A 113,185-nucleotide genomic window follows, 5' to 3' on the forward strand; every position below is an offset into this window, starting at 1 on the left:
CGGTGAAGGACTGAGCACCGCCCGGGCGGCTCAGCCCTCCGGCCGGGCCGCCCAGGCGGCGAACGCCTCGTGGAAGCCGGGGAAGGTCTTGCGCACGCACCCCGGGTCGTCGAAGGTCGTGCCCGGGGTGCGCAGCCCGGCGACGGCGAAGGACATCACGATCCGGTGGTCGCCGCGGGTCTCGATCTCGACGGGCTCGGGGGTGCCGGGGCGGATCTCGATCCAGTCCCGGCCGGTGGCGACGTCGACGCCCTGGCGGCGCAGGTTCTCCGCGCAGGCGTCGAGCCGGTCGCACTCCTTGATCCGGGTGTTGTAGACGTCCTCGATCCGGATCGGGCCGGAGGCGAACGGGGCGATGGCGGCCAGCGTCGGCATGGTGTCGGAGATGTCGCGCATGTTGACGGTGCCGCCGGTGAGCGTGCCGCCGGTGACGGTGGTGGCGTCCGCCCCGACCTCGACCTTCGCGCCGAGGCGCTCCAGCACCTCGACGAACTTCAGGTCGCCCTGGAGCGCGCCGCGGCCCAGCCCGGGGACGGTCACCTCGCGGCCGGTCAGCGCGGCGGCCGCGAAGAAGTACGAGGCGGTGGAGGCGTCCGGCTCGACCGGGTACCGGGCGGCGGTGTAGCCGCCCGCCGGAACGTCGAACACGTTCCCCTCGCGGGCCACCTCGACGCCGAAGCTGCGCATCATCGCGAGGGTGATCTCGACGTACGGGGCGGAGACCAGGTCGGTGACGCGGATCCGCAGGCCGGTGCGGGTGAGCGGGCCGAGCAGCAGCAGCGCCGTCAGGTACTGCGAGGACAGCCCGGCGTCGAGCGTCACCTCCCCGCCCTCGACGCCCGCCGCCCGGACGCTCAGCGGGTGGTGGCCCTCGGCGCCGTGGTGCTCCAGCTCGACGCCGAGCTCGCGCAGCGCGGTGGTGAGCGGGCCCAGCGGGCGGCGGCGCATCTGCTCGGACGCGTCGAAGTGGAAGGTGCCGTGCCCGGCGGCGGCCAGCGTCGGCAGGAAGCGCGCGGTGGTGGCGCCGTCCCGGCAGAACACCGACGCCCCGTCGGCCCCGGGGCCCTGCGGACGCCCGGTGATCCGCCACTCCCGCTCCGCGCGCTCCACCTCGTACCCGAGCGCGAGCAGCCCCTCCGCGAACCCCTCGGTGTCGTCCGACACCAACGGCCGCACCAGCGTGGTCACCCCGTCCGCCGCCGCGGCCAGGAACAGCGCCCGCGCCGTCACCGACTTCGAACCGGGGATCTCGACCAGCGCCACGACGCACACTCCAACGGGACAACGACAACAGGACGCCCCCGATCCTGCCCTCCCCCCGCCCGCCCCGTCCCCCTCGTCCCACGGTACGGACACCGCGACGAGAGCGGGGGCGGGCGGGGGCGACGGCCGGCCCCGCCGGGTCAGCGGGGGTCGGTCGGGTGCAGGTCGTCCTCCTTCCACTCCAGCCAGCGGGTGATGCCGATCTCGCGGAGGAAGGGGAGGTCGTGGCTGGCGACGATCAGGGTGCCGCGGTAGCCGGCCAGGGCCTGGGTGAGTTGGCGGACGCTGGAGAGGTCGAGGTTGTTGGTGGGTTCGTCGAGCAGCAGGAGCTGCGGGGGCGGGTCGGCCAGCAGGAGGGCGGCGAGGGTGGCGCGGAAGCGTTCGCCGCCGGAGAGGGTGCCGGCCGGCTGGTCGGCGCGGGCGCCGCGGAACAGGAAGCGGGCCAGCCGGGCGCGGACCTCGTTGTCGGTGGCGGCGGGGGCGTGCGCCCTGACGTTCCGGAAGACCGTCTCCTCGTCGTCCAGGACGTCCAACTGCTGGGGGAGGTACCGCAGGGGCACCGGCGTGGTGACCGTGCCCTCGGCGGGGGCGAGTTCACCGGCGACGGTGCGCAGCAGCGTGGTCTTGCCGGAGCCGTTGCGCCCGGTGAGGGCGATCCGCTCGGGGCCGCGCAGCTCCAGGTCGACGCGGCCGCGGCCGCCGTGGGCGAGGCGGACGCCCTCCAGGGCGAGGACGGTGCGCCCGGCGGGGACGGCGGTGCGGGGCAGGTCGATCCGGATCTCGGCGTCGTCGCGGACGGCCTCCTCCGCGGTGGCCAGGCGCTCCTTGGCCTCGTTGAGGCGTTCGGTGTGCATGCCGCGCAGTCGGCCCGCGGTCTCCTCGCCCTTGCCCTGGAGCTTGTCGGCCAGCGCCTTGGGGTCGTTGCGGCGCACCGAGCGTTGCTTGCCGTAGGCGGCGGACTTGGCGAGCCGCTGGGTCGCCTCGACCAGATCCCGCTTCTGGCGCTTGACGTCGGCCTCGGCGTTGCGGACGACGCGTTCGGCGGCCTCCTGGGCGGTCTCCAGGGCCGCCTGGTAGGCGCTGAAGTTGCCGCCGTACCAGGTGACTTCGCCGTCCCGCAGGTCGGCGATCTGGTCGACCCGCTCCAGCAGCTCGCGGTCGTGGCTGACCAGCAGCAGCACGCCGGGGAAGGCGGCCACCGCGTCGTACAGCCGGGCCCGGGCCCGGCTGTCGAGGTTGTTGGTGGGTTCGTCGAGCAGCAGGACGTCGGGCCGGCGCAGCAGCAGGGCGGCGAGGTGCAGCAGGACGGCCTGGCCGCCGGAGAGTTCGCCGGTGGTGCGGTCGAGGTCGAGTCCGGTGAGGCCGAGGCGGTCGAGGGTGGCGCGGGCGCGCTCCTCGACGTCCCAGTCGTCGCCGACGACGGTGAAGTGGCGTTCGTCCACGTCTCCGGACTCGATGGCGTGCAGGGCCTCGCGCCGGGCCCGGATGCCGAGCGTCTCGTCGACCCGCTGCCCGGCGGCGACCGTCAGGTCCTGCGGCAGGTAGGCGAGTTCGCCCGCGACCCGGACGCTGCCCGCGGCGGGGGTGAGTTCGCCCGCGATCAGCCGCAGCAGCGTGGACTTGCCCGCGCCGTTGAGGCCGACCAGCCCGGTGCGGCCGGGGCCGACGGCGAGGTGGAAACCGCTCAGCACGGGGCGGCCGTCGGGCCACTCGAAGCCGAGGTCGGTGCAGAGGATCGAGGTGGTGGGTTGCGCCATGGGGGCCTCCTGGAGGTTGCCGCGCGGGGAAGGGGAGCACCACGGGAGACACCGGGGACGCGGGAGCGCACAGGACCGTCGCGGAGGAGCCGTCTCAGGAGGAGACGGAGAACCCGCACGGGAGCCGTGGATCGCTGCCCTGCCGAGGTCGCACTCGCGCCCGCACGCTCAACGGACCCGGAAAGGACACGGGTGTGGCGTGGCGCGGTGTCTCATGACCTCAGACGAGCAACGGCCTTCTCCAGACGTGCGGGGATGCAACGCCTCCGAGGGTACGCAGCCCCTCGCACCCCCCGCAACGGAATTAGGTCCCGACCCGGGCCGCGGCTCCCGGCACGCTGTCAGCGGCCCCTGACACACTCGGCGTCCGTGGACGAGGACGAGTTCTGGCAGCTGCTGGAGGAGTGCCGCCCGACCGGCGCGGACCCGGACGCGGAGCGCCTGGCCGCCGCGTTGGAGGAGCGCCTGGCGGCCGGTCCGGTCGCCGCGGTGGCCGGCTTCGCCGAGCGGCTGTCCGCCGCGCTGTACCGGCTGGACCGCCGCGAGCTGGGCGAAGGGCTGGGCGGCGACGCCTTCCTCTACGCCCGCGCGGCGGTGGTCGCCGACGGCCGGGCCGCGTACCGGGCGGTGCTGGCCGATCCGCGCCGCTTCGCGCCGTACGCCGAGGGGTTCGCCTGGGCCGAGCCGCTGCTGTACGTCCCGGACGGGGCGTACCGGCGGCTGACCGGCGGGGAGTGGCCGCGCGCGACGGCGCACAGCTACGAGTCGTACTCCAACACCGAGGGCTGGGCCCGGTAGCGGCCGCCCGGCCGGGGCCCTCCGGGGCGCCGCCTAGAATCGTCCCCATCATGACTGCCACTCTCGTCGTCAAGGACCTCGCCGCCGGCCACGGCGAGCGCACGCTGTTCTCCGGGCTGGACCTGGTCGTCGCCCCCGGGGACGTGATCGGCCTGGTCGGGGTGAACGGCGCCGGGAAGTCGACCCTGCTGCGCCTGCTCGCCGGGCTGGACGTCCCGGAGGGCGGCAGCCTGAAGCTCAGCCCGCCGACCGCGAACGTCGGCCACCTGCCGCAGGAGCCGGAGCGCCGGGAGGGCGAGTCGGTGCGCGACTTCCTGGCCCGCCGCACCGGCGTCGCGGCGGCGCAGGCGGCGCTGGACGAGGCCACCGAGGGCCTGGTGGAGGGCCGCCCGGGCGCGGACGACGCGTACGCGGAGAGCCTGGACCGCTGGCTGGAGCTGGGCGGTGCGGACCTGGAGGAGCGGGCCGAGGAGGTCGCCGCCTCGCTGGGCCTGAAGGTCTCGCTGGACGTGCCGATGACGGCGCTGTCCGGCGGCCAGGCGGCCCGCGCGGGCCTGGCCTCGCTGCTGCTGTCGCGCTACGACGTGTTCCTGCTGGACGAGCCCACCAACGACCTGGACCTGGACGGCCTGGAGCGCCTGGAGGCGTTCGTGAAGGGCCTGCGCGCGGGCACCGTGCTGATCAGCCACGACCGCGAGTTCCTGGCCCGCACCGTCACCCGCGTCCTGGAACTCGACCTGCACCAGGGGCAGGTGAACCTGTACGGCGGCGGCTACGAGGCGTACCTGGAGGAGCGGGCGGTCTCCCGGCGGCACGCCCGCGAGCAGTACGAGGAGTTCGCGGACACCAAGGCGGGCCTGGAGGCCCGCGCCCAGATGCAGCGCAACTGGATGGAGCACGGCGTCCGCAACGCCCGGCGCAAGGGCGGCGACAACGACAAGAAGGCCCGGGCGCAGCGCGCCGAGTCGACCGAGAAGCAGGCCGCGAAGGCCCGGCAGACCCAGCGGATGATCGAGCGCCTGGAGGTGGTGGAGGAGCCCCGCAAGGAGTGGGAGCTGCGGATGGAGATCGCCGCCGCGCCGCGCTCCGGCTCGGTGGTGGCGACGCTGCGCCAGGCCGCCGCCCGGCGCGGGGAGTTCGCGTTCGGCCCGGTGGACCTGCAGGTGGACTGGGCGGACCGGGTGGCGATCACCGGCGCCAACGGCGCGGGCAAGTCGACGCTGCTGGCGGCGCTGCTGGGCCGCCTCCCGCTGGACTCGGGCTCCGCGGCGCTGGGTTCGGGCGTGCAGATCGGCGAGGTGGAGCAGGCCCGCGGGCACCTGTTCGGCGGCGACGCCGGGCGCCCGCTGCTGGAGGCGTTCGCGGCGGCCGTGCCGGAGCTGAACCCGGAGGACGTGCGGACCCTGCTGGCGAAGTTCGGCCTGAAGGCGGTGCACGTGCTGCGCCCCGCCGGGACGCTCTCCCCGGGCGAGCGGACCAGGGCGGCGCTGGCGCTGCTGCAGGCCCGCGGGGTGAACCTGCTGGTGCTGGACGAGCCGACCAACCACCTGGACCTGCCCGCGATCGAGCAGTTGGAGTCGGCACTGGCCTCGTACACCGGCACCCTGCTGCTGGTCACCCACGACCGGCGGATGCTGGAGGCGGTGCAGGTGAACCGGCGCCTGGTGGTCGCGGACGGGAAGGTCACCGAGGTCTGAGGCCGCGGCGCGTGCCGGTGGCCGCCGGCGGCCGCCCACCGCACTTGCCGGTAATCGCCGACCGCGCCCCGACCCCTTCCGCCGGGGCGCCCGGCGTGCTGGGGTGGCGCGCATGGCTGACCGTGACCCCTCCCGCGCGCCGTCCGACCCGACGCCGCCGCCGCTCCGCCCGACGCCGTCCCACCCGACGGCGCCGCTGCACCCGATGAGCGTCCCCGCCCACGAGGCGGCCGACCGCTGCCGGGACTTCTACCGGCTGATGGACCGGCGCCGCACCGTGCGCGACTACTCGACCCGGCCGCTGCCCGAGGGGGTGCTGGAGTGGGCGGTGCGGACGGCGGCGACCGCACCGAGCGGCGCGCACGTGCAGCCGTGGCGGTTCGTGGTGGTCACCGACCCGGATCGCAAGCGGCGGCTGCGGGAGGCCGCGGAGGCGGAGGAGCGGGAGTTCTACGCGCACCGGGCCTCCGAGGAGTGGCTGGCGGCGCTGGCCCCGATCGGCACCGACTGGCACAAGCCCTTCCTGGAGGACGCGCCCGCGGTGATCGTGGTGTTCGAGGTGCACAAGGGCCCGAACTCGCCGCGCCCCTACTACACGAAGGAGTCGGTGGGCATCGCGGTCGGCTTCCTGCTGTCCGCCCTGCACCAGGCGGGCCTGGCCACGCTGACCCACACCCCCAGCCCGATGCGCTTCCTGAACGAGGTCTGCGACCGCCCGCCGGAGGAGCGCGCCGCGTACGTCATCCCGGTCGGCTACCCGGCCGAGGACGCCCGGGTGCCGGACCTGGTCCGCAAGCCGCTGGACGAGGTGCTGGTGCGGCTGTGACCCGCGGCGGGGTCGGCGGCGGCGACCGGGCGCCGCGGGGCGGAACGCAAGGGTGGCGGAACGGATATCCGCTGGTCGGAGCGGTCGTGCATGGCGCATACTCCGTCCATGAGTCACTCCACCGACGCACCTGACGACACCGTGCGCCCGCTCACCGCGGGCCGCCCGCCCGAACTGCTGCCCCTCGGCGGCGGCGCGCACCTGCGCCGCCGCAGGCTGGCGGACGCCGCGGCGCTGAACGCCGCAGTGATCGACAACCTCGACCACCTGCGTCCGTGGATGCCCTGGGCCCGGCAGGCGCCGACGCTGGTGGAGAGCGAGCAGTCCTCGGTGGCGGGCGAGAAGGTCTGGGACGAGGGCACCGACTTCATGTACCTGCTCGGCCTGGACGCCGACCCGGCCGCGGTCATCGGCGGCTTCGGCCTGCACGGCCGGATCGGCCCCGGCGCGCTGGAGATCGGCTACTGGGTGCACCGCGGGCACACCGGCCGCGGCCTGGCCACCGCGGCCGCCCGCGCCCTCACCGGCGCGGCGCTCGCGCTGCCCGGGATCACCCGCACCGAGATCCACTGCGACGAGTCGAACGCCGCCAGCGCCGCCGTCCCCCGCAAGCTCGGCTACGTCCTGGACCGGATCGACGAGGTGGCCCCGACCGCCCCCGCCGAGACCGGCCGCAAGATGATCTGGCTGCACCGCGGCTGACCGCCCGCACCGCGCCCGCGCACCCTCCGCGAAGGGGACGGCCCACCGGCCGTCCCCTTCGGCCGTTCCGGGCCGGTCCGTCGCCGTTCCGGGCCGGTCCGTCGGCGGACGGCCCGCGGACCGCTCAGTGCCGGACGACCCGCGGACCGCTCAGCGCCGGACGGCCCGCGGACCGCTCAGCGCCGGGCGACCCGCTCGACCAGCGTCTGCCAGCCGTCCGCGAGCAGGGCGCCCAGGTCGTTCTCGCCGCACCCGGCGGACTCGCCCCCGGGGGGCAGGTCGGCGACCAGGAAGAGCAGCGGGGGGCCCTCCAGGGCGCTGGCGAGCTGCAGCGAGAGGGTGTCCGGGTCGGGGAGGCCCAGGGCGGCCTGGCCCAGCAGCATCCGGATGTGCGGGCGGGAGAAGTTCGGTCCGACCGCGGGCGGGACGGGCCCCTTGCGCTCGAACGCGGCGCGGGCGATCTCGTGGCGCTCCAGCAGGAAGCGGGTGCGGGCGCGCCCGTAGGCGATCAGCCGGTCGACCGGGTCGGCACCGGGCCCGAGCGGGGGCGGCCCGGACAGCACCTGGCACTGGAAGCGCTGCTCCTCGGCGTCGAGCAGGGCGCGGAAGATCCCGGCCCGGGTGCCGAAGCGGCGGAACACGGTGCCCTTGCCCAGCCCGGCGCGTTCGGCCAGCGCGTCCATGGTCACCTGGTCCGCCCCGAGCTCGGCGATCATCGCGCGGGCGGTGCAGAGCAGGACCTCGCGGTTGCGGGCGGCGTCCGCGCGTTCGGTGGGGGGCGGACCGAAGGGGACCAGGGGGCTGTCCATGGCCACAATTTACCCGGCCGCCGAAACGGGGTAAAGTCCGTTTACGTCGAGTGCGGCGCCTCCCCGGCCCGCACCCCCGCTTCGCCGTACCCCCCTGCGCCCGCCACTCCTCGGCGGGGCGCGAACCGAGGAGTCACTGTCATGAACCTGTTCCGCCTGGACGCCAGCATCATGCCCGGCGCCTCCACCAGCGCCGAGCTCGCCAACGCCGCCGAGGCCGAGTGGACCGCCGCCCACCCCGGGGGCACCGTCACCCGCCGCAACCTGGGCACCGACCCGCTGCCCGGCCACGTCTGGGCCACCGCCACCCTGGCCGGCTTCACCCCCGAGGACCAGCGCACCCCCGAGCAGCAGGAGGCCGCCGCCCTCGGCGCCGCCCTCGCCGACGAGCTGCGCGCCGCCGACGCCGCGATCATCGCCGTCCCGCTCTACAACTGGGGCGTCTCCCAGCACTTCAAGACCTGGGTCGACCTGGTCATCGCGGGCGCCGGCCCGACCGCCGAACTGCTCAAGGACAAGCCGGTCGTCCTGGTCACCTCCCTCGGCGGCGGCTTCGCCCCCGGCACCCCCCGCGAGGGCTGGGACCACTCCACCCCGTACGTCGAGCGCATCCTGCGCGACGTCTGGGGCGCCGACCTCACCACCGTCCGCCGCGAGCTGACCCTCGCCGCCGTCAACCCGGCGATGGAGAGCCTGCGCGACCTCGCCGCCGAGTACCACGCGCAGGCCCTGGAGGCCGCCACCGCCGCGGGCAAGGCGCTGGTCCGCGCCTGAACCCCCGCACCGCGCACGCCCGGAGGGCGCCGCCGGCCACCGGCCGACGGCGCCCTCCGCCGTCGTGTCACCGACCGCCGACGGGCACCGGCCCGCGAGCCCCGGCGGCGCTCCCGCCCGCCGCGGCGCCCTCGCGGAGGACCAGCAGCCCGGTGACCGCGATCAGCGCCGAGGTCAGCCCGTGGATGCCGAACGCGGCGGCCGCCGAGCCGTGGTGGGTCAGCACGGCGACCATGTCGCCGAACGGCGCGACGGCCTCCGCCAGCAGCACCCACCCCAGGGCCCGGCGCTGGCCCGTCAGCAGCAGGACGCCGACGGCCAGGCCCATCGCGAGCTCCCGGGTGCCCTTCATCACCAGGAAGCCGTCGCCCCCTCCCCCGGCGGGCCACTGCGGCAGGCCGACGCCCACGGTCGACGCCTCGGGGGCGAGGACGAAGGACAGCCCCAGGTAGAGGGCGAACAGGGCCACGCCGGCGGCCAGGACGGTGTTGACCTTCTTCAGCGACACGGTGCTTCTCCTCCGGGGTCCGGTACGGGGGCGGGGGCGGGCTCCACCGGCGGACGCCGGCCGGGGGCGGGGGTCTGCGCGGAGCGCCCGCCGGGTCACGCGTCGATCCGCTCGAAGACGTGCGGGTACGACACGATGTCGTCGGGCATCCCGGCCGCCGTCCGCCGGAACTCCGGACTGCCGAGCGCCGCGGCGAGCGCCCAGGTCGACTCCCAGACCGCGACGTTCACCAGCAGCCGGCTGCCCGCCACGCCGCGGTGCAACTGCAGGGAGACGAAACCCGGTTGGGCCCGCATGAACGCCGCCTGCCTCCGGAAGAGCACCGAGAACTCCTCGGCCCGCTCCTCGGGGACGACGAAGGTGTTCACCAGGACGATCTCCCCGGTCTCCTCCCGGAGCTGCGCGAACAGCGGCGCGTTCGGGTCCAGGCTCCGCAACTCGGCCATGTCGTACGTCCTCCCGTGTGTGGGTCACGTCTGTGCCAACAGGCGTTGGCCAACGCTTGTTGGCAAACGTAGGCGCACGCTCCTGGACTGTCAACACGCGTTGGCCTACATTTGTTGGCATGACCGATCGCACGGAGAACCAGCAGGCCGCCCGGCGTTCCGACGCCACCCGCGCCACGATCCTCGCCGCGGCCCGCGAACGGTTCGCCACCGACGGCTACGAGAAGGCCACCATCCGGGCCATCGCGCGCGACGCGAGGATCGACCCCTCGATGGTGATGCGCTACTACGGCAACAAGGCGGGCCTGTTCGCCGCCGCCGTCGCGATCGGCCCCGACCTCCCCGGCCTCGCCGTCGAGCCCCGCGAGGAGATCGGCCGCGCCATGGCGCGCCACTTCCTCGCCCTGTGGGAGGAGAACGAGGAACTCACCGCCCTGATGCGGGTCGGCGTCACCGAGCCGCACGCCGCCGAACGCATGCAGAGCGTGCTGCGCGAACAGCTGATCCCGCTCGCCCGCCGCATCGGCCCGGACCCCGACCAGGCCCAGGCCCGGGCCGCCCTGTGCGCCTCGGCCGTCCTCGGACTCGCCCTGACCCGCTACGTCCTGCGCTTCCCCGCGAGCGTGGCCCTCCGCCCCGAGGAGATCGTCGACTGGCTCGGCCCCACCCTGCAGCGGTACCTCACCGCCCCCACCCCCTGACCCCGCCCGGGCGGGGCCGTTCGAACGACCGCCGGCCCCGGGCGGGTGCGGCCCGTGCGGCCCCGGCCCGGGCCGCACGGGCGGTCAGTGGGTGCCGCCCGTCGGCGCCCCGGCGGGGGCGGTGCGCAGGACGCCCGCGGCGGTGGCGGTGGCGGCGCAGAGCAGGGCGAGCAGGAGGAAGGCGTGGTTGAGGGCGGTGAGGTGGGTGAGCCAGCCGATGACGGCGGGCCCGGCGAGCATGCCGAGGTAGCCGAGTCCGGCGACCCGGGAGACGTTGGCGCCCGCGGCGGCGGGGTCGGCGTGGCCCGCGGCGCTGAGGAGTTGCGGGACGCAGCCGGAGAGGCCGAGGCCGAACAGCGCCCAGCCGAGGAAGGCGGCCCACGTCCAGGGGGTGAGGGCGGCGACGGTGATGCCGAGGGCGGCGGTGGCCGCGCCGTGGCGCAGGACGGCCGTCGGGCCGTGGCGGTCGGCGATCCGGTCGGCGAGCAGGCGTCCGGTGGTCATGGCGGCGGCGAAGGCGCCGTAGGCGAACGCGGCGGTGCTCGCGGGCGTGCCGAGGACGTCCTTGAGGTGCAGGGCGCTCCAGTCGTTGGCGGCGCCCTCGGCGAGCATGACCATCAGCGCCAGGACGGCGAGCACCCGGATCCGGCCGCGCACGTCACCGCCCCCGGCGGCCGGTGCGTCGGCGGCCGGTGCGTCGGCGGCGTCGGGGGCGGGGGCCGCGGGGAGCAGGCCGCGCGCGGCAAGCAGGGCGGTGGCGAGGCCGAGCGCGCCGAGCAGGGCGAGGGTGGCGGCCGGGCCGAGGCCGGCCGCGGTGGCCGCGGCGGCGGCACCGGCGGCGAGCACGCCGCCGATCGAGAAGGTGGCGTGGAAGCCGGACATGACGGGCCGTCCGTAGGCCTGCTCGACGTGGACGGCGTGGGCGTTCATGCTGACGTCCAGGCAGCCGTTGGCGAAGCCGAGGACCAGCAGCGCGGCCGCCAGCGTCCACGGGTCCGGGGCGAGGCCGGGCAGCACCAGGGAGACGGCGCACAGGGCGCCGGAGGCGGGGACGGCGGTGCGGGCGCCGAGGCGGTCGGTGAGGGGCCCGGCGGCCCGCATGCCCGCGAAGGCGCCGAGGCCGAGCAGGACGAGCAGGACGCCGAGGGCGGCGTGGCCGACGCCGACCCGGGTCTCGATCGCGGGGATGTGCACGACCCACGCGCCCATCAGGGTGCCGCACAGGACGAAGTAGACGTAGGTCGCCGCCCGGGCGGCCCGGAGCGAGCGTTCCATGCCACCGACCATAACGAACATTCTCCGTGTTCGAAAGGCGGAGATCGAACAGCTTGTCTGTTCGTTGCGGGGTGCGGTTCAATGCCGGTATGAACACCGCGGAGCGCCACACCCTGATCGCCGAGGCCGTCCGGGACGCGGGCAGCGCCACCGTCCAGGAGCTCGCCGCGCTCACCGGCGCCTCCGAGATGACCGTCCGGCGCGACCTCGACGCACTGGCCGCCCAGGGCGCCCTGGAGCGCTTCCGCGGCGGCGCCCGCACCCTGCTGCTGCGCGGCGAGGAGCCGCCGTTCGCGCTGCGCGCCCGCGAGGCCGTCGAGGCCAAGCGGCGCATCGCCGCCGGGGTCTGCGCGCTGATCGCCGACGGGGAGACCGTGCTGCTCGACAGCGGCACCACCTGCCTGGAGGTCGCCCGGCTGCTGCGCGAGCGCCCCGTCACCGTGATGCCGCTGTCGCTGCCCGCCGTGCACGTCCTCGGCGACGCCCCCGGAGCGGCCACCCTGCTCGTCCCCGGCGGCCGCCCCCGTCCCGTCGAGGGCGCCCTGACCGGCCCGCTGGCCCTCGCCTCGATCAACGCGCTGCGCTTCGACACCGCCGTGCTCGGCTGCTGCGCGCTCAGCGCCGCCGACGGGCTGACCGCCTACGACCTCGACGACGCCACCGTGAAGAAGGCCATGATCGCCGCCGCCCGCCGCACCCTGGTGGTCGCCGACGGCGGCAAGCTCGGCCGCACCGCCTTCGCCCGGGTCGCCCCCGCGGCGGGCCTGCACACCCTGGTCACCGACGCCGGTGCCCCCGCCGACGAACTCGCCGCCTTCGCGGCCGCCGGGACCACCGTCGTCAGCGTCTGACCCTCCGCCCGCGGGCCCGGCACCAGTGCTGTCCGCGAAGGGAGCCTTAAGGGCGGCTCAAGTGGCCGGGGAACGCTTGACGCTCCTGCCCGGCCGGGGCATTTTGAGTGCACGGAACGGTCCGGCCGCTCCGCGCAGGATGCACCGAATCCGCCTCCCGGGGCGGCAGTTGAGAGAACAACCCCCACACACACGGCCCGGCCGTCGCGCTCCCCCACAGTCAGTAGGCGCGATCGGCCGGGCCGGTCGGCACCCCGGGCCCGGACGGCCGGGCCGGGGTGGTGGCGGTCCGTCAGGAACCGGCCTGGGCGCTCTTCATGATCTCCGCGAAGTCGACGGTGTCGCTCGCGCTCGGGGCGCTGGTGGTGACCGAGGAGCCGTAGTCGGTGTAGAGCGCGGTGGAGACGACCTTGCCGACCTTGCTGTCGAAGGCCTCGACCTTCTTGACCAGCAGGTTGTCGGTGCTGATCCAGACCTCGATGTGCTCGGTGGTGATGCCGGACGCGGTGAACTGCTTCTGCAGGGCGTCGGTCTGGTCCTGGGTGAGGCCCTTGCTCGCGGCCTGGGCGAGGTCGGCCGCGGCGAGGTCGCCCTCGTACTTGGTGGACTTGACGCCGCCCACGGTCTCGGTGCCGGTCTTCTCGACCTTGCCGGAGGCGATCAGGGCGCGCACCGAGGAGATCGGGTCGGCGTTCTGCAGCTGGTTCTTGAGGCTGTCGCCGGCCGCGCCCATCAGCTTGGCGAGGTCCGCGTAGCCGTACTTGATCCAGTGGGCGCCGCCGAGCTGGCCGGCCATCCCCTCGCCCATGTTGATGTACATCGCGTCGCTGAGGTAGCGGGCGGTGATGCTGCCGTCGCCGCCGGCCTGGCTGATGGACTCCGCCATCGCGCCGCCGACGTTGCCGCTGACCTCGCCCTGGAGGCCGTTCTCCCAGGAGATGGCGCCCTTCATCACGGTCTTCGAGGCGCCCATCTCGGTGGTGGCCTCGACCTTGGCGGACTTGGCGGCGCTGGTCTTCTCCCCCACCAGCTTGAGCAGCGCGGCGGGGTCGAGGGCGGCGGCCTGGGCGTCGGGCGCGGAGCTGCCGCCGCCGGTGCCACCGGTGCTGGACGACGCGTGGGAGCCGTCACCGCCCTTGCTGGCGCAGCCCGTCGCGGTGAGGGCGAGCACGACCGCGGTCGCGGCGAGGAAGGTACGTCCGGTCTTGCGCATGTGGTTCTTCTCCCCCTGGGGAACGTCCCGGTGCGGTGTCTCCGCCGCCGGGTGGCGTCGGGGCCGGTGATCTCCCGGGCCCGGACGGTCTGGTCGGGTCTGGTCGTCTCGGTCGGCGGACGAGGGGGCCGTTCCGGCGGCCGCGACCCGGGCGTGCGCCGGATCACCCCTCTCGTGACCGTTCTCATGCTTCTTTCATACTTCGTGCCGGACTCTAGCCGATGCCCGCGACAGCCGGGCAACGGAACGGCTCCCGTTCGGTGCCAACCCGTCGACAACGACCGGAAGCCGTCCGCACCGGGCCGGAAGCCGCGGAATTCCGGTTGCCCCGCCGACGAGAATGACCGGTATGCCGCACGTCGACACCACCGCCCTGCTCACCGCGATGGACGCCCTCCCGCTCCACGGACGCGAGGCGCTGTTCGCCCGCACCGTCCGCGCCGCCGCGCCCGCCGAAGTGGACGCGCTGATCGGCGAGTTGACGGACCGCGGCCGGTACGGGCGGCGGCTGGCCGCGTTCGCCGCGGTGCTCGCCGCCCGGGCCGACCTGCTCGGCGTCCTGCTGACCGACCCGGACCGGGTGGTGCGCGGCCGGGCGGTCGACGCGCTGCGCACCGTGCCGGAGCTGGCGTCGGCCGTGCCGGACGCCTACCGGCGGGCGCCGCACGCCGTCCGGCAGGAGCTGCGCGCGGCGGTGGCGCGCGGGCGGTGCGCGGAACTCGCCGCCCGACTGCTGCCGGTGGCCCGCGCGCACGGCGGCGAGGCGGAGGCGGCGACGCTGCTGCCGGCCTGCCCGCCCGAGGTGGTGGCCGCCGAACTGCCGGGCCTGGCCGTGCCGTGGGACGCCTGGTGGGCCCTGGGCTCCCGGCACCCCGACGCGGTGCTCGACCACGTCGGACGCGAACTCGCCGCCCGCCCGGCCGGTGCGGCCGCCGACCGGTGGGGCACGCTGAACCTCTCCCTGGCGCCCGTGCTGCCGCTGCGCCCGGCCCGGGTGCTCGACCTGCTGGAGCACCACCCGGGCCGGAGCGCGCCGTCGTGGGCCCTGGAGGGCTTCGGCCACCTGCTGGCCGTCGACGCCGAGCGCGCCACCGCCTGGCTGGCCGCCCCCGAGCGGCCGCTCTCGCGCCGGGAGCAGCCGCCCAGCCGCACCGCGCTCGACCGGCTCGTCCGGGCCGACCCGCCGTCGCTGACCGCCCTGGGGCGCCGCTGGCTCCCGGAGCCGCGCCTGTTCGCCCCGCTGCTGCGGGCCGTCCCGCCCGCGCGGCGCGCCGCGTTCCTGGACGCCGCCGCCGACGGGCAGCCGCTGGACGCCACCCGGCTGACCGAGCCGGTGCTGCGGCTGCTGCCGCGCGAGCGGCGCTGGCAGGAGGCCCGCAGGCTGCGCGCCGAGCAGGCCGCCAAGGGGGTGTCCGGACACCAACTGCTCTGGCTGACCGCCCTGGTGGAGCCCGAGGAGGCGCGGGCCGAACTGCTGGGGCGCACCCGGCTGCCGCAGGCCGCCGACCGCGCCGAGGCCTGGCGGCGCCTGGTGCAGGCGGCGGCCGCCGACCGGCGCCCGGCGGCCCCCGCCGTCCTGCTGGCCGACCTCGGCCGCCTGCGCAACGAGCAGGACCCGGTCCGGGAGGCCGCGCTGAGCGCGCTCGCCGCCTTCCCCGCCCACCGCTTCACCGACGCGCACGCCGAGCCGCTCACCGCGCTGGCCGCCACCGCGCTCGACGCCCGCGACTGCTCCCCCGGCAGCCGCGGCGCCCTGGCCGCCCTGGCCGTGGCCGTCCTGGCCGCCGGGGCCGGGCCCGCGCTGACCGCGTTCGCCTGCTCGACGCTCGGCCGACTCGCCGACCGGGCGGGGGAGTTCCCGCTGCCCGCCCGGGTCGGACGCCTGCGCCCCGACCGGCAGCGGCAGGTGCTGGAGGCGCTGCGCCCCCGGCTCGACGCGGAACGCCGAACCGGCGGCGCCGCGCTGCTGTTCGCCCTGGTCCGCGCCCTGGACGGGCGGGCCGGGCGGCTGCCGGAACTCGACGAACGCCTGGCCGAGGCCGCCCGCGACCCCCGGGAGCGGACCGCCGCCGAGGCCCTGGAGCTGTGGCTGCGGCCGCGCGCCGGGCGCACCGGGAAGGTGCTGGCCGCGCTCGCCCACGACCCGTCCGCCGTGTTCTGCGCCCCCGTGCTGCGGCACGCCGCCCTGGCCCGCACCGACCTGCTGGACCGGGCGCTGGCCGAACGGCCGCCCGCCGGGAGGTTCCTGCGCCCCGGCGACCCCCGCCCGCTGCCGCCCGCCCACGACCCCACCCGCTGGACGCCCCGCCAGGTGGAGCGGGCCGCCGCACTGTGCGCGCGGGCCGCCGCCGACCCCGCGCTGCCCGAGGAGCAGCGGGCCGCCGCGGTCGCACGGGCCGCCCTCCTGCTCGAACCCGGCGCCGCCGTGGTGCGCCGCCACCTCGACGCCCCGCAGCCGCTGCTCGCCGACACCGCCCTGGCCGCGCTGGTCCGGACGTCCGACCCGGCCGCCGTGCTGCCCGAACTGCTGGCGCACGCCGGGGGCGACCGGGCGAAGGTCGCGGTGTACGCCGCCGGGCGGGCCGCCCGGCGCACCGCCCCGGATCAACTCGCCGAACTCCTGGGCGAGTTGGCCGTCCGCACCGAGGGCACCAAGGTCACCGCCCGCAAGGAGGCCGTCCGGCTGGCCGCGGCGCTGCTGCCGCCCGCCCGGGCCGCCGGGGTGCTGACCGCCGCCTTCCACGCGCCCGGGCAGCACCCCGACGTCCGGGCCGCCGCGACCGCCCACTGCCGGGGCCTGCTGGACGCCGAACCGCTCTGGACGCTGCTCGCCGAGGCCGCCGCCGCGCCCGGAGCGCCGCTGCGCCGGGCCGTCGCCGGGCAGCCGCCGCACCTGCTGCCGGAGCGCCACCGGGCCCGCTACGCCCGGCTGGTGGCCGCGGTCGCCGCCGGCGCGGACGCCGACCCGGAGGCCACCCGGACGGCGCTCAAGGCGCTGCCCGAGTGGGCCCGGTACGCGCCGGAGGTCGCCGAGGTGCTGCCCGCCGCGGCCACCGACCTCGACAACCGCACCACCTGGCGGACCGCCTCGCTCGCCCTGCGCGCCCTGGCCGTCTCCGAGCTGCCCCACCCGACCGGCGGCGCCGCGCCCGGCAGCCTGCTCCACCGGGCGCTGGCCGCGCTGCTGGCCGCCGGGCCCGGGAGCGCGCCGCCCTCGGTGGCCCGCGACCAGCCGGTCCGGCAGCGGATCGAGGCACTCACCGCCGTCCCGGCCGTCCTGCGCCACCGGGAGGTCCGGCTCGCACTGGCCGAACACCTGCGCCCGCACGAGGAGTTGCTCGACCTGCGGGCGACCCTGCTGGCCCGGGCCGCGGACCCGGCCGGGCCCGGCTTCGGGGCCGACGTCGCCCGGCTGGCCGGGGCGCTCGCCGACCACCCGGTGTCGGCGGCCCGGCTGGCCACCCGGCTGGCCGGGGCCGTCGCGGGCACCTCCACGCTGCCGACCGCCGCCGACACCGCCGCCCCCGGCGCGCTGCTGGACCTGCTGCCCGGCCGCGGCCCCGCCCTCGGCCTGTTCGCCACCGCCCTCGCCGAGCAGCTCGGCACCCGCTGCGCCTGGACCGGCCGCTGGCTGCCGCTGCTGGCGGCGCTGCGCGCCCACCCCGACGCCGAGGTCCGCTCCGCGGCCCGGGCGGTGGTCGTCGCACCGGAGTGAGGACACCTGACGTCCGCTCAGATGAACGCCCGGAGCGCCGAGTTGACGGGAGGCCACGGGAGGGTGAGGTTTCGTCCGCTCCGTTGACCGTCCGGGCCCGTTCGGGACCGTCCGGGACTACGATCGATCGATGACGGACACCACACGCAGAGCGAGCGACAGCACCGAACTGGCGGCCCGGTACCCGGCCCTGCACGCGCCGCAGCGCTGGGAGTGGGGCGGCATCGACGCCCAGTTCAGCACCGAGCAGCCACCCGACGAACTGGTCACCAACATCCACCTGGTCGGCTTCGCCGAGGGCCGCGTCGTCCTGTGCCGGGACGTCCGCGGCCACTGGTTCCTCCCCGGCGGCACCCGCGAGGCCGCCGAGAGCATCGAGTCCTGCCTGCAGCGCGAACTGCGCGAGGAGGCCGGCGCCCGCCTGCTCTCCCCGCCCACCTGGATCGGCCACCACCTCGCCGTCTCCGAAGGCCCCACGCCCTACCGCCCCTGGCAGCCCCACCCGGTCAAGGCCTGGCTCTGGGGCTGGGCCGACGTCCTGGTCGACTCCGCCCCCACCAACCCCGACGACGGGGAGCAGGTCGTCGAGGTCCGCCCCGTCCCCCCGGAGGAGGCCCAGCGCCTGCTCGCCCAGTACCGCGAACCCTGGTGGCCCGAGCTCGTCGCCCTGGCCGTCGAGTCCCGCACCGGCTGAGGGGCGGCCGGCCCGACCGCCCCTCGGGGTGCGCTACTTGCCCAGGCCCGCGCGGCGGAGGGCGTCGGCCATGGCGGAGTTGGCGGGGGCGGCCGGCGGGTTGGGGTTCGGGCGGCGGTCCTGGCGCGGGGGGCGGGAGTCGCGGCGGGGGGACCGGTCGCGGCGGTTGCCGTCGCCGGGGGCGGTGTCGTCGTCGAGGCGCAGGGTGAGGCCGATCCGCTTGCGCTGGACGTCGACGGAGGTGACCTTGGCGCGGACGATGTCGCCGGGCTTGACCACCTCGCGCGGGTCCTTGACGAAGTTCTTCGACAGCGCGGAGACGTGCACCAGGCCGTCCTGGTGGACGCCGACGTCGACGAAGGCGCCGAACGCGGCGACGTTGGTGACCACGCCCTCCAGGACCATGCCGACCTCCAGGTCGGAGATCTTCTCGACGCCCTCCTTGAAGGTGGCGGTCCGGAAGGCGGGTCGCGGGTCGCGGCCGGGCTTGTCGAGCTCGCCGAGGATGTCGGTGACGGTCGGCACGCCGAAGGTGTCGTCGGCGAAGTCGCCGGGCCGCAGCGAGCGCAGCACCGCGCCGTTGCCGATCAGTTCGCGCAGCTGCCCGCCGGTGGCGGCGAGGATGCGGCGGACCACGGGGTACGCCTCGGGGTGGACGGCCGAGGCGTCCAGCGGGTCGTCGCCGTCGGGGATGCGCAGGAAGCCCGCGCACTGCTCGAAGGCCTTGGGGCCGAGCCGGGCGACGTCCTTGAGCGCCTTGCGGGTGCGGAACGGGCCGTTGGCGTCGCGGTGGGCGACGATGTTGTCGGCGAGGGTGCCGGTGATGCCGGAGACCCGGGTGAGCAGCGGCGCGGAGGCGGTGTTGACGTCGACGCCGACGGCGTTGACGCAGTCCTCGACCACGGCGTCCAGCGAGCGGGAGAGCTTGAGCTCGCTCAGGTCGTGCTGGTACTGGCCGACGCCGATCGACTTGGGGTCGATCTTGACGAGTTCGGCCAGCGGGTCCTGCAGGCGGCGGGCGATGGAGACGGCGCCGCGGATCGACACGTCGAGGCCGGGCAGCTCCTGGGCGGCGAACGCGGAGGCGGAGTAGACGGAGGCGCCGGCCTCGCTGACCATCACCTTGGTGAGGCCGAGCTCGGGGTGGCGCCCGATCAGGTCCGCGGCGAGCCGGTCGGTCTCCCGGGAGGCGGTGCCGTTGCCGATCGCGACCAGGTCGACCTCGTGCTCACGGGCCAGCCGGGCCAGGGTGGCGAGCGCGGCGTCCCACTTGTTGGCGGGCTGGTGCGGGTAGATCGTCTCGTGCGCGACGACCTTGCCGGTGGCGTCGACCACGGCGACCTTGACGCCGGTGCGGAAGCCCGGGTCGAGGCCCATGGTGGCGCGCGTCCCCGCGGGGGCGGCCAGCAGCAGGTCGCGCAGGTTGGCGGCGAAGACCCGCACCGCCTCCTCCTCGGCCTCGGCGCGCAGCCGGGTGCGCAGGTCGATGCCGAGCCGGACGAGGATGCGGGTGCGCCAGGCCCAGCGGACGGTGTCGGTGAGCCACCTGTCGGCGGGGCGGCCGCGGTCGGCGATGCCGAAGCGGGCGGCGATCCGCTGCTCGTAGTCGCTCGCGCCGGGCAGGTCGGCCTCCTGCTCGCCGTCGTACGGGGAGAGTTCGAGGTCGAGGACCTCCTCCTTCTCGCCGCGCAGCATGGCCAGGATGCGGTGCGAGGGCAGCTTGGTGTAGGGCTCGGCGAAGTCGAAGTAGTCGGCGAACTTGGCGCCGTCCTGCTCCTTGCCCTCGCGGACCTTGGCGACCAGCCGTCCGCGCGTCCACATCCGCTCGCGCAGCGAGCCGACCAGGTCGGCGTCCTCGCCGAAGCGCTCGACCAGGACGGCACGGGCGCCCTCCAGGGCGGCGGGCACGTCGGCGACCTGCTCGTTCAGGTACGTCGCGGCGAGGGCGGCCGGGTCCTGCTGCGGGTCGGCGAGCAGGGTGTCGGCGAGCGGTTCGAGCCCGGCCTCGCGGGCGATCTGCGCCTTGGTGCGCCGCTTGGGCTTGTACGGGAGGTAGATGTCCTCCAGCCGGGCCTTGGAGTCGGCGGCGAGGATCTGCGCACGCAGCGCGTCGTCCAGCTTGCCCTGGGCCTCGACGGACTCCAGGACGGCGGTGCGGCGCTCCTCCAGCTCGCGCAGGTACCGCAGCCGCTCCTCCAGGGTGCGCAGCTGGGTGTCGTCGAGGGCGCCGGTGGCCTCCTTGCGGTACCGGGCGATGAAGGGCACGGTCGCACCGCCGTCGAGCAGGCCGACGGCGGCCTGCACCTGGTTCTCGCGGACGCCGAGCTCTTCGGCGATCTTGCGTTCGACGGGCGTGGTCACGGTGCCGGTCTCCCCTTCTGACGGTTGCGCGGTTCGCCCGTGCATTCTGGCAGGTCCGGCCGACGGCGGCCGGTGCTCCGGGTGGCGGCCGGGGCGTGGCGCTTTCCGGGAACGTCCGGGGACACGCGTGGGAGCGGGCGGAGGGCGTCCGATTCGTCTGATATGAGAGACAAACGACTGTCTGCAGGACAGCATCGGGACGGTCCCCGGGACGGTCCCCCGAGCGCACAGGAGGACATGGTGGCGCAGGCCCCCGCCCCGGCCGTCCGGACTCCCGCCCGACCGGTCCGCTGGACCCGCCCCGCCACCTGGCCCCGCGAGGTCCTCGCCCTGGCCGCGTACTGGACCGCCAGCCGGGTGCTGATGATCGGCCTGATCCGCTCCGGCCGGACCGAGCCCGCCGTCGAGGTGCACTGGCTCTACCAGGGCTGGTACCGGGTCCTGCGCACCGGCACCTTCCCGGTCGACGACGTCACCTGGCAGTACCCGCCGGGCGCCGCGCTGCCGATGCTGGCCCCCGGCCTGCTGCCGTTCCTGACGTACCTGCAGGCCTTCGTGCTGCTGGTGCTGCTGGCCGACGCCGCCGTGCAGGTCGCCCTGCTGGTGGCCGGGCGCGGGGCGGGGCGCTCCGACCGGGGGGCCTGGGCCTGGGCGCTGGCCCTGCCGCTGCTGCTCGGCCTGCCGTACGGCCGCTACGACCTGCCCGCCACCGCGCTCGCGGTCGGCGCGCTGCTGCTGCTCCCGAACCGGCCGAGGACGGCCGGGGTGCTGGCCGGGATCGGCGCGATGGTCAAGGTGTGGCCCGCGCTGACCGTGCTGGGCACCCCGCGCGGCCGCACCACCCGGCAGGCCTGGACCGCCGCCGCCGTCTCGGCGCTCGCCCTGCTGCTGGTCTTCGCCGCGCTCTTCGACCACGCCTTCGACTTCCTGCACGCCCAGCGCGGCCGCGGCGTGGAGATCGAGTCGCTGGGCGGCAGCGTCCTGCAGGTGGCCCGGCAGTTCGGCTGGCCCGGCCGGGTCGAGCAGCACTACGGCTCGATCGAGTTCCTCGGCCCGTACGTCCACCGGATCTCGCAACTGTCGCTGCTGACGTCCTTCGCCGCGTTCGGCTGGCTGCTGCTGTGGCGCGTCCGGGCCCGGCGCTGGACGGCCGCCACCCCGTACGACGCGGCGCTCAGCGCGGTGCTGCTGTTCACCGTCACCAGCCGGGTGATCTCCCCGCAGTACCTGGTCTGGCTGATCGGCCTGGCCGCGGTCTGCCTGAGCGTGGAGTGCACCACCCAGCGGCCGGTGGCGTACCTGCTGCTGCCCGCGATCGGCGTCACCACCGTCGACTACCCGCTGTTCTTCGACTCGATGCAGGCCGGGGGCTGGTGGCCGACCGGCGTCATCCTGCTCCGCAACGGGCTGCTGCTGGCCGCCACGCTCTGGTCGGCGGCCCGGCTGTGGCGGGCCACCGTCACCCGCGCCCCCGCGCCGCGCCCAGCCGACGACGCCCCCGGCGCGCCCGGCGACCCGCGGAGCGACCCGGACCCGGACCACGTCCCCGCGGCCTGAGCCCGGACCGCTGACGCTCCGTCAGGGGACGTACACTCCCCCAATGGCCGACACCGCGCTGGACCGGCTCGCCGCCGGCAACTACCTGCTGATCACCAGCTACAAGAAGGACGGCAGCGCCGTCCCCACCCCCGTGTGGGTGGTCCGGGACGGCGACGCCCTCGGGGCGTGGACCGCCGCCGACTCCTGGAAGGTCAAGCGGATCCGGCGGCGCGGCGAGGTGCTGGTCGGCCCGTGCGACGTGCGCGGCAACCCGAGCGGCAAGTCGCTGCCCGCCACCGCCGAGATCGCGGACGCCGCCACCACCGAGCGCTACCGGCAGCTGATCGCCCGCAAGTACGGGCTGATCGGGCGGCTCACCCTGCTCGGCAGCCGGCTGCGCCGCGGGAAGGGCGGCACGGTCGGCATCACCGTCCGGCTCGACCCGCGGCCGGGGGCGGAGTGAGTCCGGCTCAGCCCTCGTAGGGCAGCAGTTCCGGGCGCTTCGCCGGGCGGCCGTCGCCGGAGGAGCGCCCGCGCAGGCGGCGGCCGATCCACGGGCCGACGTGGGTGCCCAGCCAGCGCAGGTCGGCGCGGGCCTTCTCGCCGCGGGTCCGGGGGTCCGGCTCGGCCAGCGGCGCCCGCCAGTCCTCGGCGCACGGGCGGCCGAGCGCCTCCAGCACCGCCAGCGCGACCCGGCGGTGGCCCTCCGGGGAGAGGTGCAGCCGGTCCTCCGCCCAGAGCCTGCGGTCGTCGAACACCGGCGCGGAGAACAGGTCGACCAGCACCGCCCGGCCCGGGTGCTCGCGCACCACGCCCTCCACGAAGCCCTTCATCCGCAGGATGGCGGGCAGCAGGCGGCGGCTGCCCGCCATCCGCCGGGTCGGGTCGGTGGAGGTGAACAGCACCACGGTGCGGCCCTCGGCGATCAGGGCACGGGCGCAGGCGCCGAGCAGCCGCTCGACCTCGGCCACGTCGCAGCCCGGCCGCAGCACGTCGTTCAGGCCGCCCGCCAGCGTCACCAGGTCGGCACCGGCGGCCGCGGCCAGGTCGACCTGCTCGGCCCGGATCTGGCCGATCAGCTTCCCGCGGACGGCCAGGTTGGCGTACCGGAAGCCCTCCGCGCCGGCCTCGGCGGCCAGCGCCGCCGCGACCCGGTCCGCCCAGCCGCGGAAGTGCCCGTCGGCCAGGACCTCGTCGCACATCCCCTCCGTGAACGAGTCGCCCACCGCCACCATCGCCCGGTACTGCCGCACACCGCCTCCTGGGTCGTTCCCGATCGACCCACCACCCTACCGAGGCGTAACCCGGGTGCTCAGGCGCCCACCGGGCGGGGCACCGGACGGGGGACCACCTCCAGCGCCGCCGGGCCGTTGACGATCATGGACGGGATGCGGGCGGGCGGCCGGTCCGGATCGGCCAGCGCCAGGTCGGGCAGGCGGTCGAACAGCGTGCTCAGCGCGATCTCGGTCTCCAGCCGGGCCAGCGGGGCCCCGACGCAGAAGTGCGGGCCGTAGCCGAACGCCAGGTGCCCCTTGTCCGGGCGGGTCGGGTCGAACTCGTCCGGGCGGTCCGGGTGCACCCGCGGGTCCCGCCCGGCGGCGGCGAAGCCGACGATGATCGGGTCGCCCCTGCGGATCAGCACGCCCTCGCCCAGGTCGATGTCCTCCACCGCGTAGCGCAGCGGCACGTGCATCACCGGGCCCTCCAGCCGCAGCGTCTCCTCGATCACGTCCGACCATCCGGTCCCGCCCGCCCGCAGCCGGGCCAACTCCTGAGGGTGGGTGAGCAGTTCGAGGACCGCACTGGTGATCAGGTTGACGGCGGTCTCGAAGCCGCCGGTGATCATCGTGAACAGCGTGCCGGTCAGCTCCTGCTCCGACAGCGGCCGTTCGCCGGGCCGGTCGGACAGCAGCAGGTCACTGGTCAGGTCGGATGCCGGACGGGCCCGCTTGTGCGCCAGCAGCCCGCGCAGCCGGGCGTCCAGGTCGGTCTGGGCGGCCAGCGCGGCGTCCTCGGCGAGCGTGGAGTCCAGCACCGTGTCGATCGCCTCGCACAGCCCGTCCCGCAGCTCCTCCGGCACCCCGAACAGGTCGCAGATCACCGTCAGCGTGAGCGGCCGGGACAGCGCCGTCCGCAGGTCCGCCGACTCCCCGGGCGCCAGCGCCCCCAGCGCGGCCACCAGCCGGTCCGCCGTCGCCTGCACCTGCGGACGCATCGACTCCACCCGGCGCGGCAGGAAGGTCGGCGCGATCCGGCCCCGCGCCCTGCGGTGCTCGGCCCCGTACCGGTTGACGAAACTGTCCTGGAACGCCACCGGCCCCAGCACCCAGCCCTCCGGCACCTCCCCCGCCCCCGGCCAGTGCAGGCGGTGGTCCCGCGACACCCGCGGATCGGTCGTCACCCGCTGGATCGCCTCGTACCCGGTCACCGACCAGGCCCGCACCCCACCCGGCAGCTCCACCAGCACCGCGGGCCCCTGCGCCCGCAGCCCCGCCGCCTCGGCGTGCAGCGCGCTCCCCGCCGGGTCGAGGAAGGGACAGCTGGGAACGGAGGAATCGGACACGGCGTGCTCCTCTCACCGGCACTCCCCGCACCGGCGCTCCCATGCTGCCGTCCACCGCCCGCCCCCCGGAAGCCTCCCCGCGGCATTGTCCTGATTCCGCCCCCGGCTCACCCAACTCCCCTTCCAGCAGCCCCAGTTGGCAGCAGGAACCCCACCCTCCCCCGGGCGGGGGCGGGTGGGGTCGCCGGAGCCGGACTCAGGGGGTGGCGAGGGCGACGGCGGCCTCCGGGGTGTGGAGCTGGAAGGTGAGGGACTCCTGGAGGTAGAGGTGGACGACGGCGTCGTCGTGGGAGAGGTAGCCGATGGAGAGGTCCTCGCCGAGGTGGAGCTCGAAGTCGCCGCCGCGGACGGAGAGGAGGACGGCGCCCTCGACGGCGGGGGCCCAGATGATCTCGCCGTCGAGGAGGCGGGCGAGGTGGTTGTGGACGGGGTAGCCGTGGTCGGAGGTCTCGTTGACGGCGGTGAAGGCGTCGGCGCCGAGCAGGAGGGAGTAGGGGCCGCCGACCCCGGCGAGGCGCAGGGCGGTGAGGGCGCGGCTGACGGCGTTGGGGTACTCGCGGACGTCGGCGGGGAGGTCGACGGGGTGGTTGGTGGAGCCGTCGCGGATGCCGGTGATGCCCGCGGCCGGGTAGCCGTCGAAGAGGGCGCGGTCCTCGGCGAGGGCGATGGTGCGGGCGGCGTCCTTGACCGGGTCCCAGTCGGAGTCCTTGGAGCCGCGCTCGACGTCGTCGACGGCGGCCCGGGTGACGGTGAAGGGCACCCGGAGCTCGACCACCCGGAGCGACTCCCGGGCGCGGGCCTGGACGCCGTTGCCGGGGGCGGCGATGTCGGCGAGGTGGCCGGTGCCGACGGCGGCGAGCTCGGGCCCGTCCGGGCCGGAGAGGTCGACCACCCGGCGCCCGGCGACGTGCAGCCGGAAGGTGCGCCGGGCCTCCTCCTCGATCTCGGCCCAGGCGGCGGCGGAGACGGGCGCCAGGTCGCGGTGCAGGTTGTTCACGGTGCGGAGCTCCTTTTCAGGCTGCCGATGCGGAGGCTGCCGTCCCGGACCGGCGGGGCGGGCACGGCTTCGGCGGCCGGGGCAGGCGCGCCGGGGGCGGGGGGCGGGTCGTTCAGGAAGTCCGCGCTGGGGACGTGGAAGAAGGTGCCGGTGATGGGGGTGGAGAAGTCCAGCAGCCGGTCGTGGGCGGCGGGGCCGCGGCCGAGGAACATGTTGCGGAGCATCTCCTCGGTGACTCCCGGGTCGCGGGCGTAGCCGATGAAGTAGGTGCCGCACTCGCCGCCCTCGGCGAAGGACCCGAACGGCATGTTGAGCCGCCAGATGTCGCGGTCCTCGCCGTCGGGGCCGGTGACGGTGTTCAGCGCGACGTGCGAGTCGGCGGGCTGGGCGGCCTCGTCGAGTTCGACGTTGTCGAGCTTGGTGCGGCCGATCACGCGCTCCTGCTGCTCGGTGCCGATCGCGCGCCAACCGGCCATGTCGTGCAGGTACTTCTGCACGATGACGTAGCTGCCGCCCGCGAAGACCGGGTCCTCGTCGCCGATCAGGACGGCGTCGGCGGCGTCCCGTCCGGTGGGGTTCTCGGTGCCGTCGACGAAGCCGATCAGGTCGCGGCAGTCGAAGTACCGGAAGCCGTGGGTCTCGTCCAGCACGGTGACCCGGTCGCCCAGTCGGCGGCTGACCAGGGAGGCCAACTCGAAGCACAGGTCCATGCGTTCGGCCCGGACGTGCAGCAGCAGGTCACCGGGGGTGGCGGGAGCCAGGTGCCGGGGCCCGGCGAGTTCGACGAAGGGGTGCAGGTGGGCCGGGCGGGGCCCGGCGAACAGGCGGTCCCAGGCGTCGGAGCCGATGCCGAGCACCAGGCTGACCTCCTCCTGCGGCGCCCGGCTGCTGACGCTGCGGGCCAGCCCGCCGAGGTCGGGCAGCAGGTCGCGGACGGTCTGCTCGCCGCCGTCCTCGATCGCGAGCACCAGGAACACGGCGGCCCCGGTCAGCGTGGCGAGGACCGGTTGGGGCTGCGGCATGGCGGATGCTCCCGGAAAGCTGCCGGACGTTCGGACGCCCGCCGACCATACCGGGCAAAAGGGGCGGGACCGCGCGATCACCCCCCGAACGGGCGTGTCCGGCGGGACCGGTGGATTCAGGGGCGGCCGGTGCGGCGCTCCCGGCGCAGCTCGGCGAGCTCCTCGGTCATCCGGGTGAGGAAGCGGACCACGGTGGCGACCTGCTCCGGGGCGAACTCGGCCCGGACCCGGTCGGTGCACTCGGCGACGGGGGCGAACCACTCGCCCGCGATCCGGGCCGCGGCCGGGTGGTAGTGCACGTGCACCTGCCGCCGGTCGGCCTCGTCCCGGGTGCGGTGGACGTGCCCGGCGCGCTCCAGGCGGTCCAGGACGGCGGTCACCGCACCGGAGGTCAGGCCGAGTTCGGCCCGCAGCCCGCCGGGCGTGATGCCGGGCGGGTCGGCCGCCCGCAGCACCGCGAGCAGCGCCTGGACGTCGGTGGCGTGCAGGCCGGAGTCGGCCGCGAAGTCGTGCCCGAGCAGGTTCATCTCGGACGCCAGCCCCTGCAGCAGCCGCCCGAACTCCCGCTGCGCCACCGGCCTCTGTTCCACCGGCCCCTCCTCCGCCACGCCCGTCCACCTGCCCGCCCGGTCACCCGCCGGGCCGGTCACGACCTTAGCTGGCCCGCCCGGTGATCCCCGCCGGGCGGGAGGACGGGAGGCGTCAGACCCGCCCCGAGGCCCGTGCCAGCAGGCCGAGGGCGCCCGGCAGGTCGCGGGGGGCGAGGGCGCCGGGCGGGCGGGCGGCGCGGTGCCAGCCGGGGCCCGCGGTGAGCAGGACGGGGCGCAGGCGGGCCCCGCGGGGGCCCCAGGCGGTGGCGGCGACGGTGCGGGCGGGGCCCGGGTCGGCGGTGGCGCGGGTCTGCGACCAGAGCAGGACGGCGGCCGGGCCGGTGCGGCGGACCGCCTCGGCCAGGGCCCCGGCGGGCAGCGCGGCGCCGAAGACCCGGAACGGCAGGCCGCGTTCGGCGAGCGCGGCGGCCACCGCCTCCAGCGGCAGGGTGTGCTGCTCGCCGGGCATCGCGGCCAGCAGCACCGGCGGCCCGGCCGCGCCCGTGGGGGGTTCGGCGATCCGGCGCAGCGCGCTGGAGACGTGCCAGGACAGCAGGTGCTCGACCTCGACGTACCGCTCCCCGCCGCCCGCGGCCCAGCGGCGTCCGGCGGCGCGCAGCGCGGGCGTCATCACGTCCGTCCAGGCGGCGACGGCGCCCAGCCGGTCGACGCTCGCGCGCAGCAGCCGGGCCACCTCGGGCCCGTCCAGCCGCCGCGCGGCCCGGGCCAGGCCGCGCACCTCGGACGGCGCCGCTCCCGGCGGGGCCGCGGCGACCGGGGGCGGGGCGGTCCGCCCGGCCAGGTCGGGCGCGAGCCGGGCCGCCTCCGCGGGCGTCACCCCGCGGGCGGTGAGGCGGCACATCGCCTCCAGCACGGCCACGTCCCGCGCCGTCCAGCGCCGGTGGCGGCCCGGCTCCCGCTCGGCCGGTCCGATGCCGTAACGGCGCTCCCAGGAACGGACGGTGGCCGGTGACACGCCGAGCAGCCGGGCCACCGACCCGGTGCCCGCTCCGGCCTCGGCGGGGATGTCTGACACGCGGCCAGACTAGGCCCGTCGGAGTGGGCGGGAGAACGGTCCCATCCGACTCGGCACCGACTCCGAACACCTGTGCGCGGGCGGGCTGCCCGTGCCGCCCGAGCCGTCCCACTCGGAGAAGTCTCTCAATGATTGAGATATTCTCCGTGGCATGCCGACCCACGTTCCGACGCCCGCGCGGCGTCTGCGCTTCCTGCTCCCGCTCGCCCTGCTCCTGGTCTGGTTGGCGCTCGGGGGTGCGCTCGGGCCGTTCGCGGGGCGGCTGGGCGAGGTGTCGACCAACGACGGGGCGGCGTTCCTGCCGCGCAGCGCCGAGTCGACCCGGGTCGCGCAGCTGGAGAAGGACTTCCGCACCGAGTCGACGCTGCCGGTGGTGCTGGTCTGGGAGGCGCGCTCCGGGCAGGTGGACGGGGCGCTGCGGGCCGGGGCGGGCGAGGCGCTGGCCGCGGCCGCGCAGGTGCCGGGTGCGGTCGGGCGGCCCTCGCCGCTGCTGCCCTCCGAGGACGGGAGGGCGCTGGAGGCGGTGGTGCAGCTGCGCGCCGACCTCGGGCCGGACACCAAGGAGGCGGTCGCGGCGATCCGCGACCTGGCCGGGCGGGTGCCGGGCGCCACCGCCGGGGTGGCCGGTCCGGCGGCGGTGCTGGCCGACCTGTCGGGGGCGTTCGCGGGCATCGACGGCCTGCTGCTCGGGGTCGCGCTCGGCGTGGTGCTGCTGATCCTGCTGCTGGTGTACCGGGCGGTGCTGCTGCCGCTGCTGGTGATCCTCGGCGCGGTGTTCGCCCTCTCGGCGGCCTGCGCGGTCGTGTACGCGCTGGCGCAGCACGGCGTGGTCCGGGTGGACGGGCAGGTGCAGGGGCTGCTGTCGATCCTGGTGATCGGCGCGGCCACCGACTACGGGCTGCTGCTGTCCGCCCGCTTCCGCGAGGAGCTCGCCGCCGGGCAGGACCGGTACGCCGCCGCCCGCACCGCGCTGCGCCGCTCGGTGGAGCCGATCGCCGCCTCGGGCCTGACGGTGGGCCTGGGCCTGCTCGTCCTGCTGCTGTCCGACCTGACGAACAACCGGGCGCTCGGCCCGGTCGGCGCGATCGGCATCGCCTGCGCGGTGCTGTCCGCGCTGACCTTCCTCCCGGCGGCGCTGGCGCTGTGCGGCCGGGCCGCGTTCTGGCCGGCCCGGCCGCGCACCGACGGGAAGGGCGGTTCGCACCGGGTCTGGCAGCGGGTCGCCGAGCTGGTGGGCCGCCGTCCGCGGGCCCTGTGGGTGGGGTCGGTCGCGGTGCTGGCGGCGCTCGCGGCCTGCTCCCCGCTGCTGGACGCCCGCGGCGTGCCGCAGTCCGAGCTGTTCACCACCGCCCAGCCCTCGGTCGCCGCGCAGCGCCTGCTGTCCGCGCACTTCCCCGGCGGTTCGGGCAACCCGGCGGTGGTCGTGGCCCGGGCGGACCGCGCGGAGGCCGTGACGGCGGCCGCCGCCCCGGTGCCCGGCGTCGCCGCGGTCCGCCCGTACACCGGCGGCGCGCCCACCGACCCGCCGGTGGTCGCCGACGGCCTGGTCCGGCTGGACGCGACGCTGACCGACCCGGCCGACAGCGACGCGGCGCTCGCCACCGTCGCCCGGCTGCGCACCGCCGTGCACGCCGTGGACGGGGCGGACGCGCTGGTCGGCGGCTACTCGGCGCAGCAGGCCGACACCCGGGCCACCGCCCGGCACGACCGGACGCTGATCATGCCGGTGGTGCTGCTGTGCATCCTGGCGGTGCTGGTGCTGCTGCTGCGCTCGGTGCTGGCGCCGGTGCTGCTGGCGGCGACGGTGGCGCTCTCCTACCTGGCCACGCTGGGCGTCTCGGCGCTGGTGTTCCCGCACGTGTTCGGGTTCTCGGCGACCGACCCGTCCGTGCCGCTGTACGGGTTCGTGTTCCTGGTCGCGCTGGGCGTGGACTACAACATCTTCCTGATGACCCGCGTCCGCGAGGAGACCGCGGCGCTCGGCACCCGGGCGGGCGTGCTGCGCGGCCTGACCGCGACCGGCGGGGTGATCACCTCGGCGGGCGTGGTGCTGGCCGCGACCTTCGCGGCGCTGGGCGTCATCCCGCTGGCCTTCCTGGCGCAGATCGCCTTCATCGTGGCCTTCGGCGTGCTGCTGGACACCCTGCTGGTGCGCTCGCTGCTCGTCCCGGCCCTGGTGCACGACCTGGGCGGCCGGGTCTGGTGGCCCGCCCGCGCGGCGGACTGACGCACCGCCGGGCCGGCTCCGCGGCCGGGCCGCGCTTCAGCCGGCGGCCGCGGCCAGCCCGAGCGCCAGGGCGAACGCGGCGGCCAGGCTCCCGTACACGGCGAGGTGGTAGCGGCGGCCGCGGCCGGTGAAGCGGAGCCAGCTGCGGCCGGGTTCGGCGCCGGGCGGGCCGGCCAGGGCGCCGAAGACGGTGGTGGAGAGCAGCAGCATCACCAGGTAGAGCACCCCGGACCAGCCGGTCGGCCCGTGGTCGGGGTCCTCCGCCAGGAGGTCCCCGACCGCGAGCGCCGCCACCATGACCGGCAGGCAGAGCGCCAGGGCGACCAGGGTGGCGGGCCGCCGGTGGCCGCGGCGCTCGCGCCACAGCGGGGCGACGAAGCTCGACGCGGGCATCAGCAGCGGCCCGAGCAGGTACCCCGGGAACGCGCCGTCACCGATCAGCGCCGACAGCGCCCAGGCCGCCAGCGCGATGCCCGTGCCGATGGCCACCCCGGCCGCCCCGGCCCGGAAGCCGTCCCGCGCACCGGCCAGATCCGTCTCGTCCACGCCGGGAACCTACCCCGTCGGCCGGACGCCGTCACCGCCCGGGCCGCTCCTGTGCGTCGAGGACGGCGGTGCCCGCCTCGCGCGCCTCGAAGGCGGCGATCGGTTCGGCGGCCGAGGCGGCCGGGCCGGGGAGGCCGATCGGCAGGACGGCCTGCGGCTCGCCGTCCCGTCCGGCGGGGACGACGTGGGTGGCCGGTTCGCGGTGCCGCAGCGGCGCCCCTCGTCCTCGCCCTCCGGGGTGTCGAACTCGGCGGGCAGGTCGGGGTGTTCGGCGAGGCGGCGGGTGAGGACGGCGCGGCGGTGCCCAGGGTGACGGCGGGGCGGCCCGGGGTGCGGGCGCAGCGGGCGGCGAGGTCGTGGGGCAGCAGGGGGAGGACGCCCTCCTCGCCCTCGTGGCCGTAGCCGGGCAGGGCGTTGACGGCTCGTCCGCCGGGGTCGGCGGAGGTGGTGCCGGGGGCGGGCAGCCGACGGTGCTCAGGAGCCGGCGGTGGTGTACCAGTGCTCGCGGACGGCGTCGGTGGGGCGCGGCTCGCCGAGGTCGGGGCCGCCCCAGCGGGCCAGGGCGTCGAGGACGGGGCGGAGTTCGGCGCCGCGGGGGGTGAGTTCGTAGACGGTGGCGTTGGCGGGGCGCTCCAGGCGGCGGCGTTCGACCAGGCCCTCGCCCTCCAACTGCTTGAGGCGGGTGGCGAGGATGTCGGTGGAGACGCCGGGCAGGTCGGCGTGCAGGTCGGTGTAGCGGCGCGGTCCGCCGAGGAGTTCGCGGACGATCAGGAGGCTCCAGCGCTCCCCCACCGCGTCCAGGGCGCGGGCGACGGCGCAGTACTGGTCGTAGCTTCGGCGTGGCATGCCGTCAGCATAGCCAATAGGTTGGACTTTCCAAGTCCTCACTTGGTAGAACGAAGCAAGCCGGCCGCAGGGGCTCGGTGACGGGTCGGGAGGCCGCTGATGGAGTTTCGCCAGTCCAGCAAGCTGAAGGACGTGTGCTACGAGATCCGTGGCCCGGTCGTCGACACCGCCACCGCACTGGAGGAGGCCGGGCACAGCGTGCTGCGGCTGAACACCGGCAACCCCGCCCCGTTCGGCTTCGAGGCCCCGGAGGAGATCCTCCAGGACATCATCCGCAACCTGCCCAACGCGCACGGCTACTCCGACTCGCGCGGCATCCTCCCCGCCCGCCGCGCCGTCGTGCAGTACTACCAGCAGCGCGGCGTCGCGGGCGTCGGCGTCGACGACGTCTACCTGGGCAACGGCGTCTCCGAGCTGATCCAGATGGCCGTCCAGGCGCTGGTGGACGACGGCGACGAGGTGCTCGTCCCGATGCCGGACTACCCGCTGTGGACGGCCGTGGTGCGGTTCGCGGGCGGCAAGGCGGTGCACTACCTGTGCGACGAGGAGTCCGACTGGTACCCGGACCTGGACGACATCGCCGCCAAGATCACCCACCGCACCAAGGCGATCGTGGTGATCAACCCGAACAACCCGACCGGCGCGGTCTACCCGAAGGAACTGCTGGAGGGCGTCCTCGACCTGGCCCGCCGCCACCACCTGCTGGTCTTCGCCGACGAGATCTACGACAAGATCCTCTACGACGACACCGAGCACCACTGCCTGGCCGCGCTCTCCGACGACGTGGTCACCCTCACCTTCAACGGCCTGTCCAAGGCGTACCGGGTGGCCGGCTTCCGCAGCGGCTGGCTCGCGGTCTCCGGCCCCAGGGAGCACGCCAAGGACTACCTGGAGGGCCTGACCATGCTGGCCTCGATGCGGCTGTGCCCCAACGTGCCCGCGCAGTACGCCGTGCAGGCCGCGCTCGGCGGCCGGCAGTCCATCAACGACCTGGTGCTGCCCAACGGCCGGCTCACCGAGCAGCGCGACGTCACCTGGCGGGCCCTGAACGAGATCCCCGGCGTCTCCTGCGTCAAGCCGCGCGGCGCGCTGTACGCCTTCGCCAAGCTCGACCCGGCCGTCCACCGGATCGTCGACGACGAGCGCTTCGTACTGGACCTGCTGCTCCGCGAGAAGATCCACATCGTCCAGGGCACCGGCTTCAACTGGCCACGCCCCGACCACTTCCGCTTCGTCACCCTGCCGCGCGCCGACGAACTGGAGACCGCGATCAACCGGATCGGCCGCTTCCTGGCCACCTACCGGCAGTAGCGGCGACGCCGACGGCTCAGCGCCCGCCCGGGAGGGGCAAGGACGGGGGAAGGGGCAGGGGCGGGGAGGGCCAGGACGAGGCGCCCGGCCCGGGCCCGCCCCCCGTCGGGCTCTCGTGGTCGGTGCCCCACACCCCCAGGGCCACCAGGCCGCACAGGCCCAGCACCGACCACCCCAACTGGACCTTCTCCCACCTGATCTGCCGCGCCACCCGCTCCCCCGCCACGGTCCTTTCCTCGGAACCGGACGGACCCGGCACCCGCCCCCGCACCCGCAATGAACCACCGCTCCCGGCGGGGGAGTTGGCGGATCCGGCGCCCCCTCCCCCGCGGTGCCGGTTCAGCGGTCGCCCGAGAAGGGCCGGAACCCGGTCGGCGACGGTGACGGCCGGGGCGCCCGGGTCGGCTGCCCCGGCTCGGTCGGGAGCGGGGGCGCGTTCCAGCCGTCCAGGTCGGCCATCAGCTTCTCGGCCAGCGCGGGCAGCAGATCGCCGTCCGTGAGGCCGCCGTCCTCCCGCCACAGGGACACCTCGAGGGAACCGCCGCTGCCGTCCGCGTTCCGGGCCACCACGAGGTGGTACGCCGTGCCGGGGTCGCGCGTGGGCGCGGGGGCCGCACCGGGACCCGAACCCGAGCCGCCGGTACCGAGGTCGAGGGTCACCCAGTGCAGCTGCTCCGCGTAGGCGACCGCGGGCCGCCCGGCCACCGGCGCCACCTCGCGGGCGCTCACCCGGGCGCTGTCCAGCATCAGGTCGTACGGGACGGTGCGGCTCTCGGACACCGCGGCGTTCACCTTGCCGACCTGCACCTGCGCCGCCCCGACGTCCCACCGCGTGTAGGAGCCGACCCCGGCGGACACCACGTGCTCGCCCGGGGCGCCGACCAGTTCCGCCAGGTCGGGGCGGTTCAGCGCGGCGCACATCGCCGGGTAGCCGGCCGGCTCGCCCTCCTTGACCGGACGGCACAGGACGGGCTTGCCGTCCGCGGACCCCGTCCCGTCCCCCCGGGGGTCCGATCCCTGCGCCGAGTGCCAGATCAGCCCGCCCACCAGGACGAACACCCCCACCACGAAGCGCACCGCGATCCTCCGACCGACCCCCGCCAGGTACTCCTGCATGATCCTCCTCGAACTGAAGCCCGCAGAACATAGCACTTCCGTTCGAACTCGCACCGACCTTTTCCACCAGGGCCGTTGGCGGTGCGCGCCCGGACGGAACGGCCGCGCCGGACCGCCGGGGCGGCGGGGCGGACCCGTGCGCGGGCCGTCGGGTCGCTTGCGCCGCGGGGCACCCGGGTTGCCGATCGATAACGAAACCGCCACCCGGCCTCCACCGGTCGCACACACTCGGAAGGATGACGGACCGTCCAGAACCGTCCCCTCGAGATGAGCCGTCGTGTCCCTCTCCCTCCGCCTGCGCCGGGCCTCCGCCGCCGGTGCGCTGCTCGCCGCCGCCCTGTTCGCCACCGCCTGCGAACCGACCGACTCGACGGCGCCGCCCTCCCCCGCCGCCACGCACAGCAGCAGCGCCCCCGCCCCGAGCCCGAGTCCGACGCCGACGCCGAGCCCGACGCCGACCCCCAGCCCGACGCCGACGCCGACGCCGACGCCCGAACCGACCGTCGCGCCGACCACCGAGGCGCCGAAGCCCACCCCCACCACCGCCCGCACCACCAGCAGGCCGCCCGCCCAGCCGACCCCGACGCCGACCCGCACCCAGCAGGCCGCGGGCTGCCACCCGCTGTCCAACGCGGGCAACTGCTACCAGGCGGGCCAGTTCTGCCGCGCCTCCGACCACGGCGTGTCGGGCACCGACGCCTCCGGCCGGGTCATCGTCTGCACGGACAGGAACGGCTGGCGCTGGGTCGCCTCCTGAGCCGCCGCCCGAGCCCTACCGGCGCGGCCCGTACATGATCACGCCCACGCCGACCAGGCAGACCAACGCCCCCGCCACGTCCCACCGGGTGGGCCGGAAGCCGTCCAGCAGCACGCCCCACAGCAGCGACCCGGCCACGAACACCCCGCCGTACGCGGCCAGCACCCGCCCGAAGTTCGCGTCCGGCTGCCACGCCGCGGTGAACCCGTACAGCCCCAGCGCCACCACCCCGAGCCCGGCCAGCCACCACGGCCGGGACTCGCGGACGGACTGCCAGACCAGCCAGCAGCCGCCGATCTCCAGGACGGCGGCCAGGGCGAACAGCAGGATCGAACGGACGGTGCTCACCGCCCCACCCTAGACGGAGCCGCCCCGGACCCGACGGGGTCGGGTCCGGGGCGGGGGGCCGTCCGGTCGTCAGTGGCCGTGGGTGGTGCGGCCCGCGCGGCGGACGATGGTGTAGTGGTCGATCCGGGTGCCGTTCTCGGCCAGGGCGGTCACCTGCATGGTGGTGTTCGCGCCGCGGTGGGCCGGGGTGACGTCGACCTTGATGAAGGAGTAGCCGGTGTAGCGGACCCGGGACCAGGCGACGGTCTCGGGGGCCTTCACCGCGCCCTTCTCGAAGTGGTAGGTGGCGACCTCGTCCTGGTGGTTCTCGTGGCCCTCGTAGGTGTCGGGGGCGTCGAAGTAGTAGAGGCTGCGGCCGGCCGCGCCCGCGGTGACGTAGACCACGCCGTCCTTGTCCGGGTCGACCGTCTCGCCGCTGGGGACGGCCTTGCTGACCTTGTTGCCGAGGATCGCGTCGGTGCGCTCGTAGACGTGGTTGTGGCCGTTGACGACCAGGTCCACCCGGTACTTCTCGAACAGCGGGACCCAGGCCTCGCGGACGCCGCCCTCGGAGGCGTGCTGGTGGGTGGTGGAGAAGGCGCAGTGGTGGAAGAAGACGACGACGAAGTCGATCGACTCGTCGGCCCGCAGCTCGCGCAGCTTGCGCTCCAGCCACTGGGTCTGCTGCCCGTTGGTGTAGCCGAAGTTGACCGGGATCTCGTACGAGACGTCGTTGGCGTCCAGCGAGATCACGCCGACGTTGCCGTAGATGAAGGCGTAGACGCCGGGGGCCCTGCGCGGGTCCGGGCCGTTGGTGGGCAGGGTGAAGCGGGCGTCGTCGCCGCCGTAGCCGTTGTGGGAGTACCAGGCCTCCATGTCGTGGTTGCCGTAGGAGACCATCCACGGGATCCTCGCGGCCACCGGCTCGGTCTGCGCCAGGAAGGCGTCCCAGGTCAGCGCGTTGAAGGCCGACCTGTCGCTGTCCAGGCCCTGGCCCATCGGGTCGGCGTAGCAGATGTCGCCCGCGTGCAGGTGGAAGACCGGGTTCTGGGCCAGGATCACGTTGTCGTTGCCCGCCGCGTGGGCGGAGACGCCCTGGTCGCCGAAGGCGGTGAAGGTGAACGGCTCGAACGGGCGGTTGTGGCGGCCGTGGCGGGACGGTGCGGTGGTGAAGGTCTGCAGGGTGGAGATCGCCTGCTGCGAGGCCGGGTCGAAGCCCTCGTGGCCGACGCCGTAGTAGTAGGTGGTGCCCGGCTGCAGGTGGTCCAGCTCCACGTGCAGGTAGTACTGGTCGACCGGGGTGCCGGTCGGGGTGAGCGCCGGGGTGTGCAGGGCGCGCACCTCGGCCTCGATCCTGCCGCTCAGCTCCCACGGGTGGCGGCCGAAGCGCAGGAACGGCTTCCGCACCGCGGCCGGCACCTGCCAGGACACCCGCATCTGGGTGCCCGCGTCGGCGCCGAACTGCAGGTGGCGGCCGACCGGCGCGACCAGCGAACCGGTCACCCCGTCGGTCGGGCTGCCGGTCCTCGCGGCCGGGTCGGCGAACGCCGTGCCGGAGCCCAGCGCCCCGCCGACGGCCAGCGCGCCGACCGTGACCGCGCCGGAGCGCAGCAGGGTGCGGCGGGACAACTTGCTGCGCAGGTACTCGTGCTGCTCCGCCATGCTCATGCGGGCGGCGAGCGCGGCGGGCACGCCCATGTTCGGGATATCCATGCGCGGGAGACTGTCAGCGGCCGGTGGCCGCGGCCCTGATGGTCGGTGAACGACCGTCATCGTGTCGGTCTGGCTCCGCACATGATCCGGCCATGGGATGGTAAAACCGCTCCCGGCGGCTACTCAGAGCCGTTCCCCCGGCACCGCCAGGTACGCCTCGCGCAGCCGCGCCACCCCCGCGGTGTCGAACGCCCGCCCGTCCACCGCCGCCACCGGACGCACCCCCACCGCCGCGTTGGTCGCGAACACCGCCTCCACCCCCGCCAGTTCCGGCCCGACCCGCTCCCGGGCGCCCCCGCACGCGCCGCGCAGCAGCGCCATCGCCGTCCCCGCCAGGTACGCCCCGCGCGGCCACAGCGGCTCGCCCCCGCGCAGGAACCCGACGTTCCACGTCCCGCCCTCGGTCACGGCGCCGTCCCGGTCCACGAACAGCGCGTCGTCGAACCCCGCCTGCTGCGCCAGCCGCCGCTGCCGCAGCGCGCCGAACAGCGCCACGCTCTTCACCTCCGGCAGCTCCCGCTCGAACCGCACCGTCCGCACCCGGATCGGCCCCGGCGCCCCGCTCCCCACCGGACGGGCCGTCACCAGCACCCGCGGCTGGGCCGGTCCCCCGATGCTGCCCAGGTCGATCGCCGGGTCGAACAGCGTCACCCGCACCGCCACCGCCCCGGCCGCCGGGGCCGCCCGCCGGGCGAACTCCCGCACCCGCTCCCGGTCCGGCACCACTCCGAACAGCGCCGCGCAGTCCCGCTCCAGGCGCTCCAGGTGCAGGCCCAGCCCGCGCACCCGGCCGTCCTCCACCAGCATCGTGGTGAAGTGCCCGTAGTTCGTCAGCGCCAGCACCTGCAACTGCGCCGCCGACACCGGCCGCCCGTCCAACTCCGCCACCGCGCCTCGTCCGCTCACGCCCCCATTCTCGGTGATCCGCGGGCGGCGTCCGAAACCCCGGTGCGGGACGGGCGGACCCCGGTTAGGTTCGCGGGATGACGAACATCGAGAGCCAGCGCCGCCCCGTCCCCCTCGCCGACGGCGGCGAGCTCGACACCGCGCTCGCCTTCCTGGCCTTCGCCCGGGAGTGCGTGCTGAAGAAGACCGAGGGGCTGACGGAGGAGCAGCTGCGCCGCGTCCTGGTGCCGACCGGGACGAACCTGCTCGGGCTGGTGCAGCACCTGACGGACGGCGAGCGCTACTGGTTCGGGTACCACGTCGCGGGCCAGGAGCAGTACCGGGACGTCGACTTCGGCATGGCCGTCCCGGAGGACGTGACGGCGGCGCGGGTGCTGGCCGACTACCGGGAGGCGTGCGCGGCGAGCGACGCGGTCCTCCACGGCGCCGACCCGTCGCGTCCGACCGCCACGCCGGTGGCCGGGGTGCCGCGCTCGGTGCGCTGGGTGCTGGCCCACATGACCGGCGAGACCACCCGGCACGCGGGCCACGCCGACATCCTGCGCGAGCAGATCGACGGCACCACCGGCCGCTGACGGCCCGTCGGCGCCCGCTACCCTCGGCGTCACACGCACGACGATGGGGGTGGCGGCGATGGCCGGACGGATCGTGTACCGGGACGCGCAGGGGCGCGTCCTCACCGAGGAGGACTTGCGCGCAGTCACCGGGCGGGTCCGGTGGGAGCTAGTCGGGGACGAGGCGGTGCCCGCCGAGGCCAGGCGGCTGCACCGGGAGGGCCGGGAGGCGGGCGGGCGCGGCGCGTACGAGTCGGCGCTGGCGCTGCTGGAGCAGGCGTGGACGCTCGCCCCGCAGTGGCCGTACCCGGTGTACGACGCGGCCTTCACCGTGCTGCTGCAGGGCGCCCCCGTCCGGGCCGAGGAGTTGTACGCGCGGGTCGACCGACTCGCCCCGCGCGGCTTCTTCACCTGCAAAACCACGCTGGACGTGCTGCGCCGCGAGCTGCGCGGCGAGCTGTTCGACGGGTTCAGCCGGGCGTTCGTGCAGTTGGAGTGGGTGGAGGACCCGGCGGCCAAGCGCGCGGCGCTGCACAGCATAACCACCCGGTTCCCCGGGTTCCCCCCGGCCTGGAACCAGCTCTCCCAACTGCTGACCGACCACGCCGAGCGGGCGGCGGCCGTCGAGCGGGGGCTGGCCGGCGACCCGGACCCGGAGACCCGGGGCGCGCTGCTGATCAACCGGGCCCTGCTGCTCAAGCGCACCGATCCCGCCGCGACGCTCGCCGCCCTCGGCCTGCTCGCCCTCGACCCGGACTCCACCCTGGGCACCGAGACCGGGGCGAAGGTCGTCCTGGCCCAGCTGGTCCGCTTCGAATGACCGGGCGGCGCGGCTACGCGGTGGCGGCCGCCGCCGCGCGGCCCGCGGCGCGGCCGGAGAAGAGGCAGCCGCCGAGGAAGGTGCCCTCCAGGGAGCGGTAGCCGTGGACGCCGCCGCCGCCGAAGCCCGCGGCCTCGCCCGCCGCGTAGAGGCCGTCCAGGACGGTGCCGTCGGCGCGCAGCACCCGGGAGTCGAGGTCGGTCTGCAGGCCGCCGAGCGACTTGCGGGTGAGGATGTTGAGCCGGACGGCGATCAGCGGGCCGGCCTTGGGGTCGAGCAGCCGGTGCGGGCTCGCGGTGCGGATCAGCTTGTCGCCGAGGTAGCGGCGGGCCCCGTGGACCGCGGTCACCTGGAGGTCCTTGCTGAACGGGTTGGCGATCTCGCGGTCGCGGGCCTCGATCTCGCGGCGCAGCGCGGCGCCGTCGAGGGCGGGGGCGTCGCCCTGCCGCTCGTTCATCCCGCGGACCAGCTCCTCCAGGGTGTCGGCGACCACGAAGTCGGGGCCGTGCCGCTTGAACGCCTCGACCGGGCCGGTGGCGCCGGGCAGCGCGCGGCCGAGCACCTGGCGGATCGAGCGGCCGGTGAGGTCGGGGTTCTGTTCGGAGCCGGAGAGGGCGAACTCCTTCTCGATGATCTTCTGGGTGAGCACGAACCAGGTGTGCTGGTAACCGGTGCGCATGATGTGTTCGAGGGTGCCGAGGGTGTCGAAGCCGGGGAACAGCGGGACGGGCAGCCGCTCGCCGGTGGCGTCCAGCCAGAGCGAGGACGGGCCGGGCAGGATCCGGATGCCGTGCCGCGCCCAGATCGGGTTCCAGTTCTCGATGCCCTCGGTGTAGTGCCACATCCGGTCACCGTTGACCAAGTGGCCGCCCGCGGCCCCCGCGACGTCCAGCATCAGCCCGTCGACGTGCGCGGGGACGCCGGAGAGCAGCTTGGCGGGCGGGGTGCCGAGCCGCTCGGGCCAGGCGGCGCGGACCTTGTCGTGGTTGCCGCCGATGCCGCCGGAGGCCACGATCACGGCCTGGGCGCGCAGTTCGAAGTGCCCGGCGACCTCGCGGGAGCTGGCCTCGCCGCGCTGCACGGCGGACGGGGCGAGCACCTCGCCGCTGACGGTGTCCAGGCTGCCCCCGCTCGCGGCGAGGCCGGTGACCCGGTGCCGGAAGCGCAGTTCGACCCGTCCGGCCCTCACGGCCTCGCGGACCCGGCGGGCGAAGGGCTCGACGAGGCCGGGGCCGGTGCCCCAGGTGATGTGGAAGCGCGGGACGGAGTTGCCGGGTCCGGAGGCCAGCAGTCCGCCGCGCTCGGCCCAGCCGACCACCGGGAACAGCCGGACGCCCTGCCCGTGCAGCCAGGCGCGCTTCTCCCCGGCCGCGAAGTCGACGTACGCCTCGGCCCAGCGGCGCGCCCAGGCGTCCTCCTCGCGGTCGAACCCGGCGGTGCCGAGCCAGTCCTGCCAGGCGAGGTCGCGGGAGTCCTTGATCCGCATCCGGCGCTGCTCGGGCGAGTCGACCAGGAACAGGCCGCCGAAGGACCAGTGCGCCTGCCCGCCGAGGGACCCGGCGGGCTCCTGGTCGAGCAGCAGCACCTTCCGTCCGGCGTCGGCGAGTTCGGCGGTGGCGACCAGGCCGGCGAGGCCCGCTCCGATCACGATGGCGTCGGCGTCGGCGTCGTAGGCCATGCGGGGCGTCCTTCCAGACCTGGCTCGGGGGTGCCATGATCCTCCGGCCTGCGGGCCCCGCGGTCAACCCACCGGTAACTTCCGGGGCTCCCGGGGCCCGGAAAGGCGGCAGCCCCCGCCGGGCCGGGCGGGGGCTGCCGGGTGCGGGGGCCGTCAGGGCTTGACCCGGACCACCTGCGGGTCGTGGTCGGAGGCCTGGGCGGCGAACTCGCTGTTGACGTGCACCACGTCGTAGCGCACGTGCTGCGGCTTGAACGCGTCGCTGACCAGGATGTGGTCGAGCACCTGCGAGTTGCCCTGGTAGACGTACGAGTAGCGCTCGCTCTCGGGCAGGTCGTTCACCAGGTCGCGCAGCACGCCGTCCTTGGTGAGGGTCTGCAGCGCGGGCGAGAACTGGTAGTCGTTGAAGTCGCCGAGCGAGACGATCCGGGCGCCGGGGTCGGCCGCGAGCAGCTTGGCGACGAACGCCTGCTCCAGGGTGGCCTGCTTGACGCGCTGCACCTCGGAGGAGCGGGTCGGGGCCTGGAAGCGGCTGTCGACGCCCTGGTCGCCGCCCTTGCTGTTGAAGTGGTTGGCGATCACGAAGACCGGCTTGTTGTGGAAGCTGAACTGGCCGACCAGCGGCTTGCGGCTGGAGTTCCACGCCTCGTCGTTCGGGGCGATCCGGCCGGGCGAGGCGGTCAGCGCGGTGCGCTTGCCGGTGCCGGTGACGTCCACGGCGGTGGTGGCGGTGCCGCCGGGGATGTCGGTGAAGGAGACCCGGTCGGGGTTGAACAGGAACACCTGGCGGATGTTGCCGCCGGGCTCGCCGCCGTCCTTGCCGTCCACCGGGTCGATCGAGCGCCAGTCGTAGGACGGGCCGCCGGCCGCCCTGATCGCCTCGACGAAGGTCCGGACCGTCTCCGAGGCGTCCACGGTGCCGTCGTTGACGGCGCCGTTGTCGTCCTGGATCTCCTCCAGGGCGACGATGTCGGGCGAGCGCAGGTTGGTGACGACGCCCTTGGCGAGCTCGGCGAACTTGGCGGCGCCGTCGCCCGGGTCGAGGTTCTCCACGTTGTAGGTGGCGATGGAGAGCTCGCTGGGCAGCGCCCGGTCGGCGACCTCGGGCTGCAGGCCGTTGTCCTTCACCGTGCCGAGGGTGTTGGCGGCGATGGTGTAGCCGCCGAACTGGTTGTAGTCGAGCGGGCCGGTGGTGGCGCCGGTCAGCTCGTCGCCGACGTTGGCGACCGGGAACGGCACCTCGGTCAGCGGCGGCAGCGACTGGACCATGATCCGGCCGCTGTTGGGCCGGTCGTAGCCGAGGTAGACCACGCCGCCGCGGCCGGTCCGCGGGTCGGCCGAACTGGCGTCCACCCACAGCTCGTTGTACTTGTCGGTGGCCTGCACCACCGGCACGTCGGCGACCTGGACGTTCATGCCCTCCAGCGACTCGTAGAAGTCGAGGGCGTACTTCGCCGGGTCGAGCGGCAGCGCGTCGATCGAGCCGCCGCCCGCGTCGGGGGCGTAGGCGGCCGGGATGTTCGCGGCGTCCAGCACGACCGGCGCGGGCACCGGGTTGCCGGAGGACAGCACGGTGGTCTTCGGGCCGGTCAGCTCGGTGACCGACTGCGAGCCGCCCGAGCTGTTCGGGTAGTACTCGCTGACCTTGCCGGTGACCAGCACCGAGTCGCCGACCTTCACGGCCGGGGCGGCGGAGCCGGTGTAGACGAACAGGCCCTCGCTGGTGGCCGGGTTCGCGTCCGGGTTGGGGTCCTGGATCCAGAAGCCCTTGGTGCCGTACCCGCGCACGCCGGTGACCACGCCCGGGACGTTGGTGACGGTCTGGCCGTTCTTCGGCGAGACGCGGGTGGTGCCCTGGACGTCGTGGATCCGCAGGTCGCCCGGGACGGGCGGGGTGGTCGGCGGGGTGGTGGGCGGGGTGGTGGAACCGCCGCCCGCGCTCTCGCCCCTGGAGTTGGTCGGCGTCGGGTCGCCCGCGGTGAGGTCCGCGGCGTTGTCGTCGGTGTCGGCGAGCGAGGCGCCGCGCGCCACCGAGGCCGTGTTGGATGCCCCGGCTATCGGGCTGCCCTCGCGGACCACGGCGGTGCCGAAGCCCACCAGGTCGACGATCCGCGGGTCGGCCGCGCAGTCCGCGGCGGTCTTGCAGGTCAGCGCGGCGGTGCCGTTGACCAGTGCGACGGTGCCGCTGGTCGCCGAGAGCGCCAGGTTGCCGCTCGCGTCGGCGGCCGGCAGCGCGACGGTGCCGCCCGCGCCCGCCCCCTCCGCGACCAGGTAGCGCCCGCCCGGGGCGACCGACCCGCTCAGCGCGGTCACGCCCCACTGGCTGGAGGCGCTCGGGCTGCCCGGCAGGTACTGCACGCTGTACCCGGACAGGCCGAAGGCCGCACCGGACGGGTTGCCCAGCTCGATGAAGTCGTTCTTCAACGTCGCGCCGGAGTTGCCGCCGCCGCCGTACACCTCGGCGATCACCACCCCGGTGGACGGCGCGGCGAACGCGCCCGGCAGCGGGACGGCCACCAGGGACGCGGCGACCGCGGCCGTCGAGGCGACGCGCAGCAGGGTGCGGCGGGAGCGGTGGGAGCGGCGGGCGGGAGTGGGGCTGGGCACCGTTGCGGGGCTCCTTCGTGGCAGGACCGAAGCCCGGGCGCCGCACTGGGGCCGCCCGGGTGGCGTTGAGGGTTCGTCAGGAGGCTGGCTGCCAGGGCCGGTCCGGGCGTCCGGACGGACCTGTCGGGCTACTCGCGTAGATCCACGTCCAGAAGATACGCGCGTAGAAGTTGACGCGACAAGGGTGTGGGCGTGAACAGTTCGCTACGTGCGAGGAGGGGCGCCCCGACCGGGACGCCCCTCCTGGCTGCTGCGACCGCTACGCCTGTTCGCCGCCCAGGGCCGCCTGCTCGCCGCGCAGGCCCGCCGACCACTTCTGCTCGACCCGGCCGAACTTCCAGAACGCCATCGCCCCGGCCCAGGTCACCACGAACAGGCCGACGATCACGTAGCCCACCAGGTTCAGGTCCAGCGAACCGATCCAGCCGATCGGGCCGCCGGTGACCTCCAGCTTCTCCGCGAGCAGGCCGATCAGCTCGATCACGCCGATCACCAGCGCCACGACCACCGACAGGCCGGTCACCGTCAGGTTGTAGTAGATCTTCCGGACCGGCTTGGAGAACGCCCACTCGTACGCGAAGTTCATGAACGAGCCGTCGATGGTGTCCAGCAGGCTCATCCCCGCCGCGAACAGCACCGGCAGCACCAGCAGCGCGTACCAGGGCAGCGAGAACGCGGCCGCGCCGCCCGCCAGCACCAGCAGCGAGACCTCCGTCGCGGTGTCGAAGCCCAGCCCGAACAGCAGCCCCACCGGGTACATGTGCCACGGCTTGGTGACCGCCCGGGTGACCCGTCCCAGGATCCGGTTCAGGAACCCGCGCCGGTCCAGCTGCCGCTCCAGCTCGGCCTCGTCGAAGTCGCCCTGGCGCATCCGCCGGAACACCTTCAGGATCCCGTTGAACGCCCCCAGGTTGATCAGGCCGATCAGCACCAGGAAGGTCCCCGAGACGCTGACGCCGATCAGCCCCGTCACGTCGTGCAGCGTCGAGTCGTCCGACTCCACCTGCCCCGCCAGCGACCGGATGCCGAACGCCAGCAGCGCGCACAGGCCGAACACGATGGAGGAGTGCCCGAGCGAGAACCAGAACCCCACCGAGAGCGGACGCTTGCCCTGCCCCATCAGCTTCCGGGTCGTGTTGTCGATCGCCGCGATGTGGTCCGCGTCGAAGGCGTGCCGCATCCCCAGCGTGTACGCCGTCAGCCCCATCCCGGCGCCGAACACCTGCCCGCCCACGTCGTAGTGCTGCGGCGCGATCACCGCGAGCAGGGTGACCCACCCCACCACGTGGAGGAGCAGGACGAACCCGCCCATCCCGGCGAGCCGTATCCACTCCTCCCGCGTGAGCCGGTCGCGCAGACGACTGGGCGCTGCCATGGGACTTCCCTCCGGTGGTGACGGGGTCGGGGCGCTGAGCTGGGCCATCCTTCCGCTTATCGGGATGCAATTGCAAGTTATGTGCAACTACGAGCGGGGGGCGTGCGACCCCCGCGCCACCGGGCTGCCGCGTCGACTGTTCGGAAAGCTTCCTGACGGTTCGTGGGCCGAAGTCCTTGACCCGGACGAATGGTCCAGTCCAATCTAGGTGACGCGCTCACCCCAGGCGCGCAGGCTCCCACCTGGTCCCCACGGCCGCCGCACCTACCGGACAACCCCACTTCTCCGGAGGTTCCTCCATGCTTGAACGGGCCACGCCCGCACCCGAGTCGACCCCGCGCCGGGCCCCGTCCCGTCGTCGTGCCGGCGCCCTCGTGGTGGCCGCCGCGATGACGGTCGGTTCCACCGCCCTCGCGCTGTCGCTCGGTTCGGCCTCCGCCGCCACCGTCAACCTGCTCGCCAACGGCGACTTCGAGGCCGGTTCGCTGAGCGGCTGGACCTGCACCAACGGTTCGGTGGTCACCACCCCCGTGCACGGCGGGTCCTACGCGCTGAACGGCAACGCCACCGCCTCGGACACCGGCCAGTGCCAGCAGGTCGTCGCCGTCCAGCCGAACACCAAGTACACGCTCTCCGGCTTCCTCAAGGGCAGCTACGTGTACCTGGGCGCCACCGGCACCGGCGTGAACGCGTCCACCTGGACGCCGGGCGCCTCCGCCTACACCCAGCTGAGCACCACGTTCACCACCGGCGCCTCCACCACCTCGGTGACGGTGTTCACCCACGGCTGGTACGGCACCGGCGCCTACCAGGCGGACGACCTGGTGCTGTCCGGTCCGGGCACCGGCACCACCAGCCCGACCGCCTCCGCGTCCGCCAGCGCCTCGCAGAGCACCTCGCCGAGCCCGAGCGCGAGCGCGTCGAACTCCACCTCCCCCAGCCCGTCCACCTCGGCGTCCAGCTCCCCGTCGCCGTCCGCGAGCTCCAGCTCGGGCACCGGCAACGGCCCGGCGGGCGACGGCAAGATCACCGTGCCGGGCGGGGTGACGGTCACCAGGACCACCTCCAACGCGGTGGTGCTGAAGTGGAACGCCTCGACCGACTCGACCGACAACTACGTCGGCTACAAGGTCTGGTCGAAGGGCCAGCTGGTCGGCACCTCGATGGGCACCGGCATCGCGATCTCCTCGCTGCTGCCGAACACCTCGTACACCTTCACCGTGCAGGCGTACGACAAGGCCGGGCACGCCTCGCAGCAGTCCGCCGCGGTGACCACCTCCACCGCCGCCGCGCCCGCCACCACCAAGCCGCTGAAGTCGGCGTACTTCGACCAGTGGTCGGTGTACGACGCCGCCTACTACCCGAAGAACGTGGACACCTCGGGCGCGGGCGCCAAGCTGGACGTGATCTCGTACGCGTTCGAGAACATCCACCCGACCAACCTCAACTGCTTCGAGGCGGTCAAGGCCTCGGACGCCGGCCACGAGGACAACCCGAACGCGGGCGACGGCGCGGCCGACGCGTACGCCGACTACCAGATGGATTACTCGGGCGCCATCTCGGTGGACGGCTCCGCCGACGACTGGCAGCAGCCGCTGAAGGGCAACTTCAACCAGCTGCGCCAGCTCAAGGCGAAGAACCCGAACCTGCGGATCACCCTCTCGCTGGGCGGCTGGACGTACTCCAAGTACTTCTCCGACGCGGCGGCCACCGACGCCTCGCGCAAGAAGCTGGTCTCCTCCTGCATCGACATGTTCCTGAAGGGCAACCTGCCGACCGGCGTCGCGGGTGACGCCTCCGGCGGTGCGGCCAGCGCCGCGGGCATCTTCGACGGCATCGACATCGACTGGGAGTACCCGGGCTCGGCCGGCGGCCACACCGGCAACCACTACTCGGCGGCCGACAAGCAGAACTTCACCGCCCTGCTCGCCGAGTTCCGCAGCCAGCTCGACTCGTACGGCGCGAGCGTCGGCAAGAAGTTCCTGCTCACCGCGGCGCTGCCGTCCGGCCAGGACAAGATCCAGTACATCGAGACCGACAAGATCGGCTCCTACCTGGACTACGCCGACATCATGACCTACGACATGCACGGCTCGTGGGACGCCACCGGTCCGACCAACCTCCAGGACCCGCTGCACGACAGCCCGGCCGACCCGACCACGCCGATCGCGCCCGGCACCGCCAAGTACAACGTGGACACCACGCTGGCCGCGTACACCACCGGCCTGCCGGAGTACGGGATCAAGGGCGGCTTCCCGTCCAACAAGATCATCCTGGGGATCCCGTTCTACTTCCGCGGCTGGACCGGCGTCCAGGCCGGCAATAACTACGGCCTCTACCAGAACGCCACCGGCGCCACCCCGGCCAAGCCGGGCAGCCAGGAGGCCGGCCTGGCCAGCTGGCGGGAGCTCACCCTCACCTCCCAGAACACCCACTGGGACCCGGTGACCGAGAGCACCTGGGTCTACGACGGCACCAACTTCTGGACGGGTGACGACCCGAAGGCCATCCAGGCCCGCGCCGCGTACGCGAAGAACAAGGGCCTGGGCGGCATGTTCGCCTTCGCCCTGGAGAACGACGACGACAGCTCCACGCTGCTGAACACCATCTACAACAGCCTGGGCTGACGCCCCGTCACCGACCGGCGGCCCGCCGCACCTTCCCCATGGGTGCGGCGGGCCGCCGCCGTCTCAGTCCGGCAGGGCGAGCAGCAGCCGGGCCTCCGCGCGCAGGCGCAGGCCGAGGCGGTCGGTCCAGAAGACCTCCTCCTCGCCCGGCCCGACCCGGTCCGGGGCGAGCCAACTCCCCAACAGGGCACGGTGTTCCGCGGGCAGCGGGCGGCCGATCCGGCACAGGACGGCGAGGGCCCGGGCACCGGGCCAGGTGGGGCGGAACTCGTCGAGCAGGAGCGGGACGGCGCGGGCGGGGTCGCCGGTGATCCGCCAGAGCGCCTCGGCGGCGTCGATCCGCTGCATCGGGTGCCCCGACGTCAGGTAGCGCTCCACCAGGGGCAGCAGCGGCGCGGCGGCCGGGCCGAGCAGGGCGGCGTCGGGCAGGCAGCCGCCGCGCTCGGCGAGCCGGGTGGCGAGCAGGCGCAGCGCGGGCTGCGGGTCGGCGCCGAGGCGGGCCGCGGCGACGGCGGCCGCGGGTGCCAGGTCGGCGTCCTCGTCGGCAGCCGACTCGCGCAGCGCGTCGAGGAGTTCGGGGTCGCAGTGACCGGATTCGGCGAGCCGGTGCAGGAGTCTGCGGCTGGGGCAGCTGCGCACCAGCCGGGTCAGTTCGGGCAGTAGCGCGGCGGTGTCCGCCGGGGTGAGGACGTCGAGCAGTTCGTCGGCGGCGCCGCGGAGGACGCCGTCGTACGGGGAGCGGTACGGGGCGAGGGCGCGACGGCGCAGCGCGGGGTCGTCGGTGCGGGCGGCCAGGGCGTCCAGCGCGGCCGGGGCGGGGTCGGGGACGAGGTCGAGCAGGCGGGTGTCGCCGGTGCGGGCGAGCAGGAGTTGGGCGGGCCCGGCGATCCGCGGGTCGGGGTCGGTGACGTGCGGCAGCACCGCGGCGACGGCGGGGCCGGGGTCCGGGGTGCGGGCGGCGTGGTCGGCGAGGCCCTGCAGCACGGTCATCCGCCAGTACCACTCGCGCTGGTGCGGCAGCGCGGCGACCAGCAGCGCGACGGTCCCGGCCACCCGGCCGGGCCAGCGGGCGGCCAGCCGCAGGGCGCGGCGGGTGCCGCGGGCGTCGTGGTCGCCCGCCGCGATCCAGGCGGCCGCGGCGGCACGGGTGGCCGCCGGATCGGCGTCGAGCACCCGCTGCACCCGCTGGTCGGCGTTGCCGACGCCGGGGAACCACTCGCCCCACACCAGCCGGAACGCCGGATCGCCGCCGTCCGCCACCAGCACCTCCAACAGGCCTGCCGGGTCAGGGAGTTCGGCGTCCTCCAGCAGCAGGAGCGCGGCAGTGGCCCGGACGGCGGGCTCCGCGTCCGCCAGCGCCGCGCGCAACCGCCCGCCCGGGTCGGCCTCCAGGAAGCTCAGCACCGTCAGCGCCTCGGCCCGCACCTGCGGCGCCGGATCGCACCGGTGGCGGTCCTCCAGCGCCGCCACCGCGAGCGGCCGCGACTCCCCCGCCGCCCACCGCGCCACCCGCACCACCTGCCGCCGCACCTCGGCGTCCGCGTCCCCCAACAGGTCCAGCAGCCAGGGCAGTTCGGCGGCAGCACCGGCCCGACCCGCCACGACCTCCTCGTGTCCGGTCTCCTCCTCGGCGTACAGGTACGCCTCCTCGGTGCCGCCGGTCGCCGCGATGAACTCCAGCAGGTCGGCACGCCGGTGCCGGGCGTGCACGGCGGCGTGCGCCAGGTACGGGACGGCGGCGACGGCCGCCGAGGAGACGGTGCCCTGGTGCAGGGCCCGTCCGAACAGCTCGCCGAGCGCCGCGCCGACCACCGCCGCGTCCTCGTCGTACAGCGCCCGGATCCAGCCGGGCACGCCACCGGCCGACCCGTAGGAGTGCTCCAACGAGAGCCAGTCGACCAGGTGCAGTTCCTCGGGAGGCCTCATGACCGCCGGAGCGTAGCGGGGAGCGCCGACAGCACCCGCGCCGCAGGGGTTGGGGTCCGCATGGGGCGCGCTTGGTGAAACCGTGAACCGGCTGGGAGGCGGCTGGGAGCTCGGTGAGGACGTACCTTACGATCATCGGGTGCCCAGCCTGACCGGACTCCCCCTGCAGATCATCGCCATCCTGGTGGCCGTCGCCGCGTTCGCCGCCACCCTGTGGCTGTGGCCCCGGCTGGGCGGGCGGAGCTGGCGGGCCTGGCTGGGGCGGCTGGGGGCGTTCTTCGGGACGCAGGTCGCGGTGCTGGTCGCGATGGGCCTGGTCGCCAACTCGTACTTCGGGTTCTACTCGACCTGGAGCGACCTGCTCGGCCTGGACGGCAGCCCCGGCACCGTGGTCGACCACCAGCCGGGCGGCAAGGCCGTCTCGGTGACCGGCGAGCAGAAGATGTACTCCTCGCAGGGCTCCGCGCAGGACCGCTCCGGGGTGATCCAGCAGGTGGAGATCCACGGCAGCGGCTCCGGGCTGACCGGCACGCCCGCGTACGTCTACCTGCCGCCGCAGTACTTCCAGCCCGCGTACGCGCACAGCCGCTTCCCGATGGTGCTGGCGCTGTCCGGCTACCCGGGCACGCCGGAGAAGCTGATCTCGCTGCTGCAGTACCCGGCGTCCGCGCTGAAGGCCATCGAGGCCAAGGAGCTGCCGCCGACCGTGCTGGTGATGATGCGGCCCACCCTGGTCGGCAACCGCGACACCGAGTGCATGGACGTGCCGGGCGGCCCGCAGGTGGAGACCTTCTTCACCGAGGACCTGCCGAAGGCGATGTCGGCCGCCTACCGGGTCGACGACCGGCCCGAGTCGCGGGCCGTGATCGGCGACTCGACCGGCGGCTACTGCGCCGTCAAGTTCGCGGTGCGCAAGCCGGATTCGTACCGGGCGGCGATCGCGCTGTCCGGCTACTACGAGGTGCACAACGACCCGACCACCGGCGACCTGTTCGGCGGCAGCGACCAGGTCAAGCAGGAGAACGACCTGCTGTGGCGGCTGCGGACCCAGCCCGCGCCGCCGGTCTCGCTGCTGCTGGCCACCAGCCGCAACGAGGAGAACTACCGGCCCACGCAGGAGATGGTGGCGGCGTTCAAGGCCCCGACCCGGCTGTCCACCATCACCCTGGACAGCGGCGGCCACAACTTCCACACCTGGACCCGCGAGATCCCGCCCGCCCTCACCTGGCTCGGCACCCGCCTCGCCCCGCCCGCCCCGGGCCCGGACGCGGGCCCGGGCACCGGCCCGAACGCGGGCCCCGGCGCGGGAACGGCGGCCCACGCGGCGGGCTGACGGTCCGTCAGCGCCCGGAGGGGCCCCGCGCGGGGCGCGCCGGGCCCCTCCGCCGAGGCGCACGTCACCCGTTCGCCGGGAGATTAGAGCGCCCTCACACCCGGCTCTCATCAACCTCTCAGCCGGGCCTCCGAGCGTATGGCCCATGACCACGTCCAGTTCCGTTCCCCCGACCAGCGAGCCGTGGCCCGACGCCGCGAACTACCCGCCACCGGCGGTCGCGCCCGCCGCCGCAGCCGGGCCCGCCGCCGGGCCGACCGAGTGGCCCGCCACCGCGCCGCTCCCGCCCGCCGGGGCCGGACGCGAGCGGCCCGCTGAGACGCTGTTCCCGCCCGTCGCGCTGCCGCCCGTCGGCCCCGGGGGCCGGGCCTCCTGGGCCGGTCGGCTGCGCACCCTGCCCGCCCGCACCTGGCGGGGCCGCCCGGACGACCCGAGGTGGGTGCGTCCGGCGTTCCTCGGCCTGCTGCTGGCCACGGCCGTCCTGTACTTCTGGAACCTGACCGCCTCCGGCTGGGCGAACTCCTTCTACTCCGCCGCCGTGCAGGCCGGCTCGGTCAGCTGGAAGGCGATGTTCTTCGGGTCCTCGGACGCGGCGAACTTCATCACCGTCGACAAGCCGCCGCTGTCGCTGTGGCCGATGGCGCTCTCCGCCCGGATCTTCGGCCTCAGCTCGTTCAGCGTGCTGGCCCCGCAGGTGCTGATGGGCGTCGGCACGGTCGCCGCCGTGTACGCGACGGTGCGCCGCCGCTTCTCCGCGCTCGGCGGCCTGGTCGCGGGCGCGGCGCTGGCGCTGACCCCGGTCGCGGCGCTGATGTTCCGCTTCAACAACCCGGACGCGGCACTGGTGCTGCTGCTCACGCTGGCCGCGTACGGCATCGTCCGGGCCACCGAGACGGCCTCCACCCGCTGGATCGTCCTGGTCGGCGTGATGTTCGGCCTGGCGTTCCTCGCCAAGACCCTGCAGGCGTTCCTGGTGCTGCCCGGCTTCGCCCTGGTGTACCTGGTCTGCGCGCCCACCGCGCTGCGCCGCCGCCTCCTGCAGCTGCTGTACGGCACCGTCGCGATGGTGGTGGCCGGCGGCTGGTGGGTGGCGATCGTCGAGCTGATGCCCGCCTCGGCCCGCCCGTACATCGGCGGCTCGCAGGACAACTCCTTCCTCTCCCTGACCTTCGGCTACAACGGCTTCGGCCGGATCACCGGCAACGAGACCGGCTCGGTCGGCGGTGGCGGCCGCCGCGCCTTCTTCAACGCCGAGGGCGGCGTCACCGGCGGCGGCCCCGGCGGCGGCCCCGGCGGCGGCGGTGGCGGCATGTGGGGCTCCACCGGCCTCACCCGGCTGTTCGACGGCGACATCGGCGGGCAGATCGCCTGGCTGATGCCCGCCGCCCTGATCCTGCTGGTGTTCGGCCTGTGGGCGACCCGCCGCTACCCGCGCACCGACTCGGCCCGGATCGGCTTCCTGGTGTGGGGCGGCTGGCTGCTCTCCACCGCACTGACCTTCAGTTTCATGTCCGGCATCTTCCACCAGTACTACACGGTGGCCCTCGTCCCGGCGGTCGCCGCCCTGGTCGGCATGGGCGTGGACGGCCTGTGGAAGGTCCACCAGCGCCTGCCGTACGCCGCGGTACTCGCCGTGACCCTGCTGGTCACCGCCTGGTGGGCGCACCAACTGCTGGGCCGCAGCCCCGACTTCGTGCCGTGGCTGCGCAACGCCGTGCTGGTCGGCGGTGTCCTCGCCGCGCTCGGCCTGCTCTTCGCGGGCCGGATCGCCGGCCTCACCGGCCGCCGGATCGCCACCGTCGCGGGCCTCACCGCCCTCGCCGCGGGCCTGGCCGGCCCGACCGCGTACGCCCTCGACACCGTCTCCACCGGCCACAGCGGCTCCATCGTGACCGCGGGCCCGGCCGTCCAGAGCGGCGGCTTCGGCGGCCGCGGCGGCTTCCCCGGCGGTGGCGGCGCCCGGAACGGCACCTTCCCGGGCTTCCAGGGCTTCCCGGGCGGCGGCCAGAACGGCGGCACCGGCGGCAACGGCAACGGCAACGGCGTGCCCAACTTCCCGGGCGGCAACGGCAACGGCGGCACCGGCAACGGGGGCAACGGGATGCCCGCCTTCCCCGGCGGCACCGGCAACGGCACCGGTGGCACGGGTGGCACGGGCACCTTCCCCGGCTTCCCGGGCGGCACCACCGGCGAGGACGGCCGCACCGGCCGCGGCGGCTTCGGCGGCGCGGGCGGCGGCATGGGAGGCCTGCTGAACGGCGCCCAGGTCTCCTCCGAGGTGGCCGACCTGCTGAAGCAGGACGCCGACAAGTACACCTGGGTGGCGGCCGCGGTCGGCTCGCAGAACCAGGCCAGCTACCAACTCGCCAGCGGCGAGCCGGTGATGGCGCTGGGCGGCTTCAACGGCAGCGACCCGTCGCTCTCCCTCGACGGCTTCAAGCAGCTGGTCAAGGAGGGCAAGGTGCACTGGTTCATCGGTGGCGGCGGCATGGGCGGCGGCAGCATGGGCGGCTCCAACTACTCCTCGGAGATCGCCTCCTGGGTGGAGTCCACCTACACCGCCAGGACCGTCGGCAGCACCACCATGTACGACCTGACGGCGACGCCCAAGGCGAGCAGCTGACCCACCGGCCCGCTGAGCCACCGACCCGCTGACCCGTCCCCCCGCGCCCCCGGGGCCGTCCGGACCGACTCCCTCCCGGGAGTCCCGGACGGCCCCGGGGCCGTTCCGCGTCCTACCGCCGCGGGCTCAGCCGCCGCACAGCGCGAGCATGGTCCTCTTGTCGGCGGGCGTCACCGGCAACTGGTACTTCAGCGAGACCTGCGCCCACCGGATCGCGTACGAGCAGTGCACCGCGGTGTTGGCGGGCAGCCAGCTGGCCGGGCCGGAGTCGCCCTTCGCGGCGTTCTGCGAACCGTCGGCGGGGATCAGGTTCAGCGGGTCGTTCGCGATCTGCACCCGCTTGGCCTTCTCCCACCGGGCGGCGCCCTGCTGCCAGTCGTAGGACAGCGGCATCACGTGGTCGATCTGGATCTTCGACGCCTGCTGCTTGTTCCACTGCACGGTCCTGCCGGTGTACGGGTCCCAGATGGTCATGCCGGTGACCACGCAGGCGGAGCCGTCCTTGTGCTCGACGTTCTGCCCGTCGCGGGCCAGCACGTCGTCGCGCGTCCCGCAGTTGTTGTGGCCCATCGGCACGCCGTCCACGTTGTCGGTCCACGGCGGCCCGAACTGGTCGCGGTCGTAGCCGGTCTTCGGCCCCGCGTCGGCGGTCTGCACCTGGGCGATCAGGTCGCGCCCGGCCTTCCGGTCGGCGTCGGAGCCGACGGGCGCCAGGCCGGGCTTGGTCCCGTCCGGGTTCTGCAGCGGGTTCGTCCCCTGGGAGGCCGCCCCCGGGCTGCCGGTGCCGCCGGTGCCCTTGGTGGTGCTGGTGCACCCGGCGAGGGCGAGCGGTCCGAGCAGCAGGACGGCGACGGCTGCGGTACGGGTACGGGTACGGGTACGGCGGGATCGCACGGTGTTCCTCTGCGGTTCGGCGGCTCTGACGGCCCACCAGGAGACCAGCCCCGCCACGCCGGGTCAAGCCGGTCGGGCCGCAGCATGACCCACCTCACAAAGCGGGCAAATGTCGTCGTCGGCGCGTTCCCGACCGGCCGCTTTCCCACCAGCGGCCGCCACTCGACGGTCACCGCCCCGCGGCGGCCGCCCCGCGACGATCACCCGTGCCCGTCAGGGCCACAGCCGCCCGCGCGTCCACTCCTCGCCCCGGCGCTCGTAGCACAGCCGGATGTGCCGGCGCTGCTTGTCGGCCTGCCAGAACTCGACCCGTTCGGCGCGGACGGTGTAGAGCGTCCACTCGGGCACGACCAGGCCGGGCTCCCGCTCGACGCGCTCCAGCGCCAGCTCGGTGGCCCGTTCGAGCTCCCGGACGTCGGGCAGCGGCCGGCTCTGGTGACCGACCAGCGCCTCGGCGCGCGACCCGGGCGAGCGGGCCAGGAAGTCGGCCGCGCTGTCCTCCGGCGACTCCGGCGCGACGGGGCCGGTGACCCGGACCTGCCGGGCCTGCTCCGGCCAGTGGAACGACAGCGCGGCCACCGGGTTCACGGCCAGGTCGCGGCCCTTCGGACTGGCGGCGCCGGCCGCGAACTGCCAGCCGCGCCGGTCCACGTTCTTCAGCAGCAGCACCCGCGCCGAGGGCGTCCCGTCGGCGCCGACGGTCGACAGGGTCATCGCGTGCGGCTCCCGGACCCCGGCCTCCACCGCCCCGGTCAGCCAGTCGAGGAACAGCACCTCGGGCCGCTCCGGTGCCGCGTCCGGGTCGAAGTCGGGCAGCTCCCCGGCGAAGACCGCGAGGCCCCGCAGGTACTGCCTGACGTCCGTCGTGCCGATGTCCTCCACGACAACTCCCCTCCCCCGCCCGGTCGCCCGGGACCGACGTGCACCGACGATCCTACGCCGCACCCCGACCGCCCGGCCGCCGTCGACGGTCCCGGCCGAGGTGGAGGACCGTGACGGTGATCGTTCGGTCGTGGACCTCGTACTGGACACGGTGGAGGCCGCCTGAATCCGGTAGATCCCGCTGCCTCCCACGGTGAGGGCCCCCGTCGGCCGGGGGTTGTCCGCGAGCAGGTCGACGGCCCGGAAGACCTGCTGGATCCTGTCCCTGTCCTCGGCGGCGTACTTCTGCGCCACGGCAAGGGCCCGGGGCTCCCAGACGATGCCGTAGGTCACGGCGCCTCTCCGAAGACCCGACGGCGGGCCTCGTCGTGCGGAACGCCCGGGCCGGTCTCACCGCGCGCCTTCCGCGCCAGGTGCTGGGCGGTGGCCCGGTGGTACTCCAGCTCCTCCAGCTCGGCGGGGCTGATCAGGACGGCCATGATCTGGCCCCGGTCCGAAAGGGCGATGTGCTTCTGTTCGGCGCTGACCTGCCGCGCCAGGGCCCCCAGCTTGTTGCGGGCCTCGGTGATCGGATAGGTGTCCATGCACCGAAGCTACCAGTAGTGCGCACTTCAGCGCGGAACATCGCAGTGCCGGGTCCAACGGTTCGACACCGTCCGGTGCCCCCGTCCCACCCCGACGCCGACCTGTCCGTCCTCGGCGGGGCGGTCGGGAAACCGTCCGCCCTGCGCGGCCCGAACCGCCGCTCAGCCGCCGATCGCGGACATCGGCCGGTCCGGCCGGACGAAGTCGGTGTCGCCGATCCGGTGGCCGGGGCCCTTGCGGGAGACGCAGGCGCGCCAGGCCCGTTCGATCCGGTCGTCGTCGGCGCCGCCGCGCAGCAGGGCCCGCAGGTCGGACTCCTCGGTGGCGAACAGGCAGTTGCGCAGCTGGCCGTCGGCGGTCAGCCGGACGCGGTCGCAGCCGCCGCAGAACGGGCGGGTGACGGAGGCGATCACGCCGACCACGTGGTCGGTGCCGGACAGCCGCCACTCCTCGGCGGGGGCGTTGCCGTGCCGTCCGACCGGGACGAGGGTCCAGCGGGCGGCGAGGGCGGCGAGGATCTCGTCGGCGGTGACCATCGCGGCCCGGTCCCAGGCGCCCTGGGCGTCCAGCGGCATGGACTCGATGAAGCGCATCCGGTAGCCGCCCGCGACCGCGAACTCGACCAGGTCGACGAGTTCGTCCTCGTTGACGCCGCGCACCGGCACCGCGTTGACCTTCACCGGGGCCAGCCCGGCCTCCTTGGCGGCGGCCAGCCCGGCCAGGACGTCGGCGAGCCGGTCGCGGCGGGTGAGCGCCGCGTACCGTTCGGGGCGCAGGGTGTCCAGGCTGACGTTCACCCGGTGCAGTCCGGCCCGCTCCAGCTCGGCCGCGCGGCGGGCGAGTCCGATGCCGTTGGTGGTGAGCGAGAGTTCCGGCCCGAGGGCGGCCAGTTCGGCGACCAGGTCGGGCAGGCCGCGGCGCAGCAGCGGTTCGCCGCCGGTGAGGCGCAGGGTGCGGATGCCGAGGCGGTCGACGGCGATCCGGGCCAGGCGCAGCAGTTCCCCGTCGGTGAGGGCCTGGTCGCGCGGCAGCCAGTCGAGCCCCTCGGCGGGCATGCAGTAGGTGCAGCGCAGGTTGCACCGGTCGGTGAGGGAGATCCGCAGGTCGGTGTGGACCCGGCCGTGGCGGTCGACCAGCGGGGCGGGTGCTGCTGCGGGAGCGTCTGTGGTGCGCGGTGCCATGGGGCCAGTGAACGGGGGCGGCCGGGGCGCGGTCCAGGGACGGAACGGCCGGGAGCGGCGGACGGGCGGCGGGGACGGCCTGTCGGATCGTCCAAGGCGACGGGGCGGGGCGCGGGGGCAGACTGGCGCCATGACTGACGGGACGGGCGGCGGCGCCCGCGGCGGGACGGGCGGCGGCACCGACGGCGGGACGACCGGCCGCGCCGCGGGGCTGCGGGTGCCCGCCCTGGTGCTGGCGGCCGGGGGCGGTTCCCGGCTGGGCGGGTGGCCGAAGGCGCTGCTGCGCCACCGGGGGCGTCCGCTGCTGGAGCACGCGCTGGCGGTGGCGGCGGCGGGCGGCTGCGACGGGGCGGTGGCGGTGCTGGGGGCGGCGGCGGCCGAGGTGCGGGCCCGGGTGGACACCGGAGACTGTCGACTCGTCGATAATCCTGACTGGCGGACGGGCATGGCGTCCTCGCTGCGCGCGGGCCTGGCCGCGCTGCCGCCGGGGGCGAGCGCGGTGCTGGTGCTGCTGGTGGACACCCCGGGCGTCACGGCGGAGGCGGTCCGCCGCCTGCTCGCCGTGCACGCCGGGCGCACGGACCTGGCCTCGTGCGCCTACGCCGGGCGCCGGGCGCACCCGGTGCTGATCGGCGCCGCGCACTTCCCGTTCCTGCGGGCCACCGCGCGCGGTGACGCGGGGGCCCGGGCCCTGCTGGCGAGCCGCCCGGTGACGCTGGTGGACTGCACGGACGCGGCCGTACCGGACGACCTGGACACCCCGGCCGACCTGCTCCGCTGGGGCGTCGAGCTGCCCGACGGCACCACCGACCCGGCGTGAACGCCCCCCGCCCACTGCGGGCGCCGGACCCTCGGACAGGCCCCGCCGCGGCCCGCACCGCTCCGCCTCCCGGCGCACACCCTTCCCCGACAGGAGTCGACCGGCCCGGCCCGGCGACCGACGGGCCCCGGGCCGGGCCGGTGGGTCAGCGGTCGGCCTCGGCCAGCAGGGTGGCGGCGAGTTCGCCGGGCACCGAGAGCATCGGCCAGTGGCTGGAGTCGAGCACGGCGGACTGCCAGGCACCGCCGTCGGTCAGCGCGGCGGCGTCGGGACGGGGCGGGGAGCCCTCGCGGCGGCAGTACACGTAGCTGGCGGTGAGCGAGGCGAGCGGCCGGGGCAGCTCGGCCGGGTCGGTGAGGGTGGCGCCGGGGTGGGGGACGGCCCGGGCGAGGAGGTGCCGGGTGCGGTCCGGGTCGAGGCCGTGGGCGGCGAAGGCGGTGGGCGGCAGCGGCGGCCAGGTGCCCTCGTGGGCGGCGATCGTCGCGCGGAGGAGCGTGCCGCCGTCGGGGAGCGAGTCGGCGAAGGGCTGTCCGTGCACGGGCAGGTTGGCGTCCACGAAGACGGTCCGGCGCAGACGGTCGCCGAGCCGGGCGGCGGCGATGCCGACGGGGACGCCGGAGTAGCTGTGCCCGACCAGGACGGTGCCCCCGCCGTCCCCGGCTCCGACCCCCTCCACCGCGGCCACGACGTCCCGGACGTGCCCCTCCAGCCCGGTGGTCTCGTCGCGGCGCTCGGCCAGGCCCGCCAGGGTGATCGGCACGGCCCGGTGCCCGGCGGCCTCCAGCAGCGGCACCACGTCGTCCCAGGCCCAGGCACCGAGCCAGGCACCGGCCGTCAGTACGAATGTCGTCATGCCGGAAACCTACGCCACCCGCCTTGCTGTGGAAGGAAGTTGACCAACCGCCAACCTCCTCGGCACCCCACCGTCGGCGCCGCGGCGCCCGCCCGCGCCGGTCGGAACCGCCCGCCGCACCGCACGGCCGGGGCCGCCGCGCCGCACTGCCGGGGCCGCGGCGCCGACGACAGCCGCGTGCGCCCCCGGCGCGCGACCGTTCGCGCACCTTTCCGCCACCTCAACTCCGTTGGAGGAATCCCTCATTCCGCACCGGCCGGGGCTCCGATCGGCCAGGATGGAGGCATCCCCGCCCATCCGATCCGAACGGACGGTGACCGCCATGCCGCTGCCCGAGGACGCCGCCGACGCCGCCGCTTCGACGGGCTTCCCGCCCGGCTCGCCGTCGGGAGCCAGCCAGGTGCGCTGCCCGGCCTGCCGGGCCGAGCACCGGTACGAGCCGCCGAGCCTGCCGTGCCCGTGCGGGGCGCAGCTGCGGGTGCCGCTGCTGCGCGGCGGGGTGCCGGTGCAGGTGCGCTTCCGGTCCTGGGAGGACTCCTGGCTGACCATGCGCTGTCCGCACTGCGGGCGCAGCGACCAGTGGCCGCAGCCGGAGTTCACCTGCAACTGCGGGGCGACGGTGCGGCTGCCGGTGGACCGGGTGCCGCGGCTGCAGAGCGCCGGTCCGCGCTCGGCGCGCCCGGCGGAGAGCGCCCGTCCGTACACCACGGCGGTGCCGCCGGCCGGGGCGGCGGGCCCGCTGGCGGCGGGTTCGGGCGCGGCCCGGGCGCTGCGCCCGCCGTTCCGTCCGCAGCCGGTGCGCACTCCGCAGGACGCGGTGCTGACGGCCGCCCGGTACCTGCAGTGGCTGGGCTTCGACGACCTGGAGCTGACGTCGGGCCAGGAGCGCGACTCGACCACCCTGTTGGGGAGCCGGATCGTGGCCCGGGTGGACACCTGGACGGAGCCCGCCGACGTGAAGGCGGTGGAGTGCCTGTGGCTGGAAACGCTCCACGCCGAGGACGTCGCGGCCGCGATGTTCACCGTCTCCGGGTACTCGCGGCAGACCGTGGTGCGCGGGGAGCAGCTGCTGGTGGCGCTGTTCACGCTGGACGCGGCGGGCATCCCGCAGCCCTCGAACGGCGCCGCGGAGGCGCTGATGGAGACCGGCTGGACGTCCTGAGGCCGCGCCGCCGGGCCACCGTCCGGATCGGGCCGTTCCGGATTTCCTCGCGCTCGTGATCTGGTGCACAAGCTCCCGCGCGTGTTGAATTGCCGCCACGACGCGGGCCCTTGGAGGCCCGACGGGTCGTTGCATGGCGCGCACAAGGAGGTGGCGTTGTCGGTGCACGGGACTGCCCCGGGGGGCATGGCGGACGTCGTCTGGCGGCTGAGGTCGCGCGGCTGCTGGCAGGAGGCGGCGGACCTGCTCCGCCCGCAGGCCGGCCGGGACCCGACCGCGGCGCTCCAGCGGGCCGAACTCCTGATCGAGCAGTGCCTGTTCACCGCGGACCACTGGGAGCGCGCGGAGGACGCGCTGCGCCAGGCGGAGGCGTCGGTCGCGGGCATCGAGACGCGCGCGGCGGCGTCCTGCGCACGCGGGTTCCTGGCGTACGTGGCGAGCGTGCTGGGCCGCCGGGACCGGCTGGACGAGGCGCAGGCCGCGCTGGGGCGGACCTCGGCGCTGCTGGCGCCGCGGGCGCCGGGCCGTCCGCTGCTGGACTTCCGGCGCGGGCTGGTCGCGGAGAACCTGCTGCACGACCCGGTGGCGGCGCACAGCGCGTACGCCCGGGCGCACGAGGGGGCCCGGGAGCGCGGGGACGAACTGCTGCGCTCCTCGACCTGGCGCCACCTGGCGGGCCTGGCCCTGGCGGCGGGCGACCGGGAGCGGGCCCACGCGGGGTTCGCGGCCTCGCTGCGGCTGCGCGAGGAGCTGGGTTTCACGGTGGGGGTGGCCCCGGCGCTGGCCTCGCTGGCGGAGGTGTCGGAGCCGGCCGAGGCGGAGCGGCTGCGGGCGGAGGCGGCCCGGCTGGTGCAGGCGCTCGGCGGGGTGCCGGTGTGGCTGGCGAAGCGGTTGGCGCAGGTCCCGGCCCAGCCGGGCCCCCCGGACGGCGGCGGGCGGCGCGACCTCCGGCACGGCATCAGCTAAGGTGAGCCTTACCTGCCCGGGGTGAGCAGCAGTCCGGGCGGGTCCACCTCGCCCTGCCCGGGCCCGCCCCGGGAGCACCACCCCGGGAGCCCGCGTGACCGCCCACCAGGTCGAGCAGTCCCCCTCGTCCCTCGAAGCGCTCCCCTGCCGGGGCAGCTGGCTGCGCCTGTCCCGGGCCTTCCCCGACCTGCGGATCCAGCACGCCGCCCCGCGCACCGGCCCCGGCTGGACCACCGCCGCGGCGCTGGCCGACGACCCGGCCGCGCTGGCGGCGATGATCGCCTTCGACGAGCGCCTGGGCCTGGACCTGTACGGCACCCCGACCCGGCCGGACGTCACCGCCGGGTTCAGCCTGCACCGCTACGCCTGGCCGGTCTCGCTGGCCTTCACCCTGCCCTGGCTGCTGGAGTCCCGCGTCCCGCTGCTGCCGCCGTCCCGGGTCTCGATCAACCGCACCACCGGCGAGCTCACCGCCCGTCCGGCCGGCTTCCACTGCCTGCCCGGCGACCCGGCCGCCGACCGCCCCGGCGCCCTGGTCGTCCCCGACCGCCCGGCGCTCGACGCGGCCCTGCGCACCGCGCTCGCCGAGCACTTCGCGCCCGTCCTGGACGCCTTCCGCCCCCGCGTCCGCCGCGGTCCGCGCACCCTGTGGGCGCTGGTCACCGACGACGTGGTGGACGCCCTCTGGTACGCGGCGGGCCTGCTCGGCGCGGAGCCCCGGGCGGTGGCCGCGCTGGAGGCCCTGCTCACCGGCGACGCCGCGGCGGCCCCGTTCGTCGGCACGCCCGGCTTCCGCGGGACGGACGGCGCCCGGACCCGGACCCGGGTCAGCTGCTGCCTGTACTACACCGTCCGCCCGGCCGAGCTCTGCGCCAGCTGCCCGCGCGCCAAATAACCCTGACGATCCGACAGTAATTCCACCCCCCGACCGGAAATTCCCCCCTAACGGGGTAATGGCCCCGATCCCGTCCTGATCGCCGAATTTCTCCGCCATGATGGTCCCCGCCATCACGACGCGGAAAGCGAGGCTGGATCAGCTCATGAGACTGTCGGACATACCGCTGGGCTGGGCCGTCGCCGGCACGGCCGTCCTGGTGGCCGCCGTCGCCCTGCTGGCCTTCGCCCGCGGCCGGACCGGCTCCGCCGCCACCGGCAGTGGCCCGGACTCCTCCTGGGAGCGCGCCGAGGAGCGCCGCCGCCGCGCCGAGTCGCTCTACGGCGGCGCCTCCTACCTGCTGCTCTTCTGCTGCGCCGGGGTCGCCGCCGCGCTCTCCTTCCACGGGCTGGTCGGCTTCGGCGTCCAGAACCTCGGGCTCTCCGGCGGCTGGGAGTACCTCGTCCCGTTCGGGCTCGACGGCGCGGCGATGTTCTGCTCCGTCCTGGCCGTCCGCGAGGCCAGCCACGGCGACGCGGCGCTCGGCTCCCGCCTGCTGGTGTGGCTGTTCGCCGCCGCGTCCGCCTGGTTCAACTGGGTGCACGCCCCGCGCGGCCTCGGCCACGACGGCGCCCCGCAGTTCTTCGCCGGGATGTCGCTCTCGGCGGCGGTGCTGTTCGACCGGGCCCTGAAGCAGACCCGGGTCGCCGCCCTCCGCGAGCAGGGGCTCGTCCCCCGCCCGCTGCCGCAGATCCGGGTGGTCCGCTGGCTGCGCGCCCCGCGCGAGACGTACGCGGCTTGGTCGCTGATGCTGCTGGAGGGCGTCCGCACCCTGGACGAGGCGGTCGAGGAGGTCCGCGACGACAAGCGGACCGCCGCCGAGGACCGCGAACGCCGTCGGCTGGCCTCCCGCCGCGAGCGCGCCGAGATCCGCGCGATCGGCCGCCAGCCCGGCAGCGGCTGGCGCCACCGCACCACCCGCCAGCTCGAACCCGCCGCCCCCGCGGCCCCCACCGCCCCGACGGAGCCCGCCATAGCACCCCCGGCCGGCCTCCCCGCGACCCCGACCCCGCACCGCAGCATCGACCTCACCCCGGACGAGGACACCGTGACGCTCCCGCGGCTCGACTCCCTGGAGCAGAAGCTCAAGGACCTGGAGCAGCAGTTCGGCTGAGCGGGCCCCCGGCGCTCAGGTGCTGAGCTCGAACCACATCCGCTTGCCGCTCCCCCGGGGCTCCACGCCCCAGGTGTCGGCGAGCGCCTCGACCAGCATCAGGCCGCGGCCGGAGGACGCCTGCTCGCCGGGGGTGCGGCGGGTGGGCCACAGGTCGGACTCGTCCTCGACCTCGACCCGCAGCCGGGCCCGGCCCTGCTCCTGGTAGAGGCGGGCGGTGAACATCGCGTCGCGGTCGGTGTGCCGGATCGCGTTGGTGACGAGTTCGGAGGAGAGCAGCTCGGCGGTGTCGATGAGCTCGGGCACGCCCCAGCGCCGCAGCGCGTCCCGGAGCTCGCCGCGCAGTTCGGAGATCCGGGCCAGGTCGGCCTGCCCGATCCGGCGGCGCAGCTGCTGCGCGGCGCGCCCGCCCGCGGGGCCGTCCCAGCGGAGCAGCAGCAGCGCGATGTCGTCCTCGCGCTCGCTGCTGTCGGAGGCCTGGTTGGCGATCCGGTCGGCGAGTTCCTCCAGCGGTTCGCGGGGCGACTCGTCGATGCCGGGGAGGTGGCCGGAGACGGTCGCGCAGAGCCGGGCGAACCCGGTGTCGAGGTCCATGTCGCGGGCCTCGACGAGTCCGTCGGTGCAGAGCACGACCGTCTCGCCGGGGTCGAGGCTGAACCGGGTGACCCGGTACTCCTCGTCGGGGTCGACGCCCAGCGGCAGGCCGCCGGAGACCGGGACGGGGTGCGCGGTGCCGTCGGCGCGGCGCACCACGGGGTCGAGGTGTCCGGCCCGGACGGCGTAGACCACGCCGTAGTCGACGTTGACCTCGGCGTAGGTGCAGGTCGCGAAGTGGTCGGTGTCGAGGTCGGCGAGGAAGCGGGAGGCGCGGGCCATCACGGCGGCGGGCGGGTGGCCCTCGGCGGCGTAGGCGCGCAGCGCGATCCTCAGCTGGCCCATGATGCCCGCGGCGTGCACGTCGTGGCCCTGGACGTCGCCGATGACCAGGCCGACGTGGCCGCCGGGCAGCGGGACGACGTCGTACCAGTCGCCGCCGATCTGCAGGCCGGAACCGGCGGCGAGGTAGCGGACGGCGGTGCTGACGCCGGGGACGGCGGGGACGGTGCGGGGCAGCATGACGCGCTGCAGTCCGGCGGCGAGCTCGTGCTCGGCGTCGTGCAGGCGGGCCCGGGCCAGGGACTGGGCGACCAGCCCGCCGAGGGTGGAGAGCAGGGTGCGCTCGTCGGTGTCGAGTTCGCGGGCGTCGTCGAAGGAGACCACGCAGATGCCGGTGGGGCGGCCGCTGGCGATCAGCGGGAGGAACGCCCAGGAGGAGCGGCCGCTCTCCTCGGCCCAGTCCCAGGCCGCGGGGTAGCGCTCGCGGTACTCCTCGCGGCTGGAGACGAAGATCGGGGCGCGCTGCCGGATCGCCTCGGCGGCGGGGTGGGTGGGGGCGAGCGGGATGCGGTCGAACTGGTCGCTGAGCCCGTTGTGGTAGCCGCTGGAGCCGAGCAGCGCGATCCGTCCGGCTTCCAGCGAGGCCAGCGCGAGGCCGTCGGGGCCGAGGCCGGGCAGCGGGAGTTCGGTGAAGACCCGGGCGACGTCCCGGACGGTGACCGCCTCGGAGAGCGCCCGGGCGGCCTCCTTGATGAACCGGGAGCGCTCCTCGCGCAGCTGGGCCTGCTCGTCGGCGCGCTCGCGCTTGCGCAGTTCGACGGTGGCGTCCCAGACGAAGCCGACCATCCGGGAGGGGCGGCCGAAGGCGTCGGCGAGGACCCGGCCGCGGAAGCGCACGGCGTGCAGCTCGCCGTTCGGGAAGACGGTGCGGTAGTAGGCGCCGCACTGGCCGAGCTCGGCGACGGCCCGCTCGACCCGGCGGCGCACCACCGGCGCGTCCTCGGGGTGGAGCAGCGCCAGGAAGGAGGCCGAGGTCCGGTCGAACGCCTGGCCGACCAGTCCGAGGATGGTGCAGGCCCGCTGGTCGCCGACCAGGACGTCGCGCCGGATGTCCCAGTCGAAGGAACCGATGCCGTTGGCGGCCATCGCCGGTTCGAGCCACTCGGGGCTGGAGTCCCCGGTACGGGTGGGCAGGCCGCGACCGGACGGCGGCGGCACGGTGCGACCGGCGGCGGGGCCGACGGCGGTGCGCAGCGGGTGCGCGGTGGTCTCGTTCCTGGTGGCCTGGGCGGGCGGGGTGCGGCGGGCGGGCCCAGGCGCCTCGGGCTCTGTGGCCATACTTCTCCTGCCGGTGCCTTGCCTGGCGGCCGGTGGTTGTCCGTGCCCCCTGCTGGGCCGGCCGGACCGCGATGGTTGGGTGTGCCTCCTGGCACACATTCTCACTAGCCTCTCGTATGTTCGGCAATGCGGCAATGCCGGTGCGCCGAACGGCACGGATCGCACACGATCGCCCCTGGCATATTCACCCGCCGCGCACCCCGGCAGCGGCCCGGCGGCACCTCGGCAACGGCCCGGCGACGGCCCCGGAATTCCCCCGGATCAGAGCGCGGACAGCTCGAACCAGGTGGTCTTCCCGTCCGCCCGCAACTGCACGCCCCAGTCGTCCGCCAGCGACTCCACCAGCAGCAGCCCCCGCCCCGAGGTGGCCGTCTCGGAGGCGGGCCGCCGACTGGGCACCTGACCGGCGCCGTCCTGCACCTCGACCCGCAACCGCGACGCCTCGGTCAGCACCGCGTCGAACACCGCGCCCCGGCCGGTGTGCACCAGCGCGTTCGTGACCAGCTCGGAGGCGAGCAGCTCGGCGGTGTCGGCCAGCTCCGGCGCGACGCCCCAGTGCTCCAGCGCCGCCCGCAGCCGGCGCCGGATGACCCCCACCGCCGGCAGGTCCGCCGCGTCCAGCGAGGCGTGCAGGCGGCGGTGCAGCGCGCACCCGGGCTGGTGCGCCACCGGCGCGTCCTGCACCGGCCCCCGGTACTCGGCCCCCTCCCGCCACGAAGCCGACCGCTGCCGCGGAAACCTTGCCTGACCGTCCATCAACCTCGTACGCCCCCGCCGTAGTTCCGGGACGGCCACCCCGGTCCCCCACCGGGCCGGTGACCGTTCTTCTCGCCTTCCTCTTGCCCACTGAACCACCGGAAAACCCCTCGGCGGACGAAGGGGAACGAACCAGGAGCCCGGGAAACGGCTCAGCCCGCGCCGCGCAGCGGCCCCGCCAGGGGCCCGGGAAACGGCTCGGCGCGCGCCGCGCAGCGGCCCCGTCAGGGGCCCGGGGAACGGCGGGTCCGAGCTGCTGACGGCCGGAGCCCATCGATGTGTCCGTGCTGCTTCGGGCCGCCTGAACAGAACCCGAAGCCACCGCACGCACCGGCCGTGCACCGCCAGCAGCCCCGGGCCCGCCGTTCCCCGGGCCCCTGAAAACGCGCCTCCCGCCCCTCCCCCCTTGCCGGGAGTGTCGGCGGTGCTAAGTTTGAACGGCGTTCTAACATCGCTACCGACACCCCTCTCCACCCACCCCGCTACTCCCTCAAAGCGAGGCACCGTGCGACTGACCCCCACTGAACGGGACCGGCTGCTGATCTTCACCGCGGCCGAGCTGGCCCGCGCCCGGCGGGCGCGGGGCGTGAGGTTGAACGTCCCCGAGGCGACGGCGCTGATCGCGGACACCGTCTGCGAGGCGGCCCGCGACGGGCGGCGCCTCGCGGAGGCGATCGAGGCCGGGCGGACGGTGCTGGGCGCCGACGACGTGCTGCCCGGGGTCCCCGACGTGGTGACGGTGGTGCAGGTGGAGGCGGTGTTCGAGGACGGGACGCGGCTGGCGGTGGTCACCGACCCGTTCCGCGGCGCGGGCTCGCTCGGCGAGGACGCCCCGGGCGCGGCGCTGCCGGGCGACGGCGCCGGGTACGACCCGGTGGAGGAGGTGCTGCTGCTGCCGGTGCACAACACCGCCGCGGTGCCGATCTCGGTGACCTCGCACTTCCACTTCTTCGAGTCCAATCCGCGCCTGGCCTTCGACCGGGCCGCCGCGTACGGCACGCACCTGGCGGTCCCGGCCGGTTCCTCGGTGCGCTTCGACCCGGGCGCGACGGTCGAGGTGGGTCTGGTGCCGATCGGCGGGGCCCGGGTGGCGATCGGGTTCGCCGGGCTGGTGGACGGCCCGCTGGACGCGCCGGGCGCGAAGGAGGCCGCGCTGGCCAAGGCCCGGGCGACCGGCTACCTGACCGAGTTCGACGACGCGGAGCCGGCCCAGTGACCACCCCCTCGACCACCCGGAAGGACCCCGCATGAGCGCCATCACCCCGCACGACTACATCTCGGTGCACGGCCCGCGCGCGGGCGACCGGGTCCGGCTCGGCGACTCCGGGCTGATCGTCCGGGTCGAGTCGGACTCGCAGGCCCCGGGCGACGAGTTCCTGGCCGGGTTCGGCAAGACCGCCCGGGACGGCCTGCACCTGAAGCCCGCCGCGGTCCGCGAGACCTGCGACGTGGTGATCTCCAACGTGCTGGTGATCGACGCGGTGCAGGGCGTCCGGAAGACCTCGATCGGCATCCGGGCGGGCCGGATCGCCTCGATCGGCCGGGCGGGCAACCCGGACACCCTGGACGGGGTGGAGGTGGTGGTCGGCACCGGCACCACCATCGTCTCGGGCGAGGGCCTGATCGCCACCGCGGGCGCCGTCGACACCCACGTGCACCTGCTGTCGCCGCGCATCATGGAGGCTTCGCTGGCCTCCGGCGTGACCACGATCATCGGCCAGGAGTTCGGCCCGGTCTGGGGCGTGGGCGTCAACTCGCCGTGGGCGCTGCGGCACGCCTTCAACGCCTTCGACGCCTGGCCGGTCAACATCGGCTTCCTGGGCCGCGGTTCGTCCTCCGACCCGGCCCCGCTGGTGGAGGCGCTGGCCGAGGGCGGCGCCTCCGGCTTCAAGGTGCACGAGGACATGGGCGCGCACACCCGGGCGCTGGACACCGCGCTGCGGGTCGCCGAGGAGTACGACGTCCAAGTGGCGTTGCACACCGACGGGTTGAACGAGTGCCTGTCGGTGGAGGACACCCTCGCGGTGCTGGAGGGCCGCACCATCCACGCCTTCCACATCGAGGGCTGCGGCGGCGGCCACGTGCCGAACGTGCTGAAGATGGCGGGCGTGGAGAACGTCATCGGTTCCTCCACCAACCCCACCCTCCCGTTCGGCCGGGACGCGCTGGGCGAGCACTACGACATGATCGTCTCCGCCCACGACCTCAAGCCCGACCTGCCCGGCGACGCCGCGATGGCCCGCGACCGGATCCGGGCCGGGACGATGGGCGCCGAGGACGTCCTGCACGACCTGGGCGTCATCGGCATCACCTCCTCCGACGCCCAGGGCATGGGCCGGGCGGGCGAGACGGTGCGCCGCACCTTCGCGATGGCCGGGAAGATGAAGGCCGAACTCGGCCCGCTCGACGGCACCGGCTCGTACGGGACGGCCGAGGGCGGCGACGACAACGAGCGGGTGCTGCGCTACATCGCCAAGCTGACCATCAACCCGGCGATCGCGCACGGGCTCTCGCACGAGATCGGCTCGCTGGAGGTCGGCAAGCTGGCCGACGTCGTGCTGTGGCGCCCCGACCACTTCGGCGCCAAGCCGCAGCTGGTGCTGAAGGCCGGGTTCCCCGCGTACGGCGTGGTCGGCGACCCGAACGCCTCCACCGACCGCTGCGAACCCCTCGTCCTGGGGCCGCAGTTCGGCGCGCACGGGGCCACCGCCGCGGACCTCTCGGTCGCGTTCGTCGCCCAGGCCGCAGCCGAGTCCGCCTACTTGGACGTGGCGGGCGACCAACTCCCCACCCGCAGGCGGCGGGTGGGCGTGCGCGGCACCCGCGGCATCGGGCCGCGCGCGATGCTGCGCAACGGCCGGATCGGGCAGGTCGACGTCTCCGAGACCGGGCTGGTCTCGCTGGACGGCGAACCGCTGCGCTCGGCGCCCGCCGACTCGGTATCGCTCAGCCGCCTCTACTTCCTCTGACCCCCACCGATCGAACAACACCCTTCCCTCGCTTAGGACTTCACCCTCATGACCAGCTCCCCCACCCCCGCCTCGCTCGGTTTCCGGATGCCCGCCGAGTGGCACCCGCACGAGCGCACCTGGATGGCCTTCCCCACCCCGAACCCGACCTTCGACGGCGCCGAGCAGCTGGACGCCGCCCGCCGCGCCTGGGCCGAGGTCGCCAACACGATCGTCCGGTACGAGCCGGTCACCCTGGTGGTCAACACCGGCGAGAGCGAGGAGGCCCGCCGGTACGTCGCCCCCGAGGTCGAGCTCGTCGAGCGGCCGCTGAACGACGCCTGGATGCGCGACATCGGGCCGTCCTTCCTGCTCGGCGCGGACGGCGAACTCGCCGCCGCCGACTGGGTGTTCAACGGCTGGGGCGCCCAGTCCTGGGCCCGCTGGGACAAGGACCAGGACATCGCCGAGCACATCACCGACCTGACCGGCGTGCGGCGCTTCGCCTCCCGGCTGATCAACGAGGGCGGCGGCATCCACGTCGACGGCGAGGGCACCGTCCTGGTCACCGACACCGTGCAGCTCGGCGAGGGCCGCAACGCCGACTGGACCCGCGAGCAGGTCGAGGCCGAGCTGCACGCCCACCTGGGCACCACCAAGGCGATCTGGCTGCCGCGCGGACTGACCCGCGACTACGACGAGTTCGGCACCCGCGGCCACATCGACATCGTCGCCGCCTTCGTCCGCCCCGGCACCGTGGTCGTCCACTCCCAGCCCGACCCGGCCCACCCCGACCACGCCGTCTGCCAGGAGCTCGCCGACCTGCTGCGCGCCGCCACGGACGCCCGCGGCCGCACCCTGGAGGTCATCGAACTCCCGGCCCCCACCGTCCTGTTCGACGAGGACGGCGAGCCGGTCGACTACTCGTACATCAACCACTACGTGGCCAACGGCACCGTCGTGCTGTGCGCCTTCGACGACCCGCGCGACGAGCAGGCCAAGGCGATCCTGGAGAAGGCGTACCCGGGCCGCACCGTCGAACTGGTCGACGCCCGCGAGATCTTCGCCAACGGCGGCGGCATTCATTGCATCACCCAGCAGCAGCCGCGCGCCTGAGCGCGGTGAACGGCCGCGGGCCGGAACTCCCCTCCGGGCGAGGGGAGTTCCGGCCCGCGGCCGTTACCGGTCGGACGCCCCGCCCTGCTCCTCGCGGCGGCGCTCGCGGTGGCGGCGCTCGGCCAGGGCGGCCACGGTGCCGGTCAGGAAGGCGTCCCAGCAGTCCCGTTCCAGCACCGGGGCGCGGCCGGTGCCCGCGGTGCAGCGCGGGCACTCCCGGCACGGCCGGTAGTGGTGTTCGAGACTGTCCGGCTGCGGTCCGGCCTGCGACTGGTCGGCGGTCACGACTCCTCCTCGATCTGGGCCCAGATGACGGTCCGTCCGTCAGCGGTGACGGAGCCCCAGCGGTCGGCGGTGCGCAGCGCCTTGAGCAGTTCGCTCCAGGTCGGGGCGTCGTCCGGCGGGGAGGGGATGCTGATCCTGGTGCTGCCGACGGCGAACCGCACGTCGGCCTGCGCGCCCGAGGCCCGTTCGATCGCCGTCCGCAGGTCGGACGCACGCGTGCTGATCTGCACCACTCCCCCAGAGTACACATAGGGCAAAGCTCTACACGTAGAGTAGTGCCCCGCGGGATACTGTGTCACCAATCGGCCGGACCGCACACTTCGGAGGACGTTCCATGACCACCAGCGGGCCCTCCGCCTACCTGCAGGTGGCCGAGCAGATCCGGGAACGGATCGCCGCGGGCGAGTACCCGCCGGGCAGTCAACTCCCGTCCCTGGCCGACCTCCAGAGCCAGTACGGCTTCTCCCACGGCGTCGGCCAGTCCGCGTACCGGCTGCTGGAGCAGGAGGGCGTGGTCACCGCCCGGCAGGGCCGCGGCTACTTCGTCCGCGACCAGGAACCGCACCGCGCCCTGGTCCGCCGCCGCCCCGCGGACGGCGGGCCCGGACCGGACACCGCGGGCCTCGCCGAACAGGGCGTCACCCCGAGCTGGCGCAGCCACTCCACCACCGAGGCCGCGACCGCGGAGATCGCCCGGCGGCTGGAGGTCGAGACCGGCACCCCGGTCATGCACACCTCGTACGTCTACCTGGTCGACGGCGAACCCGGCTACCTCGCCGAGTCCTGGGAGCCGATGTCCGTCACCGGACAGGACCTGATCGTGCTGCCCGAGGCGGGCCCGTACTCCGGCCTCGGCGTCGCCGCCCGGATGGCCGTCATCGGCATCGAGGTCGGCGAACCCGTCGAACGGGTCACCGCCCGCCACCTCACCCGCGCCGAGGCCCAGGCGCTCGCCCAGCTCCCCGGCACCCCCGCCCTCGCCATCCGCCGCACCCACTACGACCGGGCCACCGGCCGCCCCGTCGAGACCGCCGACCTCGTCCTGCCCGGCGAACGCTGGTCCAGCGAGTACGGCCACCGGCCGACGCCCGGGGCCTGACCGGCCGCCCACCGGTGGGCACACCCCGCCGGGCGGCGGTGTGATGGAGCCATGGAGACCGACACCCTCGACGACCTCGTCGCCGAACTGCTCCGCCTCGCCCCCGGCCTCGACCCCGCGCAGGCCGCCGCCCTGCTCCGCCGCGCCTACCGCGCCGGGCTGGCCGACGGCCGCCGGGAGACCGCCGAGAGCCGCGAGCACGGCGGCTGGTGACCCCCGTCCCACCCCGTGCGGGAGACTGGACCCGAACAGCAACGCACCGAGGAGTACGGATGGCGCAGCCCCGCACCCGCCGGCCGGCGCGCCCCCGCGAAGAGGTCTACGCCGCCGCCCGCACCGCGATCGCCGAACACGGCCTCGCCCGGCTCACCATGGCCGGACTCGGTGAGCAACTGGGCATGAGCGCGGGCCACCTCCTCTACTACTTCGGCAGCAAGGACCAGCTCCTGCTGGAGACCCTCCGCTGGAGCGAGACCGCGCTCGGCGAGCAGCGCAGCCGCGAACTCGCCCGCCACGACGTCCCCGTCCTCGAACGGCTCGCCCGCTACCTGGAGCTCTACCTCCCCGAAGGCCCCGGCGACCCCCGCTGGGCGCTGTGGATCGAGGTCTGGAGCCGCTCCCCCGGGACCGCCGAACTCCGCGAGGGCCAGCTCGACATCGAAGCCCCCTGGCAGGACGACCTCACCGCCCTCCTCGACGAGGGCCGCACCACCGGCCTGTTCCCCGCCACCACCCCCGTCGCCGACCGCGCCACCCAGCTCCGCGCCCTCCTCGACGGCCTCGCCGTCCCCCTCGCCATCGGCCTCCCCCGCACCACCCGCGAGGCCGCCCTCACCCAGGCCACCTCCGCCGCCCACGCCCTGCTCGGCCTCTGAGGGCCTTCAGCGGCTCGGGGAGAACGGCGGGATGCACCATCAGGGGCCCGGGGAGAACGGCGGGATGCACCATCAGGGGCTCGGGGAGAACGGCGGGATGCACCATCAGGGGCTCGGGGAACGGCGAGTCCGTGCTGCTGACGGCCGGAGCCCATCGATGTGTCCGTGCTGCTTCGGGCCGCCTGAACAGAACCCGAAGCCACCGCACGCAACGGCAGTGAACCCGCAGCAGCCCCGAGCCCGCCGTTCCCCGGGCCCCTGATGGTGCATGCCCGTGTGCCCGACGGCTACTCCGTCCAGACCGCCGCCGCGCTCCTGTCGTCCGCGTACCCCTTGGCGCGGACCTGGATCTGGCGCAGGAAGTCGACGGTGCCGGGCGGGTGCGGGTGGGCCCAGTGGCTGGAGAGGAAGTGCGCGACGGCCGGCTCCTCGGCGATCGGGGTGGCCAGGCCCGGCGTGCAGAGCAGCAGGATGTCGCCGGAGGTCGCCGGGACGAGGCGGAAGCGGAACGGCCGCGGCGGCGGCATCGCGGCCGGCGGGAGCGGGGGCTGCCCGTCGGGGTGGTGGAGCAGCCGCGCGGCGTACGCGTCGATCCAGTGCCCGGAGCGCAGCAGGTAGAGCCCGCCCGGGCCGGTGCCGAACGCGGCGCGGTGGGTCGCGGCCGGGTCGGCGGACATCAGCAGGCAGTGCAGGGAGGCGGTCTCCTCGGGCGGCAGGTCGGACGGCGCGTCCCCGTCGGCCGCGGCCTCCTCCGCGGCGCTGCGCAGGTGCACCGCGGCCTGGAGGGCGATCCGCTGGAGGCCGTAGCGGAGGCGGTCGCGGGCCCCGGCGCGCAGGTCCGCGGCGAGTTCGGCCCGGCTGCGGCCGATCGCGGCGGCGAGCTGCCGGGCCGCCTCCGCGGCCGCGGCCGACCCCCACTGGGCGTTGGCCCGGCGGGCGGGCGCGGCCAGCACCGTCAGCACCAGCGCCTCCTCCCGCTCGCCGAACCGGACGGTGAGCAGCGCGTCCGTGCGCGGCTCGCCCCGGTAGCGGGCCGAGTCGCCGCGGATCGACACCGCCCGCAGCGTGGTGCCCGCGAACTGGGCGCCGTCGATGGCGGTGTCGGGCACGATCGAGGCCAGCCCGGCCGGGTCGGCGGCGGCCAGGGCGGTCGGCTCGGGCGCGTACGTCGGGGGCCGCTCCCCCACGTGCGGCACGGCGGGCGCCTGCGGGCGTCCCAGCCAGGGCGCGGCCCGCTCCGGCTGCGGGCGGTCCGCGACGGCCACCGGCTGCGGCACGGGCTCCGCCGCCCGCTCGCCCCCGGGCTCGGGCTCCGGCGTGGGTTCGGGTTCCGGCTCCGGCTCGGGCTCCGGCGCGGGTTCGGGTTCCGGCTCCGGCTCGACCAACGGCAGGTCCGCCAGCGTCGGCGTCGGCGTCGTTTCAGGCGTGGGCGTGGGCGCAGGCGCAGGCGTAGGCGTGGGCCGCGGTGCCGCCGGCGGTGCTTCTTTCGAAAGGTCCGGCTGGAGCTCGGGCCAGGCCGCCTCGGCCCAGCTGCGCGGCGACGGTGCGGGCGGCGGCTCCTCCGCTTCCGCCGCCACCGCCTGTTCCGGGGCGCCCTCCGGGGGGCGGCGCTGCGGGGCGATGAGCCCGGCGGCGGTGGTGAACCAGTCGTCGACGGTTCCGGTGTCGGCGCTCGCGGCGGGGGTGTCGGGGAGGGTGTCGGCGGGGCCCGCGTAGACGGTGTGCCACCAGGTGTCGTCGGGACGGGGCTGCCTGGGTGCGCCCTGCTCGTTCAACTGACCGCTCCTGATCCGTGAGGGGGCCGGACGTCACGTCATTCTTCCGAAGGACGACGACGGTGTCCGGGATTCGGAACATCGCGCGGACGCCCGGGGAGGGTTCCGGCCACGGGTGGTCCGGCCGGGGCGGGGCGGGTCCGGACGGGCTCCAACAGGGCCTTCGGAGAGGGAGGTGGCGGGCTTTCGGCCGGAAAATGAGAGCCCGAAGGGGGCACCGCTTCACCCGATCGGCTGATTAATATGTGCGCATGGCCGCGCCAGGATCTCGTACTCGCCCCGAAGGACCCGCGTTCGCGGTGCTCCGTCCGGTGGCGGTGCTGTGGTCGCTGCTGCTGGCGGCCCTGCTCGCGCTGCTGCCCTGCGCGGCGAGCGCCCGGACGCTGAGCGCCCCGGCCCCCGGCCAGGAGCCGCCCGGCACGTCCGCGTCGGCCTCCGTACCGGCCTCCTCCTCCGCCCCCGCCTCCGCCCCCGCGCCGTCTTCCACCCCGGCGTCCGCCGCGAAGCCGGCCACCGGCGCGTCGACGTCGCGGTCGGCGGCCCGGGTCGCGGTCGGCCACGCGGCGGTGTCGCACCACCCGTCGGCGGCCGTGGACGGCTCCGGTCCGGAGTTCATCCTGTGCACCGCGGAGGGTCCGGGCCCGGTGCCCGGTCACGGCTGCTCCAGCCACCCCTTCTGCGGCCCGGAGTCGCACCTGCCGAACGCGCCCCCGCAGCCCGGCACGGCCGTCCGACCGCAGTTGGTCGCCCCGCCGGTGGTGCCGGCCGCCTCGGCGCCCGGCGCCCCGACGGGGTCGCACCACGCCCCCGACCTGCACGTCCTGCAGGTTCACCGGTCCTGAGCGGAACCCACCGCCGACCTGCGCCCCGCCGAGCGGGGAGGTCGGCGGCTCCGCTGCCCCCACCCCACCGCAGACCGCCGTGCTCGCCACGGCGGGGACAAGGAAGACATCCATGGGTTCCGCCTCGAAGCAGTCCAACCCCACCGGCAAGCAGCCCAAGCCGGGCAGCAAGGCCGCCCAGCAGGCCGACCGCCGGGCCCGGATCGCCGAGCTGCGCGCCGTCGAGCAGCGCCGCGAGCGCCGCAACAAGATCCTCACCATCGGCGTCTCGTCCGTCCTGGTGCTCGCCATGATCGGCGGCGGCACCTGGCTGGCGCTGGACGCCAAGGACAAGAACGACAAGAAGAAGGCCGCCGCGACGGCGGCCGCCGAGGCCGCGCAGAAGGCCAAGGACGACGCCGCGAAGGCCGAGATCCCGGGTCTGCAGACCTTCGGCAAGCTCACCCAGAACCACGTCAAGACCGAGGTGAAGTACCCGCAGACCCCGCCGGTCGGCGGCGACCACGACCCGGTCTGGCAGACCTGCATGGGCAACGTCTACGACAAGCCGGTCAGGAACGAGAACGCGGTCCACTCGCTGGAGCACGGCGCCGTCTGGGTCACCTACAACGGCAAGGCCACCCCGGAGGACATCAAGACCCTCAGCGACAAGGTCAAGGCCACCCCGTACAGCATGATGAGCCCGTACCCGGACGAGCAGGGCACCATCACGCTGACCGCGTGGAGCACCCAGCTGGTCGTGGACTCCGCCACCGACCCGCGGGTCGAGACCTTCTTCGCCAAGTACGTCCAGGGCCCGCAGACCCTGGAGCAGGGCGCCAGCTGCAGCTCGGGGCAGATGTGACCGCCGCCCCCGTCGGCGAGGAGCCGGAGCAGGAGTACGAGGAGCCCGCGGAAGGCGCGGAGCAGCCGGCCGTCCGGCGCGGTCGGCGGGCGTTCTGGTGGCCCGCCGCGCTCGCGGCCGTGGTCGCGCTCGGGCTGGGCGTCCCGGCGCTGGTCTCCGGCAGCACGCCCGCGTCCGGCAGTTCGGCGGGCACGGCGGCCGCCTCGGCCGCACCGGCCACCGGTTCGGCGGACGCCGGGTTCGCCCGCGACATGGCGACGCACCACCAGCAGGCCATCGACATGTCGTTCATCGTCCGGGACCGCACCCAGGACGAGGCGGTGCGCGGCTTCGCGTTCGACGTGATCAACACCCAGGCGAACCAGCGCGGCATGCTGATGGGCTTCCTCGACCAGTGGGGCCTGTCGCAGAACACCACCGCCAAGCCGATGGCCTGGATGAACCACACCTACGAGGCCCACGACGGCTCGCTGATGCCCGGCATGGCGACCAACACCGAACTGGACCGGCTCCGTTCGCTCAGCGGCCGGGACGCCGAGGTGTACTACCTGCAGCTGATGATCAAGCACCACCAGGCGGGCGCGGAGATGGCCCAGGCGTACGTGGACGCGGGGAGCAACGCCCCGGAGAAGCGGCTCGCCCAGGGCATGGTCGACGCGCAGCACGCCGAGATCCAGCTGATGACCGACATGCTGCACGAGCGCGGCGCCCAGCCCGCTCCCTGACGCACCGCCACCCCGCCGTGCCGCCCCGAGGGCGCCGTCCGACCCACCGGACGGCGCCCTCGGGCGTTCGGCGCTCCCCTCGCCCCGCCTCCGCCCCCTCGCCCCGCCTCCGCCCCCTCGCCCCGCCTTCAGCCCTTGCAGAGCCGCACCGCCAGCACCGCGACCGCCGCCAGCAGCAGCGGGACGGCGCGGCCGCCCGCCGCCGTCCCGGCCTGGTGGACGGCCAGGACCGGCAGGGCGGTGCCGAGGGCGGTGCCGAGGCTGCGGACCATGTTGACCAGTCCGCCGCCGACGGCCGAGCTCTGCGCGGGGATCGCCCGCATCACCAGGGCGTTGTTGGCGGGCAGCAGCAGCCCGAGGCCGTAGCCGGTGAGCAGCAGCGGCAGCGCCGTCGTCCACGGGCCGGGGGCGGGCAGGGCGGCGAGCAGGAGCAGTCCGGCGGCGGCGGCGAGCGCTCCGCAGCGGCAGCGGGCGGCGTCGCTCCAGCGGCGGGGCAGCAGGGCGCCGCCCGCGGTGGCGGCGACGGCGAACGCGGCGGGCAGGGCGGTGATCGCGGCGCCCGCGGCGGCGGTGCCGGTGCCGTGTCCGGCGAGGACGACGGGTTCCAGCACGAGCGGGCAGAACAGCAGCAGGTAGCCGATCAGGGCGACCAGCAGTCCGGCCCGGATGCCGGGGGTGTTGACCAGGCCGGGCGGGACGATCGGGAGGTCGGCGCGGCGCTCCTGCCGGACGAGGGCGAGGGTCGCGGCGGCGGAGACGGCGAGCAGCACGGCGACTGCCCGGCCGGGCAGCGGCAGGCCGGAGGCGGCGGAGAGGGCGAGCAGCAGCGCGGTGGAGGCCGCGGCCAGCAGCAGGAGACCGGCCAGGTCGAAGCGTCCCTCGCGGGCGGTGCGGGCCGGGCAGCGGCCGTCGGGGAAGGTGCGCGGCAGCAGGAACCAGCCCGCCAGCATGCCGAGCACGCCGACCGGCACGTTGACCCAGAACGCCCAGCGCCAGGAGGCGTGGGCGACCAGCAGCCCGCCGAGGGTCGGGCCGAGGGCCAGGCCGAGGGCCTGGGCGGCGGCCTGCACGCCGAGCGCGGTGCGCATCGCCCGCTCGGGCACGCCGCGGGCGACCAGGGCGACGCTGTTGGCCTGCATCATCGCGCCGCCGACCGCCTGCACGGCCCGGCAGGCGATCAGCAGGCCCAGGTTCCCGGCGAGTCCGGCGCCGAGCGAGGCGGCCGCGAACACCGCGAACCCGCCCAGGTACACGGTCTTGCGGCCGACCAGGTCGGACAGCCGCCCGACCGGGGCCAGCAGCGCGACCAGCACCAGCAGGTACGCCAGCGAGACCCATTCGACGGCGGCGAAGGAGGCGGCGAAGTGGCCCTCCAGGGCGGGGAAGACCAGCGAGGTGACGCTCGCGGTGAGCTGGCCGAGGAACGCGCCCAGACAGACGGTGCCGACGGCCAGCCAGTGCGCGTGCGGCCAGCGGGCGACGGCGCGCGGGCGGGGGCGTTCGGCGAGTTGCAGGGTGTCGAGCAGCCGGGAGGCCGCCGCGGATTCAGCCATGCGCCGAACATATCTGCTTCCGACATATTCGCTCAAGGAGTGTTTCCGTTCCCGAGCGATCCGACGCGCCCTCCCCGCCCGACGGCCCGCCGCCCCGGCCGTTCGACGGGTGGACTCCCGGTAGCCCGCCGGTTGCCGGGCGCTACGCTGTCCGCCATGTCCTCGCAGCCCCAGCCCGCCCCGCACCCGCCCGGACCTGCGGCCGAGGCCGACGCGCTCGCCGGGGCGCAGCAGCTCACCGACGTGATCACCCGGCTCCGCCGGGCGCTGCGCAGCTCGATCCGCTCGGAGTTCCCCTGGGAGGCGCTGCCGATGGCCCAGGTCGAGCTGCTCCAGACCCTGGCGGCCTCCCCGCTGCGGGTCGGCGAGCTGGCCGCCCGCCAGCGCCTCGCCCCGAACACCGTCAGCGGCCTGATCTCCAAGCTCCTGGACGCGGGCCTGGTCGACCGCCAGCCCGACCCCGGCGACCGCCGCACCGCCCGGATCGCCCTCACCGGGGCCGGCCACCAGCAGTTGCGCGACTGGCAGAGCGCCCACGAGCGCCGCCTCGCCACCGCCCTGGAGAGCCTCACCCCCGCCGACCGCGAGGCCGTCATGCGCGCCCTCCCGGGCCTCGACCGCCTCGCCCACTCCCTCGCGGGCACCGACCCGCTGCGCTGAACCGGGACCCCGGACCGGGGCGCCCGGACCGCCCACGGCGATGTCCGATTCCCGCCAGTCGGCACCCCGGGGATCACGCAGACTGGAAGGCGTGATCGACGACGAGACCAGGTACCGGGCGGTGGACAGCCGGGACGCCCGCTTCGACGGGGTGTTCTTCACGGCGGTGCGGACCACCGGCATCTACTGCCGTCCGAGCTGCCCGGCCACCACCCCCAAGCGCACCAACTGCACCTTCTACCCGACCGCGGCCGCCGCCCAGGGCGCGGGCTACCGGGCCTGCCGGCGCTGCCGGCCGGACTCGGTGCCCGGCTCGCCGGAGTGGAACCACCGGGCCGACCTGGTCGGCCGCGCGATGCGGCTGATCGGGGACGGCGTGGTCGACCGGGAGGGCGTCGCCGGGCTGGCCGCCCGGCTCGGCTACAGCTCCCGGCAGCTCCAGCGCCAACTGACCGCCGAACTCGGCGCGGGCCCGCTCGCGCTGGCCCGGGCGCAGCGTGCGCAGACCGCGCGACTGCTCCTGCAGACCACCGAACTGCCGGTCACCGACGTGGCGTTCGCGGCGGGCTTCGCCTCCGTCCGGCAGTTCAACGACACCATCCGCGAGGTGTACGACCGCACCCCGTCCGCGCTGCGCACCGAGCGCGGCGGCCACCGCCGCACCCCGGCCGCGGGCGGCACGCTCAGCCTGCGGCTGGCCTACCGGGGCGCGATCGACACCGGCCACCTGCTCGACTTCCTCGGCCTGCGGGCCGTCCCGGGCGTCGAGGAGGTCGTCCCGGGCCCGCTCCCCGGCACCCGCACCTACCGGCGCACGCTGGCCCTCCCGTACGGGCACGGCCTGGCGGAGGTCGACGGGCTCGGGCCCGGCGACCGGCCGGACCGGGGGTGGCTGGACTGCCGGCTGACCCTCACCGACCTGCGCGACCTGACCACGGCCGTGCACCGGCTGCGCGCCCTGTTCGACCTGGACGCCGACCCGGACGCGGTGGACGCCCGGCTCGCCGCCGACCCGCTGCTGGCCCCGCTCGCCGCCGCCCGGCCGGGACTGCGCTCGCCCGGGCACGTCGACCCGCACGAGCTGGCCGTCCGGGCCGTGCTCGGCCAGCAGGTCACGGTGGCCGCCGCCCGCACCCTGGCCGGACGGCTCGCCGAGCGGTACGGCACCGCGCTGCCCGCCGCCGACGGCGGACTGCGCCTGCTGTTCCCGACCGCGGCCGCGCTGGCCGCCGCCGACCCGGAGGACCTGGCGATGCCGCGGGCCCGGCGCCGGGCCCTGCTCGGGCTGTGCGCGGCGCTCGCCGACGGCACCGTCGGGCTCGACCGCGGGGTGGACCGCGAGCAGGCCGCCGCCGAACTGCTCGCCCTGCCCGGCATCGGCCCGTGGACGGTCGGCTACCTGCGGATGCGCGCCCTGGCCGACCCGGACGTGTTCCTCCCCACCGACATCGGCGTCCGCGACGGCCTGCGCGCCCTCGGCGCGGACGGCGACCCGCGCGCCGCCGCCGACCGCTCCGCCCCCTGGGCGCCCTGGCGCTCCTACGCCCTGCACCACCTGTGGACGGCCGCCGCCGACCACCACCGCACCGTCCCCCGTACCCGCAAGACCCGCGAGGACCAGTCATGACCACCGCACCGGCCGCCACGCCCACCACCGTGTTCACCACCATGGACAGCCCGCTCGGCCCGCTGCTGCTCAGCGGCACCCGTGCCGCCGACGGCGGCTTCGCGCTGAGCGCCGTCACCGCCCCGGGCCAGAAGGGCGCGCTCGCCGCCCCCGCGGCCGACTGGGAGCCCGACGCCGACGCCCTGGCCCCGGCCGTCGCCCAGCTCACCGCCTACTTCGCGGGCGAGCGCACCACCTTCGACCTGCCGCTCGCCCCCGTCGGCACCCCCTTCCGGCAGCAGGTCTGGGCCGCCCTCGACGACATCCCGTACGGCACCACCCTCACCTACGGCCAGCTCGCCGACGCCGCGGGCCACTCCCCCCGCGCGGTGCGCGCCGTCGGCGGCGCGGTCGGCGCCAACCCGCTGCTGATCGTCCGCCCCTGCCACCGCGTGATGGGCGCCGACGGCAGCCTCACCGGCTTCGCCGCGGGCATCGACGCCAAGCGCTGGCTGCTGGCGCACGAGAGCGGCGACCGGCTGTTCTGAGGCCGGTCGCCGCGGGTCGCCGGGAGCGCCCGCGACCGGGCGGGTCGTGGGCGCTGCGGGGTGTCAGGGCTTGGGGTGGGAGCGGGCGGCCTTGGTGAGGTGCTTGCGGTGGCGGGCGCGTTCGGCGCGCAGGCGGGCGTCGGTGCGGGCGGCGATCCAGTCGTTCTCGCGCTGGAGCTTGAGGTAGCGCTCCCAGCGGAGCTCGGGGAGGGTGCCGTCGGCGAGGGCGGCCCGGACCGCGCAGCGGGGTTCGGTGCGGTGGGAGCAGTCGGCGTAGCGGCAGTCGGCGGCGAGGGCGGTGATGTCGGCGAAGGCCTGGTCGATGCCGTCGCCGCCGAACAGGCCGACGCCGCGCAGGCCCGGGGTGTCGATGACGGCGCCGCCGCCGGGCAGCGGGACGAGCTCGCGGGCCGTGGTGGTGTGGCGGCCCTTCTCATCGACGGAGCGGACCTGCTGGACGGTCATCGCGGCCGTCCCGGTGAGGGCGTTGGTGAGGGTGGACTTGCCCGCGCCGGACTGGCCGATCAGGGCGCAGGAGCCGGTGGCGCGGGCGCGCAGCGCGTCCATCCCCTCGCCGGTGGCGGCGCTGACCGTCAGGACGGTGACACCGGGGGCGATCGCCTCCACGTCCGCCCGGACGAAGTCGCCGTCGTGGACCAGGTCGGACTTGGTCAGGACGATCAGCGGTTCGGCCCCGGACTCCCAGGCGAGGGCGAGCAGGCGCTCCACCCGGCCGGGATCGGGTTCCGCGGCGAGCGAGACGGCGATCAGCACGGTGTCGACGTTGGCGGCCAGGACCTGGCCCTCGGAGCGCTTGTGGGCGCCCTTGCGGATGATCGCGGTGGTGCGGGGCAGCACCGCGGCGAGGGCGGGGGCGGGCCGGGCGGCGGGGTCGTAGGCGACCCAGTCGCCGGTGCACGGGTTGTGCGCGGTGTCGGCGGTCGTCACCGGACGGGTGGCGGCCCGCCGCGTGACGGGCTCGCCGCTCTCCGGATCGACGAGCAGCACCTCGCAGCTGCCGCGGTCCATCCGGACGATCCGTCCGGGCAGCAGACCGTGCTCGGCGAGCGGGGCGAACGCGGCGGCCCGGTCGTCCGTCCAGCCGAGCCCGGCGAGCGGGTGGGCGGGAGCGGGGGCGGGCGTGCTGGTGGGGTCGTGCATGGTGATCAACGGGGACCCTTCGAGGGAACGGGCGGCCCCGGCCGGTCGGCGTCAGCGCGTGGGCGACACCGGAAGGCGGCGGACCGGGAGCCAGGGGGTGACGGACTCGGTGGACTTCCGAACGCTGGGGACAACACCTGCGTGAACCGGCCTCACGGCCCTCACCTCCTTCCTCTCCGGACGCGCCTCGCGCACCCCGCCACGGGGTGCCCTCGATCGGCGGACGCCACGCTAGCGGCCGCCCGCCGCCCGCGCCACCGGTTTTCCCGGGGCGCGCTTCACCTGCCGGAGCGGCGGCGGCGCCGGGTGCCGATCCGGCTGCTGATCCGGCGGCGCACGTCGCGCGGGGGCAGGAAGCCGGCCCAGCGCTCGGGGTACTCGCTGGGGACGGGGCGGTCGTCGTCCTCGTCGAAGAGGTCCTCGTCGTGGCCCTCGGCGAGGCCGAACTGGCGGGCCCGCTCGGCGCGTTCGACGGCGCGGCGGGCGGCGGCCTCGCGGCCGCGCTCGACGGCGGCGTCCTCGGCGAGGCGCTCGTTCTCGGCGCGGGCGTCGGCGGTCTCGACGGTGGGCCAGCGGCGGTCTATCGCGGCGTTCATCGCGGCGCCGATCAGCACGGCCAGCGCCACCACGAAGATCCACAGCAGCACGGCGACGGGCGCGGCGAGCGAGCCGTAGACGGAGTGGCCCTCGACCGAGCTGACCAGGTAGAGCCGCAGGCCGACGCTGCAGACCACCAGGACCAGCAGGGCGACCAGGGCGCCGGGGATGTCCTCGCGCCAGGGCGTGGAGACCGGGACGGCCACGTGGTAGAGGGTGGTGAGGGAGACGACCAGCAGGACGATCGCGGCGGGCCAGTAGAAGCCGGTGATCGCCCCGGTCCAGCTCGGGAAGGTGTTGATCAGCAGTCCGGGTCCGGCGACCAGCAGCGGCAGCACCAGGGAGCCGATCACCAGGGCGCCGAGGTAGAGGCCGAGCGACATCAGCCGGGTCTTGACCAGGCCGCGCTTGCCGTCGAGGCCGTACATGACGGTGATGGTGTCGATGAAGATGTACAGCGCCCGGGAGCCGGACCAGAGCGAGAGCAGGAAGCCGATCGAGATCAGGTCGGGCCGGGCGCTGTCGAAGACGTCGCTCAGCAGGGGCTGGACGATCTGGTCGATCGAGCTCGGTGAGAGCACCGTCCCAGCTGCTGAGACGATGTCGTTCTTGAGCTTGTCGATGGTGCCGGCCCCGAGGATGTCGTCGAGGTAGCCGAGGGTGCCGGCCAGGCAGAGCAGCAGCGGCGGGATGGACAGCAGGGTGAAGAAGGCCGCCTCGGCGGCGAGCCCGGTGACCCGGTACTCGACGCAGGTGTTGGTGGTGTCCTTCACGAGCGCCCACAGGGTGCCGTACCAGGTGGTTCGCTTGGCGGCGCGGCGCCGTCCGCCGCGGCGGCGGGAGGGGCGCTCCCCGGCCGGTCCCGGTGCTCCGGCGGGGTGGGGGGTACTGCCTGCTGCTTGCACGCCCCTACGGTATCGGCCCGGGCCGCGCGGGCGGTGCGCCGCCGTCCGGCGCCGGGCGGGCGGCGGGGCCCGGAACAGGCCCGCTCGGCCGGTCGTCCCACCATGCGGAACATCAGCGTCCAGGATTCGGACGTTAGTGGACCGCGAGTCGCTCGCCGTGCGAATCTCTTGCCATGTCTAGCGCCGGAACCACCCTAGTTGGCCGACTCCACGTCGACCTCCTTCGCGTGTCCAGCGCCATCTGTCCGGTGACCTGAGCCCTCCGTACGCCGCACCGCACCGGCGCCATCCCCGCCGTCGCGGATGCGCGCAAGACCCTGCCCGGCCAGCGTCACCCCTCCCGCCGCCTGCGTCCAGAACGCCGCAGGTGGGAGCGGAGCGCGTCCGGGGCCGCCAGCACCTCGCACCCGCCAAGCCGCTCAAAGGACTGACACCATGGCCCGCACTCCCGAAACGGTCGAGCCTCAGGCCGGCGCCGCCCCCGCGGCCCGCCCCGCCGCCCGCAAGGTGACCCGCCACCGCGGCGAGGGCCAGTGGGGCATGGGGCACTTCACGCCCCTCAACGGCAACGAGCAGTTCAAGAAGGACGACGACGGTCTCAACGTGCGGACGCGCATTGAGACGATCTACGCGCACCGCGGCTTCGACTCGATCGACCCGAACGACCTGCGCGGCCGGATGCGCTGGTGGGGCCTGTACACCCAGCGCAAGCAGGGCATCGAGGGCGGCAAGACCGCCGTCCTGGAGCCGCACGAGCTCGAGGACGAGTTCTTCATGATGCGGGTGCGCATCGACGGCGGGCGGCTGACGACGGCCCAGCTGAAGGCGATCGGCGAGGTCTCCGAGCAGTACGCCCGCGGCACCGCCGACCTGACGGACCGGCAGAACGTCCAGTACCACTGGGTGCGGATCGAGGACGTCCCGGCGATCTGGCAGAAGCTGGAGGCCGTCGGCCTGTCCACCACCGAGGCGTGCGGCGACTGCCCGCGCGTGGTGATCGGCTCCCCGGTCGCGGGCATCGCCGAGGACGAGATCATCGACGGCTCCTGGGCGATCGACGAGATCAACCGGCGCTACATCGGCAGCAAGGAGTTCTCCAACCTGCCGCGCAAGTTCAAGACCGCGATCTCCGGCTCCCCGCTGCTCGACGTGGTGCACGAGATCAACGACGTCGCCTTCGTCGGCGTGGTCCACCCCGAGCACGGCCCGGGCTTCGACCTGTGGGTCGGCGGCGGCCTGTCCACCAACCCGAAGCTGGGCGTGCGGCTCGGCGCCTGGGTGCCGCTGGAGGACGTCCCGGACGTCTGGGCCGGCGTGATCGGCATCTTCCGCGACTACGGCTACCGCCGCCTGCGCAACCGCGCCCGCCTGAAGTTCCTGGTCGCCGACTGGGGCCCGGAGAAGTTCCGCCAGGTCCTCCAGGACGAGTACCTGAAGCGCGAACTCGCCGACGGCCCCGGCCCGCAGGAGCCCAGCAACCGCTGGCGCGACCACGTCGGCGTGCACCGGCAGAACGACGGCAACTTCTACGTCGGCTTCGCGCCGCGGGTCGGCCGGGTCAGCGGCAAGCTGCTCACCCAGATCGCCGACCTGGCCGCCGAGCACGGCTCCGGCCGCCTGGCCACCACCGTCGAGCAGAAGCTGATCGTGCTCGACGTCGCCGAGGACAGGGTCGAGTCCCTGGTGGCCGGCCTGGAGGCGCTGGACCTGCGGGTCACCCCGTCCACCTTCCGCCGCGGCACGATGGCCTGCACCGGCATCGAGTACTGCAAGCTGGCGATCGTCGAGACCAAGGGCCGCGGCCAGTCCCTGATCGACGAACTGGAGCGCCGCCTGCCGGAGTTCGACGAGCCGCTGAGCATCAACATCAACGGCTGCCCGAACGCCTGCGCCCGGATCCAGACCGCCGACATCGGCCTCAAGGGCCAGCTGGTCACCGACGCGAACGGCGAGCAGGTCGAGGGCTTCCAGGTGCACCTGGGCGGCGCCCTGGGCCTGGACGCCGGCTTCGGCCGCAAGATCCGCGGCCTGAAGGTCACCAGCGCCGAACTGCCCGACTACGTCGAGCGCCTGCTGACCCGTTACCAGGCGGACCGCCAGGAGGGCGAGCGCTTCGCCCAGTGGACGGTCCGGGCCACCGAGGAGCAGCTGTCGTGAGCGAGCGCAGCGAGCGAACCAATGAGCCCGGCCGTCCTCGCGAAGCGACCACCGAGCGCAGCGAGGTGGGTGCATGAGCGAACGAGCCGCGCCCTTCTACTGCCCGTACTGCGGGGACGAGGACCTGCGCCCCTCCGAGGGCGGCCACGGCGCGTGGGAATGCCGGGCGTGCCGCCGGGGCTTCCAGCTGAAGTTCCTCGGACTGCTGTCGACGAACCACGGGGGTAACGGACATGACGACCGCGACTGACTACGAGGCGATAGCCGTCAAGGCCGGCCGCGAGCTGGAGGAGGCCACCGCGCAGGAGGTCCTGCGCTGGGCCGCCGACACCTTCGGCAAGCGCTTCTGCGTGACGTCCTCGATGGAGGACGCGGTGGTCGCCCACCTGGCCTCCACCGCGCTGCCCGGCGTGGACGTGGTCTTCCTGGACACCGGCTACCACTTCCCGGAGACCATCGGCACCCGGGACGCGGTCGCCGCGACCATGCCGGTCAACGTGATCACGCTGACCCCGAAGCTCACCGTGGCCGAGCAGGACGCCCAGTACGGGCCGAACCTGCACGACCGCGACCCGGACCTGTGCTGCTCGCTGCGCAAGGTCGAGCCGCTGAACCGCGGCCTGGGCGCCTACGACGCCTGGGCGACCGGCCTGCGCCGCGACGAGTCGCCGTCCCGCGCCAACACCCCCGTGGTGGCCTGGGACGCCAAGCGCCGCAAGGTGAAGATCGCCCCGATCGCCCGCTGGACGCAGGACGACGTGGACGCGTACGTCCAGGCCAACGGGGTGCTGCTGAACCCGCTGCTGTGGGAGGGCTACACCTCGATCGGCTGCTCTCCGCTGTCCTGCACCGCCAAGCCCGGCGAGGGCGAGCAGGGCCGGGCGGGCCGCTGGGCGGGCTCCGGCAAGACCGAGTGCGGCATCCACCTCTGAGCCCGCCGAACCACCGTCACCACCGAACCACCGTCACCGACCGTCAGGAGTAACCACCGTGACCACCGCCGAGACCGAGGCCGTCGGCCGCGAGCGCGGCGCCACCGTGTGGCTGACCGGCCTGCCCAGCGCGGGCAAGACCACCCTCGCGTTCGCGCTGGCCGAGCGGCTGCGCGCCGAGGGCCACCGGGTGGAGGTGCTGGACGGTGACGAGATCCGCGAGTTCCTCTCCAAGGGCCTGGGCTTCTCCCGCGAGGACCGGCACACCAACGTCACCCGGATCGGCTTCGTCGCCGAGAAGCTGGCGGCCAACGGCGTCAAGGTGCTGGCCCCGGTGATCGCCCCGTTCGCCGACTCCCGGGCCGCGGTGCGCGAGCGGCACGCCGCCAACGGCACCGAGTTCCTGGAGATCCACGTCGCCACCCCGGTCGAGCTCTGCTCCGAGCGGGACGTCAAGGGCCTGTACGCCAAGCAGGCGGCCGGCGAGATCTCCGGGCTGACCGGGGTCGACGACCCGTACGAGGCCCCCGAGAAGCCGGAGCTGCGCCTGCAGACGCAGGGCCGGTCGGTGGCCGAGTCCGCCGAAGAACTGCACGCCTTCCTGACCGAGAGGGGCTTGGCATGACCGTCACCACGCAGCGCCTGTTCCGGGCCGAGGACACGCCCTTCGCGCTGTCCCACCTGGACGCCCTCGAAGCGGAGTCGGTGCACATCTTCCGCGAGGTGGCGGGCGAGTTCGAGCGGCCGGTGATCCTGTTCTCCGGCGGCAAGGACTCCATCGTGATGCTGCACCTGGCGCTGAAGGCGTTCGCGCCCGCGCCGGTGCCGTTCGCCCTGCTGCACGTGGACACCGGGCACAACTTCCCCGAGGTGCTGGCGTACCGGGACCGCGCGGTGGCCAAGCACAACCTGCGGCTGCACGTCGCCGCGGTGCAGGACTACATCGACCGCGGCGTGCTGCGCGAGCGCCCGGACGGGCTGCGCAACCCGCTGCAGACCGTCCCGCTGCTGGACGGCATCGAGTCCAACAAGTTCGACGCCGTGTTCGGCGGCGGCCGCCGCGACGAGGAGAAGGCCCGCGCCAAGGAGCGCGTCTTCTCGCTGCGCGACGAGTTCGGCGCCTGGGACCCGCGCCGCCAGCGCCCCGAGCTGTGGTCGCTGTACAACGGCCGGCACGCGGTCGGCGAGCACGTCCGGGTCTTCCCGCTGTCCAACTGGACCGAGCTGGACGTCTGGCAGTACATCGAGCGGGAGAACATCGAGCTCCCGGAGATCTACTACGCCCACGAGCGCGAGGTGTTCCGGCGCGACGGCATGTGGCTGACCGCCGGGGAGTGGGGCGGCCCGAAGGAGAACGAGCCGGTCGAGACCCGCCTGGTGCGCTACCGCACGGTGGGCGACATGTCCTGCACCGGCGCGGTCGACTCCGACGCCGACACCATCGAGGCCGTGATCACCGAGATCGCCGCCTCCCGCCTCACCGAACGAGGGGCGACGCGCGCCGACGACAAGATGTCCGAGGCCGCCATGGAGGACCGCAAGCGCGAGGGGTACTTCTAAGCAATGAGCACCACCCAGGAAGCAACCGCCACCTCGCTGCTGCGCTTCGCCACCGCGGGCTCCGTCGACGACGGCAAGTCCACCCTGGTGGGCCGGCTGCTGCACGACTCCAAGTCGGTGCTGGCCGACCAGCTGGAGGCCGTCGAGCACGCCTCCCGCCGCCGCGGCCAGGAGGCCCCCGACCTGGCGCTGCTGACCGACGGCCTGCGCGCCGAGCGCGAGCAGGGCATCACCATCGACGTGGCGTACCGCTACTTCGCCACCGCCCGCCGCCGGTTCATCCTCGCCGACACCCCGGGCCACGTGCAGTACACCCGCAACATGGTCACCGGCGCGTCCACCGCCGAGCTGGCCGTGGTGCTGGTCGACGCCCGCAACGGCGTGGTCGAGCAGACCCGCCGGCACGCCGCGGTCGCCGCCCTGCTGCGCGTCCCGCACGTCGTCCTCGCGGTCAACAAGATGGACCTGGTCGACTACGCGGAGCCGGTGTTCGCCGCCATCGCCGAGGAGTTCACCGCGTACGCGGCCTCGCTCGGGGTCAAGGACGTCGTGGCGGTGCCGATCTCGGCGCTGGCCGGCGACAACGTGGTCGAGCCCTCCGCGCACATGGACTGGTACGGCGGCCCGACCCTGCTGGAGCACCTGGAGACCGTCCCGGTCGGCACCGACCCGAGCGTCGAGCCGGTCCGTTTCCCGGTCCAGTACGTGATCCGGCCGCAGAGCGAGGAGTTCCACGACTACCGCGGCTACGCGGGCCAGCTGGCCTCCGGCGTGCTGCGGGTCGGCGACGCGGTGACGGTGCTGCCCTCGGGCCACACCAGCACCGTCGCGGCGATCGACGCGCTCGGCGTCCCCACCGAGATCGCCTGGGCCCCGCAGTCGGTGACGGTCCGCCTCGCGGACGACATCGACATCTCCCGCGGCGACCTGATCGCGGCCGGGACGCTGCCCGTCCCCACCAAGGACGTGCGGGCCACGGTCTGCCACCTGAACGAGCGTCCGCTGCACGTCGGCGCGAAGGTGCTGCTCAAGCACACCACCCGCACCGTGCGCGCCCTCGTCAAGGAGATCTCGTACCGGATCGACATCGACACGCTGGAGCGGCGCTCCGGCGCCGAGGGGCTGAACGTCAACGACATCGGCCACGTGGTGCTGCGCACCGCCGAGCCGCTGGCCCTCGACGACTACACCGACAACCGCCGCACGGGCTCGTTCGTCCTGATCGACCCGTCCGACGGCACCACGCTCACCGCCGGCATGGCGGGCGAGGCGTTCGACACCGTCAGCACCACCGACGCTTCCCAAGAGGAGGACTGGGTCTGATGCCCAGCGAGGCGTTCTCGGGCATGGACAAGGAAGGCGGCCGCATCGGCAGCGGCGTCCTCGGCAGCGGCCAGGGCGGCCTGACGCGATGTGGGGGCGGACAGGGGCGCTGAGCCCCTGTCACCGGGCCCGCACGCCGCCGTTCCTTCCCACAGCAGGCACGGCGGAGGCGGCCCGGCCCCGGCAGCACGTCAGGCACGGACCTTCCTTCTCTCTCGAACGGGACACCTCTCATGGCACCGAGCTCTCAGCCCACCCATACCTCCGCACGCCCCCGCGCGGGCCGGATCAGACGCGCCGCCGTGGCGGCCGTCGCCGTGCTGACCACCGCCGGCCTGCTGTCGGCCTGCTCGTACGGCTCCAAGAGCGACGACAAGGCCTCCGCCAAGCCGTCCGCGAGCGGCGCGAAGCTCTCCGCGGACACCGTGAAGATCGGCTACTTCGCCAACCTCACCCACGGCACCGCGCTGGTCGGCCTCAAGCAGGGCATCATCCAGCAGGAGCTGGGCGGCACCCAGATCAAGACCCAGGTCTTCAACGCGGGCCCGGCCGAGATCGAGGCCCTGAACGCGGGCTCGATCGACATCGGCTGGATCGGCCCCTCCCCGTCGATCAACGGCTACACCCAGTCCGGCGGCAAGTCGCTGAAGATCATCAGCGGTTCGGCCTCCGGCGGCGTCAAGCTGGTCGTCAACCCGGACAAGATCAAGTCCCTGGACGACCTCAAGGGCAAGAAGATCGCCACCCCGCAGCTCGGCAACACCCAGGACGTCGCCCTGCTCAACTACCTGGCGGAGAAGGGCTACAAGGTCGACGCCCAGACCGGCGACGGCGACGTGAAGGTGCTGCGCACCGACAACAAGGTCACCCCCGACGCGTACAAGTCCGGCTCCATCGACGGCGCGTGGGTGCCCGAGCCGACCGCCTCCAAGCTGGTCACCCTCGGCGCGAAGGTCCTGCTCAACGAGAAGGACGTCTGGCCGGACAAGAAGTTCGTCATCACCAACATCATCGTCTCGCAGAAGTTCCTCAAGGAGCACCCGGACGTGGTGGAGGCCGTGCTGCGCGGCTCGGTGAAGACCAACGCCTGGATCAAGGCCAACCCGGCCCAGGCCAAGGACGTCGCCAACGCCCAGATCAAGGCCGACGCGGGCAACGCCCTGGACGCCGCGATCCTCGACCCGGCCTGGCAGGACATCGACTTCATCGACGACCCGCTGGCGAACACCCTGCAGGCCGAGGCCGACCACGCCGTCACCGCCGGGCTGCTCAAGAAGCCCAACCTGGACGGGATCTACGACCTGACCCTGCTCAACAAGGTGCTGAAGGAGAACAACCAGCCCGCCGTCGCCGACGCCGGTCTGGGCACCAAGTAAGTCTCCCAGGCCCCGAGGTCCGCGCCCCGCGCCCGCCCAACCGATGCCCACTCACCGGGCGGGCGCGGGGCCGGACCCCGGACACCGATCCCTTCCCTGCCCGGAACCACACCCGCAGGAGGTGCCCGTGACCACGGCACTGACCACCTCGCCCGACGCCCCCGGCGCGGGCCGTCCGGACGGCGACACCGCCGTCCGGATCTCGCACGTGCACAAGACCTTCGGCCGCCCCGGCACCGCCGCACCGGTGCTGGAGGACATCAACCTCACCGTCGCACCCGGCGAGTTCGTCACCCTGCTCGGCGCCTCCGGCTGCGGCAAGTCCACCCTGCTCAACCTGGTGGCCGGACTGGACAAGCCGACCTCCGGCACCATCGAGGTGCCCGGCGGCCGCCCCGCCCTGATGTTCCAGGACCACGCGCTGTTCCCCTGGCTCACCGCGGGCCGGAACATCGAACTCGCGCTGCGCCTGGCCGGCGTCCCCAAGGAGGAGCGCCGCCCCGAGGCCGAGCGGCTGCTCGAACTCGTCCGGCTCAAGGGCTCCTACAGGAAGCGCGTCCACGAGCTCTCCGGCGGCATGCGCCAGCGCGTCGCGCTGGCCCGCTCGCTCGCCCAGGGCTCCCAGGTGCTGCTGATGGACGAGCCGTTCGCCGCGCTCGACGCCATCACCCGCGACGTCCTGCACGACGAGATCACCCGGATCTGGGCGGAGAAGCAGCTCGCCGTCCTGTTCGTCACCCACAACGTCCGCGAGGCCGTCCGCCTCGCCCAGCGCGTCGTGCTGCTCTCCTCCCGCCCGGGCCGGGTCGCCAAGGAGTGGCGCATCGACCTGCCGCAGCCGCGCCGCATCGAGTCGGCCGGGGTCGCGGATCTGTCCATCGAGATCACCGAAGAACTGCGTGGGGAGATCCGCCGCCATGTCCAGCACTGACACCGCCGCCACCCCCCTCGCCAAGGACGGTTCCGCCGACAGCGCGAGCGTCGAGGCCGGCCTCGACGCCCTGGAGACCGTCCAGGCGCAGCGCACCCCGCTCTCCGTGGTGCTGCGCCAGAAGGTCCTGCCGCCGGTCCTCGGCGTGGTGCTGGTCCTGGTCGTCTGGCAGATCGCCTACAGCCTCGAACTCACCACCCCCGACAAGCTCCCCAGCCCCGCGGACGTCTGGCACTCGCTCACCGAACTCTGGTACGCCGGAACGCTGTTCTCCATCATCTGGACCAGTGTCTGGCGCGGCCTGTCCGGCTTCGTGCTGTCCGTCGTCATCGGCACCCCGATCGGCCTGCTGGTCGCCCGGATCAAGCCGGTGCGGGCCGCGCTCGGCCCGGTCCTCTCCGGCCTGCAGTCGCTGCCCTCGGTGGCCTGGGTGCCCGCCGCGATCATCTGGCTCGGCATCACCAACTCCGCCATGTACGCGGTCATCCTGCTCGGCGCCGTCCCGTCCATCGCCAACGGCCTGATCAGCGGCATCGACCAGGTCCCGCCGATCTACCTGCGGGCCGGCCAGACCCTCGGCGCGACCGGCCTGCGCGGCGCCCGCCACATCCTGCTGCCCGCCGCGCTGCCCGGCTACCTGGCCGGGCTCAAGCAGGGCTGGGCCTTCTCCTGGCGCTCCCTGATGGCCGCCGAACTCATCGCCGCCTCCCCCGACCTGGGCCTCGGCCTCGGCCGCTACCTGGAGAACCAGCGCGAGTTCTCCAACATGTCCGGCGTCCTGCTCGGCATCCTGCTGATCCTGTTCGTCGGCGTCGCCATCGACCTGCTCTTCTTCTCCCCCCTGGAACGCCACGTCCTGCGCAGCCGCGGCCTCCTCGTCAACTCCCGCTGACCCCATGCCCCCTCGCACCACCACACCGCCCGCCCTCGCGCCCCGCCAGGGGCGCGGGGAGCCGGGCGCTGCGGAAGGCGGCTTCCCGCAGCCGGACGCAGCCCTCGCCCCCGCGCGCCGGACGCCGCCGCCCGCTGCGGGTGCACCCGTGCCGCCGCTCCTGCTGCTCGCGCACGGCTCCCGCGACCCGCGCCACGCCGCGACCGTCGAGGCCCTCGCCGCCGCCGTCCGCGTCCTGCGCCCCGAACTGCCGGTCACCACCGCGTACCTGGACCACTGCGCGCCTCGCATCGCCCAGGTCGCCCCGCGCCTGACCGACGCGATCGCCGTGCCGCTGCTCCTGAACCGGGCGTTCCACGCCAAGCACGACATCCCGGCCGCCCTGCGCGCCGCCGGTTCGGCGATCCCGGTCGCGGAGGTCCTCGGCCCCTCCCCGCTGCTGCTGGAAGCCCTCGACCGCCGCCTGGCCGAGTCCGGCCCGGACGTCGCCGACCCGGCGGTCCGGGCCCGCACCGGTGTCGTGCTGGCCGCCGCCGGCTCCTCCGACCCGGCCGCGAACGCCACCACCCGGGCGGTGGCCGCCGAGTGGCGCCGCACCCGCGGCTGGGCCGCCGTCACCATCGCGCACGCCTCCGGCACCGGCCCGACCGTCGCCGAGGCCCTCGCCGCCCTGCGCGCCGTCCCGGCCGTCCGCGGCACCGCCGTCGCCCCGTACCTGCTGGCCCCGGGCCTCCTCCCGGACCGGATCGCCGCCGCCGCGGCCGCCGCCCGCGCCGACCACCTCGCCCCGGTCCTGGGCGCCGCCCCGGAACTGGCCCGCCTGGTGCTGGCCCGCCACGCCGAGGCCGCCCTCGCCCTGGGCGCCCCGCAGCCGGTCAGCCGACCCGGCGCAGCGTGAACCCGTCGCCCGGCGTGCCCGCGAGCAGCAGGTCGAGGCGGCCGCTGAGGGTGTAGACCCTGTCGCCCGGGCCGGCGGTGATCGCGGTGGGGTCGGTGTCGGTCAGCGGGCGGTCGGCGGTCAGGGCGGCGCTGCGCCAGCCGTCGGCGCTGCGGAGGGTCAGTTCGGCGTCCCGCCCGCCGTCGCCGAGGTGGTTGGTGACGGCGAGCACCGAACCGTCCGGCCGCCCCAGCATCCCGTCCAGCCCGACGAACCGGTCCCCCGCCCCACCGGCACCGTCGGCCCCCCGCACCTCGATCCGCGACAGCTCCGCGGGCCGGTCGACCGGGATGCGCCAGAGCGTGGCGTCGTCGGTCTTGCCGACGACGAGCACGCCGTCCCGCCAGACGATGCCGTTGAGCCCGATGCCGCCGGCGGGCGCGGCCAGCCGCGGGTCGCGGACCAGCACCTCGGCCGTGCCGTCGGGCGTGACGCGGTAGACGAGCGGCGCGAAGGTGTCGGTGACGTACGCGGTGCCGTCGGGCGCGTAGGCGACGTCGTTGGCGAGGTGCGGTCCGCCGTCGGCGGCGGCCGCGGCCAGGTCGGCGTGGAAGACCCGCCGTCCGGTGCGCAGGTCGTACGCGCCGAGTCCGGCGGTGTGCGCGGTGCTCGCGGGGGTGCTGCGGTCGCCGACCCCCAGGTCGCCGTCGGCGACCAGGACCCGGCCGCGGGCGGGGTCGGCGTGCAGGCCGATGACGCTGACCAGGTGGGCGGGGTCGTCGACCAGGGTGCGCAGCGTCCCGTCGGGGCGGACCTCGCTGACGGTGCCGTGCGCCATCGAGCCGACCAGGAAGCGGTGGTGCGCGGCGTCCCAGGTGGCGCCCTCGGGGGTGGCCGCGGCGCCGTGCCCGACCACCACCGCGGGGCCCCGCCGGCCCGCCGCACCCGCGCCCGCCGCACCCACCGCACCCGCGGGCGCCGCCGACCCGGCGACCAGCGCCGCCACCACGCCCGCCCCGACCAGGACCTGACGGATCGTCATCTCTGCTCCTCGTGCTCTCCCCCGGCGGCCGTCCCGCCGGACGCCTCCACCCTCCCGCCGCCCGCCGGGGTCCGGCAGTGCGTGCGGATACTGGTAGTCGCGGTGACAGGCAGCGCGGGACGGAGGGGGCGGACATGGCGGGGGCGGAGTTCCGGAGGGATTCGCTGGCGGGGTTCCTGCGGGCGCGGCGCGCGGCGCTGTCGCCGGAGCAGGTGGGGATGGCGCCGGGGGTGCGGCGGCGGACGCCGGGGCTGCGGCGGGAGGAGGTGGCGCTGCTCGCGGGCGTGGGGGTGACCTGGTACACGTGGCTGGAGCAGGGGCGGGAGATCAACCCGTCGCCGGAGGTGCTGGGGGCGCTGGCCCGGACGCTGCGGCTGGACGCGGCGGAGACCGACTACCTGTTCCGGCTGGCGGGGCAGCCGCCGCGCCCGGCGCCGGGGACGACGGACCTGGAGGTGGCTCCGGCGCTGCTGCGGCTGGTGCGGGCGCAGGCGCCCGCCCCGGCGTTCCTGACCGATCCGGACTGGGAGGTGCGGGCCTGGAACCCTCCGGCGGACGCCGTGTTCGACTTCTCCCGGCTGCCGCCGGAGCAGCGCAACCTGGCCTGGGTGGCGCTGCTGCACGAACCGACCCGCCGCCGCGTCGTCGACTGGGAGCACCACGCCCGCCGCACCCTGGCCGAGCTGCGCGCGGCGTACGGGGAGCGCGGCGGCGACGGGGACCCGGCGGCGGCCCGGCTGGCGGCGCTGGTGGACCGGCTGCGGGCCGCGTCCCCGGAGGTCGGCCGGTGGTGGGACGAGCACCGGGTGCGCGAGCGGGTCGGCACCGAGAAGGACCTGCAGCACGAGACGGCGGGCCTGCTGCGCCTGGACCAGGTGGTGCTGGGCGCCCCGGGCGGCCTGCGCCTGGTGGTGCTGGCCCCGCGCGACGCCGCCACCGCCGACCGGCTGCACGCCCTGACGGCGGCCGCCGCACCGCAGCGGTCCTGACCGTCCCCGTCGGGCGCGGATTCCTCCTTGCCGCCGGTCGTTCGAACCGGAATGATCCCCCCGTGCACCACCTCATCGCCCCGATCACCGTCGTCGTGATCCTCGCCCTGGTCCGCGGTCACCGTTCCCGGAACACCGGGCCGTCCGCCCCGAAGTCGCCCGCCCGGCAGGCCCCCTACCGGGTGCCGGAGTCGTTCGACGCCGCCGCGTACGGGCTGCCGCCCCGCGGGAGCTCGACCCGACCCGGGTCGGCCCGCCCCTGCCCGCCCGGGTGAAGGCCGCGCAGGCGGTGGCGGACGCCGCCTGGGGCGGCGACTGGCGGTCCGCCGCCGACCACCTCGCCGCGGCGGCGGGCGACTGGGACGAGCACTGGTCGCGCTTCGAGCTGCTGCGCACGGTCGCCCGGGAGGACGGCGCCTGGCTGACGGCCTGGCGCGCGGCGGACCCGAACAGCTGCGACGCGGCGGCCCTGGAGGCGGACCTGATGGTGCACCGCGCCTGGGCGATCCGGGGCGGCGGCTACGCGAACGAGGTCCCGGCCGAGAGGATGGCCGAGTTCCGGGCACTGCTCCCGGCGGCGATCGAGGCGGCCCGCCGGGCCGCGCTGCTGGACCCGGCGAACCCGGCGCCCTGGGTGGTCATGGTGACGGCGGCGCGCGGCGCGCAGATCGAGCCGGACGGGTTCCGCCCGCTGTGGGAGGGCCTGGTGGCCCGGGCCCCGCACCACTACGAGGGCCACTGGCAGGGCATGCAGTACTGGTGCGCCAAGTGGTACGGCACCAACGGGCGGATGATGCGGTTCGCCGAGGCCGCGATGGACGCCGCCCCGCAGCGCAGCCCGCTCGCCGGCCTCTACCTGCACGCGCTGTCCGAGCTGGAGTCCCGTGGCTCCGGGCTGCCGACCGGCCCCGCCGCGACCGCCCGGCTGGAGGCCGTCGCCCGGGCGCTGTCCGAGGTCCCCGCGGATCACCCGCGCCTGCCGGGCCTGCGGCACCTGCTGGCCCACTACCTCGGCCGGGCCGGGCTGCACGCGGCCGCGCTGGAGCAGTTCCGGCTCATCGGCCGCTGGTGCGGCGCCCAGGTGTGGGCGGACCGGGGCGACCCGGCCGAGGCGTTCCACGCGGCCCGCGCCGAGGCGGTGGAGAAGTCCGGCGCCCGACCGCTGCCGCCCGAGCAGCAGTGGCGGGCGAAGAACCCGGACGCGGCGTTCCACCGCTGAGCCCGGCCGCCGCCCTCAGGACGCGTAGGCGGCGGCGAGCTCGTCCGCGGTGGACGGCAGCGGGGTGGTGAGGGCGGCCCAGGAGCCGTCGGGGAAGTGCAGGTCGACCCGGCCGCGCTGGAGCACGCCCTTGGGGTTGCGGCGCAGCGCGGCGGTCTCGTGCCGGGGCAGTTCGTGGTGCGGGGCGTAGACCGGGTCGAGCTGCCAGGGCTTGGCGCGGTCGGCGAGCAGCAGCAGGCGGCGGTCGGTGAGGGCGAGCAGGCAGTCGCCCTTGGCACCGTCCTCGTACCAGCGCAGGACGAACCGCCCGGCGGCGGAGGTCCAGCCGCCGTCCATGCCGCGGCCGTGCCAGGCCGCGTCGGGGACGGCGTCGGCGATCCGGTCGCCGACCGCCCCGGTGGCGGAGGCGACCGGGTCGACGAGGGCCCTGGCGCGCCGGAGCAGTCCGATCGGACGGGCCAACTTCCGTTCCCATTCGGCGGGTTGGCGCGGGGGCAGGAGTTCGGCCGGGGGGTGCGGAATACCGGGGGCGAGGGAGACCGTCGCGGCGGCGCGGAGCCGTTCGCCGGGGGCGAGGAAGGGGGTGGCGGCTTGCCGGTCCCGGTCGAGCACGGGGACTGTCCTCCGAGGGGGCGCGGGGCGTTCCGGCCCGCGGGGGCGGACCGGGCAATGCCGCGGAACGGTCATGGAACGGCAAAGAAACTAACACGCCATCACCCGTTCGAGTGAGACCCGGAACCGGCGAGGCGTTCGTGCACCCACGGGTCCGCGGCGTGCCGCGCCGCCTCCCGGCGGGCCGCCCGGAACCGCTCCCCGAGGTCCCCGTACGGGGCGTCCGCCCACCGCCAGGCGCCGACCGCGCACGCCTGCCGCAGCGGGGCGCCGCCCTGCACCGCGGCGAGCAGTTCCTCCTGCAGCCGTCGGCGCCCGCCCGCGGCCAGCAGGACCTGGGCCAGCCAGCGCGGCGAGGAGGGGTCGTCGTCGGCCAGCAGCGCGTCCAGCACCGGCCCGTAGTGGGCGCGGGCCGCAGCCCGGTCCTCGGCCAGGTGCCGGTAGGCGGTCTGCCGCTTGTGCCCGATCCGGTGGTACTGCGCGTACCCGGGGGCCCGGGCGGCCAGCGCGGCGACCCGCTCGTCCGGTTCGATCCGGACCTCGATGCCGAGCGCCGCGAGCAGCGCGTCCAGCGCCGCCTCCTGCGCGTCCAGCCGCGCGCCCCGCCCCGGCTCCACGCCCTGCTCCCGCCCCGCGCCCTGCCCCTGCCCCTGCCCCTGCCCCATGCGTGCGCCCTCTCCGCTCTCCGCCCGACCCCGCCCGCGGATACTTGCAGGCGCGGGAATTTGCGTACCTCGAATAAGCTTGGCACCGGTAGGACCCACCGACGAAGGGAGCACGGCCATGACCCGACCGGACCCGGGCCTGGCGCACGGCTGGTGCGCCCTCACCGCCCTGCACGGCCGGATCGAGGCCCACGTCGAGCGCGCCCTGCAGGCCGAGCACGAGCTCAGCGTCCGCGAGTTCTCCGTGCTGGACGTGCTCTCCGACCAGCACGACGGCGACGGCGGCCACTTCCGGATGAACCAGCTCGCCGACGCGGTCGTGCTCAGCCAGAGCGCCACCACCCGCCTGGTCACCAGGCTGGAGGACCGCGGCCTGCTGGCCCGCTACCTCTGCCCCACCGACCGCCGCGGCATCTACACCAACGTCACCCCGGACGGCCTCGCCCTGCTGGAACGGGCCCGCCCCACCAACGACCGCGCCCTCGCCGAGGCCCTCGACAGCGCCGAACAGCGCCCCGAACTCGCCCCCCTGGTGACCGCCGTCCGCACCCTCTCCCGCCCCGCCCCCGCCCCCGCGGGCTGAGCCAGCACCGGTACGCCGGAGCGTCCCCGCCCGACACCGACGGCCCGCCGACGGTCGGAGAAGGGTCCGCACCGGACGCCCCCGCCGGACCGGGGCGGCGCCGCCGCCCACCGTCCCCCCACGGCCCACCGGCGCCGCCGAACCCCGCCCCGCCCCCGCACTGGGGCCGGGGCCGGGACCGGAGCCGTCCGGGCCTAGTCGGCCTTGCGGCGCTGGCGGCCCGTGCCGTAGTTCGAGCCGCTCTTCGAGCCGGAGCCCGGCTTCGCCCGGCCGGAGGCCTTGCCGATGAAGCCCGCCGCCATCTGCGAACTCCCGCCGCCGGGGCGCTGCTTGGGGCGGGGGCGGCGCGGGTTGCCGCTCATGTCGACGTCCTTGGGCAGGCCGCTGTCGGCCCGCTTCGCCGGGCGGCGGCGCGCCTCGCCGTCCACCGGCTTCGCCCCGCCGCGCCCGCGGCCGCGGCCGCCGCGGCCGGTGCCCTCGCCGTTCGCCGCCGCGGGCTGCTCCTGGGCCGGGGCGGCGGCCGCGGCGGGCACCGGCAGGGTGACGGCCACGCCGGAGGGGGTGCGGGCGCCGGTGATCCGCCCCAGTTCGCCGTCCTGGGGACGGACCTTGGTGACGGTCGGGCGGATCCCGGCGATGCTCATCAGCCGGTTGACCTCGCGGCGCTGCTCGGGCAGCACCAGGGTCACCACGGTGCCGGACTCGCCGGCCCGGGCGGTGCGGCCGCCGCGGTGCAGGTAGTCCTTGTGGTCGATCGGCGGGTCGACGTTGACGACCAGGTCGAGGCCGTCGATGTGGATGCCGCGGGCGGCCACGTTGGTGGCGATCAGCGCGGTGACCTCGCCCTCGCGGAACTGGTCGAGGACGCGGTTGCGCTGCGGCTGCGACTTGCCGCCGTGCAGCGCGGCGGCGACCACGCCGTTGGCGCGCAGCTGCTTGGCCAGCCGGTCCGCGCCGTGCTTGGTGTGCACGAACATGATCACCCGGCCCTCGCGGGAGGCGATCCGGGCGGTGGTCTCGGCCTTGTCGGCGGGGTCGAGCTGCAGCAGGTGGTGGTCCATGGTGGTGACCGCCCCGGCCGACGGGTCCACCGAGTGGGTGACCGGGTCGGTGAGGAAACGGTTGACCAGCCGGTCCACGTTGCGGTCCAGGGTGGCGGAGAACAGCATCCGCTGCCCGCCCTCGGCGACCTGCTCCAGCAGCTTGACGACCTGCGGCAGGAAGCCCATGTCGGCCATCTGGTCGGCCTCGTCGAGGACGGTGATCGCCACGTCCTCCAGGAACACGTCGCCGCGCTGGATCAGGTCGTCCAGCCGGCCGGGGGTGGCGACCAGCACCTCGGTGCCGCGCCGCACCTGGTTGGACTGCCGGGTGATCGACATGCCGCCGACCACGGTGGTGATCCGCAGGTTGAGCACCCCGGCGTACGGGGCGAGCGCCTCGGTGACCTGCTGCGCCAGCTCGCGGGTCGGCACCAGCACCAGGGCCAGCGGCCGCCGCGCGGTGGCCCGCTTGCCCGCGGTGCGCACCAGCAGCGGCAGGCCGAAGGCGAGCGTCTTGCCGGAGCCGGTGCGGCCGCGGCCGAGCACGTCGCGCCCGGCCAGCGCGTCCGGCAGCGTCGCCGCCTGGATCGGGAACGGCTCGGTGACGCCCTGCGCGCCGAGCTCCCTCATCAGCCCGGCGGGCAGCTCCAGCTCGGCGAAGCTCGCCGCGGGCGGACGCGACGGGGTGCCCTGCACGGGCGTGAAGTCCTCGGCGACCGCGGGCGCGGCGGCCCGGCGCTGGCGGCGCGGCTGCTCACCGCGCGTCGCCGCGCCCCCGCCGGTGCGGGGCGCGCCGCTGCGCGGCTTCCCGCCGCGGGTGCGCGGCTTGCTCTCACCGCGGGGGTGCTCACCGCGGGAGTGCTCGGAGGTACGGGGCTGCTCGCCGCGGGACCGGTCGGTGCGCGGGCGGGACTGCTCGGGCATGCGTGTTCCACTTCCTGAGGGGCCGTCGGCCCGTGCGCGGCAGGGGCCGCGGAGGGGCTGAACGATGAACCGGCCGCCAGAAAGGGTGGAGGGGCCGCCCCGGCCGTCGGGCGGCATGGACGAGGGCCCGTACCCTGTGGAGGTACGGGCCCTCGCCTGCGACATCTAGGAGTCGGCGTGAGCCGGGACTCAGATGGTGCGGATGTTCTCCGCCTGCGGGCCCTTCTGGCCCTGGGTGACGTCGAACTCGACCTTCTGGCCCTCGATCAGCTCACGGAAGCCGGTCGACTGGATGTTCGAGTAGTGAGCGAAGACGTCGGCGCCGCCGCCGTCCTGCTCGATGAAGCCGTAGCCCTTTTCGCTGTTGAACCACTTCACGGTGCCGGTAGCCATAACCGTCTCCACTTTCACTGGGGCATTGGGACACACACCTCGTGCGCCCCACGTAGCCGCGATCCCCATCCGGAGACTAAACACCGGACAAAACAAATGCGCCTGTCGGTTGGAACCAGCAGGCGCACACACACGTTCATGGGAACCAATACTGCAACTGCTTCGACAATAGCACGTCGGCCCTCGTCAATGGGGGCAATGGTTGCGCTGGTCACACCGTGTTTCGCGGACACGCGCAGGGGGCATGCGATCCGTTCGGACCACATGCCCCCGCGCACCGGGCCGCCGGGCACCCCCGGCGGCGGTCGGGTCAGACCCGGCCGGCCGGCTCCGGCTCGCGCTCACCGATCGCCTCGGGGCCGTGGTCGGGCATCGCGCCGTGACCGGGCCACCACGCCTTCCTGCCGAGCAGGGCGGTGATCGACGGGGTGAAGAACATCGCCATCACGAAGGCCGCCACCACGATGCCGAAGGCCATCGCGAAGCCGAACTCCAGCATGAAGACGTTGCCCGCCAGCATGAACGTGGCGAACGAGGCCGCCAGGATGAAGCCGGCCGCCGCGACGGTCGGGCCGCCGTGGCGCAGCGCCTCGCGGGCCGCCTCGCGCGGGCTGCGGCCCTCGCGGGCCTCCTCCCGCAGGCGGGCGATGATCAGGATGTTGTAGTCGGTGCCGATCGCCACCACGAAGAGGTAGATCAGGATCGGCATCATGAACATCATGCCGGGCTCGCCCTTGATGTTCTGGAAGAGCACGGTGGCGGCACCCAACGTCGCGGTGAAGCCGAGGCCGACCGAGGCCATCAGGTACCAGGGGGCGACCACGCTGCGCAGCTGCAGGCCCAGGATCAGCAGGATCAGCAGACCCGCGACCGGGAAGACCAGCTGGTAGTCGTGGGTCATCGCCAGGTTGATGTCCTTGAGGATCGCGCTCTTGCCGCCGACCTTCGCCTCGGTGCCCGCCGGGGCCTTCGCGTGCGCGACGTCCCGGAGGTCGGTGACGGCATCGATCGCCGCGTTGCTCTCCGGGCTGTCCTTGAACACCACCGCGAAGTCGGCGGTGACGCCGTCCTTGCTGACCTTCGGCTCGGCGGGAGCCGCGGCCACGCCCTCGACCTTGCCGAGCTCGGCCGCGTACGACTCGAAGGCGGCCGGGTCGAGCTTCGCACCGGACTTGCCGGTCAGGTAGACGTGCGCCGGGTCGGCGGCGCCCGCGGAGAAGCCGTTGGTCAGCTTGTCCTGGACGACCATCGACTCCGCGGTCTTGGGCATGGAGCTGCCGGCCAGGTCAAAGAAGCCGTTGTAGTTGACGGCACCGAGCGACAGCGCCACCAGGACGCCGCCGGAGGCGACCGCGACGAGCGCGGGGCGCTTCTCGACGACCTTGCCGAGCGCGGCGAAGCGAGCGTCGCTCGGCTCCTCCATCCACTTCTTGCCGGGCCAGAACACGGCCCTGGCGGGGATGACGGCGAGCAGCGCCGGGGCCAGGGTGAGGGCGGCGAAGGCGGTGACCACGACGGCGATGGCCAGGCCGGGGCCGAGCGCCTTGAACATGCCGAGGCTGGAGAGGACCAGCGCCGCGAACGCGATGGTGACCGCACCGGCCGCCGAGGTGATCGCCTCGCCGACCCGGCCGACCGCGTTGACCACGGCGGTCTTGCGGTCGTCGCCCGCCCGCAGCCGCTCGCGGTAGCGGAAGGCCAGGAAGAGGAAGTAGTCGGTGCCGACGCCGAGCACCACGACGATCAGAATCGCCGAGAGGACCGGCGTGCTGTCCAGGTCGAACGCCTTGGTGACGTAGTTGATCAGGCCGTTGGCGGTCGGCATGGCGAACATCAGCGACACCAGCAGCGGCAGGATGCCGGCCAGGACGCTGCGGAAGATGATGCCGACGATGACCGCGACCAGCAGCACGGTGGACATGGCGATGATCGCGTCGGCCGAGCCGGAGGCGTCCTGCTGGTCCAGCGCCTGGGCGGCGGGGCCGCCGAGCTGGAACTTGACGTCGGTGCCCTGGGCGAGCGCCTTGCCGTCGTCGCGGATCTGCTTGGCGATGTCGCCGAACTCCTTGGAGTCCTGCTGCTTCGCCTTGTCGATGGCGATCGGCGACAGCGCGTACTGGCCGTTCTTCGAGGTCGTTTCCGCACTGACCGGCACGACCTGCTGGACCGAGTCGATCTTCTTGTCGGTCAGTCCCTGGGTGATCCTGGCGATGTCGGCCTTGTCCTTCTCGGTCAGCGCACCGCCGTCGTTGCGCTCGAACAGCGCGTACGCGGACGGGGTGAAGCTGGTCGGGAAGGCCTTCTCCTGGAGCTCTGCGGCCTGGATCGACTCGTAGTGCTTGGGCAGGAACGATGCCTCGTCCGTCTGCGCGCTGATCTTCGGCGCGGTGGCGGCGATGGCGATCATGCCGATCACCCAGGCCGCGATCACCCACCAGGCCCGCTTGACGACGAAGTGTCCAAGTCGGTGGAACATGCTCGAAATGCCTCCTGGGCATGGTCACCGCAGCCGGGGGACGGGAACCGGGCAACGGCTCTGACCGGCGGGCGGACCCCCAGCGGGATCTAGCCGGTCGGCAGGTAAGGACGAGTGAGCATCCTACGTGACCTTACTTGCCGCCCGGCAAGTGGGTTTCGCATCTGCCCCCTAGGGACGGCCACGGAACCGGCCCCGCACCATCGTCACCCGGCCCGGACCCCCCTCACCTCGTGCTCCGGGTGGAGATCGCTCCCCCTCAGGGTGGACGTCGCACCCGCCCCCAAGGAGGAGACCCCCACCCCGGGGGTGGGGAAAACCCCCTACTCGACCCTGGGGGCAGGTTCAGGGAAAAGCCGGTGACTAGCCGGATGGTCCGTCAAGGCGCCGGTTCCTACCGTGTGTTGTGCCGCCGGAACCGCATCCGCGGCGCACTGACCGGGGCGGTCCGCCGACCGTCCGACACCTGGGGGAAGCCAGCCGTGAAGCAGGGAATCGCCGCCACCATGGGCGCCTGGAGCGCCCGCCACCGGAAGACCGCGGTCTTCGGCTGGCTACTGTTCGTCGTGCTCGCCTCCTTCCTCGGCGGCGTGCACGGCTCCGACAAGGTCACCGACGCCGAGTCGATGCCCGGCCAGGTCGCCCGGGCCGCGAGGATCCTGGACGACGCGGGCCTCAAGACCCCGGCCGGCGAGACGGTGCTGGTGCAGAGCTCCGCGCTGACGGTCGACGACCCGGCCTTCCGCGCCGCGGTCGACCGGGTCTCCGCCGCCGTCCGGGCCACCGGCCGCACCGGCGAGCCGCACAGCCCGTACGACACCGGCGCGCTCTCCGCGGACCGGCACTCCGCGCTGGTCCAGTTCACCGTGGACGGCGCGGACCGCGAGGCCGCGGTCGCCAACGTGCCCGCGGTGATGGACGCGGTGGCGGGCGTGCAGAAGGAGCACGCCGACTTCGTGATCGAGGAGTACGGCGAGGCCAGCTCCGGCAAGTGGTTCAGCGACCAGTTCAAGGACGACTTCGCCCGCGCCGAGTGGACGGCCGTGCCGCTGGCCCTGGGCATCCTGCTGGTCGCCTTCGGGGCCGTGGTCGCCGCCGTGCTGCCGGTGGTGCTGGCGATCACCGCCTTCGTCGCCGCGGGCGGCCTGGTCGCCCTCTCCTCCGGGCTGCTGCACACCAGCGACGACGCCAGCTCCGTGATGCTGCTGGTCGGCCTCGCCGTCGGCGTCGACTACTGCCTGTTCTACCTGCGCCGCGAGCGCGAGGAGCGCGCCGCCGGCCGCGACCGCGCCACCGCGCTGCGGATCGCCGCCGCGACCAGCGGCCGCGCCGTCCTGGTCTCCGGCGTGACGGTGGTGGTCGCCATGGCCGGCATGTTCCTCACCGGCATCGCCGACTTCCGGGCGATGTCCTTCGCCACCATCGTGGTCGTGGTCACCGCCGTGCTCGGCTCGCTGACGGTGCTGCCCGCCCTGCTCTCGATGCTGGGCGACCGGGTGGAGAAGGGCCGCGTCCCCCTCCTGCACCGCCTGCGCCGCGAGGCCGGCAGCGGCAGCCGGTTCTGGAACGCGGTGCTCACCCCGGTGCTGCGCCGCCCGCTGGCCGCCGCCGTGCTCGCCACCGGCGTGCTGCTGGCGATCGCCGCCCCGCTGCTGACCATGCACACCGCGAACCTGACCTTCCAGCAGCAGCTCCCGAAGGGCAACTCCCTGGTCGCCACCTCGCAGCGGGTCGAGGCCGCCTTCCCCGGCAGCCCCTCCCCCGCCACCGTCGTGGTCAGGGCCCGGGACATCACCTCCCCCGAGATGACCGCGGCCCTCGCCGAGCTGCAGTCCCGCGCCCTCGCCACCGGGAGGATGCACGGCCCGACCGAGCTGACCGTGCACGCCGAGCAGAACGTCGCGACGGTCGACATCCCGCTCTACGGCAGCGGCAACGACGAGACCTCGGCCGCCGCGCTGAAGGTCCTGCGCGAGGAGGTCGTCCCGGCCACGGTCGGCAAGGTGCCCGGCGCCGAGGCCCCGGTCACCGGCAGCACCGCCGGATCGGTCGACTTCAACGCGCAGATGTCCGGCTCGATGCTGCCGGTGTTCGGCTTCGTGGTCGCCTTCGCCTTCCTGCTGATGCTGCTCTCCTTCCGCTCCCTGTCGGTCGCCGTCACCGCCGTCCTGCTCAACCTGCTCTCCGTCGGCGCGGCCTACGGCGTGCTCGCCCTGGTCTTCCAGCACGGCGTCGGCGCCTCGCTGATCGGCACCGCGGGCGTCGGCGCGGTGGAGAGCTGGGTCCCGCTGTTCCTGTTCGTGATCCTCTTCGGCCTCTCGATGGACTACCACGTCTTCGTGGTCTCCCGGATCAAGGAGGCCCGGGACCGCGGCCTGGACACCCGCGCCGCCGTCGCCCACGGCATCCGCAGCACCGCGGGCGTCGTCACCAGCGCCGCGGTGATCATGGTCGGCGTCTTCGCGGTCTTCGGGACGCTCTCCATGCAGTCCATGAAGCAGATGGGCGTCGGCCTGGCCGTGGCCGTCCTGATCGACGCCACGATCATCCGGGCCGTGCTGCTCCCCGCCGTGATGAGCCTGCTCGGCGAGCGGAACTGGTACCTGCCCCGCTGGCTGCACTGGCTCCCCCGGATCGAGGCCGAGGGCCTGCCGGGCGGCGCGCAGGGCGCCGAGGGGGCGGCGCACGACCCCCGGCTGCTGGGCGTCGGCGCCCACCGGTAGCCCGCACCGCACTGCACCGCACCGCACTGCACCGCACCGCACCGCCGGGGAGTTCCCCGACAATGGACGGGTGATCTTCGACGAACCGAGGGCACTGGCCCTCCTGCAGGAGGCGTGCGCCCCGGCCGGGATCGATCCGGCCGGGGCCGCGCTGCTCGCCCTGGGGCAGAACGCGGTCTTCGACCTGCCCGCCGAGGGCCTGGTCGCCAAGGTGGGCCGCACCCCGGGGGAGGTCGCCCGGGCCGAGCGCGAACTCGCGCTGGCCGCCTGGCTGGACGGCGCGGGCGTGCCGGTGGTCCGCCCCGCCGAGGCCGGGGTGCACGTGGTGCGGGAGCACCCGGTGACGTGGTGGCACCGGCTGGCCCCGGCCGTCCGCCCGGCCCGGCCGGTCGACCTGGCGCCGCTGCTGACCGCCCTGCACGCGCTGGAGGCGGCGCCCGTCCCGCTCGGGCGGCGCGAACTGCTGGCGCCGGTGGACGGCTGGCTGGCCGCCGCGGAGGGCCACGTCGACCCGGCCGACACGGCCTTCCTCCGCGACCGGAAGGAGACCTTTCTCACCGCGATCGCCGAACTCACCCCCGTCCTGCCGCCCGGCCCGATCCACGGCGACGCGCTCCCGCGCAACGTGCACGTCACCCCGGACGGGCCGGTGCTGCTCGACCTGGAGTACATGGCGGCGGACTTCCGCGAGCACGACCTGGTGGTGCTGGCGCTCAGTCAGGACCGCTACGGGGTACCGGCCGAGGAGGTCGCCGCCTTCGACGCGGCCTACGGCTGGGACGTCCGCGACTGGTCCGGCTTCGCGGTGCTGCGCGGGGCGCGGGAGACCGCGAGCGCGGCGTGGGTGGCGCAGCAGGCGGCCGGGAACCCGTCCGCGGCGGCCGAGTTCCGCCGCCGGGTGGACTCCCTGCGGGACGGGGCGACGGCAGTACGCTGGTTCGCGTTCTGACCGTTTGATTCGCTTTCCGACCGTTAACTTCCGCTCTGCCCGCTTCCGTCCGGTTGCCGCACCCGCGGCGCGGCGCACCCCGCCGCCCTGTGACGCGGCCCACAACCGGACGGAACCACCCCGCTCGTACCTGGCGTCGTACCGGACGCCCCGCCCCGAGGCGGCCGGTACGACGTCAGGAGTCGCCCCATGGTGAAGTCCCGCATACCCGCCCCCCGTCGTCCCCTCCTGCTCGGCGCCTCCGCGCTGCTCGGCACCTCAGCCCTGCTGGTGGCGTGCGGCGCGCAGGGCTCCCCCTCCGCGGCGGGGGACGCCGCGCACCGCACGGCCTCCCCGAGCGCGAGCACGAGCGGCACGGCGGGCGCGGGCTCCTCGGTGGCGGCGCGGCCGACCCCGGGCGGGGACGCGGAGACCACCGCCGCCCCCACCCGCACCCCCTCGCCGTCCGCGAGCGGCTCCTCGACCCCGGCCGCACCGTCCTCCTCCCCGTACGCGTCCCCGTCGGCGCCGCGGACGACCGTCCCCGCCCAGCCGGGCCCGAGCGGCACGCCCGGCAGCGCCCCGCCCGCGCCCGCCACCGGCGTGCTGCGGCACACCGCCTCCGGGGGGCGGACGGTCGCGCTGACCTTCGACGACGGCCCGGGCCCGGCCACCGGCCAGGTGCTGGACCTGCTGGCGCAGTACGGCGCCAAGGCGACGTTCTGCGAGATCGGCAACAACGCGAAGACCCGCCCGGCGGCCGTGCAGCGGATCCTCGCCGAGGGCCACCGGCTGTGCGACCACACCGTGGACCACCCGCAGCCGATGCACACCCAGACGCACGAGCAGCAGGTCGCCGAGATCGGCGACGCCAAGGCGGACATCGAGCGGGCCGCGGGCGGCACCCCGACGATCACCTGGTGGCGCGCCCCGGGCGGCGACTTCACCGCGGAGAACGAGCGGATCGGCGCCGACCTGGGGATGAAGTCGCTGGGCTGGACGGTCGACCCGCGCGACTGGTCGCGCCCGGGCGTGCAGGCGATCGTCGCCAACGTGCAGCAGAACCTGCGCCCGGGCGGGGTGGTGCTGATGCACGACGGCGGCGGGGACCGCAGCCAGACGGTGGCGGCGCTCAAGCAGCTGCTGCCGTGGATGGTCGCCCAGGGCTACACCTTCGACTTCCCGCAGTCCTGACGCGGGCCGCGCGGGCCTCGCGGACCGCGCGGGCCGCCGCCGCAGCGGTCAGGAGGCGTCCTTGAGCGGCCAGCGCGGATCGACCACGGCCGCCGGGTCCTTGCGGCGCAGCCAGCTCTGCAGGTCGGCGGCCCAGGCCCGGTGCCAGTCGACCTGGCGCCGGTGCAGTTCGTCCAGCGGCAGGTCGCCGGCCTGGGCCGGGTACCGGTGGCCGAGGGCGACGGCGACCCGGACGGCGGCCAGCGCGTCGCTGCCCGCCTCGTGGGCGTCGCGCAGTTCGACCCCGTAGACCTCGCAGACCCGCTGCAGGGTGCGCGAGCCCTTGCGGTACTTGTCCAGTGCGCGGTCGACGACCATCGCGTCGACCACCGGGCCGACCGGGCCGCCGAGGCGCTCGGCGAGCGTGGGCAGGCCGTGGCGGCGCAGTTCGGCGTCGAGCAGGGAGAGGTCGAACGGGGCGTTGAAGGCGACCACGGGGCGGCCGGTGGCGAGCCGTTCGACCAGGGCGCGGGCGATCTCCTCGACCGCCTCGGCGGCGGGGCGCCCGTGCGCGCGGGCCTCGGCGTCGGTGATGCCGTGGATGGCGGCGGCCTCGGCGGGTATTGGGACGCCCGGGTCGAGCAGCCAGGTGGTGGCGCCCTGGACGCCGCCGCCGAGGGTGTCGACCACGGCGGCGGTGACGATCCGTGACTCCTCCGGGTCGGTGCCGGTGGTCTCCAGGTCGAAACCGGTGAGCGGCCCCTTCCACCAGGTCATGGGGTGTGTCCTTCCGTCAGCACTGCCAAGGTGCGTCCATCATCGCCTGCCGCAGTGACAGCCTCCGCGGCCCGTCTGCCCCTCGGACGGGCGGGCACGCGCTCAGGAGACCGGCCGGGAGTCGCCCCACAGCCCCTCGAACTCCTCCCGGTAGACCTCCAGCAGCCCGGGCTCGGTGCCGCCGGACTCCTGCCCGGCGCCGCCGCGCAGCACCAGCGCGGGCGACTCGATGCCGCGCGCCCTGCGCAGGTAGGGCTGGACCACGCCGAGGTCGGTGGAGCGCCGCCGCCCGCCCGCGCCGGTGGTGCGCTGGCCCTCGACCAGGTACGCGGTGAACCGGGGCAGTTCGTCGAACACCCGGATCTCGAAGCTGCCCTGGTCGCGCAGCCGGGCCCGCACCCGCCGCACGTGCATGATGTTCATCTCCACGGCGCGCCCCAACTCACCGCGGCCGATCCCGAGTTCGCGTTCGCGGCGGCGCACCGCGCTGCTCGCCGGGTTGAGGAACAGCAGCCGCACCCGGCAGCCCTCGGAGGCGAGCCGGACCAGCCGCTTGCCGGTGTAGTTCTGGCAGAGCATGCCCAGGCCGATGCCGACCGCGTCGAGCCGCCGGGCGCCGTCGAGCAGGTCCTCGACCGGCAGGTCGCGCTGCAGCCGGACCCGGTCGGGGTGGACGGCGACCACGTCGGCGTACCGCCCGGCGACGAGTTCCTCGACCACGTCGGCGGGGACGCCGCCGTGCGCGCCGTCGAGCAGGGCGAGCAGCCGGGCGGCGGCCCGCTCGGTCTGGTCGAGGACGGTCTGCGACAGGGCCCGGTTGCGGGAGACCACGTGCCGGGCGACCTCCAGTTCGTCGAGCGCCAGCTCGATCTCCCGGCGGTCCACCAGGTGCGGTTCGAAGCAGGGCCAGTGCTGGACCATCAGTTCGCGCAGCTGCGGCAGGGTGAGGAAGACCAGCGGGTCGTCGTCCAGCGGGTCGAGCAGGTAGCCCTTGCGGCGGGAGACCTCGCGGACGGCGGCGGCCCGGTGCACCCACTCCTCGCCGGCCGGTCCGGCGGCGGCGGTGACCCACTCCTCGCCGTGCGCGGGGGCGTAGACGGGGCGCAGCACCTCGTCGACCAGGGCGCGCATCCGCTGCTCGACCAGGTTGAGCCAGACGTAGGCGCGGCCCGCGAGGCGGACCCGGCGGTAGGCGTCGTCCCACTGGTCGGCGGCCCAGGCGGGCGGCAGGCCCTCGACCGGGCCGCCGCCCTGCGGGGGCAGCGGGCCGCGGCCGCCGCGGACGATCAGCGTCGGGGCCTCGCTGCTGCCCGCCCGCGGGTCCGTGCCGTCGCCGCCGGCGGGGAACCCCATCCGCTACCTCACCTCTCGTCCGCCGCCCTGCGGGTGGCGGTGCGTCCGCTGTGTCGCTCCACCACGACGGCCCTGGTCGCACGCCGCGTGGGCCCGGGGCTCGCGGTCCGGGACGATCAAGGGTATCGCCCGCCGCCGCCGGGCCGCAGCCCTCTTGACAGCAAGCGGATCCGGCCCCGACGCACCGTCACCGCCCGGGCACGCCGCGCCGACGACCGGGCCGACGGGACACCCGTTCGGGCGAACCACGCGCGGATGGACGAGGAGTTCGGGCCGCCGCCGGGGAGTATGCGGATGTGCCGTGCGTCACCTGGTTGCCGCCCCGCACATGGCCGGGCGCTCCGCCGGGAACCCCCCGTAGGAGCGCCACTTCGCGTCTGGCACAAGGAAGTTGAGGACACATGCAGGTCTGGCCGGGGAAACCGTACCCGCTCGGCGCCACCTACGACGGCGCGGGCACCAACTTCGCCGTGTTCTCCGAGAGCGCGCACCGGATCGAACTCTGCCTGCTCGCCGAGGACGGCACCGAGACGGTGGTCGAACTGCGCGAGACCGACGCCTTCGTCCGGCACGCCTACCTCCCGGGCGTGCAGCCCGGCCAGCGCTACGGCTTCCGCGTGCACGGCCCCTACCAGCCGGGCCTGGGCCAGCGGCACAACGCCTCCAAGCTGCTGCTCGACCCGTACGCGAAGGCGATGAGCGGGCACATCGACTGGGACGAGTCGGTGTACGGCTACCACTTCGGCGCGCCCGAGCGCCGCAACGACCTGGACTCGGCGCCGCACACCATGCACTCGGTGGTGATCAACCCGTACTTCGACTGGGGCACCGACCGGCCGCCGCGCACCGACTACCACCGCACCGTGGTCTACGAGGCGCACGTCAAGGGCCTGACCAGGCTGCACCCGGGCATCCCGGAGGAGATCCGCGGCACGTACGCGGGCCTGGCGCACCCGGCGGTGATCGAGCACCTGGCGAAGCTGGGCGTGACCGCGATCGAGCTGATGCCGGTGCACCAGTTCGTCCGCGACCACCGGCTGCGCGACCTGGGGCTGTCCAACTACTGGGGCTACAACACGATCGGCTTCTTCGCCCCGCACTCCTCGTACTCCTCCACCGGCGACCGCGGGCAGCAGGTGCAGGAGTTCAAGTCGATGGTGAAGGCGCTGCACGCGGCCGGGATCGAGGTGATCCTCGACGTGGTCTACAACCACACCGCCGAGGGCAACCACCTGGGCCCGACGCTCTCCTTCCGCGGCCTGGACAACGCCTCGTACTACCGGCTGGCCAAGGACCAGCGCTTCTACGAGGACACCACCGGCACCGGCAACTCGCTGCTGATGCGCAGCCCGCACGTGCTCCAGATGATCATGGACTCGCTGCGCTACTGGGTCACCGAGATGCACGTGGACGGCTTCCGCTTCGACCTGGCGGCGACGCTGGCCCGGCAGTTCCACGAGGTCGACCGGCTCTCCTCGTTCTTCGACCTCGTCCAGCAGGACCCGGTGGTCTCCCAGGCCAAGCTGATCGCCGAGCCCTGGGACCTCGGCGAGGGCGGCTACCAGGTCGGCAACTTCCCGCCGCTGTGGACCGAGTGGAACGGCAAGTACCGCGACACCGTCCGCGACTTCTGGCGCGGCGAGCCCGCGACGCTGGCCGAGTTCGGCTCCCGGCTGACCGGCTCCTCCGACCTCTACCAGGACGACGGCCGCCGCCCGATCGCCTCCATCAACTTCGTCACCTGCCACGACGGCTTCACCCTGCGCGACCTGGTCTCCTACAACGACAAGCACAACGAGGCCAACCACGAGGACAACCGGGACGGCGAGTCGCACAACCGCTCCTGGAACTGCGGCGCCGAGGGCGACACCACCGACCCGGCGGTGCTGGAGCTGCGGGCCCGCCAGCAGCGCAACTTCATCGCCACCCTGATGCTCTCCCAGGGCGTCCCGATGCTCTGCCACGGCGACGAGGCCGGGCGCACCCAGCGCGGCAACAACAACGCCTACTGCCAGGACTCCGAACTGACCTGGGTGCACTGGGACGGCGCGGACGCCGCGCTGCTGGAGTTCACCCAGGGCATGATCTGGCTGCGCCGCGACCACCCGGTCTTCCGCCGCCGCCGCTTCTTCCACGGCCGCCCGGTCTCCGGCACCCACGACGACCTCACCGACATCGCCTGGTTCACCCCCGCCGGGGAGGAGATGACCAAGCGGGACTGGTCCACCACCTACGCGAAGTCGCTGACCGTCTTCCTCAACGGCAACGCCATCTCCGAGCCGGACCGCCGCGGCGGCAAGATCGTCGACGACTCCTTCCTGCTGATGTTCAACGCCCACTTCGAACCGCTCACCTTCACCGTCCCCGCCGACCACGGCGAGGCCTGGCAGGTCGTCGTCGACACCACCCTGCCCGCCCTCCCCCCGCGCGGCACCGGCCCCCGGATCAAGGCCGGCGACACGCTGCGCCTCGCCGACCGCGCCCTGCTGGTCCTCCAGCGCCCCGCCTGACGCTCCGGTTCGCCCCCGATCCGCACGCCTAACCGCGCCACCGCACGGGTAGCCCCCTGCCCAGCGTGACATCGCAGATCAGAGGGGGTACGAAGTGTCTCGTCGGTGGTTGGTGACCGGGTGTTCGTCGGGGCTGGGGCTGGCGCTCGCGCGGGCGGTGGTGGCGGCCGGGGACAGGATCGTGGCGACCAGCCGGGGGGCCTCGCCGTTGGACGAGCTGGCGGCGCGGTTCCCCGGGCAGGTGGTGCCCGCCCGGTTGGAGCTGCGCAGCGCGGCGGAGTGCGCGGCGGTGGTGGAGCTGGCCCGCGAGCGCCTGGGCGGGGTGGACGTGCTGGTGAACAACGCCGGGGTGGGCCTGTTCGGGGCGGTGGAGGAGGTCTCGGACGCGGAGCTGCGCG

Annotated in this window: 102 protein-coding genes and 1 pseudogene (2 of these 103 cut by a window edge); 57 read left to right on the top strand and 46 right to left on the bottom strand. The window is 74.9% G+C overall.

Translation table 11 applies throughout. The features are described 5' to 3' along the window. Window positions 1-14 carry the 3' end of a carbohydrate ABC transporter permease gene (locus QSK52_RS14070; protein WP_435053243.1) on the top strand. The gene continues 859 nt to the left of window position 1, outside the view, so the window shows 14 of its 873 coding nt (coding positions 860-873); the start codon falls outside the window, past its left edge; it ends in the stop codon at window positions 12-14. A gap of 16 nt (window positions 15-30) precedes the next feature. Here QSK52_RS14070 and aroA read toward each other — a convergent pair whose 3' ends face one another. Together aroA and QSK52_RS14080 are read right to left on the bottom strand one after the other, a co-directional pair. Further along, window positions 31-1,263 (bottom strand): 3-phosphoshikimate 1-carboxyvinyltransferase, encoded by a 1,233-nt coding sequence (gene aroA / locus QSK52_RS14075; protein ID WP_285736350.1) that lies wholly within the window; start codon window positions 1,261-1,263, stop codon window positions 31-33. A 140-nt stretch (window positions 1,264-1,403) separates the two neighbouring features. Further along, window positions 1,404-3,020, bottom strand: coding sequence for an ABC-F family ATP-binding cassette domain-containing protein (locus QSK52_RS14080; RefSeq protein ID WP_285736351.1), 1,617 nt, complete (start codon window positions 3,018-3,020; stop codon window positions 1,404-1,406). A gap of 369 nt (window positions 3,021-3,389) precedes the next feature. Between QSK52_RS14080 and QSK52_RS14085 the strand changes: the two genes are divergently transcribed. The 4 genes from QSK52_RS14085 to QSK52_RS14100 all read left to right on the top strand — a co-directional run bounded on the left by QSK52_RS14085 (window position 3,390) and on the right by QSK52_RS14100 (window position 7,043). Continuing rightward, complete coding sequence (locus QSK52_RS14085) at window positions 3,390-3,818, top strand: DUF4240 domain-containing protein (RefSeq protein ID WP_285736352.1); 429 nt, start codon at window positions 3,390-3,392, stop codon at window positions 3,816-3,818. A gap of 50 nt (window positions 3,819-3,868) precedes the next feature. Further along, entirely contained in the window at window positions 3,869-5,515 is a 1,647-nt protein-coding gene (locus QSK52_RS14090) for an ABC-F family ATP-binding cassette domain-containing protein (RefSeq protein WP_285736353.1), read from the top strand. A 112-nt stretch (window positions 5,516-5,627) separates the two neighbouring features. Further along, window positions 5,628-6,341 (top strand): nitroreductase family protein, encoded by a 714-nt coding sequence (locus QSK52_RS14095; RefSeq protein WP_435053244.1) that lies wholly within the window; start codon window positions 5,628-5,630, stop codon window positions 6,339-6,341. A 108-nt stretch (window positions 6,342-6,449) separates the two neighbouring features. Then, the gene (locus tag QSK52_RS14100) at window positions 6,450-7,043 is read left to right on the top strand and encodes a GNAT family N-acetyltransferase (RefSeq protein ID WP_285736354.1); all 594 of its coding nucleotides are present in this window, start codon (window positions 6,450-6,452) and stop codon (window positions 7,041-7,043) included. 176 nt (window positions 7,044-7,219) lie between these two features. On the opposite strand, the gene QSK52_RS14105 is transcribed toward QSK52_RS14100, so the two are convergent. Continuing rightward, a complete protein-coding gene (locus QSK52_RS14105) occupies window positions 7,220-7,852 on the bottom strand; it encodes a TetR/AcrR family transcriptional regulator (RefSeq protein ID WP_285736355.1) in 633 nt (210 codons plus the stop codon). A 141-nt stretch (window positions 7,853-7,993) separates the two neighbouring features. On the opposite strand from QSK52_RS14105, the gene QSK52_RS14110 reads away from it, so the two are divergent. Beyond that, window positions 7,994-8,626, top strand: a complete 633-nt coding sequence (locus QSK52_RS14110; RefSeq protein ID WP_285736356.1) for an FMN-dependent NADH-azoreductase — start codon at window positions 7,994-7,996, stop codon at window positions 8,624-8,626. A gap of 67 nt (window positions 8,627-8,693) precedes the next feature. On the opposite strand, the gene QSK52_RS14115 is transcribed toward QSK52_RS14110, so the two are convergent. Then, window positions 8,694-9,134: a DUF4267 domain-containing protein gene (locus tag QSK52_RS14115; RefSeq protein WP_285736357.1), complete on the bottom strand. Its 441-nt coding sequence runs from the start codon at window positions 9,132-9,134 to the stop codon at window positions 8,694-8,696. Window positions 9,135-9,229: 95 nt separating this feature from the next. Then, a complete protein-coding gene (locus tag QSK52_RS14120) occupies window positions 9,230-9,580 on the bottom strand; it encodes an antibiotic biosynthesis monooxygenase family protein (protein ID WP_285736358.1) in 351 nt (116 codons plus the stop codon). A 119-nt stretch (window positions 9,581-9,699) separates the two neighbouring features. Between QSK52_RS14120 and QSK52_RS14125 the strand changes: the two genes are divergently transcribed. Further along, window positions 9,700-10,281, top strand: a complete 582-nt coding sequence (locus QSK52_RS14125; protein ID WP_285736359.1) for a TetR family transcriptional regulator — start codon at window positions 9,700-9,702, stop codon at window positions 10,279-10,281. 84 nt (window positions 10,282-10,365) lie between these two features. Here QSK52_RS14125 and QSK52_RS14130 read toward each other — a convergent pair whose 3' ends face one another. Continuing rightward, complete coding sequence (locus QSK52_RS14130) at window positions 10,366-11,556, bottom strand: MFS transporter (protein WP_285736360.1); 1,191 nt, start codon at window positions 11,554-11,556, stop codon at window positions 10,366-10,368. 89 nt (window positions 11,557-11,645) lie between these two features. On the opposite strand from QSK52_RS14130, the gene QSK52_RS14135 reads away from it, so the two are divergent. Continuing rightward, on the top strand, window positions 11,646-12,407 hold the full coding sequence (locus QSK52_RS14135; RefSeq protein WP_285736361.1) for a DeoR/GlpR family DNA-binding transcription regulator: 762 nt from the start codon (window positions 11,646-11,648) through the stop codon (window positions 12,405-12,407). A 292-nt stretch (window positions 12,408-12,699) separates the two neighbouring features. Here the strand turns inward: QSK52_RS14135 and QSK52_RS14140 are convergent, their stop codons facing one another. After that, complete coding sequence (locus tag QSK52_RS14140; protein ID WP_285736362.1) at window positions 12,700-13,620, bottom strand: hypothetical protein; 921 nt, start codon at window positions 13,618-13,620, stop codon at window positions 12,700-12,702. A gap of 349 nt (window positions 13,621-13,969) precedes the next feature. On the opposite strand from QSK52_RS14140, the gene QSK52_RS14145 reads away from it, so the two are divergent. Both QSK52_RS14145 and QSK52_RS14150 read left to right on the top strand, forming a co-directional pair. Next, window positions 13,970-17,335: a hypothetical protein gene (locus QSK52_RS14145; protein WP_285736363.1), complete on the top strand. Its 3,366-nt coding sequence runs from the start codon at window positions 13,970-13,972 to the stop codon at window positions 17,333-17,335. 130 nt (window positions 17,336-17,465) lie between these two features. Then, a complete protein-coding gene (locus QSK52_RS14150; RefSeq protein ID WP_285736364.1) occupies window positions 17,466-18,029 on the top strand; it encodes an NUDIX hydrolase in 564 nt (187 codons plus the stop codon). A 33-nt stretch (window positions 18,030-18,062) separates the two neighbouring features. Here the strand turns inward: QSK52_RS14150 and QSK52_RS14155 are convergent, their stop codons facing one another. After that, a complete protein-coding gene (locus QSK52_RS14155; RefSeq protein ID WP_285736365.1) occupies window positions 18,063-20,390 on the bottom strand; it encodes a Tex family protein in 2,328 nt (775 codons plus the stop codon). Window positions 20,391-20,627: 237 nt separating this feature from the next. Between QSK52_RS14155 and QSK52_RS14160 the strand changes: the two genes are divergently transcribed. Together QSK52_RS14160 and QSK52_RS14165 are read left to right on the top strand one after the other, a co-directional pair. Continuing rightward, window positions 20,628-21,947 (top strand): glycosyltransferase family 87 protein, encoded by a 1,320-nt coding sequence (locus QSK52_RS14160; protein WP_285736366.1) that lies wholly within the window; start codon window positions 20,628-20,630, stop codon window positions 21,945-21,947. Between the two features lie 43 nt (window positions 21,948-21,990). Beyond that, window positions 21,991-22,392 (top strand): PPOX class F420-dependent oxidoreductase, encoded by a 402-nt coding sequence (locus QSK52_RS14165; RefSeq protein ID WP_285736367.1) that lies wholly within the window; start codon window positions 21,991-21,993, stop codon window positions 22,390-22,392. Window positions 22,393-22,399: 7 nt separating this feature from the next. Here the strand turns inward: QSK52_RS14165 and QSK52_RS14170 are convergent, their stop codons facing one another. The 6 genes from QSK52_RS14170 to QSK52_RS14195 form a co-directional block, all read right to left on the bottom strand. Further along, entirely contained in the window at window positions 22,400-23,182 is a 783-nt protein-coding gene (locus QSK52_RS14170; RefSeq protein WP_285736368.1) for an SGNH/GDSL hydrolase family protein, read from the bottom strand. A gap of 59 nt (window positions 23,183-23,241) precedes the next feature. Further along, window positions 23,242-24,492 carry a cytochrome P450 family protein gene (locus QSK52_RS14175; RefSeq protein ID WP_285736369.1) on the bottom strand — a complete coding sequence of 417 codons (1,251 nt, stop codon included), beginning with the start codon at window positions 24,490-24,492 and terminating at the stop codon, window positions 23,242-23,244. A gap of 196 nt (window positions 24,493-24,688) precedes the next feature. Further along, window positions 24,689-25,489: a family 1 encapsulin nanocompartment shell protein gene (locus QSK52_RS14180; protein WP_285736370.1), complete on the bottom strand. Its 801-nt coding sequence runs from the start codon at window positions 25,487-25,489 to the stop codon at window positions 24,689-24,691. Then, entirely contained in the window at window positions 25,486-26,511 is a 1,026-nt protein-coding gene (locus tag QSK52_RS14185; RefSeq protein ID WP_285736371.1) for a Dyp-type peroxidase, read from the bottom strand. Before QSK52_RS14185 ends, QSK52_RS14180 begins: the two co-directional genes overlap by 4 nt. Window positions 26,512-26,627: 116 nt before the next feature. Beyond that, window positions 26,628-27,101, bottom strand: coding sequence for a MarR family winged helix-turn-helix transcriptional regulator (locus tag QSK52_RS14190; protein WP_285736372.1), 474 nt, complete (start codon window positions 27,099-27,101; stop codon window positions 26,628-26,630). A gap of 112 nt (window positions 27,102-27,213) precedes the next feature. Further along, window positions 27,214-28,137 (bottom strand): MerR family transcriptional regulator, encoded by a 924-nt coding sequence (locus tag QSK52_RS14195; RefSeq protein WP_285736373.1) that lies wholly within the window; start codon window positions 28,135-28,137, stop codon window positions 27,214-27,216. Between the two features lie 151 nt (window positions 28,138-28,288). Here QSK52_RS14195 and QSK52_RS14200 point away from each other — a divergent pair, with 151 nt between their 5' ends. Further along, the gene (locus QSK52_RS14200) at window positions 28,289-30,364 is read left to right on the top strand and encodes an MMPL family transporter (RefSeq protein ID WP_285736374.1); all 2,076 of its coding nucleotides are present in this window, start codon (window positions 28,289-28,291) and stop codon (window positions 30,362-30,364) included. A gap of 36 nt (window positions 30,365-30,400) precedes the next feature. On the opposite strand, the gene QSK52_RS14205 is transcribed toward QSK52_RS14200, so the two are convergent. After that, entirely contained in the window at window positions 30,401-30,910 is a 510-nt protein-coding gene (locus QSK52_RS14205) for a hypothetical protein (RefSeq protein ID WP_285736375.1), read from the bottom strand. A gap of 492 nt (window positions 30,911-31,402) precedes the next feature. Next, window positions 31,403-31,756: pseudogene (locus QSK52_RS14210) on the bottom strand (winged helix-turn-helix transcriptional regulator); the annotation flags it as partial. Window positions 31,757-31,855: 99 nt separating this feature from the next. On the opposite strand from QSK52_RS14210, the gene QSK52_RS14215 reads away from it, so the two are divergent. Further along, the gene (locus QSK52_RS14215; protein WP_285736376.1) at window positions 31,856-33,067 is read left to right on the top strand and encodes a pyridoxal phosphate-dependent aminotransferase; all 1,212 of its coding nucleotides are present in this window, start codon (window positions 31,856-31,858) and stop codon (window positions 33,065-33,067) included. Window positions 33,068-33,083: 16 nt separating this feature from the next. Here the strand turns inward: QSK52_RS14215 and QSK52_RS14220 are convergent, their stop codons facing one another. Both QSK52_RS14220 and QSK52_RS14225 read right to left on the bottom strand, forming a co-directional pair. Continuing rightward, a complete protein-coding gene (locus QSK52_RS14220; RefSeq protein WP_285736377.1) occupies window positions 33,084-33,293 on the bottom strand; it encodes a hypothetical protein in 210 nt (69 codons plus the stop codon). A gap of 113 nt (window positions 33,294-33,406) precedes the next feature. Next, entirely contained in the window at window positions 33,407-34,183 is a 777-nt protein-coding gene (locus QSK52_RS14225; protein ID WP_285736378.1) for a DUF6215 domain-containing protein, read from the bottom strand. A gap of 277 nt (window positions 34,184-34,460) precedes the next feature. On the opposite strand from QSK52_RS14225, the gene QSK52_RS14230 reads away from it, so the two are divergent. Further along, window positions 34,461-34,940: a hypothetical protein gene (locus QSK52_RS14230; RefSeq protein WP_285736379.1), complete on the top strand. Its 480-nt coding sequence runs from the start codon at window positions 34,461-34,463 to the stop codon at window positions 34,938-34,940. Window positions 34,941-34,955: 15 nt separating this feature from the next. On the opposite strand, the gene QSK52_RS14235 is transcribed toward QSK52_RS14230, so the two are convergent. The 3 genes from QSK52_RS14235 to QSK52_RS14245 form a co-directional block, all read right to left on the bottom strand. Next, complete coding sequence (locus QSK52_RS14235) at window positions 34,956-35,288, bottom strand: YnfA family protein (protein ID WP_285736380.1); 333 nt, start codon at window positions 35,286-35,288, stop codon at window positions 34,956-34,958. Between the two features lie 69 nt (window positions 35,289-35,357). Continuing rightward, complete coding sequence (locus QSK52_RS14240; RefSeq protein WP_285736381.1) at window positions 35,358-36,980, bottom strand: purple acid phosphatase family protein; 1,623 nt, start codon at window positions 36,978-36,980, stop codon at window positions 35,358-35,360. Between the two features lie 123 nt (window positions 36,981-37,103). Then, entirely contained in the window at window positions 37,104-37,868 is a 765-nt protein-coding gene (locus QSK52_RS14245; RefSeq protein ID WP_285736547.1) for an aminotransferase class IV, read from the bottom strand. Window positions 37,869-37,963: 95 nt separating this feature from the next. Here QSK52_RS14245 and QSK52_RS14250 point away from each other — a divergent pair, with 95 nt between their 5' ends. Both QSK52_RS14250 and QSK52_RS14255 read left to right on the top strand, forming a co-directional pair. Beyond that, complete coding sequence (locus QSK52_RS14250) at window positions 37,964-38,461, top strand: DinB family protein (RefSeq protein WP_285736382.1); 498 nt, start codon at window positions 37,964-37,966, stop codon at window positions 38,459-38,461. Window positions 38,462-38,519: 58 nt separating this feature from the next. Then, window positions 38,520-39,260, top strand: a complete 741-nt coding sequence (locus tag QSK52_RS14255) for a hypothetical protein (protein ID WP_285736383.1) — start codon at window positions 38,520-38,522, stop codon at window positions 39,258-39,260. 13 nt (window positions 39,261-39,273) lie between these two features. Here QSK52_RS14255 and QSK52_RS14260 read toward each other — a convergent pair whose 3' ends face one another. From QSK52_RS14260 to QSK52_RS14270, 3 genes are all read right to left on the bottom strand, one after another. Continuing rightward, window positions 39,274-40,938 (bottom strand): FAD-binding dehydrogenase, encoded by a 1,665-nt coding sequence (locus QSK52_RS14260; protein ID WP_285736384.1) that lies wholly within the window; start codon window positions 40,936-40,938, stop codon window positions 39,274-39,276. A 153-nt stretch (window positions 40,939-41,091) separates the two neighbouring features. After that, complete coding sequence (locus tag QSK52_RS14265) at window positions 41,092-43,545, bottom strand: endonuclease/exonuclease/phosphatase family protein (RefSeq protein ID WP_285736385.1); 2,454 nt, start codon at window positions 43,543-43,545, stop codon at window positions 41,092-41,094. 259 nt (window positions 43,546-43,804) lie between these two features. Next, the gene (locus QSK52_RS14270) at window positions 43,805-44,920 is read right to left on the bottom strand and encodes a HoxN/HupN/NixA family nickel/cobalt transporter (RefSeq protein ID WP_285736386.1); all 1,116 of its coding nucleotides are present in this window, start codon (window positions 44,918-44,920) and stop codon (window positions 43,805-43,807) included. A 299-nt stretch (window positions 44,921-45,219) separates the two neighbouring features. Here QSK52_RS14270 and QSK52_RS14275 point away from each other — a divergent pair, with 299 nt between their 5' ends. After that, the gene (locus QSK52_RS14275; RefSeq protein ID WP_285736387.1) at window positions 45,220-47,547 is read left to right on the top strand and encodes a glycosyl hydrolase family 18 protein; all 2,328 of its coding nucleotides are present in this window, start codon (window positions 45,220-45,222) and stop codon (window positions 47,545-47,547) included. A 63-nt stretch (window positions 47,548-47,610) separates the two neighbouring features. Here QSK52_RS14275 and QSK52_RS14280 read toward each other — a convergent pair whose 3' ends face one another. Further along, window positions 47,611-49,473 (bottom strand): hypothetical protein, encoded by a 1,863-nt coding sequence (locus QSK52_RS14280; RefSeq protein ID WP_285736388.1) that lies wholly within the window; start codon window positions 49,471-49,473, stop codon window positions 47,611-47,613. Window positions 49,474-49,612: 139 nt separating this feature from the next. On the opposite strand from QSK52_RS14280, the gene QSK52_RS14285 reads away from it, so the two are divergent. Both QSK52_RS14285 and QSK52_RS14290 read left to right on the top strand, forming a co-directional pair. Beyond that, the gene (locus QSK52_RS14285) at window positions 49,613-50,806 is read left to right on the top strand and encodes an alpha/beta hydrolase (protein ID WP_285736389.1); all 1,194 of its coding nucleotides are present in this window, start codon (window positions 49,613-49,615) and stop codon (window positions 50,804-50,806) included. A gap of 145 nt (window positions 50,807-50,951) precedes the next feature. Beyond that, a complete protein-coding gene (locus tag QSK52_RS14290) occupies window positions 50,952-53,429 on the top strand; it encodes a glycosyltransferase family 39 protein (protein ID WP_285736390.1) in 2,478 nt (825 codons plus the stop codon). A 126-nt stretch (window positions 53,430-53,555) separates the two neighbouring features. On the opposite strand, the gene QSK52_RS14295 is transcribed toward QSK52_RS14290, so the two are convergent. The 4 genes from QSK52_RS14295 to moaA form a co-directional block, all read right to left on the bottom strand. Beyond that, window positions 53,556-54,323 carry an HNH endonuclease family protein gene (locus QSK52_RS14295; protein ID WP_285736391.1) on the bottom strand — a complete coding sequence of 256 codons (768 nt, stop codon included), beginning with the start codon at window positions 54,321-54,323 and terminating at the stop codon, window positions 53,556-53,558. 213 nt (window positions 54,324-54,536) lie between these two features. Continuing rightward, entirely contained in the window at window positions 54,537-55,205 is a 669-nt protein-coding gene (locus QSK52_RS14300) for a pyridoxine/pyridoxamine 5'-phosphate oxidase (RefSeq protein WP_285736392.1), read from the bottom strand. A gap of 329 nt (window positions 55,206-55,534) precedes the next feature. Further along, entirely contained in the window at window positions 55,535-55,789 is a 255-nt protein-coding gene (locus tag QSK52_RS14305) for a type II toxin-antitoxin system Phd/YefM family antitoxin (RefSeq protein WP_285736393.1), read from the bottom strand. Between the two features lie 162 nt (window positions 55,790-55,951). Then, window positions 55,952-56,971 carry a GTP 3',8-cyclase MoaA gene (moaA, locus tag QSK52_RS14310; RefSeq protein WP_285736394.1) on the bottom strand — a complete coding sequence of 340 codons (1,020 nt, stop codon included), beginning with the start codon at window positions 56,969-56,971 and terminating at the stop codon, window positions 55,952-55,954. Between the two features lie 130 nt (window positions 56,972-57,101). Here moaA and QSK52_RS14315 point away from each other — a divergent pair, with 130 nt between their 5' ends. Next, on the top strand, window positions 57,102-57,791 hold the full coding sequence (locus QSK52_RS14315; protein ID WP_285736395.1) for a nucleotidyltransferase family protein: 690 nt from the start codon (window positions 57,102-57,104) through the stop codon (window positions 57,789-57,791). Window positions 57,792-57,936: 145 nt separating this feature from the next. On the opposite strand, the gene QSK52_RS14320 is transcribed toward QSK52_RS14315, so the two are convergent. Continuing rightward, a complete protein-coding gene (locus QSK52_RS14320; protein WP_285736396.1) occupies window positions 57,937-58,644 on the bottom strand; it encodes an alpha/beta fold hydrolase in 708 nt (235 codons plus the stop codon). Between the two features lie 322 nt (window positions 58,645-58,966). On the opposite strand from QSK52_RS14320, the gene QSK52_RS14325 reads away from it, so the two are divergent. The 4 genes from QSK52_RS14325 to QSK52_RS14340 all read left to right on the top strand — a co-directional run bounded on the left by QSK52_RS14325 (window position 58,967) and on the right by QSK52_RS14340 (window position 62,820). Next, entirely contained in the window at window positions 58,967-59,806 is an 840-nt protein-coding gene (locus QSK52_RS14325) for a hypothetical protein (protein ID WP_285736397.1), read from the top strand. Between the two features lie 186 nt (window positions 59,807-59,992). Next, on the top strand, window positions 59,993-60,772 hold the full coding sequence (locus tag QSK52_RS14330) for a hypothetical protein (RefSeq protein ID WP_285736398.1): 780 nt from the start codon (window positions 59,993-59,995) through the stop codon (window positions 60,770-60,772). A gap of 94 nt (window positions 60,773-60,866) precedes the next feature. After that, complete coding sequence (locus tag QSK52_RS14335; RefSeq protein ID WP_285736399.1) at window positions 60,867-61,667, top strand: (2Fe-2S)-binding protein; 801 nt, start codon at window positions 60,867-60,869, stop codon at window positions 61,665-61,667. 145 nt (window positions 61,668-61,812) lie between these two features. Next, complete coding sequence (locus QSK52_RS14340) at window positions 61,813-62,820, top strand: DUF2637 domain-containing protein (RefSeq protein ID WP_285736400.1); 1,008 nt, start codon at window positions 61,813-61,815, stop codon at window positions 62,818-62,820. Window positions 62,821-62,835: 15 nt separating this feature from the next. On the opposite strand, the gene QSK52_RS14345 is transcribed toward QSK52_RS14340, so the two are convergent. Continuing rightward, complete coding sequence (locus tag QSK52_RS14345; RefSeq protein WP_285736401.1) at window positions 62,836-65,034, bottom strand: SpoIIE family protein phosphatase; 2,199 nt, start codon at window positions 65,032-65,034, stop codon at window positions 62,836-62,838. Between the two features lie 261 nt (window positions 65,035-65,295). Next, window positions 65,296-65,703, bottom strand: coding sequence for an ATP-binding protein (locus QSK52_RS14350; protein WP_285736402.1), 408 nt, complete (start codon window positions 65,701-65,703; stop codon window positions 65,296-65,298). A gap of 592 nt (window positions 65,704-66,295) precedes the next feature. Here QSK52_RS14350 and QSK52_RS14355 point away from each other — a divergent pair. Genes QSK52_RS14355 through QSK52_RS14365 form a run of 3 tightly spaced genes read left to right on the top strand, consistent with a single transcriptional unit; the run spans window position 66,296 to window position 69,854 of the window. Next, a complete protein-coding gene (locus QSK52_RS14355; RefSeq protein ID WP_285736403.1) occupies window positions 66,296-67,006 on the top strand; it encodes an urease subunit gamma in 711 nt (236 codons plus the stop codon). Window positions 67,007-67,037: 31 nt separating this feature from the next. After that, on the top strand, window positions 67,038-68,759 hold the full coding sequence (locus QSK52_RS14360) for an urease subunit alpha (RefSeq protein ID WP_285736404.1): 1,722 nt from the start codon (window positions 67,038-67,040) through the stop codon (window positions 68,757-68,759). Window positions 68,760-68,807: 48 nt separating this feature from the next. Continuing rightward, window positions 68,808-69,854, top strand: a complete 1,047-nt coding sequence (locus tag QSK52_RS14365; protein WP_285736405.1) for an agmatine deiminase family protein — start codon at window positions 68,808-68,810, stop codon at window positions 69,852-69,854. Between the two features lie 63 nt (window positions 69,855-69,917). On the opposite strand, the gene QSK52_RS14370 is transcribed toward QSK52_RS14365, so the two are convergent. Beyond that, a complete protein-coding gene (locus QSK52_RS14370; protein WP_285736406.1) occupies window positions 69,918-70,139 on the bottom strand; it encodes a hypothetical protein in 222 nt (73 codons plus the stop codon). Continuing rightward, window positions 70,136-70,372 (bottom strand): hypothetical protein, encoded by a 237-nt coding sequence (locus tag QSK52_RS14375; RefSeq protein ID WP_285736407.1) that lies wholly within the window; start codon window positions 70,370-70,372, stop codon window positions 70,136-70,138. The genes QSK52_RS14370 and QSK52_RS14375 overlap by 4 nt, the downstream gene beginning before the upstream one ends. 101 nt (window positions 70,373-70,473) lie before the next feature. On the opposite strand from QSK52_RS14375, the gene QSK52_RS14380 reads away from it, so the two are divergent. The 3 genes from QSK52_RS14380 to QSK52_RS14390 are packed head-to-tail and all read left to right on the top strand — an operon-like array spanning window position 70,474 to window position 72,113. Next, window positions 70,474-71,238 (top strand): GntR family transcriptional regulator, encoded by a 765-nt coding sequence (locus tag QSK52_RS14380; protein ID WP_285736408.1) that lies wholly within the window; start codon window positions 70,474-70,476, stop codon window positions 71,236-71,238. A 51-nt stretch (window positions 71,239-71,289) separates the two neighbouring features. After that, on the top strand, window positions 71,290-71,451 hold the full coding sequence (locus QSK52_RS14385; protein ID WP_285736409.1) for a hypothetical protein: 162 nt from the start codon (window positions 71,290-71,292) through the stop codon (window positions 71,449-71,451). Window positions 71,452-71,510: 59 nt separating this feature from the next. Next, window positions 71,511-72,113, top strand: a complete 603-nt coding sequence (locus QSK52_RS14390; RefSeq protein WP_285736410.1) for a TetR/AcrR family transcriptional regulator — start codon at window positions 71,511-71,513, stop codon at window positions 72,111-72,113. Between the two features lie 287 nt (window positions 72,114-72,400). Here the strand turns inward: QSK52_RS14390 and QSK52_RS14395 are convergent, their stop codons facing one another. Next, the gene (locus tag QSK52_RS14395) at window positions 72,401-73,888 is read right to left on the bottom strand and encodes a protein phosphatase 2C domain-containing protein (protein ID WP_285736411.1); all 1,488 of its coding nucleotides are present in this window, start codon (window positions 73,886-73,888) and stop codon (window positions 72,401-72,403) included. Between the two features lie 251 nt (window positions 73,889-74,139). Here QSK52_RS14395 and QSK52_RS14400 point away from each other — a divergent pair, with 251 nt between their 5' ends. From QSK52_RS14400 to QSK52_RS14410, 3 genes are all read left to right on the top strand, one after another. Next, complete coding sequence (locus QSK52_RS14400; protein ID WP_285736412.1) at window positions 74,140-74,730, top strand: hypothetical protein; 591 nt, start codon at window positions 74,140-74,142, stop codon at window positions 74,728-74,730. Between the two features lie 112 nt (window positions 74,731-74,842). Continuing rightward, a complete protein-coding gene (locus tag QSK52_RS14405; RefSeq protein WP_285736413.1) occupies window positions 74,843-75,574 on the top strand; it encodes a DUF3105 domain-containing protein in 732 nt (243 codons plus the stop codon). Further along, entirely contained in the window at window positions 75,571-76,299 is a 729-nt protein-coding gene (locus tag QSK52_RS14410) for a DUF305 domain-containing protein (protein ID WP_435053246.1), read from the top strand. Before QSK52_RS14405 ends, QSK52_RS14410 begins: the two co-directional genes overlap by 4 nt. Window positions 76,300-76,427: 128 nt before the next feature. Here the strand turns inward: QSK52_RS14410 and QSK52_RS14415 are convergent, their stop codons facing one another. Next, window positions 76,428-77,852, bottom strand: coding sequence for an MFS transporter (locus tag QSK52_RS14415; protein WP_285736414.1), 1,425 nt, complete (start codon window positions 77,850-77,852; stop codon window positions 76,428-76,430). A 156-nt stretch (window positions 77,853-78,008) separates the two neighbouring features. On the opposite strand from QSK52_RS14415, the gene QSK52_RS14420 reads away from it, so the two are divergent. Genes QSK52_RS14420 through QSK52_RS14430 form a run of 3 tightly spaced genes read left to right on the top strand, consistent with a single transcriptional unit; the run spans window position 78,009 to window position 80,666 of the window. After that, complete coding sequence (locus QSK52_RS14420) at window positions 78,009-78,512, top strand: MarR family winged helix-turn-helix transcriptional regulator (protein ID WP_285736415.1); 504 nt, start codon at window positions 78,009-78,011, stop codon at window positions 78,510-78,512. Between the two features lie 40 nt (window positions 78,513-78,552). Then, a complete protein-coding gene (locus QSK52_RS14425) occupies window positions 78,553-80,139 on the top strand; it encodes a DNA-3-methyladenine glycosylase 2 family protein (protein WP_285736416.1) in 1,587 nt (528 codons plus the stop codon). Next, window positions 80,136-80,666, top strand: coding sequence for a methylated-DNA--[protein]-cysteine S-methyltransferase (locus QSK52_RS14430; protein ID WP_285736417.1), 531 nt, complete (start codon window positions 80,136-80,138; stop codon window positions 80,664-80,666). Before QSK52_RS14425 ends, QSK52_RS14430 begins: the two co-directional genes overlap by 4 nt. 63 nt (window positions 80,667-80,729) lie before the next feature. Here QSK52_RS14430 and rsgA read toward each other — a convergent pair whose 3' ends face one another. Further along, window positions 80,730-81,827 (bottom strand): ribosome small subunit-dependent GTPase A, encoded by a 1,098-nt coding sequence (gene rsgA / locus QSK52_RS14435; protein WP_285736549.1) that lies wholly within the window; start codon window positions 81,825-81,827, stop codon window positions 80,730-80,732. Window positions 81,828-82,105: 278 nt separating this feature from the next. Continuing rightward, on the bottom strand, window positions 82,106-83,329 hold the full coding sequence (locus QSK52_RS14440) for a YihY/virulence factor BrkB family protein (RefSeq protein ID WP_285736418.1): 1,224 nt from the start codon (window positions 83,327-83,329) through the stop codon (window positions 82,106-82,108). A gap of 173 nt (window positions 83,330-83,502) precedes the next feature. Here QSK52_RS14440 and QSK52_RS39445 point away from each other — a divergent pair, with 173 nt between their 5' ends. The 11 genes from QSK52_RS39445 (at window position 83,503) to QSK52_RS14490 (ending at window position 93,398) form a co-directional block, all read left to right on the top strand. Further along, window positions 83,503-83,586 (top strand): putative leader peptide, encoded by an 84-nt coding sequence (locus QSK52_RS39445; RefSeq protein ID WP_318264789.1) that lies wholly within the window; start codon window positions 83,503-83,505, stop codon window positions 83,584-83,586. A 178-nt stretch (window positions 83,587-83,764) separates the two neighbouring features. After that, window positions 83,765-85,486, top strand: a complete 1,722-nt coding sequence (locus QSK52_RS14445) for a nitrite/sulfite reductase (RefSeq protein ID WP_435053247.1) — start codon at window positions 83,765-83,767, stop codon at window positions 85,484-85,486. A 73-nt stretch (window positions 85,487-85,559) separates the two neighbouring features. Next, window positions 85,560-85,736 (top strand): hypothetical protein, encoded by a 177-nt coding sequence (locus tag QSK52_RS14450; RefSeq protein WP_167346421.1) that lies wholly within the window; start codon window positions 85,560-85,562, stop codon window positions 85,734-85,736. Continuing rightward, window positions 85,720-86,418 carry a phosphoadenylyl-sulfate reductase gene (locus QSK52_RS14455; protein ID WP_285736419.1) on the top strand — a complete coding sequence of 233 codons (699 nt, stop codon included), beginning with the start codon at window positions 85,720-85,722 and terminating at the stop codon, window positions 86,416-86,418. The genes QSK52_RS14450 and QSK52_RS14455 overlap by 17 nt, the downstream gene beginning before the upstream one ends. 58 nt (window positions 86,419-86,476) lie before the next feature. Further along, the gene (gene cysC, locus QSK52_RS14460) at window positions 86,477-87,043 is read left to right on the top strand and encodes an adenylyl-sulfate kinase (protein ID WP_285736420.1); all 567 of its coding nucleotides are present in this window, start codon (window positions 86,477-86,479) and stop codon (window positions 87,041-87,043) included. Then, a complete protein-coding gene (gene cysD / locus QSK52_RS14465) occupies window positions 87,040-87,978 on the top strand; it encodes a sulfate adenylyltransferase subunit CysD (protein ID WP_285736421.1) in 939 nt (312 codons plus the stop codon). The genes cysC and cysD overlap by 4 nt, the downstream gene beginning before the upstream one ends. A 3-nt stretch (window positions 87,979-87,981) precedes the next feature. Next, window positions 87,982-89,301, top strand: coding sequence for a sulfate adenylyltransferase subunit 1 (locus QSK52_RS14470; RefSeq protein ID WP_285736422.1), 1,320 nt, complete (start codon window positions 87,982-87,984; stop codon window positions 89,299-89,301). A gap of 233 nt (window positions 89,302-89,534) precedes the next feature. After that, window positions 89,535-90,677: an aliphatic sulfonate ABC transporter substrate-binding protein gene (locus QSK52_RS14475; protein ID WP_435053248.1), complete on the top strand. Its 1,143-nt coding sequence runs from the start codon at window positions 89,535-89,537 to the stop codon at window positions 90,675-90,677. A gap of 127 nt (window positions 90,678-90,804) precedes the next feature. Next, entirely contained in the window at window positions 90,805-91,608 is an 804-nt protein-coding gene (locus QSK52_RS14480; protein WP_435053249.1) for an ABC transporter ATP-binding protein, read from the top strand. Further along, window positions 91,595-92,500, top strand: coding sequence for an ABC transporter permease (locus QSK52_RS14485; RefSeq protein WP_285736424.1), 906 nt, complete (start codon window positions 91,595-91,597; stop codon window positions 92,498-92,500). The genes QSK52_RS14480 and QSK52_RS14485 overlap by 14 nt, the downstream gene beginning before the upstream one ends. Window positions 92,501-92,648: 148 nt before the next feature. Next, window positions 92,649-93,398, top strand: a complete 750-nt coding sequence (locus QSK52_RS14490; RefSeq protein WP_285736425.1) for a sirohydrochlorin chelatase — start codon at window positions 92,649-92,651, stop codon at window positions 93,396-93,398. On the opposite strand, the gene QSK52_RS14495 is transcribed toward QSK52_RS14490, so the two are convergent. Beyond that, a complete protein-coding gene (locus QSK52_RS14495) occupies window positions 93,376-94,419 on the bottom strand; it encodes a hypothetical protein (protein ID WP_285736426.1) in 1,044 nt (347 codons plus the stop codon). The two genes, QSK52_RS14490 and QSK52_RS14495, sit on opposite strands and share 23 nt — an antisense overlap. Window positions 94,420-94,553: 134 nt before the next feature. Between QSK52_RS14495 and QSK52_RS14500 the strand changes: the two genes are divergently transcribed. From QSK52_RS14500 to QSK52_RS14510, 3 genes are all read left to right on the top strand, one after another. Continuing rightward, window positions 94,554-95,408, top strand: coding sequence for a helix-turn-helix transcriptional regulator (locus QSK52_RS14500; RefSeq protein WP_285736427.1), 855 nt, complete (start codon window positions 94,554-94,556; stop codon window positions 95,406-95,408). A gap of 62 nt (window positions 95,409-95,470) precedes the next feature. Beyond that, on the top strand, window positions 95,471-95,683 hold the full coding sequence (locus tag QSK52_RS14505) for a hypothetical protein (RefSeq protein WP_285736428.1): 213 nt from the start codon (window positions 95,471-95,473) through the stop codon (window positions 95,681-95,683). Next, window positions 95,680-96,627: a hypothetical protein gene (locus QSK52_RS14510; RefSeq protein WP_285736429.1), complete on the top strand. Its 948-nt coding sequence runs from the start codon at window positions 95,680-95,682 to the stop codon at window positions 96,625-96,627. The genes QSK52_RS14505 and QSK52_RS14510 overlap by 4 nt, the downstream gene beginning before the upstream one ends. 15 nt (window positions 96,628-96,642) lie before the next feature. On the opposite strand, the gene QSK52_RS14515 is transcribed toward QSK52_RS14510, so the two are convergent. Together QSK52_RS14515 and QSK52_RS14520 are read right to left on the bottom strand one after the other, a co-directional pair. Further along, on the bottom strand, window positions 96,643-97,239 hold the full coding sequence (locus tag QSK52_RS14515) for a hypothetical protein (protein WP_285736430.1): 597 nt from the start codon (window positions 97,237-97,239) through the stop codon (window positions 96,643-96,645). Between the two features lie 101 nt (window positions 97,240-97,340). Beyond that, on the bottom strand, window positions 97,341-97,904 hold the full coding sequence (locus tag QSK52_RS14520) for a hypothetical protein (RefSeq protein WP_285736431.1): 564 nt from the start codon (window positions 97,902-97,904) through the stop codon (window positions 97,341-97,343). A 118-nt stretch (window positions 97,905-98,022) separates the two neighbouring features. Here QSK52_RS14520 and QSK52_RS14525 point away from each other — a divergent pair, with 118 nt between their 5' ends. After that, window positions 98,023-98,487: a MarR family winged helix-turn-helix transcriptional regulator gene (locus tag QSK52_RS14525; RefSeq protein WP_285736432.1), complete on the top strand. Its 465-nt coding sequence runs from the start codon at window positions 98,023-98,025 to the stop codon at window positions 98,485-98,487. Between the two features lie 194 nt (window positions 98,488-98,681). Here QSK52_RS14525 and QSK52_RS14530 read toward each other — a convergent pair whose 3' ends face one another. From QSK52_RS14530 to QSK52_RS14540, 3 genes are all read right to left on the bottom strand, one after another. Beyond that, window positions 98,682-100,454: a DEAD/DEAH box helicase gene (locus QSK52_RS14530; protein ID WP_285736433.1), complete on the bottom strand. Its 1,773-nt coding sequence runs from the start codon at window positions 100,452-100,454 to the stop codon at window positions 98,682-98,684. Window positions 100,455-100,643: 189 nt separating this feature from the next. Beyond that, window positions 100,644-100,847: a cold-shock protein gene (locus QSK52_RS14535; protein ID WP_176186992.1), complete on the bottom strand. Its 204-nt coding sequence runs from the start codon at window positions 100,845-100,847 to the stop codon at window positions 100,644-100,646. Window positions 100,848-101,157: 310 nt separating this feature from the next. Beyond that, window positions 101,158-103,323 carry an MMPL family transporter gene (locus QSK52_RS14540; RefSeq protein WP_285736434.1) on the bottom strand — a complete coding sequence of 722 codons (2,166 nt, stop codon included), beginning with the start codon at window positions 103,321-103,323 and terminating at the stop codon, window positions 101,158-101,160. Window positions 103,324-103,829: 506 nt separating this feature from the next. On the opposite strand from QSK52_RS14540, the gene QSK52_RS14545 reads away from it, so the two are divergent. From QSK52_RS14545 to QSK52_RS14555, 3 genes are all read left to right on the top strand, one after another. Continuing rightward, window positions 103,830-106,046, top strand: coding sequence for an MMPL family transporter (locus QSK52_RS14545; protein ID WP_285736552.1), 2,217 nt, complete (start codon window positions 103,830-103,832; stop codon window positions 106,044-106,046). Between the two features lie 70 nt (window positions 106,047-106,116). Continuing rightward, a complete protein-coding gene (locus QSK52_RS14550) occupies window positions 106,117-106,995 on the top strand; it encodes a phosphotransferase enzyme family protein (protein WP_435053250.1) in 879 nt (292 codons plus the stop codon). A 189-nt stretch (window positions 106,996-107,184) separates the two neighbouring features. Then, window positions 107,185-108,168, top strand: coding sequence for a polysaccharide deacetylase family protein (locus tag QSK52_RS14555; protein ID WP_285736435.1), 984 nt, complete (start codon window positions 107,185-107,187; stop codon window positions 108,166-108,168). Between the two features lie 48 nt (window positions 108,169-108,216). Here QSK52_RS14555 and QSK52_RS14560 read toward each other — a convergent pair whose 3' ends face one another. Continuing rightward, the gene (locus QSK52_RS14560; protein ID WP_285736436.1) at window positions 108,217-108,924 is read right to left on the bottom strand and encodes an exonuclease domain-containing protein; all 708 of its coding nucleotides are present in this window, start codon (window positions 108,922-108,924) and stop codon (window positions 108,217-108,219) included. A gap of 102 nt (window positions 108,925-109,026) precedes the next feature. Then, on the bottom strand, window positions 109,027-110,277 hold the full coding sequence (locus QSK52_RS14565) for an SAV2148 family HEPN domain-containing protein (RefSeq protein ID WP_285736437.1): 1,251 nt from the start codon (window positions 110,275-110,277) through the stop codon (window positions 109,027-109,029). 401 nt (window positions 110,278-110,678) lie between these two features. Here QSK52_RS14565 and glgX point away from each other — a divergent pair, with 401 nt between their 5' ends. Together glgX and QSK52_RS14575 are read left to right on the top strand one after the other, a co-directional pair. Beyond that, window positions 110,679-112,787: a glycogen debranching protein GlgX gene (gene glgX, locus QSK52_RS14570; protein WP_285736438.1), complete on the top strand. Its 2,109-nt coding sequence runs from the start codon at window positions 110,679-110,681 to the stop codon at window positions 112,785-112,787. A 112-nt stretch (window positions 112,788-112,899) separates the two neighbouring features. Then, on the top strand, window positions 112,900-113,185 hold the 5' portion of the coding sequence (locus QSK52_RS14575) for an SDR family oxidoreductase (protein ID WP_285736439.1). 539 nt of this gene lie beyond the right edge of the window; 286 of the gene's 825 nt are visible here — the first part of the coding sequence; it begins with the start codon at window positions 112,900-112,902; its stop codon lies beyond the right edge, outside the window.

This window comes from Kitasatospora phosalacinea (genome assembly GCF_030268885.1).
Taxonomy (GTDB): Bacteria; Actinomycetota; Actinomycetes; order Streptomycetales; family Streptomycetaceae; genus Kitasatospora; species Kitasatospora phosalacinea_C.

Bases quoted from the DNA above. Each gene is read 5' to 3' on its own strand.
- QSK52_RS14405 (WP_285736413.1), top strand. From the start codon at position 74,843: ATGGGTTCCGCCTCGAAGCAGTCCAACCCCACCGGCAAGCAGCCCAAG.
- QSK52_RS14385 (WP_285736409.1), top strand. From the start codon at position 71,290: ATGGAGACCGACACCCTCGACGACCTCGTCGCCGAACTGCTCCGCCTC.
- QSK52_RS14400 (WP_285736412.1), top strand. From the start codon at position 74,140: ATGGCCGCGCCAGGATCTCGTACTCGCCCCGAAGGACCCGCGTTCGCG.
- QSK52_RS14255 (WP_285736383.1), top strand. From the start codon at position 38,520: ATGGCCGGACGGATCGTGTACCGGGACGCGCAGGGGCGCGTCCTCACC.
- QSK52_RS14130 (WP_285736360.1), bottom strand. From the start codon at position 11,556: ATGGAACGCTCGCTCCGGGCCGCCCGGGCGGCGACCTACGTCTACTTC.
- QSK52_RS14160 (WP_285736366.1), top strand. From the start codon at position 20,628: ATGGTGGCGCAGGCCCCCGCCCCGGCCGTCCGGACTCCCGCCCGACCG.
- QSK52_RS14535 (WP_176186992.1), bottom strand. From the start codon at position 100,847: ATGGCTACCGGCACCGTGAAGTGGTTCAACAGCGAAAAGGGCTACGGC.
- QSK52_RS14500 (WP_285736427.1), top strand. From the start codon at position 94,554: ATGGCGGGGGCGGAGTTCCGGAGGGATTCGCTGGCGGGGTTCCTGCGG.
- QSK52_RS14260 (WP_285736384.1), bottom strand. From the start codon at position 40,938: ATGGCCTACGACGCCGACGCCGACGCCATCGTGATCGGAGCGGGCCTC.
- QSK52_RS14275 (WP_285736387.1), top strand. From the start codon at position 45,220: ATGCTTGAACGGGCCACGCCCGCACCCGAGTCGACCCCGCGCCGGGCC.
- QSK52_RS14495 (WP_285736426.1), bottom strand. From the start codon at position 94,419: ATGACGATCCGTCAGGTCCTGGTCGGGGCGGGCGTGGTGGCGGCGCTG.
- QSK52_RS14095 (WP_435053244.1), top strand. From the start codon at position 5,628: ATGGCTGACCGTGACCCCTCCCGCGCGCCGTCCGACCCGACGCCGCCG.
- QSK52_RS14250 (WP_285736382.1), top strand. From the start codon at position 37,964: ATGACGAACATCGAGAGCCAGCGCCGCCCCGTCCCCCTCGCCGACGGC.
- QSK52_RS14330 (WP_285736398.1), top strand. From the start codon at position 59,993: ATGGCGGACGTCGTCTGGCGGCTGAGGTCGCGCGGCTGCTGGCAGGAG.
- QSK52_RS14140 (WP_285736362.1), bottom strand. From the start codon at position 13,620: ATGCGCAAGACCGGACGTACCTTCCTCGCCGCGACCGCGGTCGTGCTC.
- QSK52_RS14125 (WP_285736359.1), top strand. From the start codon at position 9,700: ATGACCGATCGCACGGAGAACCAGCAGGCCGCCCGGCGTTCCGACGCC.
- QSK52_RS14380 (WP_285736408.1), top strand. From the start codon at position 70,474: ATGACCACCAGCGGGCCCTCCGCCTACCTGCAGGTGGCCGAGCAGATC.
- QSK52_RS14215 (WP_285736376.1), top strand. From the start codon at position 31,856: ATGGAGTTTCGCCAGTCCAGCAAGCTGAAGGACGTGTGCTACGAGATC.
- QSK52_RS14325 (WP_285736397.1), top strand. From the start codon at position 58,967: ATGCCGCTGCCCGAGGACGCCGCCGACGCCGCCGCTTCGACGGGCTTC.
- QSK52_RS14565 (WP_285736437.1), bottom strand. From the start codon at position 110,277: ATGGGGTTCCCCGCCGGCGGCGACGGCACGGACCCGCGGGCGGGCAGC.
- QSK52_RS14390 (WP_285736410.1), top strand. From the start codon at position 71,511: ATGGCGCAGCCCCGCACCCGCCGGCCGGCGCGCCCCCGCGAAGAGGTC.
- rsgA (WP_285736549.1), bottom strand. From the start codon at position 81,827: ATGCACGACCCCACCAGCACGCCCGCCCCCGCTCCCGCCCACCCGCTC.
- QSK52_RS14555 (WP_285736435.1), top strand. From the start codon at position 107,185: ATGGTGAAGTCCCGCATACCCGCCCCCCGTCGTCCCCTCCTGCTCGGC.
- QSK52_RS14470 (WP_285736422.1), top strand. From the start codon at position 87,982: ATGAGCACCACCCAGGAAGCAACCGCCACCTCGCTGCTGCGCTTCGCC.
- QSK52_RS14225 (WP_285736378.1), bottom strand. From the start codon at position 34,183: ATGCAGGAGTACCTGGCGGGGGTCGGTCGGAGGATCGCGGTGCGCTTC.
- QSK52_RS14430 (WP_285736417.1), top strand. From the start codon at position 80,136: ATGACCACCGCACCGGCCGCCACGCCCACCACCGTGTTCACCACCATG.
- QSK52_RS14340 (WP_285736400.1), top strand. From the start codon at position 61,813: ATGAGACTGTCGGACATACCGCTGGGCTGGGCCGTCGCCGGCACGGCC.
- QSK52_RS14450 (WP_167346421.1), top strand. From the start codon at position 85,560: ATGAGCGAACGAGCCGCGCCCTTCTACTGCCCGTACTGCGGGGACGAG.
- QSK52_RS14110 (WP_285736356.1), top strand. From the start codon at position 7,994: ATGAACCTGTTCCGCCTGGACGCCAGCATCATGCCCGGCGCCTCCACC.
- QSK52_RS14525 (WP_285736432.1), top strand. From the start codon at position 98,023: ATGACCCGACCGGACCCGGGCCTGGCGCACGGCTGGTGCGCCCTCACC.
- QSK52_RS14135 (WP_285736361.1), top strand. From the start codon at position 11,646: ATGAACACCGCGGAGCGCCACACCCTGATCGCCGAGGCCGTCCGGGAC.
- QSK52_RS14455 (WP_285736419.1), top strand. From the start codon at position 85,720: ATGACGACCGCGACTGACTACGAGGCGATAGCCGTCAAGGCCGGCCGC.
- QSK52_RS14415 (WP_285736414.1), bottom strand. From the start codon at position 77,852: ATGGCTGAATCCGCGGCGGCCTCCCGGCTGCTCGACACCCTGCAACTC.
- QSK52_RS14360 (WP_285736404.1), top strand. From the start codon at position 67,038: ATGAGCGCCATCACCCCGCACGACTACATCTCGGTGCACGGCCCGCGC.
- QSK52_RS14530 (WP_285736433.1), bottom strand. From the start codon at position 100,454: ATGCCCGAGCAGTCCCGCCCGCGCACCGACCGGTCCCGCGGCGAGCAG.
- QSK52_RS14345 (WP_285736401.1), bottom strand. From the start codon at position 65,034: ATGGCCACAGAGCCCGAGGCGCCTGGGCCCGCCCGCCGCACCCCGCCC.
- QSK52_RS14185 (WP_285736371.1), bottom strand. From the start codon at position 26,511: ATGCCGCAGCCCCAACCGGTCCTCGCCACGCTGACCGGGGCCGCCGTG.
- QSK52_RS14540 (WP_285736434.1), bottom strand. From the start codon at position 103,323: ATGTTCCACCGACTTGGACACTTCGTCGTCAAGCGGGCCTGGTGGGTG.
- QSK52_RS14545 (WP_285736552.1), top strand. From the start codon at position 103,830: ATGGGCGCCTGGAGCGCCCGCCACCGGAAGACCGCGGTCTTCGGCTGG.
- QSK52_RS14120 (WP_285736358.1), bottom strand. From the start codon at position 9,580: ATGGCCGAGTTGCGGAGCCTGGACCCGAACGCGCCGCTGTTCGCGCAG.
- QSK52_RS14240 (WP_285736381.1), bottom strand. From the start codon at position 36,980: ATGGATATCCCGAACATGGGCGTGCCCGCCGCGCTCGCCGCCCGCATG.
- QSK52_RS14090 (WP_285736353.1), top strand. From the start codon at position 3,869: ATGACTGCCACTCTCGTCGTCAAGGACCTCGCCGCCGGCCACGGCGAG.
- QSK52_RS14365 (WP_285736405.1), top strand. From the start codon at position 68,808: ATGACCAGCTCCCCCACCCCCGCCTCGCTCGGTTTCCGGATGCCCGCC.
- QSK52_RS14150 (WP_285736364.1), top strand. From the start codon at position 17,466: ATGACGGACACCACACGCAGAGCGAGCGACAGCACCGAACTGGCGGCC.
- QSK52_RS39445 (WP_318264789.1), top strand. From the start codon at position 83,503: ATGTCTAGCGCCGGAACCACCCTAGTTGGCCGACTCCACGTCGACCTC.
- glgX (WP_285736438.1), top strand. From the start codon at position 110,679: ATGCAGGTCTGGCCGGGGAAACCGTACCCGCTCGGCGCCACCTACGAC.
- QSK52_RS14100 (WP_285736354.1), top strand. From the start codon at position 6,450: ATGAGTCACTCCACCGACGCACCTGACGACACCGTGCGCCCGCTCACC.
- QSK52_RS14080 (WP_285736351.1), bottom strand. From the start codon at position 3,020: ATGGCGCAACCCACCACCTCGATCCTCTGCACCGACCTCGGCTTCGAG.
- QSK52_RS14420 (WP_285736415.1), top strand. From the start codon at position 78,009: ATGTCCTCGCAGCCCCAGCCCGCCCCGCACCCGCCCGGACCTGCGGCC.
- QSK52_RS14305 (WP_285736393.1), bottom strand. From the start codon at position 55,789: ATGGACACCTATCCGATCACCGAGGCCCGCAACAAGCTGGGGGCCCTG.
- QSK52_RS14485 (WP_285736424.1), top strand. From the start codon at position 91,595: ATGTCCAGCACTGACACCGCCGCCACCCCCCTCGCCAAGGACGGTTCC.
- cysD (WP_285736421.1), top strand. From the start codon at position 87,040: ATGACCGTCACCACGCAGCGCCTGTTCCGGGCCGAGGACACGCCCTTC.
- QSK52_RS14105 (WP_285736355.1), bottom strand. From the start codon at position 7,852: ATGGACAGCCCCCTGGTCCCCTTCGGTCCGCCCCCCACCGAACGCGCG.
- QSK52_RS14560 (WP_285736436.1), bottom strand. From the start codon at position 108,924: ATGACCTGGTGGAAGGGGCCGCTCACCGGTTTCGACCTGGAGACCACC.
- QSK52_RS14200 (WP_285736374.1), top strand. From the start codon at position 28,289: ATGCCGACCCACGTTCCGACGCCCGCGCGGCGTCTGCGCTTCCTGCTC.
- QSK52_RS14270 (WP_285736386.1), bottom strand. From the start codon at position 44,920: ATGGCAGCGCCCAGTCGTCTGCGCGACCGGCTCACGCGGGAGGAGTGG.
- QSK52_RS14320 (WP_285736396.1), bottom strand. From the start codon at position 58,644: ATGACGACATTCGTACTGACGGCCGGTGCCTGGCTCGGTGCCTGGGCC.
- QSK52_RS14145 (WP_285736363.1), top strand. From the start codon at position 13,970: ATGCCGCACGTCGACACCACCGCCCTGCTCACCGCGATGGACGCCCTC.
- QSK52_RS14425 (WP_285736416.1), top strand. From the start codon at position 78,553: ATGTCCGATTCCCGCCAGTCGGCACCCCGGGGATCACGCAGACTGGAA.
- QSK52_RS14520 (WP_285736431.1), bottom strand. From the start codon at position 97,904: ATGGGGCAGGGGCAGGGGCAGGGGCAGGGCGCGGGGCGGGAGCAGGGC.
- QSK52_RS14445 (WP_435053247.1), top strand. From the start codon at position 83,765: ATGGCCCGCACTCCCGAAACGGTCGAGCCTCAGGCCGGCGCCGCCCCC.
- QSK52_RS14475 (WP_435053248.1), top strand. From the start codon at position 89,535: ATGGCACCGAGCTCTCAGCCCACCCATACCTCCGCACGCCCCCGCGCG.
- moaA (WP_285736394.1), bottom strand. From the start codon at position 56,971: ATGGCACCGCGCACCACAGACGCTCCCGCAGCAGCACCCGCCCCGCTG.
- QSK52_RS14165 (WP_285736367.1), top strand. From the start codon at position 21,991: ATGGCCGACACCGCGCTGGACCGGCTCGCCGCCGGCAACTACCTGCTG.
- QSK52_RS14290 (WP_285736390.1), top strand. From the start codon at position 50,952: ATGACCACGTCCAGTTCCGTTCCCCCGACCAGCGAGCCGTGGCCCGAC.
- QSK52_RS14280 (WP_285736388.1), bottom strand. From the start codon at position 49,473: ATGAGGCCTCCCGAGGAACTGCACCTGGTCGACTGGCTCTCGTTGGAG.
- QSK52_RS14315 (WP_285736395.1), top strand. From the start codon at position 57,102: ATGACTGACGGGACGGGCGGCGGCGCCCGCGGCGGGACGGGCGGCGGC.